Consider the following 114637-nt stretch of genomic DNA (forward strand, 5'->3'; position numbering starts at 1 on the left):
TTCTGACAAACGTCTGGCCTGGCTACTGAAAACGACCGACAGGGTCATTCGCGAAAAACGTCATGCCTGGGGTATACGTCCGGTGTACAAGCGTGTCGATACGTGCGCTGCCGAATTCGCCACGAATACAGCCTATATGTACTCGACGTATGACGAGGAATGCGAAGCAGAACCGACGAACCGCAAAAAAATCATGGTATTGGGTGGTGGACCGAACAGGATCGGTCAGGGTATCGAGTTCGATTACTGCTGCGTTCATGCGGCGATGGCGATGCGCGAGGATGGCTATGAAACGATCATGGTCAACTGCAATCCCGAAACGGTTTCGACAGACTACGATATTTCCGACCGTCTGTATTTCGAGCCGCTGACGCTGGAAGACGTGCTGGAAATCGTGGACAAGGAAAAACCGTATGGCGTGATCGTCCAGTACGGTGGACAGACACCGCTGAAGCTGGCGCTGGATCTGGAAGCCAATGGTGTGCCGATCGTCGGAACTTCCCCGGACATGATCGATGCCGCAGAAGATCGTGAACGCTTCCAGAAGTTGCTGAAAGATTTGCATTTGCGTCAGCCGCCGAACCGTACGGCACGTACCGAGGAAGAAGCGATGGTGCTGGCCAAGGAAATCGGCTATCCGATCGTGGTGCGTCCGTCCTATGTGCTGGGTGGCCGTGCGATGGAAATCGTCCATGACCAGACGGGACTGGAACGTTATATGCGTGAAGCGGTCAAGGTTTCCAACGATTCTCCGGTTTTGCTCGATCGTTTCCTCAATGACGCGATCGAAGTGGATGTGGATTGTATTTCCGACGGCAAGCGGGTGATCATTGGCGGTGTGATGGAACATATCGAGCAGGCCGGTGTCCACTCGGGGGATTCGGCATGCTCGTTGCCACCGTATTCGTTGTCGAAGGAAACGATCGAGGAACTGAAACGAGAAACGACGCTGATGGCGAAGGGATTGAATGTCGTCGGCCTGATGAATGTCCAGTTCGCGATACAGCACCAGATGATTGACGGCAAATTGCAAGATGTGGTTTTCGTGCTGGAAGTCAATCCGCGTGCGTCCCGTACCGTACCGTTCGTCTCGAAAGCGACCGGAAGACAGCTGGCCAAGATTGCCGCTCGCTGCATGGTGGGCAAGACACTTGATGAGCAGGGCATTCTTACGGAAACGGTACCGCCGTATTTCAGTGTCAAGGAAGCGGTTTTCCCGTTCGTCAAATTCCCGGGTGTCGATACGATTCTGGGGCCTGAAATGAAGTCTACTGGCGAAGTCATGGGAATCGGCAAGTCATTTGGCGAAGCGTTTGTCAAGTCCCAGCTGGCTGCAGGTGTCAATTTGCCGCGCTCGGGCAAGGTTTTTCTGTCGGTGAAAGACAGTGACAAACCACGTGCGGTGAAGGTGGCACAGCGTCTGGTCGAAATGGGCTTTTCCATCATGGCGACACGCGGAACCGCCAATACGATCCGTGAAGCCGGTATTGAAGTGGAAACGGTCAACAAGGTGACCGAAGGACGTCCGCATATTGGCGATATCATCAAGAATCACGAAATCGTGATGGTAATCAATACCGTGGAAGAAAAACGGACAGCTATTTTCGATTCCCGGATCATTCGGACTTCGGCCTTGGCAGCACGTATCAATACGATTACGACCATCGCTGGTGCGGAAGCTGCTGTGCAGGGAATCGCCTGCCGGGACAGCATCAGTGTGTATGACTTGCAAAGTCTGCACAAATCGCTCCGGTAAATTGTATTTTGAATAAGAGGTTTGCGAGGCTTTCATGACACATCAATGTGTGTTGAAACGCCTCGCTGGTTTTTTGAGAGGCAAATAAATGAGTTCGATACCTGTTACCGTCAGGGGCGCGCAGATGATGCGCGACGAATTGCAGCGGTTGAAAACGAAAGATCGTTATGAAGTGATCGCCGCGATCGCAGAAGCGCGATCTCACGGTGATTTGTCGGAAAACGCGGAATATGATGCCGCCAAGGAACGGCAGGCATTTATCGAAGGGCGTATTGCAGAGCTGGAAAGCAAGCTCAGTTCGGCACAGATTATCGATCCGAAGACGCTCAACACCAATGGCCGGATCGTCTTCGCGGCGACGGTGTCACTGGAAGATCTGGAGACCGGTGAAAAGGTGCGTTACCAGATCGTCGGAAATGATGAAGCGGACCTCAAAGAAATGAAAATTTCCATTACGTCACCACTGGCTCGTGCCCTGATCGGGCGCGAAGCTGGCGATGTCGTCGAGGTCAACGCACCGGCCGGCGTTCGCGAATATGAAATTCTGGATGTGTTGTTTATTTGACAGGCTTTACCGGGCAAGTGCCTTTTTCTTGGCGCTTGCCTGACGTGTCTTTTTCCGTTTGACCAGACCGCCTTGCGTGACACGCTCGTTTCCCTTGATTTGAACCCGTTTGACGCGGTTTTTGATTGCGCCTGTTCCCGGTTTGAAGGTCACGACGGTTCTGAGCCCGCCTTTTTTGTTGTCTTGCTGCGGTTTTTGAGCTTCCTTTTGTGGGCGGTAGATAACCAGCAGCTTGCCGATATGCTGAACAGGTGCGGCGTCAAGTTCACGGCAGATAGTTTGCAGCATGTCGATTCGTGCCTGACGGTCGTCTCCGAATACGCGGATCTTGATGAGTCCATGAGCGTCGAGGTTGACGCCGATTTCTTTCATGACGGCATCCGTCAGTCCGGCATCGCCGATCATGACGACCGGGTTGAGATTGTGAGCCTGTGACCGGAGCAGGCTTCGTTGTGCAGGATTCAGTTTCAACATAACATTCCTTCGAAAAACTGTATTTTACGCGAATGTCGAAAAATAAATTCAATAAAAGCTGGATGAAAAACCATCTTGGCGATCCTTTTGTGAAACAGGCACAAAAGGATGGCTATCGCGCACGGGCGGTTTACAAGCTGAGCGAGATCGACGAAGATGCGCAGCTGATCTGGCCAGGACAGGTGATCGTTGATCTGGGGTGCGCACCCGGGAGTTGGTCGCAGTATCTTGCACGCAAACTGGGTACTGGCGATGGGCAGACACTCAATGGTACAGTGATCGGACTGGATATGCTTCCGATGGAACCGGTGCCGGGTATCCACTTCATTCAGGGGGATTTCCGCGAAGAATCGGTATTGCATGAACTGGAAACCCTGCTGGATGGAAAAAAGGCTGATCTTGTGCTTTCCGATATGGCTCCGAATTTGTCCGGCATCGCTTCTGCCGATGCGGCACGTGTGGAATATCTGATGGAGCTTGCACTCGATTTCGCCACAGCACATCTGAAACCTTCCGGTGCATTGCTGGTCAAGTGTTTCAATGGCAGTACTTATAACGATATTCTCAAAAGATTTCGCGATACTTTTGTGACGGTGACACCGAAAAAACCGAAAGCCAGCCGGGATTATTCGTCCGAAATTTTTCTTTTGGGCAGAAAACTGCGGTAATTCAAAAAATAAGTTGTTGGTTTTTATGGTTTTTCATGCGCCCTCTGTCACGACGGCAATGCCATGCATGTGTCGGAAGGGTTTTTGGTTCCATATGCCGGTGATGCCGCTCACGGCTTATATGATGATGGCAGATGCATCAAAATGATTGTAAAATGCATTATCTGTCTGTAATCGATATTGACGCACGGGCGTCTGAGGAGTCTTTGTGAACAATATGTTTGTCAGGGTAGGCGTTTGGACTGCCATCATCATCGTCCTGATTACGACCTTCAAACATTTCATGGATCGTAGCAATACGGTGAATATCGAGCCGATCAATTATTCGCAGTTCCTTGATGATGTGCGCTCGAAGCGTATCAAGGATGTGGTGATCGAGGATCGTTCGATCGTCGCCACGACGGTTGAAGGCAAGAAGGTCAAGACCGGTGTGACCTATCTTGACCGCGGACTTGTCGGCGATCTGGTCGATAACGGCGTACAGTTCGATGTCAAACCGCCGGAAGAACCTTCTTTCTGGCTGTCGCTTTTGACTTCATGGTTCCCGATGCTGTTATTGATCGGGGTCTGGATATTTTTCATGCGACAAATGCAGGGGGGCGGAAAAGGTGGCGCGTTTTCGTTCGGCAAGTCAAAGGCGCGCATGATCGACCAGAAAAACAATACAGTGACTTTCAACGATGTGGCAGGTTGCGACGAAGCCAAGGAAGAAGTGCATGAAGTCGTGGATTTTTTGCGCGATCCTGGCAAGTTCCAGAAGCTGGGCGGCCGTATTCCGCGTGGCTTGCTGCTGGTCGGGCCTCCGGGTACCGGTAAAACCTTGCTGGCTCGTGCAATTGCCGGTGAAGCCAAGGTGCCGTTCTTTTCCATTTCCGGTTCCGACTTCGTCGAAATGTTTGTCGGTGTGGGTGCTTCCCGTGTTCGCGATATGTTCGAAACGGCGAAAAAACATTCACCATGCATCATTTTCATTGATGAAATCGACGCAGTCGGCCGTCATCGTGGCGCCGGCATGGGCGGCGGCAATGATGAACGTGAACAGACACTGAACCAGTTGCTGGTGGAAATGGACGGTTTCGAGCCGAATTCCGGTACGATTGTCGTGGCCGCGACGAACCGTGCTGACGTGCTGGACAAGGCACTGTTGCGTCCGGGACGTTTCGACAGACAGGTAGTCGTCGGTTTGCCGGATATTCGTGGCCGCGAACAGATTCTCAATGTACATATGCGCAAGGTGCCGATCGCACCTGATGTCGATCCGGGTGTTCTGGCTCGTGGTACACCGGGCTTTTCCGGTGCCGATCTGGCCAATCTGGTGAATGAGTCCGCCTTGTTTGCCGCACGTCGCAACAAGCGTCTGGTCGAAATGCAGGATTTCGAGGATGCCAAGGACAAGATCCTGATGGGACCGGAGCGCAAATCGTTCGTCATGCGTGAAGAAGAACGGACAAATACCGCTTATCATGAAGCGGGTCATGCTGTGGTCGCCAAGTTGTTGCCGAAGGCCGATCCGGTTCACAAGGTCACCATCATGCCGCGTGGTCATGCGTTGGGGTTGACATGGCAGTTGCCGGAACATGACCGCATCAATATGTACAAGGACAAGATGCTGGAAGAAATCGCCATCCTGTTCGGTGGTCGGGTTGCCGAGGAATTGTTTATGCACCAGATGTCTACCGGTGCTTCCAACGATTTCGAACGTGCCACCAAGATCGCACGTGCGATGGTGACACGTTACGGTATGTCCGAGACGCTTGGCACGATGGTCTATGAAGATACGGAACAGGAAATGTTCTATGGTGGCCGTATGTCTGCCAAGACGGTATCCGAAGCGACCCAGCAAAAAGTCGATAACGAAATCCGTTCTATTTTGGATCAGCAGTATGCATTGGCTCGCAAGTTGCTGGATGAAAACCGTGACAAGGTCGAGCGCATGGCAAAACTGTTGCTGGAATGGGAAACGCTGGATTCCGATCAGGTCAACGATATTATGGATGGCGTGGATCCACGTCCACCGAAGTCTGTACCTCCGAAGTCGCAGGATTCCGATGGGCCTGAAATTACGGAAAATGCGACGGCGGCAGCCTGATTTTCCAGCAATGTTTCAAAGGGCGAGCGTGTCTCGCCCTTTTTTTGAACAGCTATCATGAAATATTTTCAGTGTGGACGTTACCGGTTTGATCTGGATGGCGAGGAATCCAGGCCGCTGGTGATGGGGATTCTCAATGTTACACCCGATTCCTTTTCGGATGGCGGACGCTATGATTCGGTACCGGCAGCGATTTCACGTGCCGAGGTCATGATCCGCGAGGGTGTGGATATTATCGATATCGGCGCAGAGTCGTCACGCCCGGGGGCAGCTGCCGTTTCTCTGCAGGAAGAACTGGATCGTATCATGCCGGTTATCGAGGCCTTGAAGGATTGCGGAAAGCCATTGTCTGTCGATACATACAAGCCAGATGTTATGACAGCGGCGCTGGTATCCGGAGCGGATATGATCAACGATATTTGCGGTTTTTTTTCGGAAAAATCGTTACAGGCTGTGGCTGCATATGATTGCGGGTTATGTGTGATGCATATGCAGGGAGATCCTGGCACCATGCAAAACAACCCGCAATATGACGATGTGGTTGTCGAAGTGTCGGATTTTCTGGTTCGGCAGGTGAACAGACTGGCGTCGTCTGGCGTAGCGTCTAACCGTATCTGTATCGATCCCGGTTTCGGGTTCGGCAAAACGCTGGATGATAATCTGACGCTTCTCAAGAATCTGGATGTCGTGCGAAAACGACTGGATTTGCCGGTATTGGCCGGTTTGTCGCGCAAATCAGTCGTTGGCGCACTGACGGGAAAGCCGGTTGGAGAGCGACTCGCAGGCAATCTTGCTATCGCCTTGTCTGTCGTTTCACATGGCGCTAGTATCCTGAGGGTACATGAAGTCGGTGAGACAGTAGATGCACTGAAAGTCTGGCTGGCAACGCAGTAATGATATTGGAGACTGACTATAAAATGAAACGTCGATATTTTGGAACGGATGGTGTACGCGGCCGGGTCGGTGATGCACCTATTACGCCCGATTTTGTCATGAAACTCGGTTATGCTGCCGGCAAGGTGTTGACCCGGACGGCCACGTCTTCCGGAACGCCGGCTGTGCTGATCGGCAAGGATACACGTATTTCGGGATATATGCTGGAAGCGGCCTTGCAAGCTGGGCTTTCTGCTGCAGGGGTGGATGTCGTGTTGTCCGGACCAATGCCGACGCCAGCTGTAGCATATCTGACGAGAGCCTTGCGTCTGGCTGCCGGTGTCGTCATTTCCGCGTCGCATAATCCTTATTACGATAACGGTATCAAATTCTTTTCGGCATCCGGTAACAAGTTGCCCGATGATATGGAATTCGAAATCGAGTCGTTAATCGACAAGCCGATGGATTGTGCCAGTTCCGAGATGTTGGGCAAGGTCAGAAGGCTCGATGATGCACAGGGACGATACATTGAGTTTTGCAAGAGCACATTTCCGTCCAGCTATGATCTGCGTGGTCTGAAGATCGTCGTGGATTGTGCCAACGGTGCTGCCTATCATATTGCGCCGTGCGTATTCCATGAACTGGGAGCAGATGTCGTGACAATCGGTACGACGCCTAACGGACTCAATATCAACGAGCATTGCGGTGCCACATCTGTGGATGCGCTGGTCGCCGCAGTGCTGGAAAACGGCGCAGACCTCGGTATTGCGTTGGATGGTGATGCCGACAGGCTGGTAATGGTCGATTCTGTCGGCCGTGTCTATAACGGTGACCAGCTTTTGTACCTGATTGTCAAGGACAGGCTGGCTTATAGCGATGTCAAGGGTGTAGCCGGTACATTGATGACGAATATGGGGCTGGAAATCGCTTTCCGCGAAAAACAGATCGGTTTTGTTCGCGCGAACGTGGGTGACCGTTATGTCCTGGAAGCGCTTTTGGAAAAGGGCTGGTTGCTGGGTGGCGAAGGTTCCGGACACCTGATTTGTCTGGACAAGCATACGACTGGCGATGGTATTATTTCGGCCTTGCAGGTGCTGGCGGCATTGCGACGTCACAAGACGACTTTGCCAGCATTCATCAGCGAGCTGAAACTGTTTCCCCAAACGCTTGTCAATGTCCGTATCCGGCCAGGTTTCAACTGGAAAGAAAATGCGGCATTGCAGGCTGAAAAACAGGCAGTCGAGCAGATTCTCGGTGACAATGGTCGTGTGCTGATCCGGCCATCCGGCACAGAGCCGCTCTTGCGTATCATGGTCGAAACGGAAAACGCCGAAGAAGCGCAAACACTAGCCGAACGTATCGCCGCTGTATGCCGAACCGAAGCAGCTGCCTGATATATTGCACACAGCCTGATTCGCTTTCATACGCGCGTATGACGATATGATGAAGTTAAGTGCATTGGTATGGAAACGATCAGGCATCAAGTCGACATCGTTGTAAATCATCGATTTCCACGTGGTCATACACCAACGGAAGCATTAAAAGATGGGGCGGATAATTGATTTTATGCGCCATTAACGGTATCATTTCAGTCTTCGGGGCGTAGCGCAGCCTGGTAGCGCAACTGGTTTGGGACCAGTGGGTCGGATGTTCGAATCATCTCGCCCCGACCAATTTTCCGAAACAGGCTGTCGTCGACAGCCTGTTTTTTGTTAACGGGAAAAGTCGTTTATAATAACTGGCAATCTCGCCAGTTATGTCACTTACCTGCCCTTAGCTCAGCTGGATAGAGCAACGGCCTTCTAAGCCGTAGGTCAGTGGTTCGAATCCACTAGGGCAGGCCATAAAAATCAATCACTTACGCATGTTTCTCACTTGACCTTTTTTCAAGTGAGAACAAATTGTTCTCATTCAGCGGCATAACCGCTTCGTTTTGTCCCTGCGATAAATGGCTGTTGTCTTGCTGTTTCGGTGTCCAAGTAGCTTCTGAGTATCGCTGTGTGTTTTGTGTCAGTCGCAGCTTTAGCGCGCAGTTCCTTGAACTGGAACCACTCGAAATCCAGTCTGCTTTCGTCTGCATATGTTTTTGCTTTCAGTGGGAGTTTCTGAAATCAGCCTTGAACTTGTCGTACGTAATCACTCGAATATCAAGGTGCGTGAGGGTGAAAGGGAGTGTACAAACTGAAAAACGGTGAATTCTGCGGTTAAGCAATTCACTGATTTGGTGGATGGGCGATGGTTATTGTTCACACTGGCTCGGGTTTGCCTGAATGGTGGCGAGTTCGGCGCCCTCTTGGTCCTTGTAGCGGTGGATGATATTGACGTTGTGAGACAGGAACAGGGGAGTTTTGATGTCGTAGCACAGGTCGGCGATGGCGCGTTGTTCCAGTGGTGCCTGTCCAGCTTTGCGGAATCGCTTGAGGTCGGTGACAGTGTAGTCGTAGGTCAGGAGATGGTCGCTAGCTGTGATGTGTTCCAGTGTGGTGTTGCCGTCGATTTTCAGGGGGGTGTTCCGGTTGCGGCTGGTGGCGAATTTGTCGAGTTCGACGCTGATTTCTACCGTATATGGCGGTGTGTTGAAGTAGGTAATGAAGTTGAGGATGTCGTCGGCGTAGTGAAAGATGATGATGGCCACGATGCCATATAACAGACGGAGAATGAACGGACGTTTTTTCATGAGGGATGTCTTGTTCATCAGTTCATTTATCAGTACCAGTACTTCAGGAGTGATATTACAGGGTATGTTATTGCTGAACTTGATATTTCGTCTGGAATGCCTGTTTTCCGATGGTTCCGGTATCTGGTTTTCCATTTGATTTTCCGGATTCCATACCAGACTGCAACTTTATACGCAGGCGGATGAAACGGCAAATGGATTGTGGATGTTCGGTATTTGTGCCGTGTTGCAGGACGGTGTGTACACAGGCAGGGATGGTGCAGGTGTATCGCTGGTGGTAGATATGTCGATAGATGGCAAGGATGAATGTCGCGAAGAGGGTTGTTGGGGGGGCGAAGCGTTCCGGAATCTGTGACGCAACCTGTCGGAAATAACAAATCATAATAAAGCGAACAATATGCCCAAAAGGCATGCAATCTGTTGAAACCTGCGCCAATCAATGCTTGAGAGGCTTTCTCCACAAGGTTATCCACAGGTTTGCGTGGATAACGGAAAAGTCAAGAGGCGAGGGATAAAACGTTGGAAAATGCACACGAATGGTGCGCTTGACAGTAAAAACGGAATGGATTAAGGGATGGGATGATCTGCGCAATCTGTAATCATTTTATGCAAGTATTTGATTTGTTTGTTTAAAAATGGGGTGTTCCTTGACTTGTCCACAGAAGTTGTGAAGAAATTAAAAGATGGCAATTGGACAGAAAAAGGATGCCGGTATGTCATGATGTGGTCATAAAAACAAAAATTTTTGTGGAAAGTCAATGTAATAGCGGGGAGTTTTCCACTGATGGAAGAAATATGGCCGGCAAGTCGTGAACGATGTTGTTTCGTTTCGGACGTGGAAAACAGGCATGCGAAAACAGGGATAACAGGGAGAGGGGACGTGGTGTAGTGACCAGGTCGGCAGGCGATAGTGGTGGGGTGCTACCTGTGTTCGGGATGGTGATGTCAGTGAGTGAGTAAAGAATCGTTTCCCCGGTTCAGTTTTCTGTGATACTTTTTCGGGTGGGCTAGTCGTTTCGGAATGGATGTCATCAGACGGGAGGAGAGATGATTGTCGAGGAGCGGTGCGGGGAGTTTGTCAATGTGTATGTGGACGGATTCGTTTTTACGGCCGATACCGGAAAACGGGGTTGGGGATTCGGTGATGGTGACGACAGCAGCGAACGCGTGGAGCGTGAAGCATCGGCGCGTGGCATGACGAAGGATGCATTTGTCGCCGCTTATACAGGCATTTGCAATGCCGCAGCAGGCTGGGATGATCCACGTTGGACGTACCGTTACCATATTGCGGCGATGAACAGCCAGGGTACATTGATGCAGGAAGAAATCATGGATCGTGTGGAGCAGGCGATTGGGCGCAACAAGGTGTGGCAGGACCGGGAACAATGTCGTGAAATGCTCAAACGCTATGCCTCGATGGGCATGATCCGCCAGTTCGGACTGTGTATCATGAAATACATTTCCGATCGTGAGGATGGCAATCGCAGCCGGATCGTTTACCGGATGGAGGAGTTGTCGCCTTCCGAATTGTCGGCACTGGTTCCGGAAAAGGTGCTCAATAGCGCGATTCATCGTTCAGGCGCGGTGTAATCCCCTATACAACCGGGAGTATGGTTACCGGTATATGGTGTTTTACCGGTAGTGTGGAAATCGTTATGCGTGAATCATCGCATTGCATTTGCCGGACTGTATCCGGCAAATGCAATGCGATGATCACGCTGGCCGGACAAGCGGCCGGTTGCAGCGGCCAGCTGGCATGGTTATTCGGGATCGGGGATGGATGCTGCCTTGCGTTTTTCCGCTTCGGTGATCGTCCAGAGGTAAACGGTTTTGGTGCCGACTTGTTCGATTTTTTCGGCCGGCCATTCCGGTCCCATGTCCGATTCGTTGGAAACGACTTTTGAACCGACCTTGAGTTGTTTCCAGAGGATGGGACGCAATTCGTAGTTGATGGTTTGCGGCAAATAAAGTGCTACGACTGTCGCGTCTGAAAAATCCACCTTGTAGAAATTGCCAAGCCGGAACTGGACGAGATGTTCCACTTTCGCGGCTTTTGCATTGGCATTGGCTTCCTCGATGCGTTTCGGGTTCAGATCGATGCCGATACCGCGTGCGCCGTAATCCCTTGCGGCGGCGATTACGATACGGCCATCGCCGCATCCCAGATCGTAAACGAGATCGTTTTCGTTGATTTCCGCCAGTTTGAGCATACCGTCCACGGTTTCCGGCCATGTCGTGATGAAGCCTGCGTCGAGTTCGGGTCCCATCATTTCGTCAAGGCCGAACTGGGATTTGGCACAGATGACGACGAAAACCGGTGTGAGCAGTGCGACGAGGATAAAGGCTGCAAAAGTGAGGCGGGTTTTTTTCTTTGAATTCATGAAAAAGTCTCTGTCAGGTATCGGCAGGTGTTTCGGTCTGATTTTTGTCAGTATCCATCCGGTTGATGATCCACAGGAAAACCAGTCCCGGCAAGAGGACGGCGACGCCGATCCATGCGGCATTGATTCCGCCGAGCGACTGGTCGTACACATAGGACAGGCTAGACCATAACATATAGCAGCACGTCAGACAAAAAATCAGGGGCAGTACCGGATAGAAAGGTACCCTGAAAGGTCTTGGGGTGTGTGGATCGCGCATTCGGAGTACGAAAAGGGAAATGCCGGAAAGCAGGAAAAACAGCCAGAATACCGGTGCGGTGAATTCGACCATCGATTTGAATCCGCTGCCGATCAGGGTACCCAGTATGACCAGCGCCAGAGAAGCCAGACATTGTATATACAGAGCGTTGACCGGGGTGTCGCGTCGTGCGTCCCAGACACCGAGTTTGCGCAGGACATGCCAGTCGCGGCCCATCGCGTAACTTGTCCGTGCACCGACGATGATGGTGGCGTTGATGGAAGTCAGTGTGGAGATGGCGACCATCAGGGAAATGATTTTGCGTGCGGTGCCGCCAAAAGCCATTTGCATCAGGTCGGCTGCGATGGCAGCAGAGGCCGCCATGCCGGCAAATCCCAGTCCCTGCCAGTATGCCCATGTCACCAGCAGATACAGTGCGGTGATGATGGCGATGGAAAAAACAAGTGCCCTGACCATGTTGCGATGGCCGTCGCGGATTTCGGCGCTGATATAGGCCGCTTCGTTCCAGCCGCCGAAAGTCAGCAGGACGAATACCATCGCCAGTCCGAAATTTGCGGAAAAAAACGGTGAAGTGCCTGATGGTTCGACAGGTGGCGTATGGGTGACAGGTTCGGATGTGCCGGATGCAAGCAGGTAAAGCGCAGTTGCGACGATCAGTACAAGGCACAATACCTGAAGGCCGGTGAAAAGCGACTGTGTTGTCATGCCGGTACGGATATTGCGGATATTGAGCCATGAGAGGACGAGAATGACGGCGATGGCATACAGAAACGGGCCGGAAACGATACCGGCGATATCCAGCGGAACGATACGGTTCATGTAGTCGCCGAATACGAAAGCGAGCAGTGCGATGGAACCGGTGGTGATGACCGACAGGCGGGCCCAGCCGAACAGGAAGGAAACCGAACGTCCGTAGGCTTTTTGCAGAAAGTGGTAATCGCCGCCAGCGTCGGGATAGGCGCAGGCGAGTTCGGCGTAACACAGCGCGCCGACCAGTGAAACAAGGCCGCCCAGTATCCATGCGGAAAACATTGCGCCCGTTTCACCGGTCAGGTTGGCGACGACGGCAGGGGTCTTGAAAATGCCGGCGCCGATGACCAGTCCCACGATCAGGGTAACGGCTTGGTGCAGGCGTAAAATCCGGCGCGGTTTGCCTGCTTCGTTCGATGCCGTAGGCCTATTGTCTGACGCTGGGGACATGGGTTCCTGGTTTCCGATTATGACTGGCAGGCATTATTGTAGAGAAACACTGTGTGTTCACAAAGTGTCTGGCTGGTATGAAATCAGAAAAGGGCCGGATGGCATTGCCCATGCATGGAAAAAACGGGCGAGGATGGCAAGCCGATGAGAAAGGTTCGTTTTATCGGGCAGGCGGGGCAGATATAGCGGAGAGCCTGTGTAGAAAGGGATGAGAGAGCGGACGGGACAGATGGTAGAGTGTATCTTTTTCCCGGCAGGATACATTTTGCCGTGTGACGTCTTTGGCGGAAAACTGCCCGGATCGTGCAGGATACGCCACGGGCAGCATTTTATATGGCGTTAGCGGTGAAGATATGTCTGGCAATGTGCCTGATTTTTGCTGTAAGCGAGTGTGACTTCGCCGGCCATGCATTCATAATCTTCATTGAACCGGCATTCGGAGACCTTGCAGGCGCCTACGCCTGAGGTACGTCCTGTCGATTTGGCGTGTTCCGATGTATCGGCTACGGCGAAAAAGGTGTCGCATCCTGGGGCTTCAGGATTGCCGACAGTGATGGCGCGCGCATGGCAACCGGAATCGCGGTTGAAACCGCAGGATTTCGCAGTGCAGTGTTTGACTTCGGGCATGATGATCTGGATATGTTTCATGATGTTCTCCGGTAAAGACAAGGTTTCGGGAATTCAGTCGTTTTGACGCAACGGCTTGAGGGCAGTTCCCCATGCGACGATTTGATCCAGCATGGTGTTGACCGTTTTTTCATGACGCGGATCGGGTTTGAAAACGGACATTTTTTCAAAATCCGTGAACAGGGAAAGCGTGACCTGGGTACGGACATCCGCGATCATGAACGCACCCATGATATGGCGCAATTCCTGTACGGCGCGCACGCCGCCCATGGCGCCGTAACTGACGAATCCGGCAGATTTGTTGTTCCATTCGTGAAAGAGGTAATCGAGCGCGTTTTTGAGCGCAGCTGGCGGTGCATGGTTGTATTCCGGTGTGACGAATACGAAACCGTCGAAAGATGCGATCTTTTCGGACCATGCGCGTGTATGGGCATGGCAGTACTGGCCGGACGAAGCCGGTTGCGGTTCATCGAGCAGGGGAAGATGGTAATCCCGGATATCGACCAGTTCAGCATCGGTGTGTCTGTGTTGCCGCGCGATGTCGAAAATCCATTTGGCGACCGCTTCACCGTTTCGGTGTGGACGGGTACTGCCGATGATGATAGCCAGCCTGAACATGGTGTGCCTTTCTTTTCATGAAGAAAAAAGCGGGTTGACGATGAAGACAGCATCAGATTACGTTTTTTTTGCCGGCAGGGTTTTCTGTTTGCGCAAACACGGGCCGAATTGCCGGATAATAAATGCTGATCAATACAATCAAAGCCATCTTTATCAGGGAGAGTGACTATGCAGGAAAAATGGATACCCGGTTGCCGGAAACTGGCGCTTGGGCTGATCATCGCATCGCTGGGTGTGTGTCCGCTCGCCATGGCGAAGAGTCCGGTACCAGTACCCGCAAAAACAGCCGCTTCCGCGACAGTACGGCCGGCTGGGTCAGGACAGGCCGCCGTGCAGACGACACCTGCGGGGCAGATGCCTGCAGGACAGGCAGCTGTACAGGCCGGCCAGGTAGCGGCGGACGGGACGGCAGTGCCGGAAATCGTGCAGCCGCAGATACCGGCGATGGTCGGAGTTCAGGTCCCGGGCTATTATCGGGTGAAGGTCGGCCAGTTCGAAGTGACGGCATTGTTCGACGGTACCCTGGATTTTCATTCGGAACTGTTGAAAAACATGGACAAGGCGGCAATCGACAAGGCGCTGTCGCACCACTATGGCCGCGCTACCGGTATCCAGTCGCCGATCAATGCCTATCTGGTACATACGGGTGATCACCTGGTCCTGATTGACGCAGGTGCCGGGAAACTGTTCAGCGAAGATCGTCAGGGGCGTATTCTCGCCAACCTGAAAGCCGCAGGATATCAGCCAGAACAGGTCGATATCGTCATCATGACCCATTTGCACGGTGATCATACCGGCGGGCTGAGCGATATGGAAGGACGGGCCGTTTTTCCCAATGCCACGGTGTATGCCAACCGGATGGAAAACGAATACTGGCTTTCCGAGCAGCAGGCTGCCGCGGCGCCTGTCGAACGCCAGATTTTCTTCAAAATGGCGCGCGAATCGGCTGTGCCTTATCTGATGACGGAAAAATGGAAAGCGATAGAAGGTGGTGCGGAAATCGTGCCGGGCATCCGTGCTGTTGCCGCTTACGGGCATACACCGGGCCATACCGCGTTTGAAATCACGTCAGACGGCCAGTCGCTTCTGGTCTGGGGGGATATCGTCCACAGTCATGTCATCCAGTTCAGCCATCCGGAAGTCGCGATCGAATACGATTCTGATGCAGTTGCTGCGGTCAGGACACGGCAGGCCTTGCTCAAGGATGTCGCTGCGAAACGGGAAATGGTTGCCGGGATGCACTTGCCATTCCCCGGACTTGGGTATGTGGTTGCGGAGGGCAATGGAAAATATACCTGGATTCCGGTGGAATATCAGTAAACCGGGTGGGGCTGGCCGGCAGGTAGTGGCCGGTCAGCTGCCTTGTACGATGGATTTCCTGAAACGCCCCAGTGCGATGAAAAAGAATACCAGCCCGATCACGACAATCGCCAGAAAATCGGGCCAGACGATACTGAAATCGGCACCCCGATACAGAATGGCTTTCGCCAGCCGGACGAAATAGGTCGTCGGAGCCAGTTTCATGACGTTTTGTACCCATACCGGCATACTTTCCTGAGGAGTCGCGCCGCCCGAGAGCATTTGCAACGGAATGATCGTCAGGAAGATCAGCAATCCCAGTTGCGGCATCGAGCGTGCGATCGTTCCCAGAAAAATCCCGATAGAGGCTGCCGAGAACAGATAGACGACTGACGCGGCAATGAACAGGGTGATGGAGCCGGCGATCGGTACCTGCAAGGCGAACTTGACGATGAAAATCAGTGCGAATGTTGCCGCCAGCAGTACCGCGAAACCGTTGGCCCAGATTTTTGAAAGCATGATTTCCGTCGGACCCAGCGGCATCGCCAGCAAATGCTCCAGCGTACCGTGTTCCCGTTCGCGGATGTAGGCAGCTCCCACCAGAATGATGGTCAACATGTTGATATTGTTGATGATTTCCATCACGCCTCCGAACCAGAAACCTGTCATGTTCGGATTGAAACGGACATGTGTGACCAGCCGGATGGGATCGGTCGTGGTATCGGTCGAACGGTTGAAATATTCGTTGATCTCGTTGTTGAAAATGGTTTCGATGTAGCCGGAACCGATAAACGCCTGGCTCATCACGTTGGCGTCGATATTGAGCTGGACATTGGGACTGCGACCGGCTTGAAGGTCGCGCTGAAAACCGGGCGGGATGAGGATCGAGAAGGAATAATAGCCTTTGTCGAGTGCTTCGTTGGCCTGACTCATCTCGATCATATCCGGTTTTTTGAAGTATGGCGGTGTCAGGGCGTTCGATATCCTGTGCGAGAGCTGGGACTGGTCCTGATCGACGATAGCTACCGGGGCGTTATGGATTTCCTGTGAAACCCCTTTGGCAGCGCTGTAAATACCGGCCGTGAATGCCCAGACGATCAACAGGAGCAGTGCCTTGTCCGCCCACAGGCTATACAGTTCTTTCAGACCAAGGCGGTAGATATTGCTGAGGTGGATTTTGAACGATGACATTCATTTCTCCTGTTTCGGCAAGAATATCCACGCGAGGAACGTCAACGCCGGAATGAACGCGGCCAGTGTCAGCAACGGGCCGGTCGCATCGGCGAAAGTGATCGCCTTGGTGAAGACGCCGCGACTCAGCATGATGAAATGGGATGCAGGGAAAAACTGCCCGATCCAGTAGGCGCCCCCTTCGAGCGAACCGATCGGGTCTTTCAGACCGGAAAACTGCGTCGTCGGCAACATCGTCAGAATCGCCGTGCCGAAAAGGGCTGAAATCTGTGTACTGGTGAATGACGAAATCAGCAATCCCAGTCCGGTCGTCGCCGTTACGTAAATCAGCGCGCCCAGCGACAATGCCAGAAAACTGCCCTTGACCGACACCCCGAAAAACCAGACGGCACTGGCGACCATCAGGAAATAACTGATCATCGACAGGACGATATACGGCAGTTGCTTGCCGATCAGAAATTCCAGCTTGGTCACTGGTGTGACATAAAGATTGGTGATGGAACCAAGTTCTTTTTCCCGTACGATACCCAGCGCCATCAGCACCGCCGGAATGAGCATCAGCAACAGCGGAATGATTGCAGGCACCATGGCATAGACGCTCTTGAAATCCTGGTTGTACCGGTAACGTTTTTCCAGTGTGGCGAGCGCCTGTTTGTCCGTTCCGCTGTTTTCCTTGTTGTATTGTTCCAGATACTTGTTATGCAGCCCGCGGATATAGCCCAGAATCGTTTCGCCGCGGTACGGCATGGCACCATCGATCCAGGCCGCGATTTCCGGATGTCGTCCCTGTTGCAGCTCGCGCCCGAAATTCGGTGGGATTTCGATCGCGACACTGATTTTCCCGCTCTCGAGCCGCCGCTCCAGATCGTCGCTGTCCTTCAGCGCAGGTTGTTCCAGAAAATAGCGTGATCCGGCAATATTGTGGATATAGTCGCGTGACTGGGGCGACTGGTCATAGTCCAGCACCGCGAATTGCAGATCCTCGACATCCATCGAAATACCGCCGCCCAGCACGAAAAACAGCAGCAGACTGCCGAGCAGGGCGAATCCCAGACGGATCGGATCGCGGCGCAACTCGAGCGCTTCTCGTGCGGCATATGCCAGAAGACGCCGCAAACTGAAAACGGAAGATTGCGAATGCGGTTTTTCCGGTTCGATTCCGGAGGTATCCTCGAATGTCGTTTTTTCCGCACCGGTCGCTTCTTCCAGATATTCGATGAAAGCCTGTTCCAGCGTATCGGCCTGCTTGCTTTCCTGAAGTTCTTTTGGCGTGCCGCTGGCCAGCACCTTGCCTGCGTTCATCAGTGAAATACGGTCACAGCGTTCGGCCTCGTTCATGAAGTGCGTCGATATGAAAATCGTCACATTCTGCTCACGCGACATTTCGATCAGGAGTCGCCAGAAATCGTCGCGTGCGACCGGATCGACACCGGAAGTCGGTTCGTCCAGAATCAGCAGTTTTGGATTGTGCACAACCGCCACTGCCAGCGAAAGTCGCTGGCGGATACCCAGCGGCAGTCCGGATGCCGTCGCATGCAGATATGGTGCCAGTCCGAAACGGTCGATCAGTTCCTGGATACGCGGTCCCATTTCGTCAGGCGGTAAATGGAACAGCCGTGCATGCAAGTCCAGATTCTGCATGACCGTCAGTTCACCGTACAGTGAAAAGGACTGCGACATATAGCCTACATCCTTTCGGCTTTCCGTATTTTTGGCATCGACTTCGCGACCGAATGTTCTGGCTGTGCCCGATGTCGGCGGAAGCAGACCGGTCAACATCTTCATCGTCGTCGTTTTGCCGCAGCCGTTGGAACCGAGAAAACCGAAAATCTCGCCTTGCGGAATTCTGAAACTGACATGATCGACCGCCACGAAGTCGCCGAATTTCTGGGTCAGGCCGTCCGCCTCGATCGCCCAGGCCTGATTTGGTGTTTCCTTGAGCGGCGGAATGACAAGTTCCGTGTAATTCTGGCGTTTTTCTTCGGGCAAAAACTGGATGAAGGCCTGTTCCAGCGTGGATTTTCCGGTTTGCCGCATCATTTCGGCGGCAGTCCCCGTGGCGATGACCTTTCCGTTGTACATGGCGGCCAGCCAGTCGAATTGTTCGGCTTCTTCCATGTAGGCTGTCGCGACCAGAACGCTCATGTGGGGACGGCGCTGGCGGATCGAGTCGATCAGTTCCCAGAACTGGCGGCGCGACAGTGGATCGACACCGGTCGTCGGTTCGTCGAGAATGAGCAGGTCGGGGTCATGTACCAGCGAGCAGCAAAGCCCCAGTTTTTGTTTCATGCCGCCGGACAGTTTGCCGGCAGGGCGATCCTTGAACGGAAACAGACCGGTCGCTTTTGTCAGTTCGTCGATGCGGCGCAAACGCTCTTCGCGATCCTGTCCAAACAGGCGGGCGAAAAAGTCGATGTTTTCGGCTACGGAAAGCGTCGGATACAGATTCTTGCCAAGTCCCTGCGGCATATAGGCGATACGTGGCAAGAGGGCTTCACGAATGGCGGCATCGCCGATATTTTCGCCCAGCACGTCGATATGGCCCTGCTGGATTTTGCGTGCGCAGGAAATCAACGCCAGCATGGACGATTTTCCGACCCCGTCCGGACCGATCAGACCGACCATGCATCCGCCCGGAATGGACAGTGTTACATCGTCAAGCGCAGTGACCGCCTTGTAGCGTAGCGTGACGTGGTCGAGTTTCGCCGCAACGAGCGTACCCATATCATTTTACCTGCATGTTGGCAGGCCAGACGGCATCCGGATCGGTTTTGACCCAGCCTACGCCCGGCATACCGGACTTGGCGACGTCGATATTTCTTGCCAGCCAGTCCTGATTGACCTGAAGTTTGACGCGGAACATGAATTTTTCGCGTTCGTCACGCGTTTCGACTTCCTTCGGTGTGAACTGGTTGCGTGGCGATACATAAGTGACCGTACAGGGGATCGGATTGTCCGGAATCGCATCCAGAATGATCCGTGCTTCGCTGCCCAGTTCCACGCTGCCAGCTTCGAGATTGGACAGATAGATGTACATGTACACATCGTTCAGATCCAGAATCGAAAATACACGTCCACCCGCCGAGAGCACTTCACCCGGTTCGGCCAGACGGTACAGAATCCGGCCGTCCACAGGCGAGCGCAAGGTCAGATCGTCCAGATTGCTTTTGAGCGAGTCGACACGTGCCTCTGCTTCGCGGATGCTGGCATCGGCCTGTATCACACGGTTGCGTGCGCTGGCCAATGTCGCATTGGCAGTGCGCATCGTGTTGACGTCCTTGTCCAGCTGGGCGGCCGAGATAAAGCCTTTTTTGATCAGTTCCTGTGTCCGTCGCAGGGTCACGCTGGCCAGTTGTTGCTGGCTTTGCGCGCTTTTGACGTCTTCACGTGCCACCTTGGCATATTCTTTCGCCTGTTCCACCGCTGCTTCAGCTGCGCGGATATCGGCTTTGAGCTGTGCGTCGTCGAGTTGTGCTGCGATCTGGCCCGTTTTCAGGTCGGCGCCTTCACGGAAATAGACCTCGATCAGCTTGCCTTGTACCTTGGTGGCGACTGCCGTTTCAGTTGCTTCCAGACGACCGTTGCCGTAGGCGAGTCCCGGCGGTGTGCCGGCAGGTCTCAGAAAATACCATGCGACAGCCGCGACGATACCGGCCAGTACGATAATGATGATCAGTTTCTTGTTGCGCAAAATGGCCGACATGATCAATGCTCCTTGCAATCGACGGCAGAACAAAAACAAATGCTGTACCACACTGTATCAGATTATAGCGGTATCTGCCGTTGCGTAACATTTCAATTTGTAATCGGCAGAGAGGTTCATGCAACGGCATACGCGCATTCTGTTAATATGATTGCCGATTTACGGTACAGCTGTCGGAACAATACCTTCACAAGACGGCAGACCGGTTGACAATTCTGGAAATTTTTTCAGTTTCCGGACAATTTCGCACGAATACGACACATGGAACTGGTTTGTCCTGCCGGCAGTTTGCCGGCACTGAAACAGGCGGTCGATTGCGGTGCCGATTGCGTGTATCTCGGTTTCCGGGACGCGACCAATGCCCGTAATTTCGCCGGACTGAATTTCGATGAAAAAGCCCTGTCGGAAGGCATCGGCTATGCGCATGACCGTGGCCGGAAAGTCCTGCTAGCATTGAATACCTATCCGTTGCCGGACGCATGGGAAGTATGGATACAGGCCGTCGACCGGGCGGCGTGTCACGGCGTGGATGCACTGATCGTCGCAGATCCCGGACTCATGCAGTATGCCTGCGACAAACATCCCGGATTGCGTCTGCATTTGTCGGTGCAGGGGTCGGCCACCAATTATGACGCTATCAATTTTTATGCACGTCATTTCCATATCGCCCGCGTGGTCTTGCCGAGGGTATTGTCGATCGAGCAGGTGGAAACGGTCGTGAACAATACCGATGTGGAAATCGAGGTGTTCGGTTTCGGCAGTCTGTGCGTCATGGTCGAGGGGCGTTGCGCGCTGTCGTCCTATGTGACCGGAGAGGCGCCCAACAATCGCGGCGTATGCTCGCCTGCCAAAGCCGTCCGGTGGCAACCGACGCCGAAAGGACTGGAATCCCGTCTGAATGGTGTGTTGATCGACCGCTATGCCGGCCATGAAAAGGCAAGTTATCCAACGATTTGCAAGGGACGTTATGAAGTCAATGGCGAGGATTACTATGCCATCGAGGAACCGGCCAGTCTCAATACGCTGGAATTGCTGCCGCGCCTGGCGGCAACGGGAGTTTCGGCTATCAAGATCGAAGGCAGGCAGCGCAGCCCGGCCTATACGGCGGCAGCCACACGGGTCTGGCGTGAAGCGCTCGACAGTTGCCTGCGCGATCCTGCCGGCTATCGGGTTCTGCCGCAATGGACGGAAGCACTGGCGCGTTTGTCGGAAGGTCAGCAACAGACATTGGGTGCCTATTACCGTTCATGGAAATGACTGACAGGAAAGGAATCGCGTTTTGAAACTGGCACTGGGACCGGTACAGTATTACTGGCCGAAAGACATGATGACGGCGTTTTACCGCGAAGTCGCGGCGATGCCGGTCGATATCGTTTATCTGGGCGAAACTGTATGTGCAAGACGGCATGAGTTGCGTGAGGACGATTGGCTGGCGCTTGCAGACAGTCTTGCAGCTGCCGGAAAGGAAGTCGTCTGGTCCACACAGGTATTGCTGGAATCCGGTGCGCATATGCAGGCCATGCGTCGTATTGCCGAAAACGGACGCTATACGGTGGAAGCCAATGACATGGGCGCGGTCGGCAATCTCGAAAACCGGCGGCCATTCGTTGCAGGGCCACACCTGAATCTGTACAATCCGGCCGCGCTGGATATGCTGGCCGGATTGGGGGCGTTCAGATGGGTCATGCCGCTGGAAATGAGTTGCGGGAATCTGGCGGCAATGCAGCGTGTGATGCCGGAAGGTATGCAGACGGAAGTGTTTGTTTACGGGCGTTTGCCGCTGGCGTTTTCGGCACGCTGTTTTACGGCGCGGTATCACAACCTGCAAAAGGATGCTTGCGGTTTCAAATGTCTGTCTTATCCTGACGGACTGGAAGTCAGGACGCGGGAAGGGTTGCCGTTTCTCGTTTTCAACGGTATTCAGACACAATCGGCAAACGTATATAATCTGGTCACGGAAGTTCAGCGCATGCAGGAGATGCGGGTCGATGTGTTGCGGGTCGCGCCCCAATCGTCGCATACCGGCGGTATTGTCGACATGTTCCGGCAAGTCATGGAAAAAACGCTTTCTCCTGCCGATGCGCTTGAACGAATGAAAAACATGATGCCGGGCTCTCCATGCAACGGTTACTGGTATGGTGAACCTGGTATGACCTGGCATGGATAGTCAATCGTAAATGAGTGAACCACGCGACATGAACCCTTGCAGCATTCCCAAACCGGTCGGCCGGTTGTTGTCTCGCCTGCCGTCATGGCCGGGTTCACTCCTGTTTGTCGCGGCGCTCAATTCCGTTCTTACGCCCAGATTGCCGGATGATGTCAGGGAGATGATGGCAGGGAAGCAGTTGCGTTTGTCGGTTGCCGATGCCGGTATCTCGTTCAATTTTGTGTGGACAAAGGGTGGTTTTGTCGCCGGAAGGGATCGTGTCGAACCGGATCTGACCATTTCCGCCAGTGCATATGATTTTTATCTGCTGTCGCGACGGCAGGAAGATCCGGATACGCTTTTTTTCAGTCGCCGTCTGGTCATGGAAGGTGATACCGAATTGGGGTTGATGCTGAAGAATACGCTGGACGCCATGGAACTCAATGTGTTCGAACTGGCGCGCGATTTGCCGGCACGCCTGTTATTGTCCATGATACCGGGCTATCGCAAGAGCGGGCAATAATCGTATATGAAACGGTGCCGGTTTGAAAGGCCGATGCCGACAGCCGTGTGCCTGTGATATACGGCTGTGCGGTTTTCATCTGTCGTGGAGCGTGGTTTCACCAGTGTGGCTGTTCATGACGTGATTCCAGCCGAAGCGAACGGCATCACGCTTTGTTTCCCATGAATGTTCTTCCTGATAATTCAGTTCCCGGCTTGTCTGCGCGACCGGTTCGACTTCTTCCCAGGTACATGAGGCAATCCTTTTTCCGTTTTCGGCCAGCAACGCACCATAACGGTATGCAGGCAAACTGTCATCGAATGGAATGCCTGACGACAAATAACGTTTTTTCCAGTGATTGCGGAATGCCGTTTCGTCATTTCGTGTGTTGTTGTCTGTTGCGTGGAATTCGCCAAAACGGCTGTTATGGTCGAGCAGATCCTTGATCGACTTACCGGCCTTTTTCAGGGTATGCAGTGTTTTGTCGGCCAGTTTTTTCATGACAGCAGAAGCCGAACTTGCGGCTTGCAGGCGTTTTTGCCGTTACAGGGTGGTTGGCCTGATACTTGTCGTTTCACTACCCGGTCTTTTTATTCAGCGGATTGTCCCAAAACGAAAACGCCGCTTTCCGATATTGCCGGAACATGGGGAGGATGTTCCGTATCGAACAGGTGGTCCATACGGGATGAAAAAGAGCCGATACCGAGTGTTTCGAAGCGGCACATGGTTTTTGCGGCCTTCATGGCATCGCGATATGAGTCCGTATCGACTGATACGATGAAATGCCCATCCCTGAGCGCCCGGGTATAAAGTCCGGTCGTTTCCGGTACGTTGTCCATATCCTCGATGGAGCGATAAAAGTGGCCGAGATCGTTTTCCAGTCGAGGCAACAGGTGATTTTCTCCGATACGGTCGTAATACCGTACCTGTTCGATATCGTCATCTGAACTGATATAGATCCGGTTAAGCGGGAAACCATCTTCCAGCAATTCGTTGACGGCGGCCCGGGCGACTTCGTCATTTCTGTAAATGACAACGACTTTGTTTTGCATGTTCTGATCCTTTGCTTGAATGGCGTGATATGCCAAAGGGTTCCGGTGTCATATCCGGTAACGGTGATTTCATTAGAACCGCAGGATTTGGGTGTCGTGTTGATATTTATGGAAAAACGGCTTCAAGATTGGCGGGACTTCGTTGACGACCAGAAAAACAGGGAATACGGCACGGTACTTTGCTATCGCGATGGTACCAGGAGCAGCATGTATGAAAAAACGGATTCCGGGCCGGACAATAAGGCCTATTTTCGTGCCGTCAGCGAACGGATTGTCGATTTGATCTGTGCGACACGGGTTTCCAGATCGGGCATTTTGACGGTTACGCGCAGTTTTTCCGGGCCGTTCAGACGGATATGCCTGTTTTTCTGGATCAGTTCGATAATGCGCATGGCGTCTATCGGCGGGTTTGGCAGGAATTGCATGACTGCCGCTTCTGTATGGGCGTCTATCTTGATGATGCCTGCGGTTTTGGCGAGCAGGCGTAACCGGTGGGTTTCGACAAGTGCGCGGGCCGCTTCTGGCAGTTTGCCGAAACGGTCGATCAGTTCTTCCTGCAAGTCGCTGATCTGTTCAGTGGTTTCACAGTTGGCAAAACGTTTGTACAGCGACAGGCGTTCGTTGACGCCCGGACAATAATCTCCCGGCAACAGGGCCGGGGTGTGGAGATTGATTTCCGTGGTCGTGGTGAACGGTGCGTCGTAATCCGGCTGTTCGCCTTTTTTCATTGCCCGTACGGCTTCTTTCAGCATATCGGAATACATCTGGAAACCGATTTCGACCATTTCTCCGGATTGTTCCTCGCCCAGCACTTCGCCGGCGCCACGGATTTCCAGATCGTGCATTGCCAGGAAAAAGCCGCTGCCCAGTTCTTCCATCTGGCGGATGGCTTCCAGCCGCCTTTGTGCCTGTTTCGAGAGGGTCTGGGTATCGTTGACCAGCAAATAGGCATAGGCCTGATGGTGGGAACGTCCGATACGGCCGCGCAGCTGGTGCAATTGCGCCAGTCCGAACTTGTCGGCGCGGTGCATGATCATGGTGTTGGCGTTGGGAACGTCAATGCCTGTTTCGATGATCGTCGTGCACAACAGGATGTTGTAGCGGTGTGCGACGAAATCGCGCATGACCTTTTCCAGTTCACGTTCGTGCATTTGTCCGTGCGCCACGCCGATTCGTGCTTCAGGCAGGAGTGTTTCCAGCATGATACGCCGGTTTTCGATCGTTTCCACTTCGTTGTGCAGGAAATAGACTTGTCCGCCACGCTTGAGTTCGCGCATGCAGGCTTCGCGGATGACGGAGTCGTTTTCTGTCCGGACGAATGTCTTGATCGCCAGCCGTTTTTGCGGGGCGGTGGCGATGATGGAGAAACTGCGCAAGCCGTCGAGCGCCATGCCCAGCGTACGCGGGATCGGTGTCGCTGTCAGTGTCAGGACGTCGACTTCGGCGCGGATGGCTTTCAGGGCTTCTTTCTGCCGAACGCCGAAGCGATGCTCTTCGTCGATGATGACAAGCCCCAGCCGCTTGAACGATACGTCTTTGGAGAGCAGCTTGTGGGTACCGATCACGATATCGACCGAACCGTCTTCCAGCCCCTTGATGGTCTGGTTGACCTGTTTTTGTGTTCGGAAGCGTGACAGTTCGGAGATTCTGACGGGCCAGTCGGCGAAACGGTCGCGGAAGGTCTGGGCATGCTGTTCGGCCAGAAGTGTCGTCGGCGCGAGCAATGCGACCTGTTTGCCGCCCATGACGGCGATGAACGCGGCACGCAGTGCCACTTCGGTCTTGCCGAAACCGACGTCGCCGCAGATCAGGCGGTCCATGGGTTTGTCGGACGTCATGTCTTCCATAACGGCGTTGATGGCGGCTGCCTGATCCGGTGTTTCCTCGAAACCGAAACTGTCGGCGAATGCTTCGTAATCGTTTTTCGTCAGCGGGAAGGCAAAGCCCTTGCGCATGGATCGGCGGGCGTACAGATCGAGCAGTTCGGCTGCAGTGTCATGGATTTTCTGTGCGGCTTTCTGGCGCGCTTTTTCCCACTGGCCGGAACCGAGGGTATGCAACGGGGCATCTTCAGGCGATGTGCCGGCATAGCGGGATATGACGTGCAGTTGAGAAACAGGTACATAGAGTTTGGCATCGTGCGCGTATTGCAGATGCAAAAATTCTGTTTCCCCTTCACCCAGATCGACGGAGATGAGTCCACGGTAGCGTCCGATGCCGTGATGAGCATGGACGACCGGGTCGCCGATTTTCAGTTCGGACAAATCACGGACGATGGATTCGATATGGAAGTTCGCTTCCGTCTTGCGGCGGCTGCCCCGTCTGCCGGAATTGGCATACAGTTCCGTTTCCGTGATGAAGGTGAGATCGCCGAATATGTAGCCGAGGGAAAACCCTTTCTGGAGCGGTGCGACGGTGAGCATCACTTTTTCTGAATGGGTGACGAAATCGGCGAAATTTTCACATACCGTCACGTCGAAGGCGTATTCGCTGAACAGCTGCTGCATGGTTTCGCGCCGTCCGGGCGATTCGGCGCAAATCAGTACACGCTTGTCGGTCTTGTCCACATAGGCACGCAGGTTGGCAAGCGGATCGTCAGCGCGGCGGTTGACGGTGACGTCGGGAATCGGGGAGGACAGTTCCGAAGGGGCATCATCGGATGTGATCACCCAGCGCGCATAGGGCTGGGACAGTACGAAGAAGTCTTCGTTGCTCAAAAACAGTTTTTCCGGCGGCAGCAATGGGCGTTCGCGGTCGGCTTTCAGGAATGCGTAGCGCGAACGGGTATCCGCCCAGAATCGCTGGAAGGCTTCGCTGACGTTGCCGATGAACGTGAAAATGGCGTTTTCCGGGAGATACTGGAAAAGGGTCGCTGTTTCCTCGAAGAAAAGTGGCAGGTAGTATTCGATACCTGCCGAGGCGATTCCGCTGGCGATGTCGCGGTAGATGACGGACAGGGTAGGATCGCCTTCGAATATTTCGCGCCAGCGGCTTCTGAAAAATGCCCGCGAGGACTCGTCCATGGGAAATTCGCGTCCTGGCAACATCCGGATTTCCTTCACGGGATACAGTGAACGCTGGGTGTCGGCATCGAATGTGCGGATGGTTTCGATGGTATCGCCGAACAGATCGAGGCGGTAAGGCAGTTTCGATCCCATCGGGAACAGGTCGATCAGTCCACCACGCACGGAATATTCTCCCGGCGACATGACCTGGGAAACATGGTTGTAACCGGCGATCGTCAGCTGGGATTTCAGTTTGTTTTCATCCAGCACTTCATTCTGTTTGAAAAAGAAAGTGTGTGCCGCGAGAAAAGAAGGAGGGGCGATGCGCAGCAAGGCAGTCGAAGCGGGTACCAACAGGATGTCGCAGCGTCCGTGATGTACTTCATAGAGGGTGGCAAGACGCTGCGAGACCAGATCCTGATGGGGTGAAAAGGAATCGTAAGGCAGTGTTTCCCAGTCGGGCAACAAATGGCAGCGCAGTGGATCGTCCGTAATGCTGTCGAACCATGGAATTTCCTCCAGCAATCGTCTGGCGTCGGATGCATTGGCGACGATGACCACCAGCATTTGCTGGCGGGATTTCAGCTCATGTCCCGCACGGGCAAGCACCAGCGCATCGGCGGAGCCGTGCAATGGCGGCAATGCGAAACGTTGTCCTGGGCGGGGAAGGAATTTCTTGAGATCGAAAGGCATCAATACAAAAAAGACGAGATCGGCCAAAGGCCAATTCGTCCTGTTCCGGATTACAATACGAAAACCAAATATAACATTATAAACGATGATAGCGTCTCACGCCTTGCCAGACGCCCCTTTCTTGCGGAAACTCGCCCTATGATCCCAGTAACGGAAGCCGACATGGCATCACGCCGTTTTTTTGTCCTGATTCCGGCTGCCGGAACGGGAACGCGCATGGGCGCATCCCGGCCGAAACAATATCTGGAGATACAGGGTAAACCGGTGCTCCAGTATGTGTTGGAAGCGTTTGCCGTTTGTGACGGGATAGAACGGATTTGCGTGCTTGCAAGCCCGCAGGACAAGTGGCTCGATGGTTTTCTTCGGGCATGGCAGGACAGGATGGACAGGCGTGTCCGTTTTTTTCGCTGTGGCGGATCGACGCGGCGCGAGACGGTGATCAACGGTTTGCTCGCTCTTTCGTCAGAGTGTGCGCCTCGGGACTGGATACTGGTGCATGATGCGGCGCGACCCGGTATTACGCCGGAACTGGTAACCCGTCTGATCGCAGATGCGGGAAACGGAATGGACGGCGGGTTGCTGGCGTTGCCTGTTGCCGATACGGTCAAACGTTTGAGTGCCGGCAGGGTGGAGACTGTTCCGCGCGATGGCCTGTGGCTGGCGCAAACACCGCAGATGTTTCCCTATGCGGTTTTGCTGGATGCCTTGCGACGACATGTGCAGGCGACCGATGAAGCCAGTGCTGTCGAGGCAGCGGGAGGCAGACCGAAACTGGTGCAGGGACATGTCTGCAATACGAAGATCACTCGTCCGGATGATCTGGCGCTCGTGGAAATGTTTCTGAAAGCGGCAGGAAGAAACTGACAGAAGAGAGAAGGCGAATGAAGGGTTTTCCGTTCAGAATCGGGCAGGGATATGATTGTCATGCGCTGGTCGAAGGCCGGCGTCTGGTGATCGGCGGTGTCGAAATCGCGCATTCACGGGGGCTTTTGGGGCATTCCGATGCCGATGTGTTGTTGCATGCGATTACCGATGCCTTGCTGGGTGCAGCAGGACTGGGCGATATCGGACGGCATTTTCCCGATACGGATGTCCGTTTCGCAGGGGTCGATTCACGGGTATTGTTGCGGCAGGCGGTCGTTCTGGTGACCGATGCGGGTTATGTCGCTGGCAATCTCGATGCCACGATCATCGCGCAGGCTCCGCGCATGGCGCCGCATATCGCACTCATGCAAGCCAATATCGCCGCCGATCTCGGTATTGCCGTTTCTCAAGTCAATATCAAGGCGAAAACCAATGAACGGCTCGGTTTTCTGGGACGCGAGGAAGGGATTGCAGCCGAAGCGGTTGTGCTGCTTTACCGCGAAAATACAGAAAACGCCGTGTCTGACTGATGGTTCGGGCGTGTCGTCAGGTTGTCAGGATCAGTTTTCATAGACATCGGCACCCTTGGGCACGACGAAACGGAACATGCCTGCGGAAACGGGCGGGTTTTTCTCGAATTGCGTAAATTTGACCAGTGTGAGCTGGCCGAGGGAATCATACAGTTCCATGGCTTCGGGAATGCCGTTTTTCATGCCGATCGTGATTTTTTCAAAAGGTGTATCCCGCGTTTTCGGGATGATTTCAACCCATTCGCATCCATGGTGCGGTGCGGCGTTTTTGAGTGTGAAATTCTTTTCCAAATCGTTGCTGCCGAACAGAATGGCAGCAGGGCTGGAACCGAGTGCGTCTCCGAGTTTTTTGATCGTGACCTGATTGAGGTCCTTGTCGTACATGTACAGGCGAATGCCGTCGGCTTGCAGGATCTGTTCATAGGGCTTGTTGTACGTCCAGATGAATTTGCCCGGACGGGAAAACAGGAAGGTGCCGGAAGCCGCGTTGGCGAAACGGATTTTTTCGCCGGATTTGACTTGCGCCTGCTGGAATTGGCCTTTTGCGGAGTGGGCGGTGGCCGAAAAATTCTTGAGCTGGTCAATGGCCGAAGCGTATGCCAAGGCCGGCACGATCAGCAAAATCAGAAAGGCTTGAGCCAGTTTGTAGATACAGGATCGCATAATGATTCCAGAGTGAACGATAATTGTTTCCGACAGGCGGTTTGTATGGACACAGCCATTCAATCCTGTCCGGATGTCGGTACCAGTATTTCACGATTGCCGTTGCTTTGCATGGGCGAGACGATACCGCTTCTTTCCATCTGTTCCAGTAGTCTTGCGGCACGGTTGTAGCCGATGCGCAGATGGCGCTGGACGAGCGAGATCGATGCCCGGCGGTTTTTCAGCACGATGGCAACCGCCTGATCGTACAACGCGTCGGCTTCTCCATCACCAGCGTTGTTTTCGCCGGGCATCGCGCCGTTTTCGTCAAGCGTGCCGCCTTCGAGTATGCCCTCGACATAATCGGCTTCGCCATGTTCTTTCAGGAACGAGACGACACGATGGACTTCATCGTCTGATACGAATGCGCCATGCACACGGTTCGGCAAACCGGTACCCGGTGGCAGGTAAAGCATGTCGCCCAGTCCAAGCAGGGTTTCCGCACCCATCTGGTCAAGAATGGTTCGTGAATCGATCTTGCTGCTGACCTGGAAAGCGATACGCGTCGGAATATTGGCTTTGATAAGACCAGTGATGACATCAACGGAAGGCCGTTGCGTTGCCAGAATAAGGTGGATACCGGCGGCACGCGCTTTTTGCGCGATACGTGCGATGAGTTCTTCCACTTTCTTGCCGACCACCATCATCAGATCGGCGAATTCATCGACGATGATGACGATTTGCGGCATGGTTTCAAGCGGTTCCGGAGCATCCGGCGTGATGGAGAACGGGTTGGGGATTCTTTCCTCTTTCTTTTCCGCTTCCATGATCCGGTTGTTGTAACCGGCAAGATTGCGCACACCGAGATGCGACATGAGACGGTAGCGTTTTTCCATTTCGGCAACGGCCCATGCGAGCGCATGTCCCGCCTTTCGCATGTCGGTGACGACAGGTGCGAGCAGATGGGGAATGCCTTCGTAGATGGACAATTCCAGCATCTTCGGATCGATCAGGATCAGTCGTACCTGTGCGGGGGTGGCCTTGTAGAGCAGCGACAGGATCGTCGCATTGATGCAGACGGATTTGCCCGAGCCGGTCGTTCCGGCAACGAGCAGGTGCGGCATTCTGGACAGATCGGCCACTACCGGATTGCCGGCGATATCCTTGCCCAGCGCGATCGTCAGGTTCGAAGCGGCATCACTGTAGACTTTGGAACTCAGAATTTCGGTCAGCCGGACAATCTGGCGTTTGGCGTTCGGCAGTTCCAGCGCCATATAGTTTTTGCCGGGAATGGTTTCGATCACACGGATGGAGACCAGAGAGAGCGAACGTGCGAGATCGCGGGAAAGGTTGACGATCGTGCTGCCCTTGACGCCGGTTGCCGGTTCGATTTCGTAGCGTGTGACGACAGGTCCGGGGTAGGCGGCTACCACTCGTACGCTTACGCCGAAATCGGAGAGTTTTTTCTCGATCAGGCGGCTGGTGAATTCCAGTGTTTCCACACTGATGGTTTCCTGTTGTTCGGAAACCGGATCGAGCAGGGAAAGCGGTGGCAATTCGGAGTCGTGCAAGTCGTTGAAAAGGACGACTTGCCGCTCTTTTTCCGCACGGTCGGATTTCGGGACATCGGTGATTTGCGGTTCGATGCGCATGGGCGGCGCTTCGGTTGCACGGGCTTTTTCCTGTGTCACGACTTCTTCGCGTCTGACGGTGGCGACCTGACCGATCTTGCGGTCTTCCCGAACGGTGTAGATTTTTTTCAAGGCAAAATAGATGCCTTCGAGAAAAGCGCCGATCCGTTCGACGAGTTGCAGCCAGGACATCTGGAGGAAAAGGCTGAAGCCCAGCGCACACAAGAGCACCAGTATCAGGGTGCCGCAGGTAAAGCCCAGATAGTATTGGGCCATTTTGCCTACGCTTTCGCCGATGACTCCACCCGGAATGCCGGGCAGGGTTATTTTCGTGTTGTACATGCGAAGATATTCGATGCCTGAGCTGGAGACAAGCAGGAGAACGAAACCGCCGTTTTTGAGAATCCGGTCACGAAGCCAGGAACGCTCCGGTTCTTCCTGAAGCATAAGCAGGCGAGAAATACGCCGGTATCCAGCCCAGATCGTTCTGATCATCCACAGAATCAGCCACCATGCCGAGATGCCGAAGGTGAAAAACAGCAAATCGGATATCCATGCGCCGATACGGCCGCCGATATTGGAAATGGTGGCCGTCTGGCTGGCATGCGACCAGCCGGGATCTGCCTTGTCGAAGGTCAGGAAAATCAGGAAAAAATAGATGGTGGCGACAATCAGGACGAACCACCATGCTTCGTTCAGAAGACGCGTGGAACGGCTGGGTGCGACAGGCGTCGGATCCGGTTTTTTCCTGTCATAACTCGAAGTGTTTTTGTTCATGAATCCGTCACGGTAAAAGCTCTTTCCTGTCGGTTTGCAGGAAAACGACCAGTATTCGGCTATTGTATTCGACTTTGGAAAAAGTCCCAATGTTCCGGGACAAACGGGGAAGGGATTTCATATCCGCTTTCGGTATGTCGGGATAGCGGACATCTTATTTTCTTGCTTTAGTCTATAATCGGGACAGGGACTGGCTGTGGAGCGGAAAAGTATCCTGTTGCAATCCTGTCTCGCACAGCCGGTTTGTGAGACGAATTCCGATTTTTCCCGATGGTGAAGCTATGACAACTTCTTCGATACATTCCGATGTGATCATTCTGGGATCCGGCCCTGCCGGTTATACCGCAGCGATCTATACGGCAAGAGCCAATCTCAAACCGCTTCTGATTACAGGACTGCAACAGGGCGGACAACTGATGACGGCTTCGGAAGTCGAAAACTGGCCAGGGGACGGACAGGGCATACCGGGACCTGATCTGATGCAGCGTTTCCTTGAACATGCCGAACGTTTCGAAACACGGATCGAATTCGACCAGATTCATACGGCCGAACTGAATGCCAAGCCTATCCGGCTGATCGGCGATATGGGGGAATATACCTGCAATGCGCTCATCATTGCCACGGGTGCGTCGGCACAGTATCTGGGATTGCCATCGGAGCAGGCCTATATCGGACGGGGGGTATCGGGATGCGCTACTTGTGACGGTTTTTTCTACCGTAACCGTGAAGTGGCAGTCGTCGGCGGCGGCAATACAGCGGTCGATGAAGCGATTTATCTTTCCAATATCGCGTCGAAAGTCACGCTCATTCACCGTCGTGATACCTTTCGTGCTGAACCGATTCTGGTTTCACGGCTGATGGAACGTGTCGAAGCCGGAAAAATCTCGATTTTGTACAACTCTGTGGTCGATGAGGTGCTGGGGGACGATTCCGGCGTGACCGGCATACGCGTCAAGTCCGTCAGTGACGGAACGACGAAAGATGTGGCCCTTCATGGTGTATTCATCGCTATCGGTCACAAACCGAATACCGCCATATTCGAGGGACAACTCGAGATGGTCAACGGTTATATCAAGACCCGCATGGGGCAGGACGGCATGGCGACCGCCACCAGTATTCCGGGCGTGTTCGCTGCAGGAGATGTTCAGGATTATACCTACCGGCAGGCGATTACCAGCGCAGGTTCCGGATGCATGGCTGCACTGGATGTCCAGCGTTATCTGGAAGCGCAACAGGAGCGTTGAGTATCATGGCGGCGTCAAGGAAACTTTCCGATTTCGCTTCGCTGAAAAAGGCCGTGAAGAAGGTCAACGAGGAACGGAGAAAGCAGGAAGAGGCACGCAAAAGGGCGGAGCGCCAGGCGCAGTCGGACAGGGAACTTTTTCTGAGCAGTATCGGGGACGTCACGCCTCTGGATGCCAGCGACAGGATCGAACCGGTATTTCAGGCGCCACGCCCGATTCCGGTGCAACGTATCGCAGACGAGAAGCTGGCATTGCGTGAATCGCTTTCAGATGAATTCAGTGTGGAAAGTCTGCTGGAAACGGATGAGGCCCTGAGTTACACAAAAGAAGGAATCGGTCCGGATGTCGTACGCAAATTGCGTCGGGGGCACTGGGTCATTCAGGACCAGATCGATTTGCATGGCATGCGTCGGGATGAAGCCCGGGAGATGATCGTGGAATTTCTCAGACAGGCTGCATTGCGAGGCATCCGGTGTGTGCGGATCGTTCACGGCAAGGGACTGGGTTCGGTCAATAATGAGCCGGTGCTGAAAAAACTGGTTCACAAATGGCTGGTGCAGCGTTCGGATGTCATCGCCTTTTGTCAGGCGAAGCCGGCCGATGGCGGTTCCGGCGCGGTGGTCGTTCTGCTCAAGGGACGCTAGGCACTGGCATAAACCGTTTCGTCCCGATATACTTGAAAGTTACCGTTTTCAGGCAGATACGCCGTTTTTCCATTGAGAGGTATTCATGCTTTCTTCGTTCAAAAAAGCGCTCCCCGCTGCGCTGATGCTGATTGTCGCAGGTTCGATGGCCGCATGTTCGACAGGTCAGGAAAAAGTCGCGGAACTGACCGCAAAAGCCGAACAGGGTGATGTGGACGCCATGGTGGATGTCGCGGAAATGTATTGCAGCGGTACGACGATCGAACAGGATGACCAGATATGCGGCATGTGGATGAAACGCGCCGCCGAAAAGGGCCATATCCGCGCCCAGTACATGCTGGGCAGAATGTATGAACTCGGATTGGGTATGCGTGCCGATCCGGTACAGGCCTACAAGTGGTACACGCTGTCGGGCGATCAGGGATACCGGATGTCGCAGACCGGAGCGAAAAACATGCTTGAAGTCATGACGCCGCAACAGCGTGCGGAAGCGAAAAAACTGGTGGCCGAAAGTGGGAAGCAGTAATCGGTTGAATGCCGGGGCGGAATTCCGGTCGTATTTGCCGGAAGGACAGGAATCGGCGGTTTGCCGGTACCGGTATGCGGATTGTGCGGGAATGGGAATCAGGCAATTTACCGAACAGGATATCGTTCCGGCGGGACAAATGGCTTACGATGTATGGTCATATGAACTGGACGGTGTCGGTGATGCGTTCAATCGTTTCATTCATGAATATCTGGTTCGTTACTACGATGTGAACCGGCATTATTCCTGGTGCGTGGACGAAGGTGGACTGGATGCTTTCTTGCTGGCAGGATGCAAGACCGACGTCGGCAGTTGCGATACCTGGTTTTCGCATGGCTTGTCAGGTTTTTCAAGGGAAGAACGGAAAATCGCCTTGCAGTACCGGGATTATCTGGCAAGAAACAGCCATGCGGTCAGACGTTTCATGACCGGAAACGATGTCCAGATGGGATTGTTCATGAGCCGTGTTTCCGGTACGGGACGGCGGCTTCTGGACAATCTGGAACAGTTGTGCCGGAAGGACGGTATCAGCAATCTTTATCTCTGGGCAGATGCAACCTGCCATGTGTCGTATTACGAAAAAAACGGTTTTGAAATGATGGCACGCTTTGAAAACGGCATGCTTTCAGACAAACCGGCCCTAGATACCTGTGTATTCAGAAAGCGTCTGAACTGATACAGGTTGGGCAACGTTTTGCAGATGGCGCGCCCCGCCAGGGGGCAAAACCATCCGTCGCGGAACCGGTTCAGCCGGATTCAGATCGCTTCGATACCGGTTTCGCCAGTGCGGATCCGGATGACCTGCTCGATATCCTGCACGAAAATCTTGCCGTCACCGATCTTGCCCGTTCTGGCCGATTTGAGAATTGCCTCGATCGCCAGTTCCAGCATGCTGTCGTCCACCACGACTTCGATTTTGACCTTGGGCAGAAAATCGACGACGTATTCTGCACCACGATAAAGTTCGGTATGGCCTTTCTGGCGGCCGAATCCCTTGACTTCCGTGACGGTCAGGCCATTGATGTTGGCATCGGACAAGGCTTCTCGCACTTCATCCAGCTTGAACGGTTTGATGATGGCGGTGATTTTTTTCATGCAAGCTCCGGTAATGATGAAAAGAAACATTCCGCCAGTCGTGCGGAATACGGTGCATTGTAAAACATTCCGGTTTCAATCGCGAAATTTGGACGTGATCGGACAACGCCAGTCGCGACCGAATCCTCGTGGTGTGATCCGGATGCCGATAGGTGCCTGACGACGCTTGTATTCATTGATCCGCATCAGCCGGACGATACGTTCCACCACGATCTGGCTGTATCCGTTGCGGATGATTTCATTGACGCTCTTGTTTTCTTCCATGAACATCCGGACGATGGCGTCGAGCACCTCGTAAGGGGGAAGAGTATCCTGGTCGAACTGGTTCGGCTTGAGTTCGGCGGTCGGCGCACGGGTCATCATGCGTTCCGGAATGACGTCCGAGAGGGTGTTGCGGTAACGGCACAGGCGGTAGACCAGTGTTTTGTATATATCCTTGATGACGGCGAATCCTCCGGCCATGTCACCGTAAAGCGTGCAGTAGCCAACTGCCATTTCGCTTTTGTTGCCTGTCGTGAGCACGATGGAACCGAACTTGTTGGACAGCGCCATCAGCAGGGTGCCGCGGATACGTGCCTGCAGATTTTCTTCCGTCGAATCTTCGGGCATACCGGAGAATTGCGGCGCAAGCGTTTGCAAAAAGGACGAGAAACAGTCCGTAATCGCTATTTCGTCATAGCTGACACCTAGACGCGCGGCCATTTCGCTGGCATCGATACGTGAAATATCGCTGGTATAAGGCGAAGGCATCATGACGGCACGTACTTTTTCCGGCCCCAGCGCATCAACTGCAACAGCCAGAACCAGCGCCGAGTCGACGCCACCGGAAAGGCCGATGATGACGCCCGGAAAACCGTTTTTGCCGACATAGTCGCGTACACCCAGAACGAGTGCACGGTAGACTTCTTCCTCGACCGAAGGATGTTTTTCCATACGTCCGTTGACGGGATCGCCATTTTCGAAAGCGATGATTTCCATGTCTTCATCGCACTGTTTGAGTTGTACGCAAACCTTGCCGTCACGGTTCATGGCGAAAGAGCAGCCATCGAAAATCAGTTCATCCTGACCGCCTACCAGGTTGGCATAAACGGCGGACATGCCCTGATGGATGACGTTTTGCCGCACGATGACGGGACGCTGGTGCATTTTCCCCATATGGTATGGAGAACTGTTCATGATCAACAGCACTTCGGCGCCTGCCGCACGGGTACGCTCGGCAGGTTCCGGAAACCAGATGTCTTCACAGATCGCGACGCCGAAGCGTGTCCCGCGAACATCGAACACCAGCGGTTCATTGCCCGGGGTGAAATAGCGTTTTTCATCGAAAACAGTGTAGTTGGGCAGTTCCTGCTTGAAATAGGTGCCGATGATCGCGCCGTTGACCAGAATGGAACAGGCGTTGTAGCACAGGCCGTTGCGGATGCAGTGATGACCGACCAGCACATGGACATTGTCGAGATCGGCCAGCTCGTTTTTCAGTCTGTCGAGTTCAAGTTGTGTTGCCGAATGGAAGCTATGCTGCAACAGCAGGTCTTCCGGCGGGTAACCGGTCAGCGACAGTTCCGGGGTCAGCACGATATCCGCTCCCTGTGCGGCCGCTTGCCGGGCGAATCGTGCAATGCGCTCGCGGTTGCCGGACAAATCTCCGACGGTACTGTTGATCTGGGCTATGGCGACTTTGGGAGACATGATGTCGTTTCCGAAAAACTGTTAACTGAAATAGGATATTACTTTTTTGATTTCCTGTTTGGACTATCGTCCGAAAACATGAGATTTTATCCGATAAATGTCTATCGAAACGGAATTTGGTTACAATGCTAAATTCGGTTGGCCGGATGGTGTTGCCGTTTCCGGCTGTGTCCAATCGCTGAATTGTCGGGATGTCCGTATGCAATATGTATCGACCCGTGCCGGGGATAAAAACGGTACAGGAAAATCTTTTTCGCAAATTCTTCTGGAAGGTCTGGCACCGGATGGCGGCCTGTATATGCCTGAATCCTATCCGGTCGTGACCGGTCGTGAACTTGATGCCTGGCGCAAACTTTCCTATGCGGAGCTGGCTTTCGAGATTCTGAAAAAGTTCGCCGACGATATTCCGGAGGCGGATCTGAAAGCACTGGCGCAAAAAACCTATACGCCTGAGGTTTACTGCAATGTGCGGGAAGGCGACACGGCGCAGGATATCGCGCCCTTGCGGGTGCTTGGTGAAAAAGACGGCAAGAAACTGATGCTCTTGTCGCTCTCGAACGGCCCGACGCTGGCGTTCAAGGACATGGCCATGCAGTTGCTCGGCAATCTGTTCGAATACGCGCTGTCCCGCCAGAATGCGGAACTCAATATTCTCGGCGCGACTTCCGGTGATACCGGCAGCGCGGCGGAATATGCCATGCGCGGCAAGAAGGGTATCCGCGTTTTCATGCTGTCGCCTTACCGGAAGATGAGCGCATTCCAGACAGCACAGATGTTCAGCCTGCAAGACCCGAATATTTACAATATCGCGATCGAAGGGGTATTCGACGATTGTCAGGATATCGTCAAGGCCGTATCGAACGATTTGTCCTACAAGACGCGCCAGAAGATCGGTACCGTCAATTCGATCAACTGGGCCAGAGTAGTTGCGCAGGTCGTCTATTATTTCCGCGCTTACCTCAAGGCGACTGCCGATAACAGCGAAAAGGTTTCGTTTACGGTACCGTCAGGCAATTTCGGCAATATCTGTGCCGGTCATATCGCCCGTATGATGGGATTGCCGATTGATCGTCTGGTTGTCGCGACCAATGAAAACGATGTACTCGATGAATTTTTCCGCAGCGGCGTCTATCGTGTCCGCAAATCGGATGAAACATGGCATACGAGCAGCCCGTCCATGGATATTTCGAAGGCATCCAATTTCGAGCGGTTCGTCTACGACTTGCTCGGACGAGACGGCCGGCGTGTCAGTCATCTTTTCAGGCAGATCGAAACCAAAGGCTTTTTCGACCTGTCGGATAGTCAGAAGGGCGATGGCGACGAATTTTCGCGTGTCCCCTCATATGGTTTCGAATCCGGCAAATCCACCCATGCGGATCGTATCGCTACTATCCGGAAAGTCAGCAGCGAATATGGTATCACGATCGACCCGCATACGGCAGACGGTATCAAGGTCGCGTGGGAACACCAGCAAAAGGGCGTGCCGATGATTGTGCTGGAAACGGCACAGGCCGCCAAGTTCAACGAAACGATTTTCGAGGCACTGGGTCACAATGCTTCGAGGCCCGCAGGTTTCGAAAATATCGAGGGATTGCCGCAACGGTTTACCGTCATGCCGGTCGATGCGGGAGAAGTCAAGAAATTCATTGCCGAACGGACGGGACTCTGAACCGGGTACAAGTTCCGTAGGCCGGACGGAGTATGGAAGGAGCGGGGATATGTTGACGGCAAGTGAAGCCCTTTCGCAATTGCTCGGCAGTGTCAGCACGATACAGGATGTGGAAACATTGCCTGTATCGCAGACCAATGGCCGTGTGTTGGCCCAAGCGCAGTATGCATGCGTTACCGTTCCGGATACCGACAATTCGGCCATGGACGGTTATGCCTTTCGTTACGACGATGTGGCCGATACTGCGTCGGTATTGACCATCACCCAGAGAATACCAGCAGGTGCGACGGGAGTGCCGCTGGGCAAGGGGGAAGCAGCGCGGATTTTCACGGGGGCACCCCTGCCGGAAGGTGCGGATACCGTCGTCAGGCAGGAATGGTGCCTGGCAGAAGGCAACCGCTTGTCCTTTTTGCGTTTGCCTGAGAAGGGTGAAGCTGTCCGGCATGCAGGGGAACAGGCGAAGAAGGGCGATCCTGTCCTGATGGCGGGTACCCGATTGCGTTCGCAGCATCTCGGCGTTGCTGTAACTGTCGGTTTGACCCATCTGCCGGTCGTCAGAAAGCCGAAGGTGGCATTGCTGTGTACCGGAGACGAACTGGTTAAACCCGGCGAACCGCTTCCGCCCGGCAAGGTTTATAACTCGAACTGCTATATGCTCCGCGGCTTGCTGGAAGACTTCGGATGCGAAGTATCCGATTTCGGCATCGTGCCTGACGATTTCCGGACGACCTGTCGCTATTTCGTGCAGGCAGCGGCGGAACATGACTTGATCCTGACATCTGGCGGTGCATCAGTCGGCGAGGAAGACCATGTCAAACACGCTATCGAGACGGAAGGGCGGCTGCATTTCTGGAAAATCGCGGTCAAACCCGGAAAACCGCTGGTTTACGGGGAAATCGGCAGGCAGTCTTCAGACGACGGTACGGCGATCATCGGTTTGCCGGGCAATCCGGTGTCCGGTTTCGTGACCTTTTTGCTGTTCGTCCGTCCGTATCTGCTGGCCATGCAGGGTGTCACGGATGTAACGCCGAAAGCCTTGTTATTGCCATGCGCCAGCGCTTATCCGAAAGCGGACGAACGCAATGAATTTTTGCGTGCCAGAATCAACGGCAACGGCGAAGTGGAATTGTTCGGCAATCAGGGTTCGGGCATTTTGTCATCGGCGGTATGGGGTGACGGACTGGTCGACAATCCGCCCGGGCATGCAATCAGACCGGGCGAGACAGTCCGGTTCATTCCTTTCAGTGAATTCTGGCGTCCATGAGAATCAGAGTACGTTATTTCGCCAGTATCCGTGAGGCATTGGGTGTTTCGGAAGAATGGCTTGATTTGCCGGAAAACGTTCATACCGTCGGCGATCTCAGACAATATCTTGTGCGGCGCGGTACGGTATGGGCGGCGGTACTGGCGGAGGAAAACGGTGTGAGGATGGCTTTTGAGCTGAAAATGGCGACGGCCAGTACTGTCCTGACGGAAAACGGGGAAGCGGCTTTCTTTCCGCCTGTCACCGGTGGATGAATACCGGTTGTTTCCGGTGTGAGCCCGGAAACGACAAAGCCGGCGCAAGCCGGCTTTGAAAGAAACAAGGAAAGGAAACGAGGGAGATTACTTGATTTTGGTTTCCTTGTAAGGGACATGCTTGCGAGCCTTGGGATCGAACTTGATGATTTCGATCTTTTCAGGCGTAGTCCGCTTGTTTTTGGTCGTAGTATAGAAATGACCGGTACCCGCGGTGGATTCCAGTTTGATTTTTTCTCTGCCTGCTTTAGCCATAACAAAAACCTCTCAAAAAAAAGAACCGAAGACCGGCTTAGATTTTTTCGCCGCGAGCGCGAAGATCGGCGAGAACAGCGTCGATACCGAGTTTGTCGATGACACGCAGGCCGGCATTGGAAACGCGAAGCGAAACCCAGCGGTTTTCGGACTCGACGAAAAAGCGGCGGTAATGCAAATTGGGCATAAAGCGCCGTTTGGACTTGTTATTGGCATGAGAAACCGTATTACCGGACATGGGTTTTTTACCTGTGACCTGGCAAACGCGAGCCATAAGAACCTCCGAAATAAAAAAAGCGAAGGCTGCATTCTATATGAAAGGAAAACAAAAGACAAGAAAAAACAGTGACTTGTCAAAAACAAGTGTGTCCTATAATTTGAATATATGTCACAATTTCTCAATGAGGCATGGAGCTTCCGGCAAGCGTGTGCAAATGATCGTTGCGCAATCGTATGTTCCGCATTGTATTGCTGTGGCAGGATAGAGGCATTTCAAGGCAATTACAGTCTTTCGCGGCCATTTTGAATATAATAGAGGACGGTTTCCGTTTTACGGGAAAATAGAGGTTTTTTGAAGAGCACGGGTGATCGTATGGCAGAGGCGATGATTGTTATTACGGACTGTAACCATGTCAATATCGATGCGGAAAAGGCGGTTTTCGAAGCGGCCGGTATTCCGTACAAGGCGTTTCAATGCAGGACTGAAGACGATCTGATCGCGAATTGCAAAGGTGCGGTTTCCGTATGCAACCAGCGTGCGCCTTTTACCGAAAAGGTATTTGCCGCGTTGCCCGAACTGAAAATGGTGGTTCGCTATGGTGATGGTGTCGACAATGTCGATCTGGAAGCGGCGACGCGCCATGGTGTTCAGGTATGCAATGTTCCGGACTACGGCACATCCGAAGTCGCCAATCATGCGCTTGCACTGATGCTGGCGATCACGCGCAAAATATGTCAGGCGAACGACCAGGTCAGGGCGGGACGCTGGAATTATGCGGAAATGGTGCCGATCCAGCATCTGGCGAACATGACGGTCGGTGTCATCGGACTGGGCCGGATCGGGCTGGCATTCGCCAAACGGGTACACGCACTGGGTTGCCGGGTTATCGGTTTCGATATCTTTACCGATCATGTCAAGGGAGATCCGGAGTGTTCGTTCATCGAACTGACCTCGGAAGACGATGTCATTGCACGTGCCGACGTACTGTCTTTGCACTGTAGCCTGAACGCGCAGGATGCCCGTATGATGAATACGGAAAGTTTTGCGAAAATGAAAAAAGGCGCCATGTTCGTCAATGTGACGCGTGGTGGTCTGGTCGAGGAAGCCGCATTGGCCGAAGCGCTGAAGTCCGGTCATCTGGCCGGAGCCGGTATCGATGTGACCAGCAGCGAGCCGCTGCCGATGGACAGCCCGTTGCGTTCTGCGCCGCATATCATCATCACACCGCATATGGCATGGTATTCGGTTCAGGCCGAAAACAATCTCAAGACGCGCTGTGCAGAAGAAGCGGTACGCGGTTTCAGGGGGGAAAAACCTCGCTGTCCTGTCAACAGGCTGTAAAGGCGAGCGGAAGCGCTGTCCGTATGTGATCGTCGCATTGACCGGTAACAGGCAATGCGCATGCAGCGTGGTCTTGTGCAAAAAAGCGCTAGCGGCGGCCGCAAGTCGAAGACATGCATGCGAATCGGCGGTTTGACTGTTTTTTTATGAAGCAATATCCTGTTTTTTATTGTGCAAAATACCAAAATTGTGGTAGGCAATCTGCTTGAAAAATCTGTATAATCCTGTTTTGGACACATAGGAATTACCATGCGACTACTCAAAAAGGCACTCACGTTCGATGACGTGCTTCTCGTACCGGCTTATTCTGCCGTTCTTCCCAAAGATACTGTTTTGAGAACCCGTCTGACGAGAAAGATCTCGTTGAATATTCCGCTGCTTTCCGCTGCGATGGATACGGTGACGGAATCGTCACTGGCTATTGCCATGGCAAGACAGGGTGGCATCGGTATCATCCACAAAAACATGACCGCGCTTGAACAGGCTCGCGAAGTGGCTCGCGTCAAACGGTTCGAGGCTGGCGTCGTGACCGATCCGATCACCATTCCGCCATCCATGAAAATCCGTGATGTGATCGCACTGTCCAAACAGCACGGCATCAGCGGCTTCCCTGTGGTGGAAGGCCGTACCGTCGTCGGTATCATCACCAACCGCGACCTGCGTTTCGAACAGGAACTTGACGCACCGGTACGCGACAAGATGACCCCGCGCGAAAAACTGGTTTACGTCAAGGAAGGTGCGTCGCTCGACGAAGCCAAACGCCTGATGAACCGCAGTCGTCTGGAACGGGTGCTGGTCGTCAATGACGATTTCGAATTACGTGGCCTGATCACCGTAAAGGACATCCAGAAAACGAACGACTATCCGCTGGCTTCCAAGGACGGGTACGGCAAATTGCTGGCCGGTGCCGCTGTCGGTGTCGGTCCGGACAATGACGAACGTATCGAACTGTTGGCGAAGGCCGGTGTTGACGTTCTCGTCGTCGATACGGCGCATGGTCATTCACAGGGCGTGCTCGATCGCGTCAAATGGGTCAAGACGCATTATCCGGATATCGAAGTCATCGGCGGCAATATCGCCACCGCCGCTGCGGCACGTGCATTGCTCGATCACGGTGCTGACGCCGTCAAGGTCGGTATCGGCCCGGGTTCCATTTGCACGACCCGTATCGTCGCCGGTGTCGGTGTTCCGCAGATCACTGCCATTTCCGACGTTGCCGAAGCGCTCGAAGGTACCGGTGTACCGTGTATCGCGGACGGCGGCATCCGCTTCTCCGGCGACATCGCCAAGGCACTGGCAGCCGGCGCATCGACCGTTATGATGGGCAGCATGTTCGCAGGTACCGATGAAGCACCGGGCGAAGTCATCCTCTATCAGGGCCGCAGCTACAAGGCTTATCGCGGTATGGGCAGCGTCGGCGCCATGCAGCGCGGTTCGGCAGACCGTTACTTCCAGGACGAAGCCGAACACCAGCCGGACAAACTGGTTCCGGAAGGTATCGAAGCCCGTGTTCCGTACAAGGGCAGCGTCAACGCCATCATCTTCCAGCTGATCGGCGGTGTCCGTTCCTCGATGGGATACTGCGGTTGCAAGACCATCGACGAAATGCGCGAACGTGCCGAATTCGTCGAAATCAGTTCGGCCGGTATGCGTGAATCGCACGTACACGACGTCCAGATCACCAAAGAGGCGCCGAACTACCGTCTTGAATAAGACAAAAAAGAGTACAGGGGCCGGTCATTCCGGCCCTTTGCGTTTCCAGAACCCGTTTTGACAAGAAAATTCCATGCATTCCAGAATACTGATTCTCGATTTTGGTTCACAGGTCACCCAGCTGATCGCACGCCGTGTACGTGAAGCCGGTGTGTTTTCGGAAGTCGTTCCCTATGATGTGGGAACGGATTTCATCCGCGATTATGCAGCCGATGGTTCGCTCAAGGGCATCATCCTTTCCGGTGGTCCCAACAGCGTCACCGAAGGCGACACGCCGCGTGTGCCGCAAATCGTGTTCGAGCTGGGATTGCCGGTACTGGGCATTTGCTACGGCATGCAGGCCATGGCGGAACAGCTGGGCGGCAAGGTCGAAAACGGCAAGGTACGTGAATTCGGCTATGCCGAGGTACAAACGACACGTCATACCCGTTGGCTTGACGGTGTCGCCGATGCGGTTCTGGCCAACGGCATGTCGCTTTTGAAAGTCTGGATGAGCCATGGCGACAAGGTGACGGCGCTGCCGCAGGGCTTTGAAGTCATACTCGCCAACGAAGCCTGCCCGATCGCCGGCATGGCCGACGAAACACGCAAATTCTACGCCGTCCAGTTCCATCCCGAAGTGACCCATACCGTACAGGGTCGCGCGATGCTCAATCGGTTCGTGCATGACATCTGCGGATGCAGTGCCGACTGGAACATGCCTGACTATGTATCCGAAGCCGTCGAAGCCATCCGGCAGAAAGTCGGCAAGGACGACGTGATTCTGGGACTCTCTGGCGGTGTCGATTCCAGCGTTGCCGCTGCATTGATCCATCGCGCCATCGGTGATCAGCTGACTTGCGTATTCGTCGATCATGGCTTGCTGCGCCTGAACGAAGGCAAGATGGTCATGGATATGTTCGCTCGCAACCTCGGCGTCAAGGTCGTTCATGTCGATGCGACCGAACAGTTCATGGGCAAACTGGCCGGAGTGACCGATCCGGAAGAAAAACGCAAAATCATCGGTCGCGAATTCGTCGAAGTCTTTCAGGCCGAGGCGGCGAAAATCACCAATGCCAAATGGCTGGCGCAAGGCACCATCTATCCGGACGTCATCGAAAGTGCCGGCAAGGGCAAGAAAGGGCAGACCATCAAGAGCCACCACAACGTCGGCGGGCTGCCGGACACGTTGAACCTGAAACTGCTCGAACCCTTGCGCGAACTGTTCAAGGACGAAGTGCGCGAACTGGGGCTTGCACTCGGCCTGCCGCGTGAAATGGTCTATCGTCATCCGTTCCCGGGTCCTGGACTGGGTGTCCGTATTCTGGGCGAAGTCAAAAAAGAATACGCCGACCTGCTGCGCGAAGCCGATGCCATCTTCATCGAGGAACTGTGGAACACCCCGTCACCGATGACGACGGAAAAAGGCGAGCCGATGAGCTGGTATGACGCGACCAGTCAGGCATTCGCCGTCTTTTTGCCCGTCAAATCCGTCGGCGTCATGGGCGACGGCAGAACGTACGAATATGTCGTCGCGTTGCGTGCCGTACAGACACAGGACTTCATGACCGCACAATGGGCGCATCTGCCGCACGAACTGCTCGGCAAAGTCTCCAACCGGATCATCAACGAAGTCCGCGGCATCAATCGCGTCGTTTACGACATCTCCGGCAAACCGCCTGCCACAATTGAGTGGGAATAATTTCAGAGGTCGAAAAAAGCCAGTAAACACTGGACTTTTTAAGCCTTGATGCCCCTTGTGGCAACGATTTGGCAACAGAATTTCATTATTCACAAGAAAAGAGCTATCTGATTTCAAATGAAGTCAGGTAGCTCTTTTTTATTTGACTATACGGATGGAAATTGAATGGTCGTTTTAATCAATCGCTCTTGTGGGATTTTTCAACCCAACTATATGTTTCTCCCTTATAGCGCAGATAGAATTCTTCTCGATCGTTATAGTGATGTCCCATCAGATTGGGACGAATATCGTCTCTGACAGCGAGGATCAATTCTTCCGGAGCATTGTTATCAACTAAAGACATTATAGCAAGGGCATATCCAACATATATGCCCTCCAAGTAGCCATCTTGATGAAGATTATCAATTAAAAGATTATCGGGCAAACTGGCGTATCCTTTGGGAAGCACTCCTTTTTCAGCAAGCTGAGAAGACCACAAGGATATAAGCTCATCCGTATCCTTTTTGCTCAACAGCTTCTCAAGGTCAATATTTTGAACCTTGTCTTTTACATACTTAGATAAGACACCAATGAGCATTTTACCTATGCTCAATATTTCTTGGTTAGCTTCGCTTTTCAACCCATCAGCTACACCATCGCCTAATTTCACTTTGTTATCTGACATTTCCCTTTCCCCTCACTTGGTGTCTATTTCTTCTTTCAATGCCTCGACGAGCATATCACTAAGTCCCTGTGACGGTGTGATCTTGTGCCACTGACCGGAGGTATCGTATTCCGGATAGTAATAGCGCCAGCGATCGTATTCTTCTTTCGTGATCTCGCCTGCTTTCAGCTTGGCGGCAACCGAACCCCACGCGGTAAGCATCCTGTGAAGCGCTGCTGCGTCGCGTCCCTTATGGATATGGACGCGCAGATGCACCTCGTCCTCGCACTCGCAGACTTCAAGCCCGTACCGGTCTTCCAGCGTGAACAATGTGTGCATCAGTCCAATATCAGAGTCAATTTCCGGTACATCCAGCGCCTTGGGTGAAACGTCAAGCACCTGTGCCAGCGCAGCGGTCACGTCCGCTTTGGGCGTTCTGGAACCATTCTCGTACTGCGCAAGGCGGACATCTGCGGATTTCTCCGGGAAACCCAGTGCCATGCCAAGGTATTTCTGCGTCATACCCCGCATCGTGCGGAAAAAGTGGATGCGTTCACCAATCGCCATAATAGCCATCTCCTGTGTCGGTTGTCTTTGATAACGAGTATAGCAGATATGTTTAATTTCGTCAAGAAAAATCTAAGCAAATTTATTTAATATTTTCCTGCAAACCAGCTTGACTTAAACTAATGTGTATAGTACAATAGTTGTAGACTAAGCATATTAGCTTAATTCATAAAAATTTTACAATTAGGACGGTCAACAAATGCAGAAAAAATGTCCGTTGTAAAGTGAGGGTGTGAAATCCAAAAGCCGTAAAATTGAATGACCGTCCAAAGGATACTTTCTCCGGGGAAGCAGGCGATGAAATGAGCGTGCCAAGGAGAAAAGAAAACGGCACAGCGCCGAAAAGGGTTGCCTGTCAGAGTCCTGCGGATAGAACGGCGAAGCAATCAACCACAAATCAGGAAAGGAAGGTATTTTGCCTATGGCAGAACAGTCGTTTATGAGATTTGAAGAAGTGGCGCAGGAATTGGGAGTGTCCAAGTCCTATGCCTACAAAATCGTGCAGAAGGGAGAATTGCAATGCCTATTTCCTACGATAAGCTCTGGAAACTGCTGATCGATAAGAAAATGAACCGGACAGATTTGAAAGACGCCTCTGGTATCAGCTTCAATGTGCTTGCCAAGATGGGGAAAAACGAATTTGTCTCTATAGAAAGCCTTATGAAGATTTGTGCTACTCTCAATTGTAATGTAGGCGATATTGTAGATTTTTTACCAGAAAGTGAGGGATTGCAGGAATGACACCAGAGATGCTGGCTACGCTAACCGAACAAGTTGCCGAGCTTGTTCAGACTTACAGTAATAATTATCTGCAATTCCAGAGAGCAACCTATAACGAGACTCAAGTCCGTGTTGATTTTGTAAACCGCTTCTTCAAACTTCTTGGATGGGATGTAGATAACGAACGTGGATTGCCACAACACCTGCGTGAAGTTACCCATGAGGCTACCGTAGTTGTAGAGGAAGACGGCGTCCATCGCAGCAAAAAACCAGATTATTCTTTCAAGGTAGGTACGGAAGTCCTGTATTTCCTTGAGACAAAGAAACCTGCGGTAAACCTTACTATCGATGTAGCTCCGGCGTTCCAGTTGCGCAGATATGGATGGAGCGGAAACTTAAAAGTCTCAGTGCTGACCAATTTCACCGATCTATATATCTATGATTGTTCTGTTCGTCCGAGAGAAGGCGATGACATTGGTGTCGCAATGATTGCTCACTACCACTTCGACGAGTATGTGGAATGTTTTGAGGAAATTTACAACATGCTGTCCAAAGAAGCAGCCTTGACCGGACAGTTTGAACGCCATTTTGGTAACATTCAGGGAGCTCTTCGTCGTGAACCGTTCGATCAGTATTTCCTGGATCAGATTAGAGCATGGCGAATGCTGCTTGGTGAGGATATTCTGCGCAACAATCCAAACATTGATGTAGAAACACTCAATATTTTTGTTCAACGAGTGCTTAATAGAACAATTTTCCTTCGTATTTGTGAGGATAGATGTTTCGAGAACTATGAGTCGCTGAAGGCTATTACGGCATACCAAGATCTAAGGTCAATGTTCGCTGCGGCAGATCAGAAGTATGATTCTGGATTATTCGAACTCTTAGAAGAAGATCGCCTTACTGTGTCTGACTCAGTTATTATCGAGATTTTTCAAAGCCTGTATTACCCCAATAACTCCTATGAGTTTGGTGTAATTGACCCGTATATTATTGGCCAGATTTATGAACTGTTCTTGGATGAGGCGCTTGCAATCCGAGAAGATGGACATATTGAGTCGCAAGAAAAGCCCGAAGTAGTTGACTCCCAGGGTGCAGTCAATACCCCAAAAAACATCACTGATATTATTATCGAAGAAACGCTCCGTCCTCTGTATGAAAATAAAACTCCTGAGGAAGTGGCTCAGTATCGCATTGCAGATATCTGCTGCGGGTCAGGCAACTTCTTGCTGTCGGCATTTGAATACATTGTAAACTATCATATTGAGTATTATCGAAATCATGATAGAGAAAATGCTGAGCGAAGAGGCGATATTTATCAACTGGCTGGCAGTACAAACTATATACTTTCTTATGAGAAAAAACGCTCCATTTTGAAAAACAACATCTTCGGTGTTGATATTGACCCTCTCGCTGTAGAAGTATCAAAGTTCAGCTTGCTGCTAAAGGCATTGGAAAATTCGTCCTTGGAGGAGGCAGAAGCTTTTCATCAGCGTACTAATCAACGCATCCTTCCTAATTTGGACGAGAACATCAAAAATGGTAACAGCCTTGTGAATATGGCTTATGCACGTTTTGATCGATCTGTTTATCAGAATGTTTCCTTGATGAACAAGTTAAAGATGTTCGATTGGAATGCTGAGTTTTGCAACCGAAAGTTTGATGCGATTATCGGTAATCCGCCCTATATTCGTGTGCAGAATATGGTGTACTATTCCCGAGAAGAGTATGATTTTTATAAGAGTAGCTATTCTCCCTATGTAACCGCACAAACTGATACACTCGATAAGTATTATCTGTTTATTGAAAAAGGACTTGCACTGTTAAACGATGACGGAATGCTGGGTTATATCGTCCCGCACAAGTTTATGAACATCAAGTCAGGCGCTAAATTGAGAGAATTGCTTTCTTCCAATTCCAGTGTTAAGAAAATTCTGCATTTCGGAACTCATCAAGTTTTTGAAAACAGAAGCACTTATACCTGCATTTTGGTATTATCTAAGCAAGGCTATGAAGAATTCCAAATTGGCTTTGTTCAGGATTGGAATCGGTTCTTATTCAATCATGATACAGAATGCTCGACCTATCCGGCTGCTTATATCAGTGGTCAGCCGTGGTCGTTCTTGCCTCAAAATATTGTTGCACATTTGGAAGAGATTTCGCAATCTTGCGTTTCCCTTTCTACTTTGGTTGACATTTTTGTTGGTGTTCAAACAAGTGCTGACCAAATCTATATCATCCACGCTGATCGTGAAGACGAGAATTTCATTTACTCGTACGATAGACAGGGTCGTGAGTTCCAGATAGAGAAAGGAATTCTGCGTAAAAGTATATATGACACACAACTTGTCAGTTATGAGAAAATTGAAGCAAATAGCTACATCATATTCCCGTACAAGGCGGTAAACGGAAGACCGGTTCTATATAGTTTGGCAGAAATGACAGAGGATTTCCCTCATGCGTTAGCATATTTGAATCGCTTCAAAGATAAGCTGGATGAACGTAATATGCCTGGACGCACGACTGAAAATTGGTTTGCGTTCGGACGCAGTCAATCTTTAAGACGTTTCCTTGCAGGAGAACATCTCGTTTGGCCTGTGCTGTCAACAAGCTCAAATTATGTCTATGATAATGATATGGTTGTCTTCACTGGTGGAGGAAATGGTCCTTTCTATGGTATAGAAAAGAAAGCTACTTCTCAGGAATCTATTTTCTATATCCAGGCGATTTTGAACCATTGGCTAATGGAACTCCTTGTGAAAAGTAGAGCAAGCACCTTTAGAGGGGATTACTATTCTCACGGAAAGCAGTTTATTGCGACTCTTCCTATTTACAAGATTGATTTTGAAAACCCAGCCGAAGTCGCCAAGCATCAGCAGATTGTTGAGATGGTGCAAAATATTATGCAGTTAAAGGAACAATTAGCTTCTGCTCCTAATGCAGCTCGTCGTACAGTTTTGGAACACTCCATCACGGCAATCAATGCTGAATTAAATAGCGTAATCGATGAGCTTTATCAGGTAGAATCTCAAGAAGTCGAGGAACAGGTATGAAACCAATTGAAGGATATAACAAATTAAGAGGCGGCTACTATACCCCCGACAAAATTTCTGAATTTATCGCAGAATGGGCTATCCGTAAAACATCAGATTCTGTTTTAGAGCCAAGCTGCGGCGATGGTAGTTTTTTGAGTGCCATAACTACTCGTTATAGAGAGTTGGGCGCTACAGATGAACAAATTCGGAACAATGTGCTTGGGATTGAGTTGGATGATATTGAGGCTGAAAAATCCGCACAGTATGGTACAACAGTGATATGCAAGGATTTCTTCACATATTACCAAAAAGAAATTGAAGGTCAGACTCAGTTTGATGTGATAGTTGGCAATCCACCTTTTATTCGCTATCAGCATTTTACAGAGGAGTATCGTAAAGTTGCGTTCGCTTTGATGAATAATCATGGATTTCATCCCAATCGCCTAACGAATATTTGGCTACCATTCTTACTGCTTTCTTGTAAAGCATTAAAGCCAAATGGTCGCGTAGGGATGGTCATTCCTGCCGAATTGTTCCAAGTTGATTACGCTGCTGAAGCGAGGCAATTTCTCAGCACATTTTTTGACAAGCTAACGCTTGTTACATTCAAGCGGTTGGTTTTTGATGATATACAGCAGGAAGTTGTTCTTCTACTGGGTGAAAGAGGCTGTAATAAACATGGCATTCGTGTTGTCGAACTGGAAGACATGTCGGATTTGATTGCGCGAGGTCAAACATGCTTGGAGAATACCGAATTTAAGGAACTCGACCATAGTCGTGATAAATGGGTAAAATATTATTTATCCAACGAGGAGTTAGAACTGCTGAAACGGCTCAATAATGATCCGAGAATTTCTGATGCTACCGACTTGTTTGAGGTAAATGTTGGCCTTGTGAGTGGCGAGAATGACTTTTTCATCATGAATCAGGCAACAGTAAAAGAATTCAATCTTCAGAATAGTGTTGTCCCAATCATTAGTCGCTCTGAGCAGCTAAAAGGCGTGCAATTAACGAATGAGGATTATAATACTCTGATTGCATTGGGGAAAAAAGTATTTTTCTTTGCTCCCGGGAATGAGGAGTTTAATGCGTTAACCGATGAGCAGAAAGCATACATCCAATGGGGCGAAAAAAAAGGATTCAATAAGAATTACAAATGTCGTATAAGGCCAAAGTGGTATCATGTATCGCAGACTTGGTATGCCGATGCGTTCTTAATTCGCCAGGCACATTTGTATCCGAGAATGATTCTGAACGATAAGAAAGCCCTTGTCACGGATACGCTCCATAAAGTAAGGTTTTTAGAGGGCATCGATGGAAAGCAGGTTGCAGCAGCTTTTTTGAACACATATACATTCGCTCTAAGTGAAACGCTTGGAAGAAGTTATGGTGGAGGCGTTCTCACTTTTGAACCAGGAGAAATCCGTAGAATTCGTATCCCTATGCTAATGGCGAGTCAGTTAGACTTGCATGCAATTGATTGCTGGCAACGAAATGGAGAAATTGATAAAATATTGGAGTATACAGATGCCAGTTTGCTTCAGAAAGGGCTTGGACTATCCGCGCAAGAAATTAGTTTGCTTCATAGTGTCTGGAAAAAATTACACAGCCGTAGGATGACTCGAAAGAATCCTCGCAAGCCTATATAAATTGCGGCTGTAGAATTTAGAACAGAGGTGCTCACTGTGATTAAATCAATTAAACTTAAGAATTGCGCCACTTATCCATCAGTGGGCGTTTCAATCGAAAACTGCCAAAAGATCAATTTCTTTTATGGCCCTAATGGCAGTGGAAAATCCACTATTAGTAATTTCTTGCGCAATCCGACTGATTCTCAATATAGTGAGTGTGAAATTAAGTGGGAAAATGACATCGTAGCAGATGTTGTTGTATATAATCGTGAATTTCGTGTAAAAAACTTGAAAGAAAACATTGCTGGTGTTTTTACACTTGGTCAAGCAACAATTGAAGATATACAAGCTCTTGAAAAAATGAAAGAGCAACGCACAAAGAAGAACGAAGACTATACAACACGGGATAATACCCTCAAAAAGAAGTGGCAAGAAGAATCCGAATACAAAGCCTCATTTAGAGATACTGTATGGGAACGAATATTAAAACCCAATGAAGCAGATTTTCAAGAGGCATTCAGTGGTTTCAGGAACAATAAAGAACGCTTCCGAGACGAAGTGCTTAGACGCTACGCAAGCTCGCGTACTTCTTGTGAAGCAAGAGATAGTCTGCTTTTACGGGCTAAGACTTTGTTTGCACAAAAGCCGGAAAAATGTGCAATTATCTTGTTTTCCATTGACGATACCGTTGAACGACTTGCTGAAATTGAAACTTCAACGATTTGGAGCAAAGTAATTGTTGGCAATAAAGATCTTCCTATTGGACGGCTTATAGATGTTTTGGATAATGCAGACTGGGTAAATCAAGGAAGAAAGCATTTGAGAGAGGGTGGGATTTGTCCGTTCTGTCAGCAGCCCACAATTACAGGGGAACTGAAACAGCAGCTTGATGCTTTCTTTAGCGGAGAATACGAGCAGGATGTCAACCAAATAAAACAGTTCATTAGCCAATATAGCGTATATACTGACGAATTGTTGAGACGTATAAACACACTTCGGACAAGCCTTGGGGCTTACCCTGCTGCCGGGATTGACACAAATAAACTCAATGGATTGATAGATCTGCTTAATGGATATTTTTCTAAGAATAAAGCTGAAATGCTTATTAAGGAAAAAGAACCTGGCAGAATCATTTCGCTAACAGAAACCGCTGTAACGATAAGTTCAATAACACAATTGGTAATCGACGGAAATGCAGCTATTACCAAACATAATAAAATGGTTGATAACTATACGTCTGAGAAGAACGCTCTTGTAGCTGATATTTGGGCGTTTTTAATGGATGAAAACGAGGCGCTAATTGCTGGATATTTGAACGATATTGAAACTTTCACCAAAGCTAAAAAGGGCATTCAAAAAGGGATCGATATATGCAAGCAGCAATTGGATGAGCTGGATGAAAAAATAGTTGATGCTGGCAAGAACATAACGAGTGTTCAGCCGACCGTTGATGAGATCAATCGTTCTCTGAAAAGCTATGGTTTTACTAACTTCCAAATAGCACCTTCTCCAGTTCAGCCAAACGCCTATCAAATACAGCGAATGGACGGCTCTCTTGCTACCAACACATTGAGCGAAGGAGAAGAAACATTTATATCATTCTTGTATTTCTTGCAATTTGCCAAAGGCTCCGTTGATGTGTCAAAAATTTCTAATCGTAAGGTTTTGGTATTGGATGATCCGATCTGTAGTCTTGACAGTACGGTTTTATACATAGTAAGTTCTATGGTTAAAGGGTTAATAAAAGATGTCCGTGAGGGAAATTCTGACGTAGAACAGATTTTTATTCTCACTCACAATGTGTTTTTTCATAAGGAAACCGCTTTTATCGATCGCAGAACTGAAGTTTGCAATGATATTCATTTCTGGATTATTAGCAAGGACAATAACATATCCTTTATCAGAGCATACGAAAGAAACAATCCAATTAAAACGTCATATGAACTGTTGTGGGAAGAACTAAAAAGTAACACAAATGCTTCGCTTATTACAACACAAAATATCATGCGAAGAATTTTGGAAAACTACTTTAGTATTCTCGGAAAAACAAAGGATGACGCAATTGTGGACTCTTTCTCTACAATAGAAGAAAAGATGATCTGTCGTTCTTTGCTGAGTTGGATAAATGACGGATCGCATACAATCCCCGATGATTTGTATATTGATAGTTATACAGATTCGATAGACCGTTATAAGCAAATATTCAAAGCAGTATTTATCAAAATGGGACACGAATCTCATTATAAAATGATGATGGGAGTGACATGAATTCTCTTGTAGTTCTTGCGTTTCGTGGCAACACCATGGCAACAGAAAATCAGATAGCCCACGCTACCTGAATAATGAAAGTAATACAAATAATCTGTGCTAAATTCCATAAGCAAACCTGTTTAGAATAGGGTTGACGGGAGCGAGTGGGAGTGAAGGTTTTCTTCAAACCCCGTCCTGATGGACGGGGTTTTTTTATTGTCTGCAAGGCGGTTTTTTTGCATGGATGCAGAAATTGATCTGGTGGAGCGACACAACAGGAAAGGTTTATGTTTGAAAAAGCTGAAACGGGATGAGACTGTCAGGTACGGTACCAGGAGCCAGACTGACGCGAGTAGGCATTCAGACTATGTCGGACTGACTTTCCTCAACCGGGGTGTTCCCGGCGATTTATATAATGTTTTCGCATGGCAAATTCCTGCGATCAGGTGAGAGACGGAGGCCAGTTTGTCGTTTTTTCCCGAAAGTTTGAGAGTTTTCACGATTGGACGGGACTGTGTGCGACAATGAAAACCTTGTCTGCGGAAAGAATCCTGAATGATGCAAAGTGATACTGCTGGACTGAAGATAAGGGAAAGGTGGCGGAAGTTCTTCCGTTCGGTAGGTGTCGTTCTGGGCGGCGGTTTGCTTGCGGCGCTGGCAGTCTGGATGCTGGTGTCGGGTGTCGATCCGGCAGGCGCGGCGGCGAGCCAGTTTGTCGGCAGGAAGTATATTTTTCCGGCAGGTGCGATTGCCCTGTTTTTTGCCGCTTTTCTTTGCGTTTTCGGCTTTTTTCCGGTGCCCAGATCATCATATGCATCCGGTATCCGTTTTTCCGTATTCATCATCCGCAAACATTTACCGGTTTTTCTCGGTATCGCCGTGCTGGTTCCAGTGCTGGCGTATGTCGTTTTCTTCATGCTCGCCGAGAATGAAACTGCAGCATTCGACCGGAATTTCTCTTTGCTGGCGAAAGAGCAGATCAGGCAGATCAGCGACTGGAAAGATCGTCAAAGCGCATGGGCTGTCGCTCAAGCCGGTTTGTCAGGCGAGGCGGGTATTTTCCGTCAGGGACAACGATTGGGCGTGACGGAAAGACAGGGTTTGCCGGAGCGTTTACAGACGGTGGCCAGGAACGGTCGCCCGGATGCGGATGGCCGGAAGCCGGTTACGGAAACTGCCGCGCATGATATGTCCCATGTACTGAAATCCCGTCGTATCTGGATGGGGCCACCGAAAAGGATTTCGAATGCGGATGGGACATGGCGGGATGTGCTGACGATGTACGTGCCTTTCATGAAAGAAACATCTGCAGGTCCGGAAGCGGGGGTTCGGCTTCATTATGTCAATCCGGCCGAGTCGCTGATACCTGTCATGTCGATCTGGCCGACGAGCGGCATGACGTCACGGGTATTTCTGTTCAGTACCCGTGGCGGGGAAGTGGCGATGCTGCGCAGTGTGCCGACGGGACGGATCGCCTATCCGATCGAACAGGGTGATGCCGGCCACGGACAGTGGCTCGAAAAGATAGGCCGAACCCGGCAGGGAATTTTTCATACGGTCGATCATCGCGGCAAGCGTGTTGTCGGTTATGTGGGCAAGATTCCCGATTCGGACTGGTCGCTGATGGTCAAGATGGACGAACGGGAAGCTTATGGCCATATCCGGCAAATGGCATGGTATATCCTGCTGATGGCCACGCTTTTGACCGCTTCGGCGGCGCTGGTTCTGTTTTTCGTATTGCGTCACCGGCATATGCAGTATCAGACGGTCCGGATGAAGAACGGCCTGAAACAGCGTGCGTTGCGCCATGACTATCTGAGCCGTTTTGCCAACGATGCCATTATCCTGATGGACGATAGCGGAACGGTGATCGAGGCGAACGAGCGTTCCGGTGCGTTATTCGGCAAGGCCCGTTCCGCATTGAGCGGCAAAAATATCCGGACGGTTTTCGATCCGCAGGATGCCCCGGTATTTGAAGAAAGGTGGCAGGAACTCAAGCGGGAGAAAAGCCTGATTTTCGAGGCATACGGCAAACATGCGGATGGTCGGATTTTTCCGGTCGAAATCAGTTCGGGCATTATCGATACCGCCGGTAAATGTTTTGCGCAGTTCATCATCCGCGATGTATCCGAAAAGAAAAAGGCGGACGAAGCTATCTGGCGGCATGCCAATTTCGATTTGCTGACCGGGCTGGCGAACCGGCGGATGTTCCAGCAAAGGCTGCTTTTCGAGACCAGAAAAGCGCAGCGTACCGGCGGTTCTGTGACATTGATGTATCTCGATCTCGACCGCTTCAAGTATGTGAACGATACGATGGGACATGATGCGGGCGATTCTCTGCTCAAGGGTGCCAGCGAACGGATTTCGCATTGTGTCCGCGAGACAGACATGGTGGCGCGGCTGGGTGGCGATGAATTTACGGTCATCCTGGCGGATCTGGAAGATTTTCGCGATGTCAGCCGGGTGGCGCAGAGTATTCGGAGTGCCTTGTCGCAACCGTTCGTGATCGATGGGCAAAGCGTACATGTGTCGACCAGCATCGGTATCGCCTTTTATCCGGAAGATGCCGCCGATGTACAGGAATTGATGAAGCATGCCGATCAGGCCATGTATGCGGCGAAGAAAAACGGCGGGAACCGGTATCATTATTTCACGTCCTCGATGCAGGAAGCGGTCAGGCAGCGCACGAACATGATTTGCGAATTGCGTCATGCACTGGATTGCGGACAGTTCGAGACGGTATTCCAGCCGATCGCCAGCATGAAAACCGGTGAAATCGGCTGGGCGGAAGCCTTGACACGGTGGCGGCATCCCGTTTCCGGCATGATGGAACCTGTCACGTTCGTGCCCTTGATGGAAGAAACGGGCATGATCCGCGCGTTCGGCAACGGGCTTTTCATGGAAACGGTATGGCAGGCCGCGAAGTGGCGTGCATCACGTCCGGATTTTTGTATCAGTCTCAATCTTTCGCCGGTACAGTTCACGGAAGGCGGTATCGCTGTCGATGAATGGATGGCCTGCCTCGAAGAATTGTCCCTGCCGCCGCAGTCCGTAGTGATCGAGATTACCGAACAATTGCTTGCGGGGACGGATGCATCGGTTGTCAGGCAACTCGATGCATTGCACCGCAGGGGCGTCAGGGTGGCGATCGATGATTTCGGGACAGGGTATTCATCGCTGGCTTCGCTCAAGAAGTTCAGTCCGGATTACATGAAGATCGACAGGACATTCATCCGGAATCTGACGGCGGGCGATGAAGACAGGACATTGTGCGAAACGATGATCATGATGGCGCACAAACTGGATATCGCGGTCGTCGCCGAAGGTGTCGAGACACCGGAGCAATGGCGGATACTGTCGTCGCTCGGTTGCGATTATGCACAGGGGTATTACATATCCGAACCGGTTGAAAAGGCGTCTTTCGGAAAACTGCTGGCGGTGAAAGGTTGTACAGTCATGGCGTGACGTCGGTCGGTGCAATCGCAGACGGTGACGAAAAACGCAATCGGTGCGAAAATATCTGTTTTTGTTCAGGCCGAACGATAGCCGGAGAGCGGTTGTGACGTACAGCGTAAAGGAAATTTTCTATACATTGCAGGGCGAGGGCGCACGTACCGGACGTCCTGCCGTATTCTGCCGTTTTTCGGGCTGCAATTTGTGGTCGGGAAGGGAAGAAGACAGGCCACGTGCCGTTTGCCGGTTTTGCGATACCGATTTTGTCGGCACGACAGGCGAATGCGGCGGAAAATACCCGACGGCGGATGCATTGGCCGAGCGTATCGTTTCCCTGTGGCCGGCGAGCCATCCGGAAAACCGCTATGTCGTATTCACCGGAGGTGAACCGCTGCTACAGCTGGATGAAGCATTGATCGACGCGATGCACCGTGCCGGTTTTGAAGTCGCGATCGAAACCAACGGCACCATTGCCGTACCGCCCGGTATCGACTGGGTTTGCGTCAGTCCGAAGGTGGGGGCGAAACTCGTGGTCACACAGGGCGACGAAATCAAGGTCGTGATTCCTCAGGAAAACCAGAATCTGGCCGATTATGAGCGGCTTGCCTTTTCCCATTTTTACGTCCAGCCGATGGATGGAGAAAACCGGCAGCAAAACGTTAGAATAGCGATAGCAACCTGTTTGACGAACCCGAAATGGAAGCTCGGTTTGCAAACGCATAAATATTTACAGATACCCTGATATTTTCATGTTGACGATTACCCGAAAACTCGAATTCGATGCCGGACACCGCATTCCGGATCACCACAGCCAGTGCAGGAACCTGCACGGGCACCGTTATGTATTGCATATCACGCTGGAAGGGAATCCGCTTGAGAAGGAAGGGGACGCCGGCAATGGCATGGTGCTGGATTTTTCCGAAGTCAAACGGCTGGCGGAAATCCATCTGGTATCCCATTGGGATCATGCCTTTCTGGTGTATGAAAAAGACACGCCGGTCAGACAGTTCCTGGACAGTTTGCCGAACCACAAAACCGTCGTATTCGACAGGGTGCCGACAGTCGAAAACATGGCACGTGTGGCCTTCGATACCCTCAGGGAAGTTTATGAGGGATTTTTCGGCAATGCGCTGGTACTCAAGAGTGTCCGGATTTATGAAACGCCGAATTGCTGGGCTGAAGTAACGGCCGATTCGCTTGCATGAACGATGAAATGTTCATGCGCGAGGCACTCGTGCAGGCGCAATATGCGAAAGCGGCCGGGGAAGTGCCGGTCGGTGCGGTCGTCGTCAGGGATGGAGAGATCATCGCGACGGGATTCAACTGCCCGATATCCGGACATGATCCGACGGCACATGCCGAAATCATGGCGTTGCGCAATGCGGCGGCGGTATGCCGAAACTACCGGTTGCCCGACTGCGAGCTGTATGTCACGCTGGAACCGTGCGCGATGTGTGTCGGCGCCATGATCCATGCGCGCCTCAAACGCGTGGTTTTCGGGGCGTATGACCCGAAAACGGGCGCATGTGGCAGTGTCGTCGATCTGTTTATGCAAAAGGAACTGAATCATCACACGACCGTGACAGGCGGTATCTTGCAGGACGATTGTTCGGCGATGCTCAAGGCGTTTTTCGCCGAACGCAGAAAACTGGCCAAAGCCGCACGGCAGGCGGAGTGATCTCTGAAGCGGGCGCAAGCCGTTGTCTGACGCAGCCACAGCGATCGGGGGACATCATGAAAAAATGGATGATTGCGCTGTTGATGGTGGGATGTCTGCTTGATGGTTTTTGTCAGTCGCCGGATGTGCCGCCAGCGTCGCCGAACACTACCTCATCAGTGGAAAAAAACGTCCCGGACCCGCGTGCCGGAACTGCATATCGACAGGCGGCAGACGGGCCAGCGCCTTTTGAAATACGGAATACCGACATGAAAACAGAAAAAACAGGCATCGCGATCATCGCGCCGGGCGGCTATGTATCCGATACCGATTACCGGCGGGGCATTGCCGGACTCGAAGCCGCGGGATACCGCGTATTCAGCTATTACGATCCCGAAGCGCGATACCAGCGTTTTGCCGCGACCGATGCCGAAAGGGTGCGACAGATCGAGCAGGCGGCCGCCAATCCGGACGTGAAAATCATCATGGCGGTACGCGGCGGATATGGTACTTCGAGGCTGTTGCCCTATCTCGATTTCCGCAAACTGGCCGCAAGCGGCAAACTGTTTGTCGGACACAGCGATTTCACCGTTTTTCAGATGGCGCTGTTGAAACAGGGTGGCATCAGTTTTGCCGGGCCGATGGTGAACAGCGACTTCGCTCGTGCGGAAATCAGTCCGTTCATGCGCGGGCATTTTGAACGCTGCATGACTTCGCCGGAAATGACCGTGCGGTGGACAGCGCAGGGCAATCCCGAAGTCGATGCCTCCGGCACCCTCTGGGGCGGCAATCTGGCGATGCTGGCGCATTTGACTGGAACACCATGGATGCCTGATATTGAAGGTGGCATTCTGTTTGTGGAAGATGTCCATGAACAACCTTACCAGATCGAGCGGATGCTGGTACAGCTCGATGAGGCCGGTATTCTCGAAAAACAGAAAGCGCTGGTACTCGGGCGTTTTTCGGAATACCGGGTGACCGACTACGATAACGGCTATGATCTGGATGCCATGCTGGCATGGTTGCGTGCACGGCTGACCATTCCGGTCGTTACGGGACTGCCTTTCGGACATGTCCCTGACAAGGTCACCTTGCCTGTCGGTGCACAGGCGCATCTGGTATCGCACGACGGTGTCGTGCAGTTGCATTTGAGCGGATATCCCACCGTTTGGTAAAATAATCTGTTTTACCAGTCGTACAGGGAATAATCGTGCTATCAGCAGCCAATATCACCATGCAGTTCGGCCCCAGGCCGCTGTTTGAAAACGTATCCGTCAAGTTCGGCGAAGGAAACCGTTATGGCCTGATCGGAGCCAATGGCGCCGGCAAATCGACCTTCATGAAAATTCTGGGCGGTGATCTGGAACCGACTTCCGGAACCGTCATGCTCGATCCGGGCGAACGGCTTGGCAAACTGCGTCAGGACCAGTTCGCATACGAAGACATGCGTGTGCTGGACGTTGTCATGATGGGGCATACCGAAATGTGGCAAACCATGATGGAGCGCGATGCCATTTATGCCAATCCCGATGCCACCGACGACGATTACATGAAAGCTGCCGAACTCGAAGCGAAATTCGCCGAGTACGACGGCTACACGGCCGAAGCGCGCGCGGGTGAATTGCTGCTCGGCGTCGGTATTGGACTGGAATTCCACAACGGTCCCATGAGTGCTGTCGCGCCGGGCTGGAAGTTGCGCGTATTGCTGGCGCAGGCGCTGTTTTCCGACCCGGATGTGCTGCTTCTGGATGAACCGACCAACAATCTGGACATCAACACGATCCGATGGCTGGAAAACGTCCTGAACGAACGTGATTCCACCATGATCATCATCTCGCACGACCGTCATTTCCTCAATCAGGTCTGCACCCATATCGCCGACATGGACTACGGCACACTGAAAGTGTATCCGGGCAATTACGATGACTACATGCTGGCTTCCGCACAGGCCAGGGCGCAACAGCAGGCCGCCAATGCCAGGGCGAAAGAACGTATCGCCGAATTGCAGGAATTCGTTCGCCGTTTTTCCGCCAACAAATCCAAGGCGCGGCAAGCCACGTCCCGTGCCCGCCAGATCGAGAAAATCCGCGTCGAGGATGTCAAACCGTCGAGCCGCGTGCATCCCTATATCCGTTTCGAGGCGGGCAAGAAACTGCATCGTCTGGCATTGGAGGCCGAACATATTTCCAAATCCTATGACCATCCGGTATTTCAGGATTTCAGCATCATGATCGAAGCCGGAGAAAAAGTCGCGATCATCGGTGCGAACGGCGCGGGCAAAACGACGCTTTTGCGCTGTCTGGGTGGCGAAGCCTGCCAGATGCAGGCCGATACAGGAACCGTCAAATGGGCGGAACATGCCGATATCGGCTACATGCCGCAAGACATGGCGGAAGCATTCGACAACGATCTGAACCTGACAGACTGGATGGCACGTTTCACCCGCGAAGGTGACGATGACCAGACCGTGCGTTCGGTACTGGGGCGGTTGCTGTTCTCGGGCGACGAAGTCAGGAAATCGGCCAGGGTGCTTTCCGGTGGCGAAAAAGGGCGCATGATGTACGGCAAACTGATTCTGGGGCGTCACAACGTCATGCTGATGGACGAACCGACCAACCACATGGATATGGAATCCATCGAAGCCCTGAATATCGCGCTGGAAAAATATACCGGCACTCTGTTGTTTGTCTCGCATGACCGCGAGTTCGTATCGTCGCTCGCGACACGGATTCTGGAAGTCAGGGATGGACAGATCATCGACTTCAAGGGCAGCTATGATGAATATCTGCACAGCCAGGGGCTTGAATAACGGCGAAAAGGAGCCATCGTTTCCTGACAATTTCGCCGGTTTGTGCCATAGTTATTTTTAGCTTTTCAATTTACCAGTGGATACCATGCAAAATTCCGGAATCAGGGAAGTCCAGTACGACTTGCCCGAAATGCAAAGCGGGGCACGGACAGTCGCCAATGCCTGGGCGCGCGTGCCGCGTACCCTGTCGCCGCAGGAAAAACAGGCTTGCCGCGAAAAAATCAAACGGCTCCTCAAGGAAAAAAATGCGGTACTCGTGGCGCATTACTACGTCGATGGCGACATTCAGGATCTGGCAGAAGAAACCGGCGGATGTGTCGCAGACTCGCTGGAAATGGCGCGTTTCGGACGGGACAATCCGGCCAAAACCCTTGTCGTCGCGGGTGTTCGTTTCATGGGCGAAACCGCCAAGATTTTGAGTCCGGACAAAAAAATCCTCATGCCCGACCTCGATGCCTGCTGCTCGCTTGATCTGGGTTGTCCGGCCGATGCGTTTTCGGCATTTTGCGATGAACATCCGGATCGCGTTGTCGTGGTCTATGCCAATACCAGCGCAGCCGTCAAGGCACGCGCCGACTGGATGGCGACCTCGTCGATCGGGCTGGACATCGTCCGGCACCTGCACGAACAGGGCAAAAAAATCCTCTGGGCGCCGGATCGCCATCTCGGCAGCTATATCCAGGAACAGACAGGCGCCGACATGCTCATGTGGCAAGGTTCCTGTCTGGTGCATGACGAATTCAAGGCAGCCGAACTGAAAATGCTGAAAGAAGAACATCCGGGCGCGAAAATACTGGTGCATCCGGAATCGCCTGCATCCGTCGTCATTCAGGCCGATGTCGTCGGTTCCACTTCCCAGATTCTCAATGCCGCCAAGTCCATGGATGCGGATACTTTCATCGTCGCGACCGACAAGGGCATATTCCACAAGATGCAGCAGCAAATGCCTGAAAAAACCTTCATCGAAGCACCGACTGCCGGAAACGGCGCGACCTGCAAGAGCTGTGCGCAATGCCCATGGATGGCGATGAACTCGCTGGAAAATCTGGCGCACGTGCTGGAAACGGAAGAAAACGAAATTTTCGTCGATGGCGAAACGGCGAAAAAAGCCATCGTCTGCATCGAAAGGATGCTTGATTTCTCAGCACAGCAAAAAGCGAAAGCGCAGAATGGGGAAGCGAAGCTGACTTCCGGCATGGGGGCAGCATGAACCGTTCCGGTTTTGCCTGGGAAAAATTGCTGGATGCCGCGATTGCCTCCAATGTGGAAACAGCACTGGCGGAAGACGTCGGAACGGGCGACTTGACCGCCTCGTTGTTGCCGCCGGACGAACTGGTATCCGGCCATCTCATCGTCCGCGAAAAGGCCGTCCTGTGCGGTATCCCGTGGTTTGATGCCGTCATGCACCGGCTCGACAGCCGCATCGCTATCCAGTGGCAGTACCGCGAGGGTGACGACATGGCAGCCGACAGCGAAGTGTGCCGCATTTCCGGCCCGGTCCGGGCGATACTGACCGGGGAACGCACGGCGATGAACTTTCTCCAGCTTCTTTCGGGCGTCGCCACCGCTACCCGCGAATATGTCCAGCTTGTCGAGGGTACGCACGCCAGAATATACGACACACGCAAAACCGTACCGGGCTTGCGCATCGCCCAGAAATACGCCGTCAGCGTCGGCGGTGGCGAAAACCAGCGGCTGGCGCTGTACGACGCTATCCTGATCAAGGAAAACCACATCGCCGCCGCAGGCGGTATCCGGCAATCGCTTGAACAGGCAGCGAAAAAAACAGGCGTTCCCGTCCAGATCGAGGTCGAAACGATCGGCCAGCTCAAGGAAGCGCTGGCAGCCGGCGCGCGTTCCATTCTTCTGGACAATTTCAGCCTTGACGCCATGCGGGAAGCCGTCGCCGTCAACCGGCAGGCCGGTCGCTCCGCCGAACTCGAAGCCTCCGGCGGTATCGATCGCCATACCATCCGCGCTATCGCCGAAACCGGTGTGGATCGTATCTCCATCGGCGAGCTGACCAAGCATGTCAAGGCGACCGACTATTCCCTCAGGCTGTTTGGCTGACCATAGGGCAGACGCATCATGAGACAGGAACCGATTGTGACCGTCCGCGTCCAGCGACAGGACTTCGACATGAACGAAGAACTGGAACGCCTGCGTGCCGGACGGCACGACATCGGCGCCGTCGTCTCGTTTCTCGGCACCGTGCGGGATATCCATAACGGGGAAACCGTCCTGTCCATGGAGCTGGAACACTATCCGGAAATGACGGAAAACGTCCTGCGGGACATCGCAGACGAAGCGTTGAAACGCTGGGACATACTGGACGTGACCATCATCCACCGTGTCGGCAAACTCAAACCGTCCGACCGGATCGTCCTGATCGCCGTGGCATCCAGCCATCGCGGAGAAGCCTTTTCAGCCTGCGAATACATCATCGATACCCTGAAAGATCGCGCCCCTTTCTGGAAAAAGGAAGAAACCCCGACAGGTGCGCACTGGGTCAGGGGCAGATGAAGCGGGTTTGGCGATACACTTCCCAGTCACTTGCACGACGTTCGTTATTATTCGGGATGAAACTCAACCGTGAAGATACTGCCTGTCGTTTTCTTTTGCCATGCACGCTATCCCGTGCTATCCGTTTCATGCGGAAAGAAGGTAAAATCCTCGTTGCTAACAAATTGAATTGTATTGGTGCCGGGAGTTGCTTGTCCGGTGCCAAAAGGTGATGGTGTTCCACCTTTCCCAACCGCCGCGCTTTCGTGCGGCTGATGACGCCTGATTTTTCACCGGTTCGGTGAGGGGTCGGCGTATCTGTCTTTTCTTCCCTGATCCGGTATGTCTGCTGTCTTGTGTGAGAGTGCGGGACGGTGCGAGTTTTCGTTTTTTGATGAATTGGGGGATACAATGGGATTTATCGCGGTCGGTATCGGTGCTGCGCTCGGTGCCTGGATCAGATGGGGGCTGGGGATGTTGCTCAATCAGGTGCATCAGCATATCCCGCTGGGGACGCTGGTGGCCAATCTGGCGGGCGGGTATGTGATCGGGCTGGCGATGGCGTTTTTCAGTACGCATAACGGTATCAGTCCGGAATGGCGGTTGTTTGCGATTACCGGTTTTCTGGGTGGGTTGACGACGTTTTCGACTTTTTCTGCGGAGACGGTGCTGATGATACAGCGCGGGGATTATGTCTGGGCCGCCGCACAGGTCGTTTTGCATGTCGCGGGGGCGGTTTTGCTGTGTCTGGCGGGGTTTGCCAGTTACCGGTTTTTCTCCGGAATGTAGGCTGGGAAATATCGTTTCCGTTTCAATTTTCGCAATGAAAAGGTCTTGAAATCGGGTATGCTGACCCTATATAGGATTCAATGACAGTTATCGGGAGAATTCAATGCGTCAAGACAAATTGACAACCAAATTACAGGAAGCCATTGCAGATGCACAGAGTCTGGCGGTCGGTAACGACAACCAGTATGTCGATCCGGTGCATTTGCTGGCGGCCTTGTTGCAACAGAATGATGGCAGTACCCGTTCGCTGCTGCAGCGGGCCGGTGTGAACGTCAACCGGTTGGCCACGTCGCTGAAAACGGCGATGGATCGTTTGCCGAAGGTGAGCGGAACGGGGGGCGATGTCCAGATCGGGCGGGAACTGGTCAATGTGCTCAATCTGGCTGATCGTGAAGCCCAGAAACGCAATGACCAGTTCATCGCCAGCGAAATGATTTTGCTGGCCTTGCTGGATGACAAGTCCGAAGCGGGGCGGCTGGCACGTGAAGCCGGTCTGACACGAAGTGCGCTGGAAGCGGCTATTCAGGCCGTTCGCGGTGATGCGAACGTCAATTCCGCCGATGCGGAAAGTCAGCGGGAAGCCCTGAAGAAATATACGCTGGATCTGACGGAACGTGCCCGTTCGGGCAAGCTCGATCCGGTGATCGGCCGTGATGATGAAATCCGTCGTGCCATTCAGGTTTTGCAGCGTCGTACGAAGAACAATCCGGTGCTGATCGGTGAACCGGGTGTGGGCAAGACCGCGATCGTTGAAGGGTTGGCACAGCGTATCGTCAACAATGAAGTGCCGGAAAGCCTGAAGGGCAAGCGGGTGCTGGCGCTGGATATGGCTGCGCTTCTGGCCGGTGCGAAATTCCGTGGTGAATTCGAGGAACGTCTGAAAGCGGTTCTGAACGAACTGGCGAAAGACGAAGGGCAGGATATTGTCTTTATCGATGAAATCCATACGATGGTCGGTGCGGGCAAGGCCGAAGGCGCGATGGATGCCGGCAATATGCTGAAACCGGCGCTGGCTCGTGGCGAACTGCATTGTGTCGGTGCGACGACGCTGGACGAATATCGCAAGTACATCGAAAAGGATGCCGCGCTGGAACGTCGTTTCCAGAAAATCATCGTCGATGAGCCGTCCGTCGAGGATACGATCGCCATTTTGCGTGGCTTGCAGGAAAAATACGAATTGCATCACGGGGTGGAAATCACCGACCCTGCCATTATCGCCGCGGCGGAATTGTCGCACCGTTACATTACCGACCGTTTCCTGCCGGACAAGGCGATCGACCTGATCGATGAAGCCGCATCGCGTATCAAGATGGAAATCGATTCCAAACCGGAAGTCATGGACAAGCTCGATCGCCGGATCATCCAGCTCAAGATCGAACGGGAAGCCATGAGGAAGGAAACGGACGAGGCTTCGAAGAAACGGCTTGCGCTTCTGGAAGAAGAAATCACGAAGCTGGAAAAGGAATATGCCGATTATGATGAAATCCTGAAAGCTGAAAAGGCAGGGGTGGAAGGTTCCAAGCATATCAAGGAAGAAATCGACAAGGTTCGCCAGCAGATCGAGGAGGCCAAACGGCGCGGCGATTACCAGAAGATGTCCGAATTGATGTACGGTCGTCTGCCGGAACTGGAAAAAGCGCTGGCAGCGGAAACGAAGAAGGACGAAAAACTGGAACACGATCATCCGAGGCTGTTGCGCACGCAGGTCGATGCCGAGGAAATCGCGGAAGTGGTTTCGCGGGCTACCGGTATCCCTGTCTCGAAGATGATGCAGGGCGAACGCGACAAGCTCTTGCATATGGAAGACGAACTGCATAAACGGGTCGTCGGCCAGCATGAAGCGATCGTTGCGGTTTCCGAAGCGATCAGGCGTTCGCGTGCCGGTCTGTCCGACCCTAACCGGCCGTATGGTTCTTTCATGTTCCTTGGGCCGACCGGTGTGGGCAAGACCGAATTGTGCAAGGCGCTGGCCGCTTTCCTGTTCGATACGGAAGAAGCCATGATCCGTATCGACATGAGCGAATTCATGGAAAAACACTCGGTCGCCCGTCTGATCGGTGCGCCTCCGGGATATGTCGGCTATGAAGAAGGCGGTTATCTGACCGAAGCGGTACGCCGCAAACCGTACAGTGTCATTTTGCTTGATGAAATCGAAAAGGCGCATCCGGATGTGTTCAATGTCCTGTTGCAGGTTCTCGATGATGGACGAATGACCGACGGACAGGGACGTACGGTGGATTTCAAGAATACCGTCATCGTCATGACCTCGAATCTGGGTTCGCAGATCATCCAGTCGATGGACAAGAGCGATCAGGGTCTGATCAAGGTGGCTGTCATGGATGAAGTCCGCAAACATTTCCGTCCGGAATTCATCAACCGTGTGGATGAGATCGTGGTCTTCCATGCGCTGGATGAAAAGAATATCGGTGCGATCGCCAAGATTCAGCTCGAACTGGTCAACCGCCGTTTGCAGGGTATGGAAATGTCGATGGAAGTATCGGATGCCGCATTGCACAAGATCGCGGAAGCAGGTTTCGATCCATTGTTCGGCGCCCGCCCGCTGAAACGGGCTATCCAGAACCGGATCGAAAATCCGTTGTCGAAGTATATTCTGGAAGGCAAGTTCGGTCCGAAAGATGTCATCGTTGTGGACGAAAAGAATGGCGAGCTGGTGTTCGACAAACGAAAAGCCGACTGACATTCGTTTCTGATATAAAACCCTCTGTCCTGACCGGGCAGGGGGTTTTTTTATGCCCGTGTTGTTGTGGTACATTGCAGGGCAAAGGGTGGTTGCGTTTTTTGCTGTTGCCCGAAGTCTTGTCAAGCGATACCGGATGCTTTATGTTCGTTGTGACGGTTTTGTTTGTACGTTTTTCAGGCATGGCAATGCATCAGGCAGGGATTGCCGGCCATTCATGGAATACGACAATGCTGAATATGAAATATCGTGCGAAACGGTGGGCTGCGGCGGGATTGTGTGCCTTTTTTGCGGGCATGTTTTCTGTAACGGCTTTTGCCGACAGTGACAGAAATGGCCGGCAAGCCAAAGAGGAATCGTCTTCATGGACGAGTTATTTCAGCCGTTATCTGGTGTTCTGGGAAACGGATGACGGCAAGAAGTCCGAAAAGGAAGTGACCGATCCGAAGGCATGGAAAAAAATCGCGGTCGATTTCAATGATTTCCTGCCTGACAATTTGCCGGGTGTCGCGGAATATCGACGTGCGGCGCGTTACCAGCTGTGGGAAAACCAGCCTTCCCATACCGCGCAGGAAGTTTATGATTTGTATGGTGTTTCTGCACAAAAGGGCAATGTGTTGGCCTTGATGAAGCAGTATGAAATGTATCTGGAGAATCAGGATGCGACGGATGAGGGAAAACGGTTTTTTGCCGAACGCCTGAATGAGGCTTGCCAGCAGGTATATCCGGTCGCGGTGACCGGCAATGCGGATGCGCAGTATTTTTATGCGCGTTATTGCATGAATTTCAAGAGTGCGCAGGCGCAGTCGTGGTTTGCACGGGCGATGAAGCAGTACCGGAGTTTTGCGGATCGCCAGATTCCATATGCGCAGTATATGCTGGGTGAGATTTACCGGGTTTACGGTGAGGAAAAGACTGCACAGGACTGGTTTTTGCAGTCGGCGCAAAACGGCAATGCCGAGGCGGTCTGCAAGATCAGGCAGGATGTGTTTTATGAAAACGAGGTCTGGGAGAAACTTGGACCTGGGGTCAAGGGAAACGGTTCATGTGCGGTGTATCAGGCACTCAGACTGATCGCCCAAACGCACAACAACAAGGCTGTGGCGCATGCGGCAACGGAATTGTTGTTGCAAATGCCGGTGGGGTATGCGCGAAAAGGGTTTACCGATACCGGAAGCGGTTTTCATTATTTTCCGTATGAACGGACACTGGATGCCATTCTTTCGATCCAGCCTTCTGGTCTGACGGCGTCGCAAAGGGAAAAATCGAAAGAGCTGGTGGAAAAATATAAAAACAAACGGGCGGCATTTGTCGATGATTATCTGGACAAGTTCGACTGGAACCGCCTGAGTCCGTTCGGGGACTGACATCGCGTTTGGCGGACAGAAACAAAAGCCGGTGCCTGAAAGCACCGGCTTTTGTTTCATGGATACGTTCAGAGAATATCCGCTGCGTAGTCCGCCAGTCTGGAGCGTTCACCGCGTGCCAGCATGACGTGCCCGCTGTGTTCCCATCCTCTGAAACGGTCGACGACATAGGTCAGACCGCTGGAGCCTTCGGTCAGATACGGGGTGTCGATCTGTGCGATGTTGCCCAGACAGACGATCTTGGTTCCCGGACCCGCGCGGGTGATCAGCGTTTTCATCTGTTTCGGTGTGAGGTTTTGCGCTTCGTCGATGATGAGGAACTTGTCCACGAAGGTGCGTCCGCGCATGAAGTTCAGGGACTTGATCGAGATGCGCGAGCGGATGAGTTCCTGGGTCGTGGCGCGTCCCCATTCGCCGGCGTCGTTGTCTGCCTTGGACAAGACTTCCAGATTGTCGTCGAGCGCGCCCATCCATGGCGACATTTTTTCTTCTTCCGTTCCCGGCAGAAAGCCGATGTCTTCGCCGACAGGAATCGTGACGCGGGTGACGATGACTTCGTTGTACCGTTTCATTTCCAGTACCTGTGTCAGCCCGGCGGCAAGCGCCAGCAGGGTCTTGCCGGTACCGGCTTGTCCCACAAGGGTGACGATGTCGATATCAGGGTTCATCAGGATATTGAAGGCGAAATTCTGTTCGCGGTTGCGTGCAGTAATGCCCCAGACGTTGTTTTTGCCATGGGTATAGTCATGCAGGGTTTCGAGAACGGCTTTTTTGCCTTCGATTTGTTTGACTTGCGCCTGAAACGGTGTTTCACCGGCTTCCGGTTCGAGATAGACGAACTGGTTGACGACCATGGACGATACCATCGGCCCGCTGATACGGTAGAGGGTCTGGCTGACGCCGTGATGGTCGTTTTCATGCCAGGTTTCGATATTCTTGCCGTGTTTTTCCCAGAAGTTGGCAGGCAGTTGCAGGGTACCCGGGTAGAGCAGGTCGGAATCTTCCAGTACCTGATCGTTGAAGTAGTCTTCCGAGGAGAGACCCAGCGCGCGTGCCTTGATGCGCATGTTGATGTCCTTGGAGACCATGACGACGGCGCGTCCCGGATGTTTGGCGCGCAGTGTCATCATGACGCCGAGAATCTGGTTGTCGGCCTTGTCGGATGCCAGATTTTCGGGTAGCGGGCTGGCTTCCATGTTTGTCTGGAAGAAAAGGTGTCCCTGCGCCTCGCGGTTGCCCAGTTTGTTCAGTGGAATGCCTTCGGTCAGCAGGACGCTTTCATCCACGTCGGCGACGAGCAAATCCAGCGTCCGGGTGACTTGCCGGACGTTGCGGGCGACGTCTGACATACCGCGTTTGTGGTTGTCGAGTTCTTCCAGCGTGATCATCGGCAGGAAAATATCATGTTCCTCGAAACGGAACAGTGAGGTCGGATCGTGCATCAGGACATTGGTGTCCAGAACGAACAGTTTCGTTTCTCCGGACTGGCTGGCTGCACGGCTCAGCGGCGATTGCAGGGTGGTTTCCACCAGTTTTTTGCGGGGTGGACGTGATGGCGGTTTGGCTGCCGACATGGCACGGCGCGGTTTTTCCGGAGCGGCCACGGCGGCTTTGCGGGACGGTGTCGTTTTGCTCGTGCCGTCTCCTGCGGGAACGGTTGTCTGCGTAACCGGCGGCTTTGCGGCTTTTGCCGCTTTTGCGGTTTTTCGGGCCAACGCTACGGCATCGTCCGGCAGCCGGGTTGCCGCGGCATCTTTCGGAGAAAGGGTATCGGCTGGTTTGGCAGGCATTTTGGGTAATGGCATCGTAACCTCGCTTTTTGTTTGTTGGTGTCCGGAGTGCAATCGTGTTACGTCGGGAAACCGGGACGGCGTTTTCCCTGCATGCTGCATGTTCAGCGGTCAAGTTCGCGTGCCGCTTCAAGTATTTCACCGATGTGGCCGGGGACTTTCACGCCACGCCATTCTTTCACCAGTTGTCCGTTCCGGTCAATCAGGAATGTGCTGCGTTCGATGCCGCGTCCGACTTTTCCGTAACGGGTTTTCGTTTTCATGACGTTGAAGCGGTTGCACAGCGTTTCATCAGGGTCGGAAATCAGCGGAAAGGGCAGGTCGAATTTTTTTGCGAAGTTTTCGTGCGAGCGGATGCTGTCCCGGCTGACGCCGACGATTTCGGTTCCCGCCTGCTGGAATTCCGGGTAATGGTCGCGGAAATCGATGCTTTCCGCCGTACAGCCCGGCGTATTGTCCTTGGGATAGAAATACAGGACAAGGTTTTTTCCCTTGTAGTCAGACAGTCTGAACGGCTTGATGGTCGCATCTGCCGTGAAATCGGGTATGGTCTGGTTGAGCTGGATGGTTTCTTCTGACATGGTCGTTTTCTCTTTTTGTTTTTCCCGGTGACGGTGCCTGTACGAATAATGTGCGCCGTATGGATATGATGGAAGTGTAACCGTTTTTTATGGATTTATCTCATTCATGACAAGCGCAAGCAAAACATTCCGTTCTTCGGCAAGCAAGAGGTTGCAGGTGCCGCAGGCCGAGCGATTGTTCATGCATTCGATGATGATGCCGTGTTCGAGCAGGGTGAATATCCAGTCCTGCGGAAGTTGCCGGGTATGCTGCCCGGTACCGAGTACGACGATGTCGGGCCGCCAGGTTTTCAGCGCGACAAGGTCGTCTATCGTCAGTGTATCGAAGGATGTGACCGGCCAGCGGACAGGTTGCATGCCCGGCATGGCGATCAGACTGTGCCGGTATGCGCGGCCGGCAATCACGATTTGATGGTCATCGTATGCGGAAATGCCTTGATGCAATGCGGTTTGTTCGGGTTCGATCTTCATAATGATATTGTGTGTCATGCGGCCTGATAGCGCCTCATGCTTTTTTTGCTTACCTAAACGGTCATAAAGTGATAGGCTTATTTATTTAGTGGTTTCAGTCTTGATTCAGTGTCGGGTATGAATCAGAATGATATATTGTCTGGTATCGAAGGGCACCATCCTTAAACATATTCCGGGAGCACAAAATGCACCTTATCAACAAATCGAAAAAGCTGGCAAATGTTTGTTATGACATACGCGGACCCGTTCTGGAAAGAGCGCGGCAAATGGAAGCGGAAGGCCAGAAAATCATCAAACTGAACATCGGCAATGTCGGTGCGTTCGGTTTCGAACCGCCTGATGAAATCGTGCGCGACATGATCAAGAACATGCTCAACGCCGCGCCGTATTCCGATTCCAAGGGCATGTTCGCGTCCCGGAAAGCGATCATGCAGTACACACAGCAGAAAAATATCGAAGGTGTGACGATCGACGATATCTATATCGGCAATGGCGCGTCCGAGCTGATCGTCATGAGCATGCAGGCCCTTCTGGACAATGGTGACGAAGTGCTGGTTCCGGCACCGGATTATCCGCTGTGGACGGCGGCGGTCACGCTGGCCGGCGGCAAGGCAGTCCATTATCTGTGTGACGAAGCCAACGACTGGATGCCGGATATCGCCGATATCGAATCGAAAATCACGCCGCATACGAAAGCGATCGTCGTCATCAATCCGAACAATCCGACCGGTGCGCTGTATCCAGACGAATTGTTGAAAAAAATCGTCGATCTGGCACGTGAACATCAGCTGATCGTGTTCGCCGATGAAATCTACGACAAGTGTCTGTACGATGGTGTCACGCATACGTCGATGGCTTCGCTCGCCAACGATGTGCTGTTCATCACCATGAACGGCTTGTCGAAAAATTACCGTTCCTGCGGTTATCGTGTCGGCTGGATGGTCGTTTCGGGCGAGAAAAAATACGCCCGTGATTATATCGTCGGTCTGGACATGCTTTCATCCATGCGGTTGTGTTCGAATGTACCGGGGCAGTTCGCCATCCAGACGGCACTGGGCGGTTACCAGAGTATCAACGATCTGGTCGCGCCCGGTGGAAGACTGGCACGGCAACGTGATCTGGCGTACAAATTGCTGACCGACATACCGGGTGTGACCTGCGTCAAGGCAAAAGCATCGCTTTACATGTTCCCGAGACTGGATCCGGAAATTTATCCGATTCAGGATGACAGGCAGTTCGCTTATGAATTGCTGGAAAGGGAAAAGGTCCTGATCGTACAGGGTACCGGATTCAACTGGATCGCACCGGATCATTTCCGTGTCGTGTTCTTGCCGAATTCGGACGATTTGACACATGCGATCGAACGTATCGCCCGTTTCCTGGAATATTATCGCCGCAAGTTCGGTACCGAAGAGCTGGCAATGAAAAAATACGGAAAAATCCGTCAGGAAAAGGAACTGAGAGTCGTTTGAAGCATCATTTGGTAAACAGGGAAATTTGGTAAAAAAAGGAAATATGAAGCCGGTTAAAGTTGGAATTCTGGGATTGGGAACCGTCGGTTCCGGTACCTTCAATGTACTGAAACGGAATCAGAAAGAAATCAGGGGGCGTGCCGGTCGGAACATAGAGGTCGTCATGGTTGCCGACCGCAATGTGGAGATGGCACGCAAGATCGTCAACGGTGACTGTGAAGTCGTCGCTGACGGCAATCTGCTGGTGAACAATCCCGATATCGACATCGTGGTGGAACTGATCGGCGGTTATGGCGTCGCAAAGGATTTCGTTCTGAAAGCCATCGCCAACGGCAAGCATGTCGTGACGGCCAACAAGGCATTGCTGGCTTTGCATGGCAATGAAATTTTCGAAGCTGCCCAAAACAAAAAGGTGATCGTGGCGTTCGAAGCTGCCGTTGCTGGCGGTATTCCGATCATCAAGGCATTGCGTGAAGGGTTGACTGCCAACCGGATCGAATGGATCGCCGGCATCATCAACGGTACGACCAATTTCATTTTGTCGGAAATGCGCGAAAAAGGACTGGATTTCGATACGGTTCTGAAAAATGCGCAGGAACTCGGTTATGCTGAATCCGATCCGACTTTCGATATTGAAGGGTTCGATGCCGCACACAAGGTCACGATCATGTCGTCGCTGGCTTTCGGTATTCCTGTCCAGTTCGACAAGGCCTATGTCGAAGGGATCAACCGGCTAGAGGCGATCGATATCAAGTATGCCGAACAGCTGGGGTATCGTATCAAGTTGCTGGGTATCACCAAGCGGATGAAAAACGGTATCGAATTGCGTGTCCATCCGACGCTGATTCCGTCCAAACGCCTGATCGCCAATGTGGAAGGCGCGATGAATGCCGTGCTGGTTAACAGCGATGCGGTCGGCGCTTCCCTGTATTACGGCAAGGGTGCAGGTTCCGAACCGACGGCATCCGCCGTGATCGCCGATCTGGTCGATATCGCCCGTCTGGAATCGGTCGATCCGGAGCACCGTGTTCCCCATCTGGCTTTCCAGCCGGATGCATTGACGAATACACCGATACTGCCGATGTCGGAAGTCACCACCAGCTATTACCTGAGAATGCAGGTCAAGGATCAGCCTGGTGTTCTCGCGGATATCACGCGTATTCTGGCCGACCTGAAAATTTCCATCGATGCTTTCCTGCAGAAGGAACCAATGGAAGGGGAAACACTGGTCGATATCATCATCCTGACGCATATGACACAGGAAAAGAATATGAATGCCGCCATCGAAAAAGTGGAAAAATTATCCACCGTGATGGGAAAAGTGACGAAAATACGACTTGAGGAATTGATGTAATGTCATTCTTAAATTAGTCTAACGGAAGGTTCAGGATTGGCTGACAGCCGGTGACGGTATGCCAATATTCTTTCCAGCAGGTTTCTTTGGGAGATAGCCATGTTCAATAAAATCATGATTCCGACTGACGGTTCGGAACTTTCAACTGCCGCAGCGCTCGAAGGTGTCGCTTTTGCGGCGGACAACAAATCCGAGGTGGTCGGTGTGTATGTCGCGCCTGAGTACCAGTACCCGGTATACGTCGAAATCATTCCGCCTACGTATCCGATCGAGGAAGAATATGATTCGATGATGCGCAAGGTCGGCATGGAATATCTTCAGCCGGTACAGGAAGCGGCAAAACAGGCCGGTGTTCCTTTTTCGAGTATTGTGCTGTTTTCCAATTCGGCGGGTTCTGCCATTGCCGATGCGGCGAAGGAACAGAATTGCGACCTGATTTTCATGGGGTCGCATGGCCGTTCCGGACTCGGACAGCTGCTGTTGGGGAGTGTGACGACAAAGGTATTGAATCTGTGCCAGATTCCTGTACTGGTTCATCATATCCGCAAGAAAAAATAATCGTATTTTTCTTTAAAAAAAACGCCATACAGATACCGTATGGCGTTTTTTTGTATGAGCGGTATTGGTATGACAGGAAGCGAAAATGTGTCATGTCGTACCTGTTGATGGATAGCTGGGGGCAATTCCTGCAAAAAAAATCCCGGGAATATCCCGGGATTTCTGACAAGGAATGCAAACCGGTCAGATGTGTTCGCCGAGTACGGAAACCGTGATATCGACAACGACGTCGGAATGCAGTGCGATGGAAACAGGGAAGTCCCCAACAGTCTTGAACGGACCCTGTGGCAGGCGAACCTGAGCCTTGTGGATGTCGAAGCCTTGTTTGGTAAGCGCTTCGGCGATGTCGAAGTTGGTGACGGAACCGAACAGACGGCCATCGACGCCCGATTTTTGCAGGATCTGGACGGTCAGACCTTCCAGTTTTTCGCCCTGTGCCTGGGCAGCTGCCAGTTTTTCGGCAGCCGCTTTTTCCAGTTCGGCGCGTTTTGCTTCGAATTCCTCGATGGCGGCTGCAGTTGCACGGCGTGCCATGCGCTGCGGGATCAGGAAGTTGCGTGCATAGCCGTCCTTGACCTTGACGACATCACCCAGATTGCCGAGATTGCCGACTTTTTCCAACAAAATAACTTGCATTTTTTTCTCCAATATTCTCTAGATTGACCGGCAAAAATCAGGCGGAATGCAGGGAAGTGTATGGCAGCAGGGCCAGGAAACGGGCGCGCTTGATGGCCGTATCCAGCTGACGCTGATAGTGTGCCTTGGTGCCCGTCAGGCGTGCCGGCATGATCTTGCAGTTTTCCTGGATGAAATCTTTCAGGGTATCGATATCCTTGTAATCGATCTGTTCTACGTTTGCTACGGTGAAACGGCAGAATTTCTTGCGTTTGAACAGTGGGTTCTGCTGTTTGCGTTTGTCCTTGTTTTTGTTCTTGTCGAATTTTTTACCAAATGCCATTTTCGGCTCCTGTATATAAAAGGTTTGGCCTATTCAATCGATGAAAAGCCGGTGATATGAAACAGAAGATTCCTGCTTTTGAGACTTTTTGCCGCCAGAAAACCCGTGAAATGGTAAAACGGACCGGTTTCCAGTTTTGCAAACGATTCCGAAATATCGCCGATCACGATGGCAGGTATTTCGAATTCGACGTTCCGGCCGATTTCCGCTTCCCACTGTTGGGAACGATGCCACAATCGGGTTGCGATGACCGGTATGCCTGCCGGAGTGTATCGTACCGCTTCGCGTTCGATGATTCTGGCAGTCAGCCGGAGGCGGTTTTCAGCAGTCAGGGAATTCTCCTGTCGCGGTTTTGTCAGGCTGAAGCGGTCTGTTCTGCCGGGGCAGGGGCTGCCTTGGCGGATTCTTCCTTCTGTGCCGATTTCATCATCGGGGAAGGACCGGTTTCAGCATGTTTCATTTTGACCGTCAGATGACGCAAAATGGCATCGTTGAACTTGAATGCGGTTTCCAGTTCATTCAGGGTTTCGCTGTCGCATTCGATGTTCATCAGAACATAGTGGGCCTTGGCGAACTTGTTGATCATGTAGGCCAGCTGACGGCGGCCCCAGTCTTCAACACGATGGATTTTTCCGCCGCGCGATGTGACATTGTTTTTGTAACGTTCGATCATGGCCGGAACCTGTTCGCTCTGGTCAGGATGAACGATAAAGACGATTTCGTAGTGACGCATGCATACTCCTTTTGGACGTTAAAATAGCCCGCCCCGGCGTCAAGTCAGGTGCGGGAAGAAGAAAATCCTGCAATTCTACCGCGTTACGTATTTATTGGCAATATATGCTATACCGGCCCGTTTGGCGTTTCCTGAAAAACGCTGTCGAATCGGTGGAAAAACAGCACTTTCTCTTTTAAAATACTGGGTAAATGAACAGACTATAAAAATTTCCAGTCAAATATTATCAGTCGTTTCCATTCTTACGAGGGCCTTATGATAAAGCTGACCGCACGTCAACAGGAAATTCTGGAACTGATTGTCCAGTCGATCGACAAGACAGGGTTCCCGCCGACACGCGCGGAAATCGCCGCCGAACTGGGATTCAAGTCCGTCAATGCAGCAGAGGAACATTTGCAGGCGCTGGCAAGAAAAGGCGTCATTGAAATGGTTCCGGGTATTTCACGGGGTATCCGTCTTTTGCATGACGTGGGGAAGATAACACTTTCCGAACCACAGAAGCAGGAACAGTATGCGGTTCCGCTTGTCGGGCGTGTTGCGGCGGGTTCGCCTATTCTGGCCCAGGAGCATGTCGAGAAAACCTATTTTCTGGATCCGTCGCTTTTTTCGGAAAAACCGGATTATTTGTTGAAGGTCAGGGGATTGTCCATGCGCGATATCGGTATTCTGGAAGGTGATCTTGTCGCTGTCAGGAAAACGGAAAAGGCTCGGAACGGGCAGATTGTTGTGGCACGTCTGGGGGATGATGTGACGGTCAAGCGGTTCCGCAAGACCGGTCAGATGATCGAACTGATTTCCGAAAATCCTGACTTTGCACCGATCCGGGTCAATACCGATGCGGACGGTTTCAGGATTGAAGGACTGGTTGTCGGGCTGTTGCGTACCTGGCAGTGATTCATTCCCTTTGTCCGGTAGTCAGGCGTTTTTCGATTTGTCGTGCGATGCCGCGCAGAATATTCACTTCTTCCGTTTCAAGACCGCTTCGCGAAAACAGCCTTTTGAGGCGTGGCATCAGTTTTTTTGGATTGTCCGGATTCAGGAATCCGATGGCGGTCAGCGCTTCTTCCAGATGGGTCAGCATGCCGTGAATCTGTTCGACGGATGCAGGTTGTCCATGGAAACCGACGGGGCTGTTTTCCGTTACGGATGTGTCGTTTCGCAGTAGTGCGATCCGGCTTTCATAAGCCAGAACCTGAACGGCCTGTGCGAGATTGAGGGATGAGTAAACCGGGTTGGCGGGAATGTGGATGAGCGCCTGACAGGATTCGACGGCATCGTTGGGCAAGCCATAGCGCTCGTTTCCGAAGACGAGTGCACAGTTGATCCGCACGTCCGGCAAGACGGTTTCGGCAAATTTTCTCGGCGTCAGGACAGGGGGCGAGAATTCGCGTAACCGTGCCGATACGGCAGCAGCGAACCGGCAGCCGTCCAGCGCTTTTTCAATGTTGTCGACGATTTCCGCGTTTTCCAGAATATCCTGGGCACCGCTGGCGAAAGCAATGGCTTCCTCATGGGTGAGGACATTGTCGAAGCGGGGACGCACCAGTACAAGACGATGGAATCCCATGGTTTTGATGGCGCGTGCCGCCGCGCCGACATTGCCGGGATGGCTGGTTTCGACAAGGACAAAACGCAACGAGTGAAAAATGGATGTGTCGGTTTCTGGCAGGTTCATTTACAATATAAAGTTTATGAAAAAACAAAACGGCATATTCCGGTCATGTCCTGTTTTTTTTGCCGGTTTGTCCGTTTTCGGTGAATCATTATGACACTGTGCCTTTTTTTCCGATATGGCCGGTGACGTTTTTATACGAATACGCTATGCAACCAATGCTTAATACGGCGGTAAAGGCGGCTCGCCTTGCCGGAACGATCATCAACCGCGCTTCATTCGATCTCGAACAGATCGCCGTCGAACAGAAAGAACAGAACGATTTTGTCACGGAAGTGGACAAGGCAGCAGAGGCGAAGATCATCGATGTGCTGCTTTCTGCCTATCCGTCACATGCCATTCTGGCTGAAGAATCGGGTGCCTCGAACGGCATGAATGACGAAAGCGAAAATGTCTGGATCATCGATCCGATCGATGGAACGACCAATTTCATGCACGGTTTTCCCTGCTATTGCGTATCGATCGCATTGCGCCAGCGGGGTGTGATCACTCAGGGCGTGATTTACGACCCGGTTCATAACGATCTGTTCACCGCGTCGAAGGGCGCAGGTGCTTTTCTGAACAACCGCCGTATCCGTGTCAGCAAAACGGATCGTCTTTCCAGGGCGCTGATCGGAACGGGCTTTGCAGGCCGCAAGAAAAATCCCGAAGCGCTGAAGGAATTTCTGCGTATGTTCGAAACCATGACGATGAATTGCCAGGCTGTTCGCCGTCCGGGTTCCGCTGCACTGGATCTGGCTTATGTGGCATGCGGTCGCTATGACGGTTATTACGAAAAGGCGCTCAATATCTGGGATATCGCTGCCGGTTCGCTGCTGGTATCGGAGGCAGGCGGTATCGTGGCCGACTTCGGCGGAGAATCCGGTTTTCTGGAATCGGGAAATATCGTGGCAGGTACGCCCCGGGTCTTCGCACAGATGTTGCCACTGTTGAAAGCAGCCGAATAAGGCATGACCGCCAGCTTCGGTATTTGACATGTATACGGATTCGTCGGGAAAACGGCTCGATCTGTTTTGTCAGGTTATCGACAATTTCGGTGATGCGGGGGTTTGCTGGCGTCTTGCCAGACAGTTGGCGGGTGAATACGGCTTTCGTGTCAGGCTGTGGATTGACAAGCCGGAGGTTTTGCAAAAAATCTGTCCTGAAATCCTGCCCGACAGGGTTGAACAGAAAGTTTCCGGTGTTTCCGTCATGTTGTGGCCTGAGGCCTTTCCGTTTTTTTTGCCGGATGATATACCAGATGTGGTGATCGAAGGTTTCGGCGCGCGTTTGCCGGAATCATATGTCCGACGCATGGCGGAAAGACTGCATGCGCCGGTCTGGATCAATCTGGAATATCTGAGTGCGGAATCATGGGTCGGCGAGAGCCATCTCATGGCTTCGCCGCAGTCCTGGATACCATTGACGAAATATTTTTATTTTCCGGGGTTTGCCGGCAATACCGGTGGCCTGATACGGGAAGCGGGTTTGTTCGACGAGCGTGACGCATGGCAGACCGATTCGTCGGGTATCGCCCGTTTTTTGCCGACGGAGATGGCTGATGGTGCGAAACGTCCGCTGCTGGTTTCACTTTTCTGTTATCCCGATGCGCCGGTGTTTTCATTGTTCGATCTCTTCGGACAGTGTGGCCATGAGATCGTTTGTCTGGTACCGGAAGGGGTTGCGACGGATGTGTTGGTGTCGTTCATGCAGCGGCCGGCGCAGGCCGGAACACAGTTTCGCAAGGGAACATTGACCGTCAGGATATTGCCGATGGTGCCACAGGCCGATTATGACCGCCTGTTATGGTCTTGCGACCTCAATTTCGTCCGTGGCGAGGATTCGTTTGTCCGGGCACAGTGGGCAGCGCGTCCTTTTGTCTGGCATATCTATCCTCAGGAAGATGATGCCCATCGTGTCAAACTCGATGCATTTCTCGATTGCTATCTGGCAGGTTTGCCGGCGGCGCATGCCGAAACGGTTCGGCATTTCTGGTATGCATGGAACGGGGTTGGAGAGATGTGCTGCGACGACGAAAACGGAGAAAAATTTCTGGAAATCTTGCCATCATTGAAACAGTATGGCAGGGACTGGGCGAAAAAATTGGCACTCCACGCAGATTTGGCCTCCGGTTTGGTACGATTTATCAATACTTTGCGTTAAAGTATTTTTTATATTTTCATGAACTGATTTTTTTGTTTAAAATCAATTTATTACAGTTTTTTTGTTTTTGTTTTTCTCATCCATGTCTAAACGGCGTTTAGACATGACGGGCTGAACGACGTCTTTTTTGTCACGCCTATAGATGGCCGTCGTGCTGCTTTGTTTGTGTCCCAGCAGCTTCTGTGCATCGCTATGCGTGTCAGAATCGGAGGCCGCTTTGGCGCGCAAATCCCGAAACTGGAACGGCTGGAAATCAAGATTGTTTTTCTCAGCGTAAAGGATAGCCAGATTCCTTGCTCTCGCAAATTTGGTCTGTAGCGTGTTGATCCTGATGGGCTGCCCATGTTGATTGCATACCAGGGTTTTACCGACGATGTTCCGCTGTCTGATGTTATTGATAACCTGTTCGAGTTCTCCTGTCACAGCGATCCGCACAGTCTGGCCTGTCTTATGCTGAACAATGGTCAGCACATTGTCTTTGATGTCTGTCCAGCACATGTTGAGTGTGTCAGATGGTCTCTGGCCGGTGAGGTAGGCAATGCGCATCGCGTCCTGCAATGGTCGATCGGCAAATTGCATGACGAGATCGTAATCCTGATCACGCACATAGATATTTCGTCTGGAGTTACCGGACAGCTGGCGCGTCAGTCCAGTTACAGGATTCGGTGTCGTCATGTATCCTCGCAGTCTTGCCCAGTCAAACAGCATGGACAAATATCTGATTTCCATCTTTCCGCTGATTTTTGACGAGCGTTCATGATGATAGCGCAATAGATGAGCCGGTTTGATTGCGTTTATATCCATTCTGCCAAAGACAGGGGAGAGCATTTTCCACATCGCAGCATAGTTTTTGAGCGTAATGTCCGACAGACCGGATTCTTTCTTGTCTTTCGCCCATTCCCAGTATTTACCATGAACAGCCTCAATGCTGTTCTGTGCTATCGATGGTCTTCCTTCGATTTCTGCCCATTTACGTTTTGCTTCATTCAGATTTTTTCCAAGCGGGATGAGTTTCTTTTTACCGTTTTCGTCGCGCTGACACTCGTAGTAATACCAGACTGAGACAGAGCCATCCTTTTTGATACGGGTACGCTTTGTCATACGCAAGGGCAGATCGAAGTATTTTGTTTTTCGAGCAATCATTTTTTAACTTGCGAAAAATCCGGTTCAGTTTCAAGAACAGATGCAGCTTTTCCGCTCAATCGCTGACGGCAATAGATACGACTTACAACAGGGACATTTCGGGCATTAACAAGAAAAACAAATCCTCTGTCTCTCAACCATTTGATCTGGTCTGTATTGGTTTTATAACCGGTCAACTGTGCCATTTCTTTTGGATCAAGAAACTCCCCCATCACGCCACCTTTTTCACTTCATGGTTGTGGTTCCATTCCAGCAGGCGTTGCAGTGTATTCCAGTTGTCCACGGCGCCTTTTTTGTTCCTGGCGCTGTGAGATGCCACGCCACAGTCGCAGACGCATTGCCATGTGGTATGTGCGATATTGGCCGGCATCAGGATCGGAACGCGCCGGCAGCTGAAACATCGGTCGATCATGTCTGTTCTCCTCAAGCCCGCGTAATGCGGGCTTTATCGTGTGAAATCAAATTAAGCTCTTTCCATCCCAAGCCTTCGGCTCAGAGCAGTCATACACGCATCGAATAACTGTCTGATCTTTGCAAGATTCACCCAACCCGGGTCGGAAATGATTCTGGTGACCGTATCGAACGGGTCTGGCATTGGCGTGATCTGTACTTTTCCCTCATGACTGATATTCAAAACAAACTGGTGACGCCACAATGAACCAGCCAACAGTCCCGCCAGTACATCATCCGGAATTTCCATCGATGGAGTGACGTTACCGCCTCTGGCCTTTTCGGCGACGTCTTCAATATATTTGTTGGCGATCGCACGAACACGCATGAATTCGTCAGGATCGAACAGATTGATGTGGGAATGTGCCTCCTGCTTCGGCAACGCTGGCACGGGTTCAGGCATGGTCTTGATGTATTCGCATGCCTCGTCGAAACGACTTGACGGCAGGTCTTTGTAGCTGGCCAGCCTGAAATGATTGTTGAAGCGTGACCATGCGTAGGGGCGGTCTTTGCCGGATGGAAAGCGTTCGGCGATCAAGGTAGCTAATTCGCCTTGCTGGGCCTTGGAAATGGTCAGCGAGTAGGCGCCGGTTTTCCGGATAGCAGGCAGGACTTCTTCCATAACCCACGTCTCGAACTTTTCTGCTTCCGGTTTCTTGGAACGAATAATCAGGCGGTACAAGTTGGATTCGTTGATGTATGTAAGTTCCTGATTACCTTTTTCAGTAAGGGTGTCGCGTTTCGCTACACCCTTCGTTTTGCAATGTTTTGAAACAGCGTCTCTTGAATTGACATATCCGAGAACTGAACAAACGTCAGTAGCACAGAACCAGACTTCACCATCGATGGCGACAGTACGAACGGTATTGGATTGAAATTGAAATTCGACAGGCGCGGACGCGCACAGAGATACGTTAGACATGGTATGTCTCCTAGAACAAGTTTTTGGAACTTGCATACCCAGCTGCCAAGCAGGGTGGGCAAGAGCTTGCAGGTTGGCAGACCGCGTTCTAGGAAACGGCACACCCGAAGGTGTCCCGCAAACTCCGCCCATAACAGGAGACTTGCGCACAAAAAAACCGCACAAAACAAGGTTCAGGCGGTGTGCGCCTAGAATCAACGAGCTGCCAAGCCCGGCACGCTTTTTCTCACGTGCAGGGTCAGTATATCCGCAAGTGGTTGTCTGTGCAATCATTTCAAAATCCTCAGAAAGGAATATCCGAATCGTCATCTGTAGGTTGAGCAGGGCGCCGTCCGGTCTGTTTGGCTTCGGCATAGCTGTTGCGCTGTGCCGGCTGTTTCGTGCCGGCAGGCTGCGCGCTGCCGTCCTGTTTGCTTCCCAGCATCTGCATGGTGTCACCGATGATTTCGGTGGCATAACGCTCGATTCCTTCGCGGTCGGTATATTTGCGTGTCCTGATACGGCCTTCGACATAAACCTGCGATCCCTTCTTCAGATACTGGCCAGCGATTTCTGCGAGCTTGCCGAAGAAGGAAATGCGGTGCCATTCGGTCTGTTCCTTCATGTCACCGGTCGCCTTGTCGCGCCAGCGGTCAGTCGTGGCAATTGCAATGCTGGTGACCTGTTCGCCGCTCGGCAGATACCGGTTTTCCGGATCGCGGCCGAGATGGCCGATGAGGATGACTTTGTTGATCGATGCCATCTTTTTCGCCTTTCTCTAATTCGCTTTATCGACACCAAGAATCTCACCGAGGCACATTGCGGCATACTTCACATGAGCGAATGACGATCCTTCGATATTCAATTTAGCGCCATAAACATCAATTCTCACTATCACTTCATCGCCCGCCATTCCCTGATTGATAAGTACATCGCTATTTGGTGGCGGTGGCGGGAGCGGTGTTTCCTTTCTTTTTTTCAAAGCCATTACAACCCCTATTTCAATACGTTGATGCCGTCTGTCCGGCTGTCAAGCGTCTTTCCGCTTTGCCAATTTAGAAAGGTCTAGGAGCTAATCCCCAGATAAGCGACAAAGAACGTAATCGCCTGAGAATCATCCGCAAAAGCAGGCGTCATGGTCGTTTCGCCATGATGTAAACCGACTGGATCAATCGGCTTGCATAATGGCCCCTGTTTGAGGAAACAGGGGGAACCGATCAATTAGCTGGCAAACGGATTTCCGAAGAAGAACGGCTGACCACATTCAGACTTGATCTTTTCGATAATGGTGTCCGTCGCAGCTTTCATGACGAGATCAGGGCGGATGAGCTCATACCAGAACACAACCTTGCCTTCGCGGTGTCGGTAGCGGAGCCGGGCATTGATCTGATAGGCGTCACATCCGAAATAAACCGGGATACCGATGGCAAATCGGTCAAATACCTTCATCTGTTCGATGGTCCCTGCGTCGTCGTCCTGGACAAACGTCATATTGACGCCGCCGCTTTGCAGGCGGACCGATGACTTGAATCGGTAATCCTGCTTTGCCTCGAAGTTGAGGGCCATATTGAGGATTTCCGCACTGGATGGGTAGCCTTCCGGACTGGCGATGTCCGTCTGATTGTTGTCAAGGAATTCAGCGAACTCGACTTGTGACATGACGGTTCCGTTTTTACCTATCCATCGCTGATACTCCGGTGAAAACTGCGGCGTAAAGCGTGCGATGTGGTCGCGCCATGCCTGCTCGTCTTCTTTTTCGCCGTGGTCATTGATGACAGCCTGAAACTGAGCTTTGCTGTTGAGGTAATCAACGTTTCCCCAGATCGTGCAGGCGGTAAGCGAACCGTGACGTTTGATGTATTTGATAAAACTGTCTGCGTCTTTGAGCGATACCGTCGCCTTCTTTCGTCTCGGCCTCGGCAACAAGGCTTCGTTGTCGAAGTCCTGTACTTTCCATCCTTCCGGGACGGCGATTTTCCGGAACTGGATTTCATCGTTTTCGTAAACGGTAATCGGTTGTGGCGCGTTCTCGAAAATCGTTTCCGCGATGTTCTTGTTTTCTTCGTCCATGTCAAAGTCCTTTAAGAGTAAGAGGGGGGTTATTGAGCGTTTGCCGTTTTCAGTGGAACGGCAGGAACGTCAACAGTCCTGAGATTGAGCTTTTGCTGGTTCGGATTGTCAGGAACCAGATTGCCTTCCGGTGTGACGAACAAGAGTGCTTCCATCGGTGCTTCTGCCGGTTTCGACAGGGTGGCTTTCCCAGTCACGGTCATGGCTCCGCTGGCCGTTGCACGCTTGACTGTGATTTTCAGTGTGATGGAACCTTGACCGCCTTGCTCATCAACTGCTCTGACCAATTCGGCCATCATGTCGCTTGATTTGTCGATAAATTCGCCGCCTGCGATTTGTCGTAACGTATCGGTGATGGGTCTTACAGACATTTGTTTTCTCCTTTATGTCCCTGTTTTTTAATGGCCGGGCTAAAATCGGCACTCGACAATCATCCAGTCATCAGCAAGCATGTCGGTCTGGCTTGCCAGCCATGGGACATAGTTGCCGTCAACGGTTTTCATTTGGATATATGCGAGATGCACATCGGATAAAGGTTCGATCAGCTGTAACCACATTCCTTGACCGTTCCATCCTTTTCTGGAGACGAGAAATCCCCTTTTGAGTGCCTCGATTGCCAGGCCAAACGGCATGCCATCGGACTGCCTGTACGCTTTGTCGAACACATCCTTGGGTGACCAAGACACATACCCTGCATGGTCTGGCGTATTGGCTGTCGGGCTGTCCTGATATTCGACCAGATAACCAGCGTCCTCAGGATTTTCATTGTCCGGGACTTCCCAGCCGCGATACTTGTTATACTCACCGCGAGTCATCGGTTTCGCATTTATGAGTTTTGTGCCGATAAATTGCTGCATTTGTTTTCTCCTTCATGGGTCCCGGATTTTGGCCAGATCCGGGTAACTGGGTTGTGACAGCACTAATTCAGTTTTTCGTTTTTGGATTCCAGACGTTTCATGAGCACTTTATTGGCGAGCGCAACCATATAAGCCAGATCATCATCATTGGCTTCCAATGACGTGTAGGCCTGATCGCCATCTCTTGCGACAATCAGATACGAATCCACATTGCCGAAAATCTCGCAGAGCATTTCACGTAACTTCACCAGTTCATTGCTCATTTCACGTCTCCTTCAAGGCGTGCTTTGGCTTCTTCGTACATCCGGTTCAGTTCGTCTTGCTGTTCTTGTGGCACGAAGCGGATGCCGTCGGCGGCCATGTAAAGGTCGTCCAGTGTTTTCGCGTTTTCGATCTGGTTGGCGATTTCGGAAGCGGGGATGGTTTCATCCTGTGGTTGTTGTGTGATTTCGCCGGTATCCGGATCGACGGATTCCGCCTTGAGTGCGGCTTTTTTTTCGGCATATGCTTTTCGGGCTTGTTCCTTGTCGTCAGGATTCGTCAGACCGGCAGCCATGTCCGCCGTTTTCTTCAGTTCGTCCAGTGTGGTCGCACTGCCGATTGCAGCCATCACGACCTGCAGTGTGACGGGTTCTCTGGTTGATTTTTTCGCGGCGATCCGGTTTTTCAGGGCGGCGGTTTTTGTCGTGGCGGCCGGTTTCGTCTCATCGATTACGTCGGCTTTGCCCATGTCTTTTTCCGGTACCGGCAGGTCGCTTGCGATTTCGGCGACTTCCACGCCGCGCAAGACATCCGGAAATACGTCGCGCAGTGCATACGCTCTGGCACGCATTTGCATCATGCGTTTGGGATACTGGGTCCATGGCCCCTGTTTGTTGGCCAGTCCTGCTTTCTTTGCATCCGCCATGGTAAAGGTACGAGTGACGGGGTCTTCTCCCTTGCGCTTGATCGTGCAGGTACAGCTTTCGTCTGTCGGTTCTTCCCGGATGTATTCCAGCAGACCGGAGCCGCGGACGATCGCCAGCATGGCGTCTCCCCAGATGGAGGGGCGGCCGTTGATGACGGCGATGTTTTGCATGGCCTGCAATGGCTGCAAGCCGATTTCCATGCCCCACTGGATGGCAACCAGTATGTTGCCGGCATTGCCCTGGTAGTCTTTCGGCACGATGCTGGATTTGCTCAGCATTTCCGCAAATCTCAAGGCTTCATCGATTGATTGCGGGGTGAGGGAAAAGGCCGGTTGTCTCTGTTCTGTTATGGCGGTAGTCATTTCTTGCCTCGTTTGGTAAGTCGTAAAATACGGGATTCGGTTGTTTTGGTGTATTCGGCGACCAGCTCGGGGTGGTCTTCTTTCAGGCGTTTGCTGTCGAGACGATGGGATGTCTGGGTTTTCCATGTCGCCAGCCGGTTGCCCTGACAGGTGATTTCTTCGGCATCGCCGAAAGCGGTCATGATTTGCCGTTTCAGGTCGTCGGCTTCTTCGTTCAGTGACTTGATACGGGCGTTGAGGATTTCCAGTTGTTCGCAGGCGCTGGCGATATCGACATCGACGATGACGGACTTGCCGGCGATGTGGCGCGGCCATTTGCGTGCGGCGTCCTGTACGGTCGCCGGATCCGGCGCGATACCTTTCCGGCAGTTTTTCCAGAATGTGCCGGCCGCGTCGATCATGTCGGCGAACAGTTCCGGGTCGCGCTCGATGGTGAATGTCCGGTAATCATTGCCGCCGATCAGGACGGCCAGATCGGCCACTTGCGTATTCGTAACGCCCAGGTACCACTGGCATTGGCACAGATAGCTGTCCGGTACGAAATCCGTTCCGGGTTCGCCCCATTCGGAGGCGGCGAATCCATTGGCCGTTTTGCATTCCAGTATGCGGTCGGTGGTCAGCTTGCCGTTTTTCCAGCGGACATTGCCGGCGATTTCCGGGACGATGACGGCCCGGTCGATGTTGGCGATGGCGAAGTCGTATTCCGGATGGCGCATTGTCTGGCGTACACGCTGCACACGGCGTCCGGTACGGATCTGGTATTCGGACGCCACCACATCTTCGAGTACGGTTCCCCAGTACATGGAATCGGATTCTTTTGGCGTGATATCAGGCGATGTTTTTTCAAGGAAAACGTCGTAGGGGGTACGCCATGTGGACAGGCCGAGTATGGCGCCGATGTCGGAGCCGCCGATGCCGGTGCGGCGGGTGGCGAGAAAGTCTGTTCTGTTCATTTTCCGCACTCCTTCCGGTAATGGGATGCCACGATCTTGCTGATGCGGACGAGTTGTTCGTCCTGTTCGATGCGGGCGTCATCTGTCCATACGTAGGCGATGAGGCAGCCGAGTACGGTGCCGACGAAAAATGCCGTGATGATGTATCGCCATGCGGTGTCGAGGTGGATGTAGCGGTTCATTTCAGGCCTCGATGATGATGGTTGAGCCGTGTTTCAGTTCGCTTGCGACGAACCGGCACTTCCGCATAAACGTCACGGCATGATTCGTAGAGCCATGCGATGTTTACGCCGTTTCGCGCCATGACATCCATTTGCTGTGCCATTGCGTTCAGTGAGTAGAAGGAAAATTGCTGTTCAGTCATCATTCCACCCCGTAAACAGTTCCCAGTCTTCAGCGAGAATGTCTTTAGTCGTCAGGACTGCCATGCTCATATGACCGTAGCAAGTGAAGTCCGAAATCATTTGGTCGTTGCCGTTTCTGGCAATCCCGTAAGCGCGAGACGGATAGCTTTTCCTGAATACCCGTTCGCCCTGTTTCATCTTTTTGATCGCAAATCCGAAATCCATGTCTCACTCCTGTTCAGTTCTGTCTTTTGCGCATTCCTCGATGGCGCAGTTGGTCAAATGATTGAAAACCTGCATGAGTTGGAAGTACGCTCGCATTCTTCCCAAGGCGTCTTTCTTTTTTTTGGCTGCCTGATAACGCAAGCAGATGGATGCCGCTTCTCCGAACCATGACGGGTCGGATGCCGCTATCTTCTTGCCGACTTCGACTTGTGTTTCGTATTTGTCTGCTTCCAGCTCACGCACGATGTCGTCATGGTTGGATTCATCCATGGACATGAGTGCTTCGTAATCGATGCATTGCGGGTCGCAAGTGCCGATCGGGTATGTGCAGGAATCGCCGGGGCCTGCTGTGATAATTTGTGCGCTCATTTTTTTCACCTGTTTGAGTGATACTCAATATACAAGCGCATGTTACTCAAATATAAATTTTGAGTCAAGCTCAAAATTTATTGTTTTTTGTTGTCGTGGTACTACATTTCGTTGGATGGGAGAGGTTGTCGCTGCATTTGTAAAATATAGCAATAATGCTATAATCCGCTCATGGAAAAGCGATATTCAATCGATTACTACAATGATGATGTTCGGCAGGATATTGACGGTTGGCCGGTTTCTCTCCGTGCGCGCTACGCCAGATTGACTGAACGCATGAAAATATATGGAGGAAATCTCGGCGAACCGCATACGAAGGCCTTCGGGAGTGGGTTATTCGAGTTGCGCGTCAAGGCTGAAGTGGGGATCGGACGTGCTTTTTTTTGCACGAAGGTTGGTCGGAAAATTGTTATTCTTCACAGCTTTATCAAGAAAACACAAAAGACGCCGAAGCGTGATCTGGATATTGCGTTGTCAAGAATGAAGGAGAAAAGAAATGAGTAAAACTCACGAAGAAATGGTATCCGAATGGATGAAGGACCCAGCTTTCCGGGAAGAATACGATAAGCTTGAAGCTGAATTCCAGCTGTTGGATGATATTCTTGCCGCAAGAAATGCAGCTGGTCTGACGCAAGCACAGGTAGCGGAACGTATGGGTACTACGCAATCATCTGTTGCAAGGCTTGAGAAAGGCTTGGCATCCGGTAGTTTGCCGTCGATGTCTATGCTAAAACGGTATGCGCAGGTAGTCGGGAAAAAATTGCATGTACGGTTGGTATAGGATGATGTGATTTCTCCTACATTCGTAAGTGGGAAATCAGTGCTTTATTGCTGACCAGACGACCTTGGCACAAACAATAATTATTGTTAATAACATCGCTATTTTAAAAAACTTGCTTCCTTCTGGTCTATGTTTTGGGTAGTCGCTGATGACAAGTGTTCCATATATCGATACGACAAACCATCCTATAAAGAACATGTAATCATTAAATGTGAAAAATGAATATTTGACAAAAAATATGAGCCCGTATAAAAAAATGAATGATGGGTAAAAACACACAAGTATTCTTGTTAATAGAGTCTTTGTTTCCTTGTCGTTATACCAAGAATCAAATGCAAGATATAGCCAAAAAAGAGAAGCACCAACAATAAAAGCACATTTTAGAACATTTTCCAGAAAGTCTCTGAAATCCATACTACATCCCACTTTTCCTCAATGTCCACCAGCCGAGTACTTTCCCGCAAATGGTCAGTTGATCGGATTGTTCTGCCTTAACGTATTCTGTTTTATAGTTGGTTTCGTTATCGCTTTGTATTGCCAGCCTGCCGTCAAACAAGGCATTCAGACGCTTCAAGAGAAGTTGATTTTGCCATGCCAATACATAAATTCCTTCTGCCTGAAAATGCCGGACGGAGATATCGACAAATACAATATCTCCAGGACGAACTGTTGGCGTCATGGAATCGCCCTTGCAGGTGATGATTTTTATCCGACTGGGATCGACAACTCCCAGCGTTTGACGTGCCCATGATTCAAGTACACGAATTTCCTGCAGGACGTCTGGATATTCGACAGGTTCGCTTCCTGCCCCTGCGCTGGCCTGAACATTCAGTCTTTGGAATGTAATGTAGCCGCTTGTGCTGTTGGAATTTTCCTCAGTAAAGAGTGTTGCGACTGGGACATCGAGGGCACGCGCAATGGCATGCAAGGAATCTTCCGATACCCATTGTGTTCCCTTCTCGATCCTGCTGATGTTTCCGACCTTCAGACCGGCGCGGGCTTCCACGTCTGTCATGGTCAGGTTTCTGGAGAGGCGGATTTCTTTTAGTCGTTGTCCAAATTTCATATTGATATCTTCTTTTGTTTTTGACTTACAGGCAAATAGTTGACAAAACGAAAATCCGTGGTATATTTTGAGCATCACTCAAATATCGGTTATTTTGTATGAGCAGATTGAAGGAATGCAGAAAGAGGCACGGTTTGTCGTTACAGTTTGTTTCCGGCGAATTGGGTATCAGTGCATCACATCTTTCGAGGATTGAGCGCGGTAAGCAAGTCCCATCGCCTAATCTTGCTGAACGTTTGTCCGAATTTTTTGAGGGCAAAATAAGAGAGATTGAAATTCTGTACCCGAAAAGGTTTTCGCAATGAGGACAGTTTATGAAGCGCCGTGAGAAGCTGACCGATGAGGTGAAGGTCTGGCTGGGAGAAACGCTCAAGTCTGATCTGAAGGTGATTGCCGCGAGGCAGGGGTTCGATTCTCTGTCGCCGTTCATCCGAAAAATTCTCCGTGAGTTTGCGTATGGTCATGGTAGCGACCAGCGTGATCTATTGGCAGGGACGGTGAGGGACGATTAGGGGCGGAATTTGTTCAGAGGGAAGGGAAATGACTACAGAGCAAAAAGAGGATCAAAAGAAATTTGATCTTTTGTTGAATCTGTTCGATCTCATCGAAAAGAACATTGATTTGTCAATAAAACTGACGAGATCGAGCTTGAATTTCGATTATCTCCCGGCAGTTCGGGCAAAAAAGTCTGTATCCATCGTCGGTATCGTGCCTGAGGAGGACAAGCATGTCTTTATTAGCGCAAAGCTGGCAGAAGAACTGGGTTCTTTTGGCGCCAGATTCAGTGAGATTTTCGAGAGGATCAATACAGTCGTTTCTGACAAGGGCGCCACAATCTCCGACGTTGACAAGCTTGTATTCACTTTTTATTTCGAGCGGTCGTTGCAGTTCATGAAGTTTCTCACGCGCTTCGATAAGTTCAGATTGCAAAGTAATGAGGGCTTGCTGAGCGCTAACGAGTTGGCCGAGTACATCACTTGCGTCCTTGAGGTTGATGGCCTTGATAGCGGTTTTGGCCGTGCCGATGGCGCTGGTAATAGCGGTGTAAATGGCAGTAAATGATTCGATCATAGGGGCCCTTTTGTGAAAGTTTGTAGTCGGAAACACAAGCATAGCATGGCTGTGTCCCCTGCTTTATAGATAGCCGAGATTGGTGTGGAAATGAAGAGTGTTTCTGGAAAGGACTACCAATACGATGAGAAGGTGCTGACGCGGTACTTCATCGATGAAGGATGGACAGAACGATCGGCTATTGAACTGGCCAGAGGGATGATCGAACGCGGTTCATACCTTCCGGATCATGAGCATACGAAATATTTGAAGCTGGAGCGTGAAAGGCTGAGAGAAAAATCATGAACTATTACGAACGGCATCTAGGCGATTACACCCGTGACACGGCTCATCTGTCCCTGCTGGAGCACGGTGTTTACACAATCCTGCTGGATCGTTACTACATTTCCGAGCAGGGCATACCGGACGACAAAAAGTATCGTTATGCCAGGGCGCATAGCAAGGCCGAGCGCAAGGCGGTTGATGTCGTTCTGGACGAGTTTTTCCATCTTGAGAATGGCGTCTGGAAGAACGGTCGTGCAGAAGAGGAAATCGCGGACTATCAGAACAAGGCGCGCGCCAACAAGGGAAACGGGGCGAAGGGTGGACGTCCAAAGCGGATTTTCGATGAAACGGATGAAACCGAACGAAAACCCAAACAAAACCCAACAGAAACCCAGACAAAACCCAACGATAACCCACAAGAAACCCACGAAGAACCCACGCAAAACCCTAACCAGTCCCCAGTAACCAGTATAAAAGAAACCCCCTCACTATCGTTCGGGGGTAAAGAAAGCGCGCCGGAAAAACCCAACGGAAACCCAACGGGTAACCCGGATGCGTTTGTGGAGAAACCCGGCGATATTTCATCGGTTTTGCGACAGTACGGGATACAGGGCAATCCGCAGCATCCGAAGGTCATTGCTCTGGCGGATCATCGCATACGGATCGGCACCGTGGCCGCGGCTTGCCAGCTTGCACGTGACCGAAAACCGAACGAGCGAATACCCGCAGGCTATGTGATCGCCATCCTCGAGGGATGGTTGCGCGAAGCTGAAAATTCTGGAGAAACCGAGATCAGACCGAAGGAAACACGAGATGCGGAAAATCAGCGAATACTTGACGAACTCACCGGACGGACACGCAGAGCCAATGAGGCCCGAACAATCGACGCGCAAGCCCGCTTCGTTGGATAACGTCGAGGCGCTCTTTGCGAAGTTTTCCGCCATGTACGGCACTCGCTTCGCACAGATGTGGAAAGGTACGGATCTGTCTGTCGTGAAAGTCACGTGGGCGGATGCACTGTCCGGGCTTACCGTGCGAGAAGTCAGAACTGGTCTTGAAGCATGCAAGATGCGTCCATGGCCGCCCACATTGCCGGAATTTTTGCTTATGTGCCGGCAGGATCAAGACTTCGAAAAAGCGTTTGCCGAAGCACAGGAACAGGTTTGCAAGCGGCAATCGGGGAAAGATGTCTGGTCGAAAAAAGCTGTTTACTGGACTGCTGTTGAATTCGGCTTTTTCGATTTGAGGTGTTCATCATGGGAATCTGCCAAGAAAAAATGGTCCCGGATTTTTTCTGCGAATCTTTCTCGTGATGACGAATTGCCTGACGTGCCTGAATTTCGTCATGCGTTGCCTGCTCCTGGTGAATCAGTCACGGACAGACAAACTGCTCTTGAAAAACTTGCTGAATTGAAACGACGTTTATCGCAAAAGGGGGATCTATGTGCGATTTGAAAACAGGGCAAAAGGTGATTACGCCATCCGGACGGCTGGCGACGGTCAGGAAAGTTTTATCTGGTCCTTTTAGAAGGGATGCTTTCGACAGGGTTGTTTGTCAATACGATGATGTCGAAAACGATCAGAAAAATCTTGTCACGCTGCAACCGCACCTGTTGAAGAAAGCGAATTGAAAATGAAACCGTCGATCCTTGCGCTGGGGCGCATGAAAACAGGTCAGATGAACAAGACAGAGACTGAGTATGCGGAGCATCTTCAGATTTTGAAAAACTGCGGCGAGATAGCCTGGTACCGGTTCGAGGGCATGAAGTTCAGGCTGGCGGACAACACGTTTTACACGCCGGATTTCGCGGTGATGCGATCCGACGGCAGGCTTGAGATGCACGAAGTCAAGGGGTACTGGCACGACGACGCAAGAGTGAAGATCAAGGTCGCTGCCGAGATGTATCCGGTCGAGTTCTTGGCGGTCAGGAAGAAAACAAGACGTGATGGGCTGGGATGGAAGATAGAGCGTTTCTGATTTCTGGCTTGCTTCCGCGTTTCGCTGCCATGTGGCTGATCGATGCGTCGATGGAAGGTGAACAGGGCAGCAAGAAAAGGATGATTGCGATAGATGAGGCTACGGAAAAATGCAGGTCGCTGTTCCCGGAGCGCTTCCGGCCAGAAGCATCCCGCCGCGAAATTGACTGACAACGAAGTCGAGTTGATCAGGCAGTTGCATGAAGACGGAATGAGCATCCGTGCCATTGCGCGGAAAATGGAAATTTCAAAATCGCAGGTGTGCAGGATTGTGAATTATGACAGCAGGTAGATTGACACAGATTACAGGGCGCGGATATACTGATTCTGCACCGGAAAAAGACGGTGTCGGGATTGGCGTCCCGATAATACACGGCGGACAACCGCCATCAGCGCGGTTTTTTTATGTCCGTGTGTCTCCTGTTATGGGCAGACTGTATGGGGTGCAGCAATGCACGCCGGTTCCGTGTACCCGGTACGCCAACCTGTATAGTCTTGCCCGCCCTGATTGGCGTCAGGGAAGGCAAGTTTCAGAAACTTGTACACGGAGACACATCATGTCCAATCAATCCATTGCTACGTCTGTAGCACCCGTCATTGATATTCCATTTCTCAAAATCCCCCGGTTCCCGGCTGCGATCATATCCGAGCAAATCGACACCATTGAAAAGACGCTGGCGGAACAACATCGCACGCGCCGACTGATGTTGCTCTTTCTGTCGTATGACAGTGAAACCTTCATCGAAAAAGCAAAAGCGATCATAGATGGTGATGAAGACATTTACATGGAAGCGATCGAAGCACTGGACGATTACCAGAAGAAACTGAAATCGCTTTCCGAGCTGGCCAATTCTGCATTCGCAAGATTTCTTTGGGTCGGTGAATACGTTTCGAGAAAAGGAGCCTGATCATGAAAAACATGAACACAGAAGAAAAGAATGAACTGGTCGCAATGGTCGACGGCGAAGCGACAACTACGTCCCTCATTATTGCAGAAGGAACCGGTGTTGAACACGCTTCAATTATGAAGCTGATCAGGAATAATCTTAATGATTTCAATGAGTTCGGCTTGGTCAGATTTGAAATCCGACCAAGATTGCAAGGGCAGCATGGTGGCGGCGATACCGAATATGCCATTCTGAATGAACAGCAAGCAACGCTTCTTTTCTCGTACATGCGCAATTCGGAAATCGTCAAGCAGTTCAAGATCCGGCTGGTCAAGAAGTTCTATGAAATGCGGGACACTATCAGGAATGGATTTGATGTTAATAGCCTGTCCAGAATGGATATCCTGAAACTGGCGATGGAATCAGAACAGGAACGCCTGAGGCTTGAAAATGAAAACCGGTTGCTTGAAAACAAGGTAGCGGAACAGACACCGAAGGCAGAAGGATTTGACAGGATAGCCAATGCGGATGGGCTGTTGAACCTGACCAACGCAGCCAAAAGCCTGAACGTCCGTCCTAAAGACCTGTTCGATTTCCTGCAAGCGAAAAAATGGATATACCGACGTGTCGGAGGGAGGAGTTACAACGCTTATCAGGACAAAATCCAGTGCGGTTATCTCACCCATAAGGTATATGCCATGACACTGGATGACGGGACAGAACGTATCCGGGAGCAGGTTGTTGTCACTCCGAGAGGGTTGACCAAACTGGCGTCCATCGTTCCGCGTGAAGCGGTTCTTGTGTGATAGAAGAGAAGACCCGCGTAATGCGGGTCTTTTCAGGAAGGAAAGGGAAAACAATGACAGATTACTGTACGGCTTCAAGCAGGATATCGGGATGTTTTTCAGCGACCCGAATCAGTGTTCTGGCAGCGCCGGAAGGAGTACGTTTTCCTTGTTCCCAAGCTTGCAGAGTACGGACAGATACACCGATCAGCGTGGCGAAATCGGATTGTGACATTTTGATATTGTTTCGTGCGCGAATTACGTCAGGAACCGAAACAGTGGTTGTTCTGGCTGCTTTTCCGGCTTTCATCTGTTTAACGGATTCCAGTAGCGTATCGCAAAACGCTTGCATTTCCTTATCCATCAAGAGCCTCTTTCAATTTCTTGAGAAAACTGGCGGGCAAATTATCGAATTTCGTCTTGGTATAGGCCAAGAGAAGCCATATATGCCCTTGATCCAACGTATTGTAGTAGATCACACGAACTCCGCCGCTTTTACCCATTCCGCTTCGTTTCCAGCGAACCTTGCGAAGCCCGGAAGTGCCAGGGACAACATCACCGGCAAAAGGATTGTTCGCAATCCAGGAAATGAATTCAAGGCGTTCAGCCTCAGTCCATATTTCTTCAATGGATTTTTGAAAAACGGGGGTTTCGGAAATCGTGTACATATAATAATTATACCACAATGTAGTACAAAATGAAGAGACTTACACAGAAACAGGAAAACTTTTGTCTTGCCTATATCGAGACCAGGAATGCGTCTGAGGCTTATCGGAGGGTGTATAACGCGAAGGGCATGAAGCCTGAAACGGTCAATAGAAATGCCAAGGCACTGCTGGACAACAACAAGATTGCAACAAGACTTGAAGAGCTTCGGAAACCTGTAACAGAAAGCGCACAGATCACACTGGCGCAGCATTTGTCCACGCTGGAAGAATTGCGGGAGCTGGCGAAAGAAGAAGGCAAGTACGGACCTGCGATACAGGCTGAAATCGCCAGGGGGAAGGCGGCAGGTCTGTATGTCGAACGGTCGCATATCGATGGCGAGATAACCGTCAGGTGGGATGAATGATCGTCAAGATACCGTACAAACCGCGTCATCCGAAGGTTCATGCATTGCTTGAATCGCACCGGTTCATCACGGTGGTTGCGCATCGGCGATTCGGCAAAACGGTGCTGGCCGTGAATCATCTCATCAAGGGAGCCGTGAAATGCCAAAAGCGTGCCGGACGTTTCGGTTATATCGCGCCCTATCTCAATCAGGCGAAGATGATCGCGTGGGATTACCTGCGGTATTACACGGCGCCGATTCCTGGCATCAAGGTCAATGCGTCCGAGCTTTCGACCACACTTCCAAACGGCGCGATGATCCGGATTTTCGGCGCCGACAATCCGGATGCGCTGCGCGGCGGGTACTTCGATATCGTGGTGCTGGATGAAGTGGCGCAGATGAAACCGGAAGTCTGGCATGAAATCATCCGGCCGGCATTGGCAGATCGTGGCGGGTCTGCGGTGTTCATTGGTACGCCGAAAGGCCAGAATCTTTTCAAAGGATTGTTCGACAGGGGATTGAAAGGCGATGATCCGGAATGGACATCGGTCATGTATCGTGCGGACGAAACCGGTGTGATCGATGAAAAGGAACTGTCCAGCTTGCGTGATGAGATGAGTGATAATGCGTACCGGCAGGAATTCTTGTGCGACTTTTCGGCGGAATCGGATGACATCCTGATACCGATCGATCTGGTATCGGAATCGGCGAAACGCCAGTATGTCGAACGGGATATTGCCTATGCACCGATCATTATCGGAGTGGATGTCGCGCGTTTCGGTGATGATGCGACAGTGTTTTTCAAGCGTCAGGGATTGGTTGCTTTCGAGCCGGTTGTCATACGGAAACTGGACAATATGGCGGTTGCTGATCGGCTGGTCAGCTTCATCGCCGAGAATCGTCCGGATGCCGTTTTCGTGGATGCCGGCGCTGGCGCGGGGGTGATCGATCGTGTCCGGCAGCTGGGATGCGATGTCACGGAAGTGGCTTTCGGTGCGCGGGCATTGTCGGAAAAGTACAAGAACCGTCGTGCGGAAATGTGGATAGAAATGGCGGCATGGTTGCGTTCCGGCGGGATGATACCGAATCACGAAACGCTGAAAGCCGATTTGTCGGCGCCGACATACCTGTTCGATGCTTCCGGAAAAATGATGCTGGAGAGCAAGGAAAAAATCAAGGAACGTCTGGGGCGTTCGCCTGATCTGGCCGATGCGCTGGCCCTCACATTTGCCGCGCCGGTTCGCAAGTCCAATGAAAAAACAGAGCGCGTGGAATACAACCCGCTTGACGCGTTCTAGTGTCCCATATGTCCATTCCTGTTGGTTCATTATTCGGGAATGGCAATCAAATTTCAAAAAAATGGCGTAACGCTTGAATTTCTCGATCCGGGAAAAATAGACGCGGTTTGGCCGTCTGTCGAAAAACTTGTTGACCGCCTGGAAAAAAAAGCGGTGCACGGCGAATTTACCAAAGAGGATGTCAAAGACCTTGCCAAAAAAGGCATTGTCGGAATAGGCGTTGCCTACGATGACGACGGTATTTTCATGCTCATGGCTTTTGAGGATGTGGTTTATCCGAAGGCGACCGCCGTCAACGTGCTGGCGATGGCAGGCGAAAGACTGGACGAGTTCATGACGCTGTTTTTGCCACCATTCAAGGATTTCCTGAGGAACCAAGGGGTGTCGTGGATTGAATGCAATGTATCGCCCGGTATGGAGCGAATGCATCACCGATACGGATTCAGGACGGTTTATCGCAATTTACGTTTAGAGGTCTGACATGATTTTACCGGACAAGCATAGCGGATACGTTTCCGCACAGAGAGTTTGTAACAAGGGCGGCGGGAAGGGCGGCGGACTGATCGGAAGCGTAGTCGGTGCGCTTACAGGTTCGAGTCCGGCGAAAAAGCAGGAAAGAGCGATGAAGGAAGCCAATGCCATCGCGCAACAGCAGGCGAAAACCGCTCAGGAACAGCTCAGAGCAGCCAATGCGAAAAGCCCGGATGTCGATACGATTAAAAGCGAAAACGCTTCCGGTCTGGGATCGACCATGCTGACCGGCGCCGAAGGGGCGACATTGGGATCGTCCAACAAACGCAAAAAAACCTTGCTGGGCGGCTGATATGGCAATGCGCCAGCAGATTCTCAAGCGGTGGCAGGCGCTCAAGAACGAACGTTCATATATTCTGCCGATCTGGCAGGATGTGACGGATTACGTCAATCCGTACCGCGGCAGGTATGTCGTGACGAACCGGAATTTGCGTGGCACCAGCAGCAAAAAGATTCTCGATTCCACTCCTGCGCGTGCACAGCGCATTTTGTCCGCCGGCCTCATGTCCGGTATGACGTCGCCTGCGCGTCCATGGTTCGGGCTGACGACAGCCGATCCCGATCTGGCCAAGAACATGCAGGTCAAGGCATGGTGTTATGACGTGGCGACGATCATGCGGCGCGTGTTTTCTAAGTCCAATATCTATCGTGTCCTGCACACGATTTATGACGAACTGGGGCTTTTCGGGACGGGCCCTGCCATTCTTTCCGGGCATTACGACAACATCATTCACGGCTATCCCTTGACGGCCGGGGAATACTGCATCGCTACCGACATGTACGGTGTTGTGGATACGCTGTATCGGGAATTCCAGATGACGGTCAAGGCACTGGTCGATATGTTCGGTGATGGCTGTCCATCCAATGTGATGAACCAGTACGAACACGGGAATTACGATTCGTTGTTCACGGTCATTCACGCGATCGAGCCGCGGACGGAACGGAACGTGAACAGTCCGAAAAATACGGATATGCCATGGCGGTCTGTGTACCTGATGGCATCCGGCGAAGTATTGAGGGAATCAGGATACAAGCGTTTTCCCGTGCTGGCGCCGCGATGGGATGTCATGGACGATTACGGCATATCCCCATCCATGTGGGCGCTGCCTGACATCAAGCAGCTGCAGGTCGAACAGTTGCGCAAGGGGCAGGGGATCGATCAGCAGAACAACCCGACGCGACTGATACCGGCCAGTCTGAAAAATGCGGGTGTGAACCTTCTTCCCGGTGGCGTGCTGTATGCAACTCCGGCAGAAATGGCTGCTATACGCAGTGCTTATGAAATCCGTCCGGATCTATCCGGTTTGCTGGCCGACATCGTGGATGTGCGTGAGCGTATCCATGCATCGTTCTACACCGACCTGTTCATGATGTTCGACCAGCAGACGCAGACCATGACCGCAACGGAAGTCGCGGAACGCCAGTCCGAAAAGATGCTCATGCTGGGTCCTGTGCTGGAACGGCTGGACAACGAACTGTTGTCGCCGCTGATCGAAATGACGTTCGACAAGATGGCGGAAGCTGGCATCGTGCCACCGCTACCGGATGAACTGCATGGTCAGGAAATCGTCATCGAGTACACGTCAGTGCTGGCGCAGGCACAGAAAATGACGTCGGCAAGCAGCCAGAGTCGTTTCCTCAATTCGCTGGGTGTCATGGCGCAAATGAAACCGGATGTGCTGGACAAGTTCGATGCGGATGCTGCGGTTGACGATCTTGCCGATTCGCTTGGCGTGAATCCGAAAACCATCGTGTCCGGTCGGGATGTGGCGATCATCCGGCAACAGCGTGCCGAACAGCAGGCGCAACAGCAAGTCATGGCGCAACAGGCCGCACAGGCACAGACAGCGAAAGAACTGTCACAGGTCGATACCCAGAATCTGGGGGAAATCATGCAGGGATTGCAAGGTTACGGGGGCATGTATGGATGACGTAATGGAAACCGAACTTGCCGAAGCGAAGAAACGGCGCGATGACGAGCTGGCTTATGTCATGGGGCATGCACTCGGCAGGCGGTTCATTTGGCGGATGTTGCATCAGGTATGTGCGATCGATGCCAGCAATTTTTCCAGTGACGCGATGATGCTGGCGTATGCGCAGGGGCGCAGGGACATCGGTCTGGATATACAGGCCGCCTTGCTGGATTTCGACAAACAGGCGTTTTTGACGATGGAGACGGAGAACAGATGAACGAGACAGGAAACGAAACGATGACGGATAACACGGCAGTCGATGGTCAGGAAAACGGTGTGCAAACGGACAATCAGTCTGGCGGTGCTCCGGCGGCAGGCAATGAAACGACAAATGGCACGTTGATCGACACGAACTGGACGATTGACGCAAAAGCGCTGGACGGCATGAACATTGAATCCGGTCTTGTCGATAGCTATACCGGGCTGGCGAAAAAGTACGGTCTGAATCAGGAAAACGCCACATCGCTCCTGAAAGACGCTGCCGAAATCCTGAACCGGATGGATGTTGAAACCGTCACGAAACAGCGCAATGCATGGGCAGAAGAATCTAGGAACGACAAGGAGTTCGGCGGCGCTGCTCTGGACGCCAATCTGGCTATCGCGAAGAAAGCCGTTGACGCCTACGGGACGCCTGAAATCAAGGAATTTCTGGAAACGACCGGACTGGGCAATCATCCGGAAGTCATCAGACTGTTTTACCGCGTCGGGAAGACGCTCACCGAAGACGGGATCGTGACAAGTCGGACAGGCGGCAACGCAATCAGAACGTTCGACGATGCGGCGGCGGAAGCGAATGCGTTTGCGCAGTTTCTGGATAATCAGCAGGCGGCGCTTGCCGAACGCAAGGGTATCAACGCCTGGCGCAACGAGGACGGGACGCTGGTCAGGGACACGATAGATCAGAACATCAACGACGAACTGTCCAGAATGCGGTCGTCCATGTCGGCCAGCAAGCGGGAAAAGTTCGATGCGATGATCCTGCCGTTCCAGCGCAATTTCAACCGCAATGCGACGAACTATATCAGCCAGCAATACAACGCCTACGAGAAGGCGACACTGGACGACACGAAAGCGCAGTACGGGAAGATGGCGTTCGCCAATGCGTCCAGCGACCCGGAATCCGCATTGCAGGCGCTGAATGACTTTCACGGTGTGGCAAGGTATCAGGCGATGAAAGACGGTGCAGACGAAAAACTGGCCGACAGCCTTGCCAACAGACAAACATCCGGAATCGTCAGAGGGATTGTCGACGATGCACTTGAAAACGGCGATCTGAAAACCGCACAGGCATATCAGCAGCGCTTTTCAAAAATCATGAGCGCGGACGACCTGATACACGTAAACCGTAATGTCAGACGTCAGGAAAGCATCAGGATCGGCGAAGACTATGCGTCGAAGGTGTTTGCGACAGGCGCCATGAATTACACCATGCGCGACAGGAATGCCGCGCATAACATTACCATGCAGTCGGAATCAGGTGGCAAGCGTTACGACAAGTCCGGCAATATCACGGAATCACCAAAAGGTGCGCTGGGTGAATATCAAGTCATGCCAGCAACTGCGGAATCTCCAGGTTTTGGTATCGCACCTGCCGACGTGTTGAAGAAAGTCGGAAACGGGAAAGGTCGCTTTGGAGAAAAAAAAGAATGGGATTTCAAACCTGAGGCACTGAAACAGTACGGACTGGATGGGTGCATGGATCGTATTGCGGCTGTTGGTACGGCCTATCAAGATAAACTGATCGAATACTACAAGGGCGATCTGGCGAAGATGTGGGGCGCCTACAATGCGGGGCCCGGAACCGTTGACGATCTTGTCAAACAGTACGGCAATGACTGGCTGTCGCACGCTCCGAAGGAAACGCAGGACTATGTGCAAAAGAATGTCGCTGCATGGAGCAAGAGGAATCGGGATGCCGTCAAGCTCATGTCGGTTGCAGAGTTTTCCACGCAAGCCAAAGAAGTGTTTGGCAATGACAGACAGGCCTATCAGGCGGCGGTGGACGATTATTCGAGACGGTCTCGCGCTTTCGAGGCGAGCGACAGGCAGGAGCAGGAAGAAACGCTGATTTCCGTTTACAACATGGCTGATGAAGGCAAGACAATGACGGAAATCGAACAGTCTGGCGCTCTTGACAGACTGAACAACAGGAACTACCGCGAGGCGGTGCAGTACATCAACAAGAACACCGTTTACGACTATGATCTGCTGGCCGAGCTTTACAACAATCCGGACAAGTTGCAACAGACAGACCTTCGCACATTGCGCGGCAAACTTCCGGCGGGTGAAATCAATCGTCTTGCCAGACGTCAGGCGATGGGGCAAACGGAGCAGGGAAGAAACGCGCTTGAAAAGCTGACGTTCGACATGAAGACGGTGCTGTTTCAGAACGGTATCAATCTCAATTCCACGAAAAAAAACGACATCGAAACGAGGGCATTGCTCAACGACTACATGACACGCTCTCTTGAATCGTTTAGAGCGGATCACAAGCGGTATCCGACAGACAAGGAACGTCTTGAAATGCTGAAAACTGCGGTTGGTGATGTGGTCATTCCGCGTATGTTCTGGTTCCCGAAAACCGTAAAACGGTTCGAGGCGACGCCACAGCAGTACATCGATTCACTGTCCACGCCAGAAAGAATGCAGCTTGTGGAAGTGGCGAATTCCGCCGGCATCACGGGGACAGAAGATGAAAAGATATTGGCCGTCTTGCGGTCGAAGGGAGAACTGTAATGAGAGTTGACGCAATCGGTACGGTCAGAACGTTTGAGGATACGGGGATAGATCCGGCGCCTGTCGATGCGGGTGCCGCGTGGGATGCGACGGGGCATGGCGAGATTCCGGAGCCTTCGACAGAATCGCTTTCCGAAAGGGCTAACCGGTCTGTCGAACAGATGCGGAAGGAATTTGCGGAAATACAGAAACAGAACGACGAATGGCGTAACAACGTTTTGCGCATGAATGTCGCACAGGCAGACAATGCCGTTCCGGATGATGAGGCGAGGGTCAACGAGCTTGCAAAACAGTTCAATGCCCCCGCCGATATGGTGCGCAATTACCGAAAACTGTTCGAGGCGCAGGCAAGAAACCTGAAACTGGAAGAACTGCAAAAGACGAACCCGAAGACCGCTGAATTTCTGACAGACCCGAACAACGCGCGTATCGCGCATGACGATATCGACAATCTGGCCAGAACGGAAGATGCAATCGATTCCGTGCTGGCGTATCCGCAGGCATTTGCTGCTGGCATTGTCCGCGATTTTCTTGGCAATCGTATCAAAGGCGCTACAGAAAGAATCCTGTCCAGCAATTACACCACGCGCATGATGCAGGACGTGTATGCCGGTGCCATCGGTCTGTCAGACGATAGACTGGCAAGCCAATGGGATGACATAGATGCCGTCGAATACAAGACGATGCGCGACATCATCATGACGCCGGCACAGGCTGTCATTGCGGCAGGCAACAGAATCGACGTGCCGGACAAGCAAAAACCGTTCGGCGTGCAGGTTGCCGCAGGTCTTGGTCAGGTTGCCGGGCAAATTGCATCTGCTTTTATAGATCCGGCCGGACAGTTGTCTGCATTGATCGATCAGGGTATCGGTGCGGTATCGGACGATGTGCAGAAAGACATCGAAGCAGCGAGGGAAGCGGGTGTCGATGTGGATTTTTCGAGCCGTCTCGCAGCGATAATCGGCGGTGGTGTCGCAACCGGCGTAACCGAAAAACTGTCTCTTGAGCTGATAGGATCGCCTCTGGCAAGCAGGATCGCCAATAGGGCGGCACGATTCGCAACAAGGACACTGGTAGGTGGCTTGTCCGAAGGGTTTCAGGAAGTCGCTGAAAGCGCATTGCAGACTTACATCAGGCAGCAGTTCACCAATCCGGGCGCGAAATATCAGACCGGCGCCGAAATGTTCGACGAGTTCACGGTATCCGGTGCAGTCGGCGCGATTGTCGCCAATATGCTTGGCTTGAGACGTTTCAGAATCGGTCGGGCGACGGAGAAAGGGATCAAGTCGCTCAATGATGAAGCGAAAGCGTCGAAGCTGCGTGGCAGGGACAAACAGGTTTATGAAACACTGGTGTCCACGCAGACAGAAGGCACGCCACTCGAAAACGCCTATATCAATACCGAGGCATGGCGGACATATTTCCAGTCGCAGGGGCTTGATCCGAAAGAACAGGCCGAACGCTACGGCGTGACCAATTACGATGAAGCCGTCGCGACAGGAAGCGATTTGTCCATTCCGTTTCCTGCCTATCAGGCGGATTTCTCTGCGTCCGACCATGCGCCGAATTTTGTGAGGGATACCAAACTGTCCGAAAACGGCATGACGGTCAACGAGCAGGAAGCCTATATGCAGCGTCTTGAGGAGCGAGCCAAAGAGACTGAAAGTTTGCTTGAGAGAATAGGGAAAGAAAGCGAGAACGCCCGCGCCGTCAATGATGTCTTGTCCAGGCTGACGGATGACATCGCCGTGCAGCTTGAACCGACTTTTGACAAACAGACCGCCAGAACGCAAGCTACCATCATGGCGCGCGCTTTCCTGAATCCGGTGCAGCGCGATGTAATCGAACGCGCAAGAGAACAGGGCGAAGAACTGACCGCTGACGAAATCGCAGGAAGGATACGCGATGCGTTCGACAGATACGGACTGACCATCAATCCGAGCGCAACACCAACAACGCTGAACACTCGCAAGGACGTTGACCCCGCGATAGATTCAATGCTTGAGAAGCTGCGCAAAAACGAAATACCGAAAGAACGGGACGTTTACGGACAGTCGTTGCTTGAATATATCCGCAAAAAAGGCGGAATAAGGCCAAACGATGTTATTCGTGACATGGTGAAAAACAAAGAGTTGCCACGCTCAATCCTGAATGAAAAAGGCATGGGCGCTGACGAACTGGCCGCATTGCAGGACGTCCTTGATTTCGGGATAGAGACAGAAAGCATGCAGGCAGACAATGCCTTGCTGGATGCGCTGGTCAACGAATACACGACAGGTGAAAAACGATACTCGAATGCACAACTGAATGCCGGTTTGCTTGCCGAACTGCAAGCGCTTGACAATCTGTCACGAGACATTGCCGCAGCCGGTATCGACCTGAACGCAGACAACGCCACCATCAGGGATGCGCTGTCGAAATACTACGAGGAACAGAATGGAAAAAATACCGGAAAAGAATCTCAGACGGCCGAAACTGAACGGTACGAACAACGGGGATTCACGGAATCAGACATCCCAACCGCAGAAGAGCGTGCCGAAGCCAACCGTCAATACGACGAAATAGAGAAGAAATACAGAAGAACCCCGCTCTGGATGAAAGCGCCAAACGGGAAACCTACGAAACTGACCGAGCGCCAATGGGTTCAGGTGAGGACGCCGAATTTCAAACGCTGGTTCGGTGACTGGGAAAAGGCTGGAATCAGGGAACGGCTGGGGAATCAGGATCCGGTTGCAGTTGAAGCAAAATACAACACGGCTTCACCAAAAGAAAGACGTGATATAGCGCTTGGTTTCTTCCCTGAAAACGTGACAGTAACAAAGCCTGTCGGAAACGTGGTTATATCGAGAAGGAGTATCCGAAGTAGTTTCAGTCACGGTTCCACGGACGTCAAATTGGATGTCATGCCTTATCTGACCGAAATACTGGAGAAATCTGAATACATCGATACGTTACAAGATTTCGATGGTGGAAATATCCAGAATCATTATTTTGCCACGAAAATCACGCACGGAGGCCAGAACAAGCTGGTGTTCATGCGAGCAAGAAAAATGCCGGGGAGAGAGAATCAACTGTACGTCCATGACGTATTTGTTGAGGAAGACATAAAACAAAAAGACCAGAGCGACGTTTCAAAAAGCGGGTACAGTAGAAACACTGTCGACCAACTCCGAGGCTCTGATCTTTACAAATCCATTCTACAAGACATCTATGCGGTTGACAAGGATGCGGTGTCAAAAGTCGTTGATAAAAATGGAGAGCCGCTGGTTGTTTATCATGGGACGACGGCGGATTTCGATACGTTCAAGCCATCAGAAAGCAGAAAAACCGAAGGTACAGGTATGTGGTTCGGTTCATCCAATATTGCAGGGACTTATACAGGGCGAGATAAAAGTACCGGAAGCGTCATGCCTGTATTTCTCAACGCAAAAAATCCTGTGATTGTCAATGCGAAACGGAGCTTCTGGAGCGAGATAGGCGGCGATATATCCATAAGAGAGTATGGGAAAAAACGGGGAACGACACTGGCAAAGATTTTCGGTTTCAGACGAACGCAATATGGGGATTGGTCTGATTACGCGACAACGGATGATATAGCGCGTTACGCCTATGAGCATGGGTATGACGGGGTAATATTTGACAATATTCGTGACATCGGCCCGACGGAAGAACTCACGTCAGACGAAAGCTATACGCCAAGTTCAATATATTCTGTTTCTACTCCAAAACAAATCAAGTCGGCAATAGGCAATATCGGTACGTTCTCTGAAAGTCAGAATATCCTGTATCAGCGAGAACCGGTTGTACGGTTGACTGGCGATGAGCTGGGTAATAGTGCAGATATTTTTGATGCAGCAAGGAACTGGTACAAACAAAACCTTCAGGGAACGTCAGTCAATCGAAGCGAGATAGGTGATATTCGTTTTAGTGGAAAAGGGTGGAATAAGGTCAAAAGGGGGATTAAAGGAGATTCGTTAAAGGCAAAGATTATCCCTGCTATCAGAGATGTTATTGCACATGGGAAATATCATGGCAGAACAGGCCTGAATAAAAGTCGAACGGATGACATTGTTGCATTCCATTACTTTACTGCGGATGTTTCAATTGGTGATGACATTATTCCTGTTGGCGTGAATGTTGGTGAAGATGTTTACGGAAATCTGTTTTACAACATCAACCATCATCCGGATGACTTGCTAAAGAAAAAGGCTCCAATTTTACCCAGGGAAGAAGCCCGGGGTTTGGAGCCTGATAACCCCCGGAATCACCAGAGTTCAAGTCATGGGCCGAGGGTACGAGACACCGAAAGCGATGTCCTTGAACAAAGTATCAAACAAAACGAGGATGGTGTCAACCTGTTCATTTTGAACAAAAAAAATCAGGGTAAAGTCCGCGGCGCGACCATAATCAATCCAGACCGAACCATGCGGATCGAACTGTTCAAGGACGCAAACTACTCCACGTTCGTCCATGAAACCGCGCACTTCATGCTGGAAGTGTACGGCGATCTGGCGTCCGATCCGCAATCAAGCGAGTACATCAGAAACGAATATGCCACCATCCGGAAATATCTGGGCACGAAGGACGGTGAGGCGATCACACGTGAGCAGCACGAGAAGTTCGCCCGTTCGTTCGAAGCGTATCTCATGGAAGGAAAAGCGCCATCGCCGGAACTGCAAGGCATTTTCAGCCGGTTCAAGAACTGGCTGCTGAATATTTACCGATCCATGCGGGGATTGCGTGTCAATCTGAACAAGGACATTCGCGAAGTGTTCGACCGGATGCTGGCGTCTGACGAGGAAATATCCGTCATGCGCGATGCAAGCGAACTGCAACCGCTTTTCGCGACGGCTGAAAAAATGGGAATCGCGCAAGATGAGTTTGACGCATACATGAAAATAGCGGAAAAAGAACTGATCGATGCGCAAGACCGGTTCCGCCAGAAAGCCATGAAAGCGAAGCTGCGCGAAAAGAGAAAGGGATACAAGGAAGAACTGGAAGCGGAAAAGAATCGTGTCGAAAAGGAATACGACCGCGATCCGGTTGTCGCCGCTTTCAACGACCTTACGTCCGATAACGGCATTTCGCTCAACGAAGCCGAATTGCGGCGCATATACGGAAAGGCATTCCTGGCGAAGTTGCCGAGGAAAAACGGCAAGCGGATATACAGCAAGGACGGCAATGTATCGCTTGAAGAACTTGCTGAAGGTCTTGGATTCAATTCAGGCGACGAACTGATCCGGGCGATTGCGCAGTTGCCAAACCGAAAGAAGTACATCGAGGACAAGGCCAGACAGAACATCATCGACCGCGAGGGTGATGTCCTGAACAGCGACAATATCGCAGACGAAGCGGAAAACGCGCTGCATAACGAATACATGGAACAGCGCCTGAAAAAGGAGCTGGCGATACTGATGGTGAAAACCACGAAGCTGTCAGAACAGCGCAAGCGTATCGAACAGCGAAAGGAAGCGAAGCGGATTGAGGAAGACGTGAATGCGCAGGTTGATGCGATGGAAGTCGCGGCGCGTTCCGTCATTGCGGAAAAGCCGGTCAAGGAACTGAAACCGAACCTGTATCTGCGAGCGATGCAGAAAGCATCAAGACAGGCGCGTCAGGAGCTTGACAGGACAGACCCGGACTACACTGCCGCAGCGCGACAGAAGCAGGCTGAAATCATGAACAACATCCTGTATCGTGAAGCGACACGGGTTCAGAAAGAACTCAACCGCCGAACCTTGCAGGCGAAAGCGGTTGTCCGCAAATCGCTCAAGGATGCCGTCAAGACACGCGATTCGCTGTTCGTGAACCGTGCGAAGTACATTGCCGCGAAACTCGGACTTGGCGGGAATGCCGACCTCATCATGCAGCGCATCGTTACCGAGGAAAAGAACCGGCAGGATGTGGAACCGTTCCGGTATGACCTTGCCGTGCCGTTGCGTGAGCTGAATACCGCTACTGCGCTGGATGTTCTGGAAGACGTGAAAGCGAACTGGGATCAGGCAAGGCGTGGCAAAGTCATGCTCATCGACGGAAAGCGCGTCGAAATCGACGAGGCTGCGAAAGCCATATCCGACAAGCTGGCCGATTTCGGCAAGACATGGCGTTCATCTTCCCGTGACGATTCCTTGCGCAACAAGCTGCTCAAACAAATCGGCAGCATGGTGCTTGACCAGACGCGCATGGAAGCATGGTGCGATATGGTGGACGGTGCGCGTCTCGGAGAAGAAACCGGCCCGTGGATGAAATACGTGTTCAATCCGGTCAAGCAGGCAGCCGACAAGACACGGCTTTCGCAAGCAGAGTACACCAAACGCCTGACGGAAATCATCGACAGTTTCCGGTTCACGCGGGAAACCATCGAAGCGCCGGAACTGGGTTACACGTTCGGCAAGGATACCGGATACGGCAAGGCGGAACTGATACATGCGCTTTTGCATACCGGCAATATGTCGAACTTCCAGCGGCTTCTTGTCGGGCGCGGCTGGGGTTCCGTGCTGAATGGACAGGTAAACGCGGCCAGATGGAACGCTTTTATGTCCCGCATGATTGCGGAAGGACGTATCACCGAAAAGGACATGGATGGTGTGCAGAAAATCTGGGACGTGTTCGAGGAATTGAAACCGCAGTCTCAAAGAGCATACAAGGAAGTGTTCGGTCGGTACTTTGATGAAATCACGGCGACACCGTTCACAATGTTCGGCAAGCGATATGCCGGCGGATATGTTCCGGTCATATACGATTCGCGAGAATCCGGTGCCGGTGAAAAGCAGCTCAATCCGACAATGGACTTGCTTAACCAGATGGGTACCGCATTCCCGCGTTTGCAGGCAGGTTGGGGCAATTCACGAAAAGAAGGGAACTTCGGCCCGTTGTTGCTGGATCTGTCCCGGCTTCGTGACCATATCAGCAGACAGATTCTGTTTGCGAATATGGCGCCGGTGAACAAGGATGTGTCAAGGTTGCTGAATCGCAAAAATGTCAGCGATACGATTCGTGGCTATGATCCGGAATTCATGGGGACAGTCATCAAACCGTGGTTGTCCAGAGCGATCACACAGAATCTGGAAACGTCCGGGAAGAAACCGGCGCCATATGACAAGGTAGCGCGTGAATTGAGAACCCGCGCCGGTGCGATCACGATGTTCGGGAATGTGGTGAATGCCATCGAACAGGTTTTCGATATGACGGCGGCATATTCCAAAGTCAAAGGCCGGTACCTGACGGATGCTTTCCGGACGATGGTGTCAGACCGGGCCGGTACGGTTAAAGCCGTCATGGATGCGTCAGACTATATGCGCGGAAGAAGGAGCGCCGAAATCATGGCTGCCAATGGTCGGCTTGAGCAGGCATTACGACCTGGCAGATTGAAAAAGCTGGATAGGTGGTTGATTGACCACGCCTATTTCCTGCAAGCATCCGTTGATAATTTCTGCGGACCGTTGACATGGATGGCCGCGTACAATCAGGCGACGGAATCCGGCTTGTCGCACAGGGATGCCGTGTCGCAGGCGGACAGTGTCGTGCGTCAGGTATTCGGCGCGAATGCGGCGGAAGATGTTGCGAACTTCGAGGCTGGCGGGTCGCTGAAAAGGCTGTTCAGTCAGTTCACCGGCTACTTCATCCAGCGTGCGAACCTGATTTCCGGTGAATACAGCAAGATTCAGCGAAGCGATATTGCCAACAGAAAGGCGTCTGTCGCCATCTTGCTGTTGCAAACGGCTTTGCTGCCGGCATGGATCGGCGCGGCGATTCGCAAGTTCGCCGCCGGTGGCGATGATGACGAAACGTATGCCAGCTGGTTGCTGGACGTGTTCGGCTGGGGAACGGTCAATTATGGCTTGTCGATGGGCGGTCTTGCAGGTCAAATCTCGAACGCGGCACTTGACTGGTATCGCGGCAAATCGTTCTCGTCCGGCAGGGTGTTCTATCCTCCGGCAATCAAGATGATTGAGGACGCATTCAAGTTCCGCAAGTGGGAAGATTCAAGCGGCGATTTCGATGTGTCGAAGTTCATTCAGGACATGGCGGAAATCGAGCGGGTGGTTCCAGGATTGCCTATCATCCCGGCACGTCCAGTCGCAACGGCACGATACATCTATGATGTGGCGACCGACGAGGTGCAACCGACAGGAGGATATGACTTCGTGCGTGGTGTCGTGACGGGCAGGGCGAGTGCGGATAGCAGGCAATAGCGCGCATTGACAAGCGTGCATCGAGGTGTCCCATAGCGCATACATGAAGCGTGTAAGGTATGCGCAAGGGGGACGCGCATGACAGTAGAATCCATCGCACGAAAAGCCGGGCCATACGAGTTCACGGAAGGCGCATCGTATCCGTTTTATTTCAAGATTTTTGAGAAAACGGACGTGTACGTCGTCGTGACAGACGATACCGGTGTAGAAACGACAATCGAGGCCGACACTGATTATCGTGTCGTCATGAATGAAAATCAGGATAGTGATGCTGGCGGATATGTCACTTTGTTGAAGGACTACACCGGCAGCAAAATCACGATTGGCAGTCAGGTACCTTACGATCAGGGCGTAAATATCACGAGCAAGGGCGGGTTTTATCCGAGTACGCTCAACAAGGCATATGACAAGCTGACCATCCTCTGTCAGCAACTGCTGGAGCAAGTATCGCGCTGTATCAAGGTCAACATATCGTCAGGTGTGTCGGCAGACGAGTACAAGGATGAGCTGGAAGGTCTTGTCAATCAGTCTGTATCCAGTGCGGCCAGTGCTGCAGCGTCCGCACAGCAGGCGGCAACAGATAGCGCTCAAGCGGTATCAGATTCAGCCACTGCATTATCGCGATCGACAACAGCGCTTACGCAATCCGGCACCGCGCTATCGCAATCGACTACCGCGCTATCGCAATCAACGGATGCGGTCAACAGCATTCAACCTGCACTTTCTGCCGCGCAGCAAGCGTCCAACGATGCGGCAGAAGCGGTAACGAAATCTGAACAGGCGCTTGCAGAAACCGCTGCAATCGACAGCAAGGTGGAGCAGGCTGTCAATGATGCGATTTCTGGTGTGATCATCCCTGGCTTGTCCAAAGAGACCATTACAGGCGCACTGGGATACGTCCCGTATGACGGACAAACCAACAGCAACGACTTCGCCACGAATGCGGAAGTCGCCGAAGCGATTGCCGCCATCCCTGGCTTGTCCAAAGAGACCATTACAGGCGCACTGGGATACGTCCCGTATGACGGACAAACCAACAGCAACGACTTCGCCACGAATGCGGAAGTCGCCGAAGCGATTGCCGCCATCCCGGAGTTGACCGCGGAGACCATCGAAAGCGCGTTGGGCTATATCCCGTATGACGCAGAGGCCAACAGCAAAGACTTCGCCACCGAACCGGAAGTCAGTCAAGCCATACAGCAAGCGGTGGACGCCATACCGGAACAAGTCAACGCCGACTGGAATGCCACCGAGGGGGCGGCGGCGATCCTCAACAAGCCGGTTCTGTCCGCGATAGCCACCAGCGGGAACTATGCCGATCTGGCAGGAAAACCGGCGACGGCAGGAATGCAAGTCTTTACGGAAAACGGCACCTTCACCGTACCGGAAGGCGTCACGGAATTGGCTGTTTACATCATCGGCGGCTCAGGCGGCGGAACAGGCGGATACGCATGGTAAAAAAAGGAGAATGATATGGCTTATTACCCAGGTAACGGACCAGGCGGCAAAGGAGCGGCAGTGCTTTATGTACTGAAAGCGACGCCCGGGCAGCAATTTCCGGTTGTCGTAGGCGCGGGCGGAGCAGGCGGCAGTCATGCAAATGTAAGCGGCTGGCAGACGTATATGAACGGCTCACCAGGCGGCGCCTCGTCATTCGGGACGGTCTCCGCTGAAGGTGGAAGCGGTGGCACGAGAAACCAGACAGGAGCAGCGGGCGAACATATCAACGCGGCGGGAGCAGACTTCGCGCATTTTCAAACAGGCAACAGTG

Annotated in this window: 116 protein-coding genes, 2 tRNA genes and 1 riboswitch (2 of these 119 only partly in view); of the genes, 71 read left to right on the plus strand and 47 right to left on the minus strand. The window is 52.0% G+C overall.

The genetic code is table 11. The features are described from left to right. Together carB and greA are read left to right on the plus strand one after the other, a co-directional pair. Positions 1-1756: the 3' portion of a carbamoyl-phosphate synthase large subunit gene (carB, locus tag NAI64_RS05215; RefSeq protein ID WP_269298480.1), read on the plus strand. 1475 nt of this gene lie to the left of the window's left edge; the window shows 1756 of its 3231 coding nt (coding positions 1476-3231); its start codon lies beyond the left edge, outside the window; its stop codon occupies positions 1754-1756. Between the two features lie 88 nt (positions 1757-1844). Next, on the plus strand, positions 1845-2321 hold the full coding sequence (gene greA, locus NAI64_RS05220; RefSeq protein ID WP_269298482.1) for a transcription elongation factor GreA: 477 nt from the start codon (positions 1845-1847) through the stop codon (positions 2319-2321). Positions 2322-2327: 6 nt separating this feature from the next. Here greA and yhbY read toward each other — a convergent pair whose 3' ends face one another. Then, positions 2328-2795, minus strand: coding sequence for a ribosome assembly RNA-binding protein YhbY (gene yhbY, locus NAI64_RS05225; RefSeq protein WP_269298484.1), 468 nt, complete (start codon positions 2793-2795; stop codon positions 2328-2330). Between the two features lie 32 nt (positions 2796-2827). Here yhbY and NAI64_RS05230 point away from each other — a divergent pair, with 32 nt between their 5' ends. The 6 genes from NAI64_RS05230 to NAI64_RS05255 all read left to right on the plus strand — a co-directional run bounded on the left by NAI64_RS05230 (position 2828) and on the right by NAI64_RS05255 (position 8269). Beyond that, positions 2828-3463: an RlmE family RNA methyltransferase gene (locus NAI64_RS05230; RefSeq protein ID WP_269298485.1), complete on the plus strand. Its 636-nt coding sequence runs from the start codon at positions 2828-2830 to the stop codon at positions 3461-3463. A 208-nt stretch (positions 3464-3671) separates the two neighbouring features. Further along, complete coding sequence (gene ftsH / locus NAI64_RS05235) at positions 3672-5552, plus strand: ATP-dependent zinc metalloprotease FtsH (RefSeq protein ID WP_269298487.1); 1881 nt, start codon at positions 3672-3674, stop codon at positions 5550-5552. 57 nt (positions 5553-5609) lie between these two features. Continuing rightward, positions 5610-6446 (plus strand): dihydropteroate synthase, encoded by an 837-nt coding sequence (folP, locus tag NAI64_RS05240; RefSeq protein WP_269298489.1) that lies wholly within the window; start codon positions 5610-5612, stop codon positions 6444-6446. Positions 6447-6469: 23 nt separating this feature from the next. After that, on the plus strand, positions 6470-7819 hold the full coding sequence (gene glmM / locus NAI64_RS05245) for a phosphoglucosamine mutase (protein ID WP_269298491.1): 1350 nt from the start codon (positions 6470-6472) through the stop codon (positions 7817-7819). 202 nt (positions 7820-8021) lie between these two features. Next, positions 8022-8098: transfer RNA gene (locus NAI64_RS05250), tRNA-Pro, on the plus strand. 94 nt (positions 8099-8192) lie between these two features. After that, positions 8193-8269 (plus strand) — tRNA-Arg (locus NAI64_RS05255). 395 nt (positions 8270-8664) lie between these two features. On the opposite strand, the gene NAI64_RS05260 is transcribed toward NAI64_RS05255, so the two are convergent. Then, a complete protein-coding gene (locus tag NAI64_RS05260; protein WP_269298493.1) occupies positions 8665-9237 on the minus strand; it encodes a hypothetical protein in 573 nt (190 codons plus the stop codon). Between the two features lie 70 nt (positions 9238-9307). Here NAI64_RS05260 and NAI64_RS05265 point away from each other — a divergent pair, with 70 nt between their 5' ends. Next, positions 9308-9457, plus strand: a complete 150-nt coding sequence (locus NAI64_RS05265; protein ID WP_269298495.1) for a hypothetical protein — start codon at positions 9308-9310, stop codon at positions 9455-9457. Positions 9458-10149: 692 nt separating this feature from the next. Beyond that, entirely contained in the window at positions 10150-10692 is a 543-nt protein-coding gene (locus NAI64_RS05270) for a hypothetical protein (protein WP_269298496.1), read from the plus strand. Between the two features lie 170 nt (positions 10693-10862). Here NAI64_RS05270 and NAI64_RS05275 read toward each other — a convergent pair whose 3' ends face one another. The 4 genes from NAI64_RS05275 to NAI64_RS05290 form a co-directional block, all read right to left on the minus strand. Next, entirely contained in the window at positions 10863-11483 is a 621-nt protein-coding gene (locus NAI64_RS05275) for a class I SAM-dependent methyltransferase (RefSeq protein ID WP_269298497.1), read from the minus strand. Positions 11484-11496: 13 nt separating this feature from the next. Next, positions 11497-12942, minus strand: a complete 1446-nt coding sequence (locus NAI64_RS05280) for an APC family permease (RefSeq protein ID WP_269298499.1) — start codon at positions 12940-12942, stop codon at positions 11497-11499. A 339-nt stretch (positions 12943-13281) separates the two neighbouring features. Next, positions 13282-13590 carry a DUF1540 domain-containing protein gene (locus NAI64_RS05285; protein WP_269298501.1) on the minus strand — a complete coding sequence of 103 codons (309 nt, stop codon included), beginning with the start codon at positions 13588-13590 and terminating at the stop codon, positions 13282-13284. A 33-nt stretch (positions 13591-13623) separates the two neighbouring features. Continuing rightward, a complete protein-coding gene (locus tag NAI64_RS05290; RefSeq protein ID WP_269298503.1) occupies positions 13624-14187 on the minus strand; it encodes an NADPH-dependent FMN reductase in 564 nt (187 codons plus the stop codon). 168 nt (positions 14188-14355) lie between these two features. On the opposite strand from NAI64_RS05290, the gene NAI64_RS05295 reads away from it, so the two are divergent. Further along, entirely contained in the window at positions 14356-15507 is a 1152-nt protein-coding gene (locus NAI64_RS05295) for an MBL fold metallo-hydrolase (RefSeq protein WP_269298505.1), read from the plus strand. Between the two features lie 33 nt (positions 15508-15540). Here the strand turns inward: NAI64_RS05295 and NAI64_RS05300 are convergent, their stop codons facing one another. From NAI64_RS05300 to NAI64_RS05310, 3 genes are read right to left on the minus strand one after another with little or no spacing between them, the layout of a single operon-like run. After that, complete coding sequence (locus NAI64_RS05300) at positions 15541-16677, minus strand: ABC transporter permease (protein WP_269298507.1); 1137 nt, start codon at positions 16675-16677, stop codon at positions 15541-15543. Continuing rightward, a complete protein-coding gene (gene rbbA / locus NAI64_RS05305) occupies positions 16678-19401 on the minus strand; it encodes a ribosome-associated ATPase/putative transporter RbbA (RefSeq protein ID WP_269298508.1) in 2724 nt (907 codons plus the stop codon). It lies immediately after the preceding gene. A 1-nt stretch (position 19402) separates the two neighbouring features. After that, positions 19403-20380, minus strand: coding sequence for an HlyD family secretion protein (locus tag NAI64_RS05310; RefSeq protein ID WP_269298511.1), 978 nt, complete (start codon positions 20378-20380; stop codon positions 19403-19405). A 261-nt stretch (positions 20381-20641) separates the two neighbouring features. Between NAI64_RS05310 and ubiU the strand changes: the two genes are divergently transcribed. From ubiU to ubiT, 3 genes are read left to right on the plus strand one after another with little or no spacing between them, the layout of a single operon-like run. Further along, complete coding sequence (ubiU, locus tag NAI64_RS05315; RefSeq protein ID WP_269298513.1) at positions 20642-21637, plus strand: ubiquinone anaerobic biosynthesis protein UbiU; 996 nt, start codon at positions 20642-20644, stop codon at positions 21635-21637. Positions 21638-21659: 22 nt separating this feature from the next. Continuing rightward, positions 21660-22547, plus strand: coding sequence for a ubiquinone anaerobic biosynthesis protein UbiV (ubiV, locus tag NAI64_RS05320; RefSeq protein ID WP_269298515.1), 888 nt, complete (start codon positions 21660-21662; stop codon positions 22545-22547). A gap of 10 nt (positions 22548-22557) precedes the next feature. Beyond that, the gene (gene ubiT / locus NAI64_RS05325) at positions 22558-23049 is read left to right on the plus strand and encodes a ubiquinone anaerobic biosynthesis accessory factor UbiT (protein ID WP_269298517.1); all 492 of its coding nucleotides are present in this window, start codon (positions 22558-22560) and stop codon (positions 23047-23049) included. Between the two features lie 75 nt (positions 23050-23124). On the opposite strand, the gene NAI64_RS05330 is transcribed toward ubiT, so the two are convergent. From NAI64_RS05330 to mfd, 3 genes are all read right to left on the minus strand, one after another. Further along, entirely contained in the window at positions 23125-23529 is a 405-nt protein-coding gene (locus NAI64_RS05330; RefSeq protein ID WP_269298519.1) for a hypothetical protein, read from the minus strand. Positions 23530-23618: 89 nt separating this feature from the next. Beyond that, on the minus strand, positions 23619-24080 hold the full coding sequence (locus tag NAI64_RS05335) for a hypothetical protein (protein ID WP_269298521.1): 462 nt from the start codon (positions 24078-24080) through the stop codon (positions 23619-23621). Positions 24081-24325: 245 nt separating this feature from the next. Next, complete coding sequence (mfd, locus tag NAI64_RS05340) at positions 24326-27778, minus strand: transcription-repair coupling factor (RefSeq protein WP_269298721.1); 3453 nt, start codon at positions 27776-27778, stop codon at positions 24326-24328. Between the two features lie 162 nt (positions 27779-27940). Between mfd and ispD the strand changes: the two genes are divergently transcribed. Next, positions 27941-28642, plus strand: a complete 702-nt coding sequence (ispD, locus tag NAI64_RS05345) for a 2-C-methyl-D-erythritol 4-phosphate cytidylyltransferase (RefSeq protein WP_269298523.1) — start codon at positions 27941-27943, stop codon at positions 28640-28642. A gap of 17 nt (positions 28643-28659) precedes the next feature. Further along, positions 28660-29172, plus strand: coding sequence for a 2-C-methyl-D-erythritol 2,4-cyclodiphosphate synthase (gene ispF, locus NAI64_RS05350; RefSeq protein ID WP_269298525.1), 513 nt, complete (start codon positions 28660-28662; stop codon positions 29170-29172). Between the two features lie 30 nt (positions 29173-29202). On the opposite strand, the gene lolA is transcribed toward ispF, so the two are convergent. Next, positions 29203-29835: an outer membrane lipoprotein chaperone LolA gene (lolA, locus tag NAI64_RS05355; protein WP_269298528.1), complete on the minus strand. Its 633-nt coding sequence runs from the start codon at positions 29833-29835 to the stop codon at positions 29203-29205. 59 nt (positions 29836-29894) lie between these two features. Then, complete coding sequence (locus NAI64_RS05360) at positions 29895-32222, minus strand: DNA translocase FtsK (RefSeq protein WP_269298530.1); 2328 nt, start codon at positions 32220-32222, stop codon at positions 29895-29897. Between the two features lie 281 nt (positions 32223-32503). On the opposite strand from NAI64_RS05360, the gene trxB reads away from it, so the two are divergent. From trxB to NAI64_RS05380, 4 genes are all read left to right on the plus strand, one after another. Further along, positions 32504-33466, plus strand: coding sequence for a thioredoxin-disulfide reductase (gene trxB / locus NAI64_RS05365; RefSeq protein ID WP_269298532.1), 963 nt, complete (start codon positions 32504-32506; stop codon positions 33464-33466). Positions 33467-33471: 5 nt separating this feature from the next. Then, positions 33472-34110 carry a Smr/MutS family protein gene (locus NAI64_RS05370; protein WP_269298534.1) on the plus strand — a complete coding sequence of 213 codons (639 nt, stop codon included), beginning with the start codon at positions 33472-33474 and terminating at the stop codon, positions 34108-34110. A gap of 85 nt (positions 34111-34195) precedes the next feature. After that, complete coding sequence (locus NAI64_RS05375) at positions 34196-34636, plus strand: tetratricopeptide repeat protein (protein ID WP_269298536.1); 441 nt, start codon at positions 34196-34198, stop codon at positions 34634-34636. Beyond that, the gene (locus NAI64_RS05380) at positions 34623-35312 is read left to right on the plus strand and encodes a GNAT family N-acetyltransferase (RefSeq protein WP_269298538.1); all 690 of its coding nucleotides are present in this window, start codon (positions 34623-34625) and stop codon (positions 35310-35312) included. Before NAI64_RS05375 ends, NAI64_RS05380 begins: the two co-directional genes overlap by 14 nt. Positions 35313-35392: 80 nt before the next feature. Here NAI64_RS05380 and NAI64_RS05385 read toward each other — a convergent pair whose 3' ends face one another. Both NAI64_RS05385 and NAI64_RS05390 read right to left on the minus strand, forming a co-directional pair. Then, on the minus strand, positions 35393-35731 hold the full coding sequence (locus tag NAI64_RS05385) for a P-II family nitrogen regulator (protein WP_269298540.1): 339 nt from the start codon (positions 35729-35731) through the stop codon (positions 35393-35395). Between the two features lie 75 nt (positions 35732-35806). Next, the gene (locus NAI64_RS05390; RefSeq protein WP_269298542.1) at positions 35807-37420 is read right to left on the minus strand and encodes an NAD+ synthase; all 1614 of its coding nucleotides are present in this window, start codon (positions 37418-37420) and stop codon (positions 35807-35809) included. A 199-nt stretch (positions 37421-37619) separates the two neighbouring features. On the opposite strand from NAI64_RS05390, the gene thrC reads away from it, so the two are divergent. Genes thrC through moaD form a run of 3 tightly spaced genes read left to right on the plus strand, consistent with a single transcriptional unit; the run spans position 37620 to position 40607 of the window. After that, the gene (gene thrC / locus NAI64_RS05395) at positions 37620-39089 is read left to right on the plus strand and encodes a threonine synthase (protein ID WP_269298722.1); all 1470 of its coding nucleotides are present in this window, start codon (positions 37620-37622) and stop codon (positions 39087-39089) included. A gap of 49 nt (positions 39090-39138) precedes the next feature. Beyond that, positions 39139-40353 carry a molybdopterin molybdotransferase MoeA gene (locus NAI64_RS05400; RefSeq protein ID WP_269298544.1) on the plus strand — a complete coding sequence of 405 codons (1215 nt, stop codon included), beginning with the start codon at positions 39139-39141 and terminating at the stop codon, positions 40351-40353. Further along, a complete protein-coding gene (gene moaD, locus NAI64_RS05405) occupies positions 40350-40607 on the plus strand; it encodes a molybdopterin converting factor subunit 1 (protein WP_269298546.1) in 258 nt (85 codons plus the stop codon). Before NAI64_RS05400 ends, moaD begins: the two co-directional genes overlap by 4 nt. 87 nt (positions 40608-40694) lie before the next feature. Here moaD and rpmG read toward each other — a convergent pair whose 3' ends face one another. Both rpmG and rpmB read right to left on the minus strand, forming a co-directional pair. Continuing rightward, on the minus strand, positions 40695-40862 hold the full coding sequence (rpmG, locus tag NAI64_RS05410) for a 50S ribosomal protein L33 (RefSeq protein ID WP_269297583.1): 168 nt from the start codon (positions 40860-40862) through the stop codon (positions 40695-40697). A gap of 37 nt (positions 40863-40899) precedes the next feature. Beyond that, entirely contained in the window at positions 40900-41136 is a 237-nt protein-coding gene (rpmB, locus tag NAI64_RS05415) for a 50S ribosomal protein L28 (protein WP_269297585.1), read from the minus strand. Between the two features lie 297 nt (positions 41137-41433). On the opposite strand from rpmB, the gene NAI64_RS05420 reads away from it, so the two are divergent. The 3 genes from NAI64_RS05420 to guaA all read left to right on the plus strand — a co-directional run bounded on the left by NAI64_RS05420 (position 41434) and on the right by guaA (position 45817). Next, on the plus strand, positions 41434-42423 hold the full coding sequence (locus tag NAI64_RS05420) for a C-terminal binding protein (RefSeq protein ID WP_269298548.1): 990 nt from the start codon (positions 41434-41436) through the stop codon (positions 42421-42423). A 249-nt stretch (positions 42424-42672) separates the two neighbouring features. Next, complete coding sequence (gene guaB / locus NAI64_RS05425; protein WP_269298550.1) at positions 42673-44136, plus strand: IMP dehydrogenase; 1464 nt, start codon at positions 42673-42675, stop codon at positions 44134-44136. Positions 44137-44209: 73 nt separating this feature from the next. Beyond that, positions 44210-45817, plus strand: a complete 1608-nt coding sequence (gene guaA / locus NAI64_RS05430) for a glutamine-hydrolyzing GMP synthase (RefSeq protein WP_269298552.1) — start codon at positions 44210-44212, stop codon at positions 45815-45817. Between the two features lie 178 nt (positions 45818-45995). On the opposite strand, the gene NAI64_RS05435 is transcribed toward guaA, so the two are convergent. Further along, on the minus strand, positions 45996-46481 hold the full coding sequence (locus NAI64_RS05435) for a hypothetical protein (RefSeq protein WP_269298554.1): 486 nt from the start codon (positions 46479-46481) through the stop codon (positions 45996-45998). 12 nt (positions 46482-46493) lie between these two features. Further along, the gene (locus tag NAI64_RS05440; protein WP_269298556.1) at positions 46494-47027 is read right to left on the minus strand and encodes a helix-turn-helix domain-containing protein; all 534 of its coding nucleotides are present in this window, start codon (positions 47025-47027) and stop codon (positions 46494-46496) included. Between the two features lie 519 nt (positions 47028-47546). On the opposite strand from NAI64_RS05440, the gene NAI64_RS05445 reads away from it, so the two are divergent. The 16 genes from NAI64_RS05445 (at position 47547) to NAI64_RS05520 (ending at position 69938) form a co-directional block, all read left to right on the plus strand. Then, complete coding sequence (locus NAI64_RS05445; RefSeq protein ID WP_269298558.1) at positions 47547-47768, plus strand: helix-turn-helix domain-containing protein; 222 nt, start codon at positions 47547-47549, stop codon at positions 47766-47768. Then, positions 47765-50800 (plus strand): Eco57I restriction-modification methylase domain-containing protein, encoded by a 3036-nt coding sequence (locus NAI64_RS05450; protein ID WP_269298560.1) that lies wholly within the window; start codon positions 47765-47767, stop codon positions 50798-50800. Before NAI64_RS05445 ends, NAI64_RS05450 begins: the two co-directional genes overlap by 4 nt. Further along, positions 50797-52431, plus strand: a complete 1635-nt coding sequence (locus NAI64_RS05455; RefSeq protein ID WP_269298562.1) for an N-6 DNA methylase — start codon at positions 50797-50799, stop codon at positions 52429-52431. The genes NAI64_RS05450 and NAI64_RS05455 overlap by 4 nt, the downstream gene beginning before the upstream one ends. A 36-nt stretch (positions 52432-52467) precedes the next feature. Further along, positions 52468-54681: an AAA family ATPase gene (locus NAI64_RS05460; protein WP_269298563.1), complete on the plus strand. Its 2214-nt coding sequence runs from the start codon at positions 52468-52470 to the stop codon at positions 54679-54681. Between the two features lie 537 nt (positions 54682-55218). Next, positions 55219-58128, plus strand: coding sequence for a putative bifunctional diguanylate cyclase/phosphodiesterase (locus NAI64_RS05465; RefSeq protein ID WP_269298564.1), 2910 nt, complete (start codon positions 55219-55221; stop codon positions 58126-58128). Positions 58129-58222: 94 nt separating this feature from the next. Continuing rightward, positions 58223-58858 carry a 7-carboxy-7-deazaguanine synthase gene (gene queE, locus NAI64_RS05470; protein ID WP_269298566.1) on the plus strand — a complete coding sequence of 212 codons (636 nt, stop codon included), beginning with the start codon at positions 58223-58225 and terminating at the stop codon, positions 58856-58858. Positions 58859-58865: 7 nt separating this feature from the next. Next, the gene (queD, locus tag NAI64_RS05475) at positions 58866-59321 is read left to right on the plus strand and encodes a 6-carboxytetrahydropterin synthase QueD (protein ID WP_269298568.1); all 456 of its coding nucleotides are present in this window, start codon (positions 58866-58868) and stop codon (positions 59319-59321) included. Further along, positions 59318-59794, plus strand: a complete 477-nt coding sequence (gene tadA / locus NAI64_RS05480) for a tRNA adenosine(34) deaminase TadA (RefSeq protein WP_269298570.1) — start codon at positions 59318-59320, stop codon at positions 59792-59794. Before queD ends, tadA begins: the two co-directional genes overlap by 4 nt. A gap of 248 nt (positions 59795-60042) precedes the next feature. Continuing rightward, the gene (ldcA, locus tag NAI64_RS05485; RefSeq protein WP_269298572.1) at positions 60043-60948 is read left to right on the plus strand and encodes a muramoyltetrapeptide carboxypeptidase; all 906 of its coding nucleotides are present in this window, start codon (positions 60043-60045) and stop codon (positions 60946-60948) included. A 35-nt stretch (positions 60949-60983) separates the two neighbouring features. Then, positions 60984-62582: an ABC-F family ATPase gene (locus NAI64_RS05490; RefSeq protein WP_269298574.1), complete on the plus strand. Its 1599-nt coding sequence runs from the start codon at positions 60984-60986 to the stop codon at positions 62580-62582. Positions 62583-62667: 85 nt separating this feature from the next. After that, complete coding sequence (nadA, locus tag NAI64_RS05495; protein WP_269298576.1) at positions 62668-63792, plus strand: quinolinate synthase NadA; 1125 nt, start codon at positions 62668-62670, stop codon at positions 63790-63792. Continuing rightward, positions 63789-64652, plus strand: a complete 864-nt coding sequence (gene nadC / locus NAI64_RS05500; RefSeq protein ID WP_269298578.1) for a carboxylating nicotinate-nucleotide diphosphorylase — start codon at positions 63789-63791, stop codon at positions 64650-64652. Before nadA ends, nadC begins: the two co-directional genes overlap by 4 nt. Before the next feature lie 33 nt (positions 64653-64685). After that, complete coding sequence (locus NAI64_RS05505; RefSeq protein WP_269298724.1) at positions 64686-65105, plus strand: molybdenum cofactor biosynthesis protein MoaE; 420 nt, start codon at positions 64686-64688, stop codon at positions 65103-65105. 198 nt (positions 65106-65303) lie between these two features. Next, positions 65304-65376, plus strand: a riboswitch (Fluoride riboswitch). A gap of 119 nt (positions 65377-65495) precedes the next feature. Then, positions 65496-65873, plus strand: coding sequence for a fluoride efflux transporter CrcB (gene crcB / locus NAI64_RS05510; protein ID WP_269298580.1), 378 nt, complete (start codon positions 65496-65498; stop codon positions 65871-65873). Between the two features lie 103 nt (positions 65874-65976). After that, the gene (gene clpB / locus NAI64_RS05515; RefSeq protein ID WP_269298581.1) at positions 65977-68571 is read left to right on the plus strand and encodes an ATP-dependent chaperone ClpB; all 2595 of its coding nucleotides are present in this window, start codon (positions 65977-65979) and stop codon (positions 68569-68571) included. Positions 68572-68801: 230 nt separating this feature from the next. Next, the gene (locus NAI64_RS05520) at positions 68802-69938 is read left to right on the plus strand and encodes an SEL1-like repeat protein (protein WP_269298583.1); all 1137 of its coding nucleotides are present in this window, start codon (positions 68802-68804) and stop codon (positions 69936-69938) included. Between the two features lie 68 nt (positions 69939-70006). Here NAI64_RS05520 and NAI64_RS05525 read toward each other — a convergent pair whose 3' ends face one another. The 3 genes from NAI64_RS05525 to NAI64_RS05535 form a co-directional block, all read right to left on the minus strand. Next, a complete protein-coding gene (locus NAI64_RS05525; RefSeq protein WP_269298585.1) occupies positions 70007-71743 on the minus strand; it encodes a PhoH family protein in 1737 nt (578 codons plus the stop codon). A gap of 89 nt (positions 71744-71832) precedes the next feature. Next, a complete protein-coding gene (locus NAI64_RS05530; RefSeq protein WP_269298587.1) occupies positions 71833-72309 on the minus strand; it encodes a peroxiredoxin in 477 nt (158 codons plus the stop codon). An 87-nt stretch (positions 72310-72396) separates the two neighbouring features. Further along, positions 72397-72780: an Mth938-like domain-containing protein gene (locus tag NAI64_RS05535; RefSeq protein WP_269298589.1), complete on the minus strand. Its 384-nt coding sequence runs from the start codon at positions 72778-72780 to the stop codon at positions 72397-72399. A 185-nt stretch (positions 72781-72965) separates the two neighbouring features. On the opposite strand from NAI64_RS05535, the gene NAI64_RS05540 reads away from it, so the two are divergent. The 3 genes from NAI64_RS05540 to NAI64_RS05550 all read left to right on the plus strand — a co-directional run bounded on the left by NAI64_RS05540 (position 72966) and on the right by NAI64_RS05550 (position 76164). Further along, positions 72966-74252 carry a pyridoxal phosphate-dependent aminotransferase gene (locus NAI64_RS05540; protein ID WP_269298590.1) on the plus strand — a complete coding sequence of 429 codons (1287 nt, stop codon included), beginning with the start codon at positions 72966-72968 and terminating at the stop codon, positions 74250-74252. 43 nt (positions 74253-74295) lie between these two features. Beyond that, on the plus strand, positions 74296-75606 hold the full coding sequence (locus NAI64_RS05545; protein WP_269298592.1) for a homoserine dehydrogenase: 1311 nt from the start codon (positions 74296-74298) through the stop codon (positions 75604-75606). Between the two features lie 99 nt (positions 75607-75705). Next, positions 75706-76164, plus strand: coding sequence for a universal stress protein (locus tag NAI64_RS05550; RefSeq protein ID WP_269298594.1), 459 nt, complete (start codon positions 75706-75708; stop codon positions 76162-76164). Between the two features lie 183 nt (positions 76165-76347). Here the strand turns inward: NAI64_RS05550 and rplI are convergent, their stop codons facing one another. Genes rplI through rpsF form a run of 4 tightly spaced genes read right to left on the minus strand, consistent with a single transcriptional unit; the run spans position 76348 to position 77855 of the window. Beyond that, a complete protein-coding gene (gene rplI / locus NAI64_RS05555) occupies positions 76348-76800 on the minus strand; it encodes a 50S ribosomal protein L9 (RefSeq protein WP_269298596.1) in 453 nt (150 codons plus the stop codon). A 37-nt stretch (positions 76801-76837) separates the two neighbouring features. Beyond that, the gene (gene rpsR, locus NAI64_RS05560) at positions 76838-77122 is read right to left on the minus strand and encodes a 30S ribosomal protein S18 (RefSeq protein WP_005876217.1); all 285 of its coding nucleotides are present in this window, start codon (positions 77120-77122) and stop codon (positions 76838-76840) included. Positions 77123-77151: 29 nt separating this feature from the next. Beyond that, positions 77152-77544 (minus strand): primosomal replication protein N, encoded by a 393-nt coding sequence (gene priB / locus NAI64_RS05565; RefSeq protein WP_331282610.1) that lies wholly within the window; start codon positions 77542-77544, stop codon positions 77152-77154. Beyond that, positions 77478-77855 (minus strand): 30S ribosomal protein S6, encoded by a 378-nt coding sequence (rpsF, locus tag NAI64_RS05570; protein WP_269298598.1) that lies wholly within the window; start codon positions 77853-77855, stop codon positions 77478-77480. Before rpsF ends, priB begins: the two co-directional genes overlap by 67 nt. 255 nt (positions 77856-78110) lie before the next feature. Between rpsF and lexA the strand changes: the two genes are divergently transcribed. Next, positions 78111-78749, plus strand: coding sequence for a transcriptional repressor LexA (gene lexA / locus NAI64_RS05575; RefSeq protein WP_269298600.1), 639 nt, complete (start codon positions 78111-78113; stop codon positions 78747-78749). Position 78750: 1 nt separating this feature from the next. Here lexA and NAI64_RS05580 read toward each other — a convergent pair whose 3' ends face one another. Continuing rightward, positions 78751-79530, minus strand: a complete 780-nt coding sequence (locus tag NAI64_RS05580; RefSeq protein ID WP_269298602.1) for an RNA methyltransferase — start codon at positions 79528-79530, stop codon at positions 78751-78753. 155 nt (positions 79531-79685) lie between these two features. On the opposite strand from NAI64_RS05580, the gene NAI64_RS05585 reads away from it, so the two are divergent. Together NAI64_RS05585 and earP are read left to right on the plus strand one after the other, a co-directional pair. Next, positions 79686-80474 carry an inositol monophosphatase family protein gene (locus NAI64_RS05585; RefSeq protein ID WP_269298727.1) on the plus strand — a complete coding sequence of 263 codons (789 nt, stop codon included), beginning with the start codon at positions 79686-79688 and terminating at the stop codon, positions 80472-80474. Positions 80475-80502: 28 nt separating this feature from the next. Beyond that, a complete protein-coding gene (gene earP, locus NAI64_RS05590) occupies positions 80503-81669 on the plus strand; it encodes an elongation factor P maturation arginine rhamnosyltransferase EarP (RefSeq protein ID WP_269298604.1) in 1167 nt (388 codons plus the stop codon). 42 nt (positions 81670-81711) lie between these two features. Here earP and NAI64_RS05595 read toward each other — a convergent pair whose 3' ends face one another. The 16 genes from NAI64_RS05595 to NAI64_RS05670 form a co-directional block, all read right to left on the minus strand. After that, positions 81712-82812, minus strand: a complete 1101-nt coding sequence (locus NAI64_RS05595) for a tyrosine-type recombinase/integrase (RefSeq protein WP_269298606.1) — start codon at positions 82810-82812, stop codon at positions 81712-81714. Further along, positions 82809-83024: a DUF4224 domain-containing protein gene (locus NAI64_RS05600; protein ID WP_269298608.1), complete on the minus strand. Its 216-nt coding sequence runs from the start codon at positions 83022-83024 to the stop codon at positions 82809-82811. Before NAI64_RS05600 ends, NAI64_RS05595 begins: the two co-directional genes overlap by 4 nt. Then, positions 83024-83224 carry a hypothetical protein gene (locus NAI64_RS05605; RefSeq protein WP_269298610.1) on the minus strand — a complete coding sequence of 67 codons (201 nt, stop codon included), beginning with the start codon at positions 83222-83224 and terminating at the stop codon, positions 83024-83026. The genes NAI64_RS05600 and NAI64_RS05605 overlap by 1 nt, the downstream gene beginning before the upstream one ends. Before the next feature lie 51 nt (positions 83225-83275). After that, entirely contained in the window at positions 83276-84184 is a 909-nt protein-coding gene (locus tag NAI64_RS05610) for a BRO family protein (RefSeq protein WP_269298612.1), read from the minus strand. A gap of 283 nt (positions 84185-84467) precedes the next feature. Next, entirely contained in the window at positions 84468-84926 is a 459-nt protein-coding gene (gene ssb / locus NAI64_RS05615; protein ID WP_269298613.1) for a single-stranded DNA-binding protein, read from the minus strand. Between the two features lie 15 nt (positions 84927-84941). Continuing rightward, the gene (locus NAI64_RS05620; RefSeq protein ID WP_269298615.1) at positions 84942-85151 is read right to left on the minus strand and encodes a hypothetical protein; all 210 of its coding nucleotides are present in this window, start codon (positions 85149-85151) and stop codon (positions 84942-84944) included. Between the two features lie 233 nt (positions 85152-85384). Next, the gene (locus NAI64_RS05625) at positions 85385-86233 is read right to left on the minus strand and encodes a DUF2303 family protein (RefSeq protein ID WP_269298617.1); all 849 of its coding nucleotides are present in this window, start codon (positions 86231-86233) and stop codon (positions 85385-85387) included. Between the two features lie 29 nt (positions 86234-86262). Beyond that, positions 86263-86604 carry a hypothetical protein gene (locus tag NAI64_RS05630; RefSeq protein ID WP_269298618.1) on the minus strand — a complete coding sequence of 114 codons (342 nt, stop codon included), beginning with the start codon at positions 86602-86604 and terminating at the stop codon, positions 86263-86265. 39 nt (positions 86605-86643) lie between these two features. Then, a complete protein-coding gene (locus NAI64_RS05635; protein WP_269298620.1) occupies positions 86644-87090 on the minus strand; it encodes a DUF2829 domain-containing protein in 447 nt (148 codons plus the stop codon). A gap of 62 nt (positions 87091-87152) precedes the next feature. Next, a complete protein-coding gene (locus NAI64_RS05640; RefSeq protein ID WP_269298621.1) occupies positions 87153-87353 on the minus strand; it encodes a hypothetical protein in 201 nt (66 codons plus the stop codon). Then, positions 87350-88360, minus strand: a complete 1011-nt coding sequence (locus tag NAI64_RS05645; protein WP_269298623.1) for a recombinase family protein — start codon at positions 88358-88360, stop codon at positions 87350-87352. The genes NAI64_RS05640 and NAI64_RS05645 overlap by 4 nt, the downstream gene beginning before the upstream one ends. Beyond that, the gene (locus NAI64_RS05650) at positions 88357-89313 is read right to left on the minus strand and encodes a YqaJ viral recombinase family nuclease (protein WP_269298625.1); all 957 of its coding nucleotides are present in this window, start codon (positions 89311-89313) and stop codon (positions 88357-88359) included. The genes NAI64_RS05645 and NAI64_RS05650 overlap by 4 nt, the downstream gene beginning before the upstream one ends. Further along, the gene (locus NAI64_RS05655) at positions 89310-89495 is read right to left on the minus strand and encodes a hypothetical protein (protein ID WP_269298627.1); all 186 of its coding nucleotides are present in this window, start codon (positions 89493-89495) and stop codon (positions 89310-89312) included. Before NAI64_RS05655 ends, NAI64_RS05650 begins: the two co-directional genes overlap by 4 nt. Further along, a complete protein-coding gene (locus NAI64_RS05660; protein ID WP_269298629.1) occupies positions 89492-89677 on the minus strand; it encodes a hypothetical protein in 186 nt (61 codons plus the stop codon). The genes NAI64_RS05655 and NAI64_RS05660 overlap by 4 nt, the downstream gene beginning before the upstream one ends. Continuing rightward, positions 89670-89882: a Thoeris anti-defense Tad2 family protein gene (locus NAI64_RS05665; protein ID WP_269298631.1), complete on the minus strand. Its 213-nt coding sequence runs from the start codon at positions 89880-89882 to the stop codon at positions 89670-89672. The genes NAI64_RS05660 and NAI64_RS05665 overlap by 8 nt, the downstream gene beginning before the upstream one ends. A gap of 3 nt (positions 89883-89885) precedes the next feature. Then, a complete protein-coding gene (locus NAI64_RS05670; RefSeq protein WP_269298633.1) occupies positions 89886-90251 on the minus strand; it encodes a hypothetical protein in 366 nt (121 codons plus the stop codon). Positions 90252-90422: 171 nt separating this feature from the next. Between NAI64_RS05670 and NAI64_RS05675 the strand changes: the two genes are divergently transcribed. Both NAI64_RS05675 and NAI64_RS05680 read left to right on the plus strand, forming a co-directional pair. Beyond that, a complete protein-coding gene (locus tag NAI64_RS05675) occupies positions 90423-90755 on the plus strand; it encodes a type II toxin-antitoxin system RelE/ParE family toxin (RefSeq protein ID WP_269298635.1) in 333 nt (110 codons plus the stop codon). Beyond that, positions 90748-91032, plus strand: coding sequence for a helix-turn-helix domain-containing protein (locus NAI64_RS05680; protein WP_269298637.1), 285 nt, complete (start codon positions 90748-90750; stop codon positions 91030-91032). The genes NAI64_RS05675 and NAI64_RS05680 overlap by 8 nt, the downstream gene beginning before the upstream one ends. Before the next feature lie 415 nt (positions 91033-91447). On the opposite strand, the gene NAI64_RS05685 is transcribed toward NAI64_RS05680, so the two are convergent. After that, positions 91448-92098, minus strand: coding sequence for an XRE family transcriptional regulator (locus NAI64_RS05685; protein WP_269298638.1), 651 nt, complete (start codon positions 92096-92098; stop codon positions 91448-91450). A gap of 98 nt (positions 92099-92196) precedes the next feature. Here NAI64_RS05685 and NAI64_RS05690 point away from each other — a divergent pair, with 98 nt between their 5' ends. From NAI64_RS05690 to NAI64_RS05740, 11 genes are all read left to right on the plus strand, one after another. After that, positions 92197-92403 (plus strand): helix-turn-helix domain-containing protein, encoded by a 207-nt coding sequence (locus tag NAI64_RS05690; RefSeq protein WP_269298640.1) that lies wholly within the window; start codon positions 92197-92199, stop codon positions 92401-92403. 9 nt (positions 92404-92412) lie between these two features. After that, on the plus strand, positions 92413-92610 hold the full coding sequence (locus NAI64_RS05695) for a hypothetical protein (RefSeq protein ID WP_269298641.1): 198 nt from the start codon (positions 92413-92415) through the stop codon (positions 92608-92610). Positions 92611-92638: 28 nt separating this feature from the next. Continuing rightward, the gene (locus tag NAI64_RS05700; RefSeq protein WP_269298643.1) at positions 92639-93160 is read left to right on the plus strand and encodes a P-loop NTPase family protein; all 522 of its coding nucleotides are present in this window, start codon (positions 92639-92641) and stop codon (positions 93158-93160) included. A 99-nt stretch (positions 93161-93259) separates the two neighbouring features. Continuing rightward, complete coding sequence (locus tag NAI64_RS05705; RefSeq protein ID WP_269298644.1) at positions 93260-93454, plus strand: hypothetical protein; 195 nt, start codon at positions 93260-93262, stop codon at positions 93452-93454. Beyond that, a complete protein-coding gene (locus tag NAI64_RS05710; RefSeq protein WP_269298646.1) occupies positions 93451-94344 on the plus strand; it encodes a YdaU family protein in 894 nt (297 codons plus the stop codon). Before NAI64_RS05705 ends, NAI64_RS05710 begins: the two co-directional genes overlap by 4 nt. Then, positions 94337-94888: a hypothetical protein gene (locus NAI64_RS05715; RefSeq protein WP_269298647.1), complete on the plus strand. Its 552-nt coding sequence runs from the start codon at positions 94337-94339 to the stop codon at positions 94886-94888. Before NAI64_RS05710 ends, NAI64_RS05715 begins: the two co-directional genes overlap by 8 nt. Before the next feature lie 178 nt (positions 94889-95066). Next, complete coding sequence (locus NAI64_RS05720) at positions 95067-95411, plus strand: DUF1064 domain-containing protein (RefSeq protein ID WP_269298648.1); 345 nt, start codon at positions 95067-95069, stop codon at positions 95409-95411. Then, positions 95390-95581, plus strand: a complete 192-nt coding sequence (locus NAI64_RS05725) for a hypothetical protein (RefSeq protein ID WP_269298729.1) — start codon at positions 95390-95392, stop codon at positions 95579-95581. The genes NAI64_RS05720 and NAI64_RS05725 overlap by 22 nt, the downstream gene beginning before the upstream one ends. Continuing rightward, positions 95505-95702: a helix-turn-helix domain-containing protein gene (locus tag NAI64_RS05730; RefSeq protein ID WP_269298649.1), complete on the plus strand. Its 198-nt coding sequence runs from the start codon at positions 95505-95507 to the stop codon at positions 95700-95702. The genes NAI64_RS05725 and NAI64_RS05730 overlap by 77 nt, the downstream gene beginning before the upstream one ends. A 265-nt stretch (positions 95703-95967) precedes the next feature. Next, the gene (locus tag NAI64_RS05735; RefSeq protein WP_269298650.1) at positions 95968-96318 is read left to right on the plus strand and encodes a hypothetical protein; all 351 of its coding nucleotides are present in this window, start codon (positions 95968-95970) and stop codon (positions 96316-96318) included. Between the two features lie 2 nt (positions 96319-96320). After that, entirely contained in the window at positions 96321-97103 is a 783-nt protein-coding gene (locus NAI64_RS05740) for a phage regulatory protein/antirepressor Ant (RefSeq protein WP_269298652.1), read from the plus strand. 61 nt (positions 97104-97164) lie between these two features. Here the strand turns inward: NAI64_RS05740 and NAI64_RS05745 are convergent, their stop codons facing one another. Both NAI64_RS05745 and NAI64_RS05750 read right to left on the minus strand, forming a co-directional pair. Then, a complete protein-coding gene (locus NAI64_RS05745) occupies positions 97165-97446 on the minus strand; it encodes a helix-turn-helix domain-containing protein (protein ID WP_269298654.1) in 282 nt (93 codons plus the stop codon). Further along, positions 97439-97750 (minus strand): transcriptional regulator, encoded by a 312-nt coding sequence (locus NAI64_RS05750; protein ID WP_269298655.1) that lies wholly within the window; start codon positions 97748-97750, stop codon positions 97439-97441. The genes NAI64_RS05745 and NAI64_RS05750 overlap by 8 nt, the downstream gene beginning before the upstream one ends. A 29-nt stretch (positions 97751-97779) precedes the next feature. Here NAI64_RS05750 and NAI64_RS05755 point away from each other — a divergent pair, with 29 nt between their 5' ends. The 10 genes from NAI64_RS05755 to NAI64_RS05800 all read left to right on the plus strand — a co-directional run. Beyond that, a complete protein-coding gene (locus tag NAI64_RS05755) occupies positions 97780-98154 on the plus strand; it encodes a terminase small subunit (RefSeq protein ID WP_269298656.1) in 375 nt (124 codons plus the stop codon). After that, positions 98151-99431, plus strand: a complete 1281-nt coding sequence (locus tag NAI64_RS05760) for a terminase large subunit domain-containing protein (protein WP_269298657.1) — start codon at positions 98151-98153, stop codon at positions 99429-99431. The genes NAI64_RS05755 and NAI64_RS05760 overlap by 4 nt, the downstream gene beginning before the upstream one ends. 21 nt (positions 99432-99452) lie before the next feature. Further along, positions 99453-99911: a hypothetical protein gene (locus NAI64_RS05765; protein WP_269298659.1), complete on the plus strand. Its 459-nt coding sequence runs from the start codon at positions 99453-99455 to the stop codon at positions 99909-99911. 1 nt (position 99912) lies between these two features. Further along, positions 99913-100254 (plus strand): hypothetical protein, encoded by a 342-nt coding sequence (locus NAI64_RS05770; protein ID WP_269298661.1) that lies wholly within the window; start codon positions 99913-99915, stop codon positions 100252-100254. A gap of 1 nt (position 100255) precedes the next feature. After that, a complete protein-coding gene (locus NAI64_RS05775; protein ID WP_269298663.1) occupies positions 100256-101893 on the plus strand; it encodes a portal protein in 1638 nt (545 codons plus the stop codon). Continuing rightward, positions 101886-102152 (plus strand): Bbp19 family protein, encoded by a 267-nt coding sequence (locus NAI64_RS05780; RefSeq protein WP_269298665.1) that lies wholly within the window; start codon positions 101886-101888, stop codon positions 102150-102152. Before NAI64_RS05775 ends, NAI64_RS05780 begins: the two co-directional genes overlap by 8 nt. Next, positions 102149-104671, plus strand: coding sequence for a hypothetical protein (locus NAI64_RS05785; RefSeq protein WP_269298667.1), 2523 nt, complete (start codon positions 102149-102151; stop codon positions 104669-104671). Before NAI64_RS05780 ends, NAI64_RS05785 begins: the two co-directional genes overlap by 4 nt. Beyond that, positions 104671-112866 (plus strand): LPD3 domain-containing protein, encoded by an 8196-nt coding sequence (locus NAI64_RS05790; protein ID WP_269298669.1) that lies wholly within the window; start codon positions 104671-104673, stop codon positions 112864-112866. Before NAI64_RS05785 ends, NAI64_RS05790 begins: the two co-directional genes overlap by 1 nt. A 78-nt stretch (positions 112867-112944) precedes the next feature. Further along, entirely contained in the window at positions 112945-114324 is a 1380-nt protein-coding gene (locus NAI64_RS05795) for a hypothetical protein (RefSeq protein WP_269298671.1), read from the plus strand. A gap of 15 nt (positions 114325-114339) precedes the next feature. Beyond that, positions 114340-114637 carry the 5' portion of a glycine-rich domain-containing protein gene (locus NAI64_RS05800; protein WP_269298672.1) on the plus strand. Its footprint extends 83 nt past the window's final position, so only the first 298 of its 381 coding nucleotides appear in the window; it begins with the start codon at positions 114340-114342; its stop codon lies off the right edge, out of view.

Source organism: Oxalobacter paeniformigenes, from assembly GCF_027158465.1.
GTDB lineage: Bacteria > Pseudomonadota > Gammaproteobacteria > Burkholderiales > Burkholderiaceae_D > Oxalobacter > Oxalobacter paeniformigenes.

Coding starts and splice junctions, on each gene's coding strand:
- NAI64_RS05725 (WP_269298729.1), top strand. CDS start 95,390: ATGGAAGATAGAGCGTTTCTGATTTCTGGCTTGCTTCCGCGTTTCGCT.
- NAI64_RS05370 (WP_269298534.1), top strand. CDS start 33,472: ATGGCGGCGTCAAGGAAACTTTCCGATTTCGCTTCGCTGAAAAAGGCC.
- rbbA (WP_269298508.1), bottom strand. CDS start 19,401: ATGGGTACGCTCGTTGCGGCGAAACTCGACCACGTCACGCTACGCTAC.
- NAI64_RS05435 (WP_269298554.1), bottom strand. CDS start 46,481: ATGTCAGATAACAAAGTGAAATTAGGCGATGGTGTAGCTGATGGGTTG.
- NAI64_RS05720 (WP_269298648.1), top strand. CDS start 95,067: ATGAAACCGTCGATCCTTGCGCTGGGGCGCATGAAAACAGGTCAGATG.
- tadA (WP_269298570.1), top strand. CDS start 59,318: ATGAACGATGAAATGTTCATGCGCGAGGCACTCGTGCAGGCGCAATAT.
- NAI64_RS05680 (WP_269298637.1), top strand. CDS start 90,748: ATGAGTAAAACTCACGAAGAAATGGTATCCGAATGGATGAAGGACCCA.
- NAI64_RS05280 (WP_269298499.1), bottom strand. CDS start 12,942: ATGTCCCCAGCGTCAGACAATAGGCCTACGGCATCGAACGAAGCAGGC.
- NAI64_RS05675 (WP_269298635.1), top strand. CDS start 90,423: ATGGAAAAGCGATATTCAATCGATTACTACAATGATGATGTTCGGCAG.
- earP (WP_269298604.1), top strand. CDS start 80,503: ATGTATACGGATTCGTCGGGAAAACGGCTCGATCTGTTTTGTCAGGTT.
- NAI64_RS05300 (WP_269298507.1), bottom strand. CDS start 16,677: ATGTCATCGTTCAAAATCCACCTCAGCAATATCTACCGCCTTGGTCTG.
- NAI64_RS05580 (WP_269298602.1), bottom strand. CDS start 79,530: ATGAACCTGCCAGAAACCGACACATCCATTTTTCACTCGTTGCGTTTT.
- NAI64_RS05745 (WP_269298654.1), bottom strand. CDS start 97,446: ATGGATAAGGAAATGCAAGCGTTTTGCGATACGCTACTGGAATCCGTT.
- NAI64_RS05620 (WP_269298615.1), bottom strand. CDS start 85,151: ATGGCTTTGAAAAAAAGAAAGGAAACACCGCTCCCGCCACCGCCACCA.
- ubiT (WP_269298517.1), top strand. CDS start 22,558: ATGAGTGAACCACGCGACATGAACCCTTGCAGCATTCCCAAACCGGTC.
- trxB (WP_269298532.1), top strand. CDS start 32,504: ATGACAACTTCTTCGATACATTCCGATGTGATCATTCTGGGATCCGGC.
- NAI64_RS05690 (WP_269298640.1), top strand. CDS start 92,197: ATGAGCAGATTGAAGGAATGCAGAAAGAGGCACGGTTTGTCGTTACAG.
- NAI64_RS05260 (WP_269298493.1), bottom strand. CDS start 9,237: ATGGAAAACCAGATACCGGAACCATCGGAAAACAGGCATTCCAGACGA.
- NAI64_RS05795 (WP_269298671.1), top strand. CDS start 112,945: ATGACAGTAGAATCCATCGCACGAAAAGCCGGGCCATACGAGTTCACG.
- queD (WP_269298568.1), top strand. CDS start 58,866: ATGTTGACGATTACCCGAAAACTCGAATTCGATGCCGGACACCGCATT.
- glmM (WP_269298491.1), top strand. CDS start 6,470: ATGAAACGTCGATATTTTGGAACGGATGGTGTACGCGGCCGGGTCGGT.
- NAI64_RS05540 (WP_269298590.1), top strand. CDS start 72,966: ATGCACCTTATCAACAAATCGAAAAAGCTGGCAAATGTTTGTTATGAC.
- NAI64_RS05695 (WP_269298641.1), top strand. CDS start 92,413: ATGAAGCGCCGTGAGAAGCTGACCGATGAGGTGAAGGTCTGGCTGGGA.
- NAI64_RS05655 (WP_269298627.1), bottom strand. CDS start 89,495: ATGAACCGCTACATCCACCTCGACACCGCATGGCGATACATCATCACG.
- rpsR (WP_005876217.1), bottom strand. CDS start 77,122: ATGGCATTTGGTAAAAAATTCGACAAGAACAAAAACAAGGACAAACGC.
- NAI64_RS05605 (WP_269298610.1), bottom strand. CDS start 83,224: ATGATCGACCGATGTTTCAGCTGCCGGCGCGTTCCGATCCTGATGCCG.
- NAI64_RS05545 (WP_269298592.1), top strand. CDS start 74,296: ATGAAGCCGGTTAAAGTTGGAATTCTGGGATTGGGAACCGTCGGTTCC.
- NAI64_RS05275 (WP_269298497.1), bottom strand. CDS start 11,483: ATGAATTCAAAGAAAAAAACCCGCCTCACTTTTGCAGCCTTTATCCTC.
- NAI64_RS05585 (WP_269298727.1), top strand. CDS start 79,686: ATGCTTAATACGGCGGTAAAGGCGGCTCGCCTTGCCGGAACGATCATC.
- ssb (WP_269298613.1), bottom strand. CDS start 84,926: ATGGCATCGATCAACAAAGTCATCCTCATCGGCCATCTCGGCCGCGAT.
- NAI64_RS05645 (WP_269298623.1), bottom strand. CDS start 88,360: ATGACTACCGCCATAACAGAACAGAGACAACCGGCCTTTTCCCTCACC.
- NAI64_RS05230 (WP_269298485.1), top strand. CDS start 2,828: ATGTCGAAAAATAAATTCAATAAAAGCTGGATGAAAAACCATCTTGGC.
- NAI64_RS05285 (WP_269298501.1), bottom strand. CDS start 13,590: ATGAAACATATCCAGATCATCATGCCCGAAGTCAAACACTGCACTGCG.
- NAI64_RS05710 (WP_269298646.1), top strand. CDS start 93,451: ATGAACTATTACGAACGGCATCTAGGCGATTACACCCGTGACACGGCT.
- NAI64_RS05635 (WP_269298620.1), bottom strand. CDS start 87,090: ATGCAGCAATTTATCGGCACAAAACTCATAAATGCGAAACCGATGACT.
- NAI64_RS05295 (WP_269298505.1), top strand. CDS start 14,356: ATGCAGGAAAAATGGATACCCGGTTGCCGGAAACTGGCGCTTGGGCTG.
- ubiU (WP_269298513.1), top strand. CDS start 20,642: ATGGAACTGGTTTGTCCTGCCGGCAGTTTGCCGGCACTGAAACAGGCG.
- NAI64_RS05735 (WP_269298650.1), top strand. CDS start 95,968: ATGTCCAATCAATCCATTGCTACGTCTGTAGCACCCGTCATTGATATT.
- NAI64_RS05630 (WP_269298618.1), bottom strand. CDS start 86,604: ATGTCTGTAAGACCCATCACCGATACGTTACGACAAATCGCAGGCGGC.
- nadA (WP_269298576.1), top strand. CDS start 62,668: ATGCAAAATTCCGGAATCAGGGAAGTCCAGTACGACTTGCCCGAAATG.
- NAI64_RS05520 (WP_269298583.1), top strand. CDS start 68,802: ATGCTGAATATGAAATATCGTGCGAAACGGTGGGCTGCGGCGGGATTG.
- NAI64_RS05310 (WP_269298511.1), bottom strand. CDS start 20,380: ATGTCGGCCATTTTGCGCAACAAGAAACTGATCATCATTATCGTACTG.
- rpsF (WP_269298598.1), bottom strand. CDS start 77,855: ATGCGTCACTACGAAATCGTCTTTATCGTTCATCCTGACCAGAGCGAA.
- NAI64_RS05700 (WP_269298643.1), top strand. CDS start 92,639: ATGACTACAGAGCAAAAAGAGGATCAAAAGAAATTTGATCTTTTGTTG.
- rplI (WP_269298596.1), bottom strand. CDS start 76,800: ATGCAAGTTATTTTGTTGGAAAAAGTCGGCAATCTCGGCAATCTGGGT.
- NAI64_RS05535 (WP_269298589.1), bottom strand. CDS start 72,780: ATGAAGATCGAACCCGAACAAACCGCATTGCATCAAGGCATTTCCGCA.
- NAI64_RS05775 (WP_269298663.1), top strand. CDS start 100,256: ATGGCAATGCGCCAGCAGATTCTCAAGCGGTGGCAGGCGCTCAAGAAC.
- moaD (WP_269298546.1), top strand. CDS start 40,350: ATGAGAATCAGAGTACGTTATTTCGCCAGTATCCGTGAGGCATTGGGT.
- NAI64_RS05730 (WP_269298649.1), top strand. CDS start 95,505: ATGAGGCTACGGAAAAATGCAGGTCGCTGTTCCCGGAGCGCTTCCGGC.
- folP (WP_269298489.1), top strand. CDS start 5,610: ATGAAATATTTTCAGTGTGGACGTTACCGGTTTGATCTGGATGGCGAG.
- ispD (WP_269298523.1), top strand. CDS start 27,941: ATGGCATCACGCCGTTTTTTTGTCCTGATTCCGGCTGCCGGAACGGGA.
- rpmG (WP_269297583.1), bottom strand. CDS start 40,862: ATGGCTAAAGCAGGCAGAGAAAAAATCAAACTGGAATCCACCGCGGGT.
- NAI64_RS05465 (WP_269298564.1), top strand. CDS start 55,219: ATGATGCAAAGTGATACTGCTGGACTGAAGATAAGGGAAAGGTGGCGG.
- guaB (WP_269298550.1), top strand. CDS start 42,673: ATGCGACTACTCAAAAAGGCACTCACGTTCGATGACGTGCTTCTCGTA.
- NAI64_RS05640 (WP_269298621.1), bottom strand. CDS start 87,353: ATGAGCAATGAACTGGTGAAGTTACGTGAAATGCTCTGCGAGATTTTC.
- NAI64_RS05375 (WP_269298536.1), top strand. CDS start 34,196: ATGCTTTCTTCGTTCAAAAAAGCGCTCCCCGCTGCGCTGATGCTGATT.
- NAI64_RS05270 (WP_269298496.1), top strand. CDS start 10,150: ATGATTGTCGAGGAGCGGTGCGGGGAGTTTGTCAATGTGTATGTGGAC.
- NAI64_RS05610 (WP_269298612.1), bottom strand. CDS start 84,184: ATGTCTAACGTATCTCTGTGCGCGTCCGCGCCTGTCGAATTTCAATTT.
- NAI64_RS05785 (WP_269298667.1), top strand. CDS start 102,149: ATGAACGAGACAGGAAACGAAACGATGACGGATAACACGGCAGTCGAT.
- NAI64_RS05665 (WP_269298631.1), bottom strand. CDS start 89,882: ATGGATTTCGGATTTGCGATCAAAAAGATGAAACAGGGCGAACGGGTA.
- NAI64_RS05530 (WP_269298587.1), bottom strand. CDS start 72,309: ATGTCAGAAGAAACCATCCAGCTCAACCAGACCATACCCGATTTCACG.
- lexA (WP_269298600.1), top strand. CDS start 78,111: ATGATAAAGCTGACCGCACGTCAACAGGAAATTCTGGAACTGATTGTC.
- NAI64_RS05525 (WP_269298585.1), bottom strand. CDS start 71,743: ATGCCATTACCCAAAATGCCTGCCAAACCAGCCGATACCCTTTCTCCG.
- clpB (WP_269298581.1), top strand. CDS start 65,977: ATGCGTCAAGACAAATTGACAACCAAATTACAGGAAGCCATTGCAGAT.
- NAI64_RS05790 (WP_269298669.1), top strand. CDS start 104,671: ATGAGAGTTGACGCAATCGGTACGGTCAGAACGTTTGAGGATACGGGG.
- NAI64_RS05760 (WP_269298657.1), top strand. CDS start 98,151: ATGATCGTCAAGATACCGTACAAACCGCGTCATCCGAAGGTTCATGCA.
- crcB (WP_269298580.1), top strand. CDS start 65,496: ATGGGATTTATCGCGGTCGGTATCGGTGCTGCGCTCGGTGCCTGGATC.
- NAI64_RS05290 (WP_269298503.1), bottom strand. CDS start 14,187: ATGTTCAGGCTGGCTATCATCATCGGCAGTACCCGTCCACACCGAAAC.
- rpmB (WP_269297585.1), bottom strand. CDS start 41,136: ATGGCTCGCGTTTGCCAGGTCACAGGTAAAAAACCCATGTCCGGTAAT.
- NAI64_RS05335 (WP_269298521.1), bottom strand. CDS start 24,080: ATGCAAAACAAAGTCGTTGTCATTTACAGAAATGACGAAGTCGCCCGG.
- NAI64_RS05705 (WP_269298644.1), top strand. CDS start 93,260: ATGAAGAGTGTTTCTGGAAAGGACTACCAATACGATGAGAAGGTGCTG.
- ldcA (WP_269298572.1), top strand. CDS start 60,043: ATGAAAACAGAAAAAACAGGCATCGCGATCATCGCGCCGGGCGGCTAT.
- NAI64_RS05550 (WP_269298594.1), top strand. CDS start 75,706: ATGTTCAATAAAATCATGATTCCGACTGACGGTTCGGAACTTTCAACT.
- NAI64_RS05670 (WP_269298633.1), bottom strand. CDS start 90,251: ATGAGCGCACAAATTATCACAGCAGGCCCCGGCGATTCCTGCACATAC.
- NAI64_RS05750 (WP_269298655.1), bottom strand. CDS start 97,750: ATGTACACGATTTCCGAAACCCCCGTTTTTCAAAAATCCATTGAAGAA.
- NAI64_RS05455 (WP_269298562.1), top strand. CDS start 50,797: ATGAAACCAATTGAAGGATATAACAAATTAAGAGGCGGCTACTATACC.
- NAI64_RS05770 (WP_269298661.1), top strand. CDS start 99,913: ATGATTTTACCGGACAAGCATAGCGGATACGTTTCCGCACAGAGAGTT.
- NAI64_RS05780 (WP_269298665.1), top strand. CDS start 101,886: ATGGATGACGTAATGGAAACCGAACTTGCCGAAGCGAAGAAACGGCGC.
- NAI64_RS05440 (WP_269298556.1), bottom strand. CDS start 47,027: ATGGCGATTGGTGAACGCATCCACTTTTTCCGCACGATGCGGGGTATG.
- mfd (WP_269298721.1), bottom strand. CDS start 27,778: ATGCCTTTCGATCTCAAGAAATTCCTTCCCCGCCCAGGACAACGTTTC.
- NAI64_RS05755 (WP_269298656.1), top strand. CDS start 97,780: ATGAAGAGACTTACACAGAAACAGGAAAACTTTTGTCTTGCCTATATC.
- NAI64_RS05265 (WP_269298495.1), top strand. CDS start 9,308: ATGTTCGGTATTTGTGCCGTGTTGCAGGACGGTGTGTACACAGGCAGG.
- lolA (WP_269298528.1), bottom strand. CDS start 29,835: ATGCGATCCTGTATCTACAAACTGGCTCAAGCCTTTCTGATTTTGCTG.
- NAI64_RS05330 (WP_269298519.1), bottom strand. CDS start 23,529: ATGAAAAAACTGGCCGACAAAACACTGCATACCCTGAAAAAGGCCGGT.
- guaA (WP_269298552.1), top strand. CDS start 44,210: ATGCATTCCAGAATACTGATTCTCGATTTTGGTTCACAGGTCACCCAG.
- NAI64_RS05650 (WP_269298625.1), bottom strand. CDS start 89,313: ATGAACAGAACAGACTTTCTCGCCACCCGCCGCACCGGCATCGGCGGC.
- NAI64_RS05385 (WP_269298540.1), bottom strand. CDS start 35,731: ATGAAAAAAATCACCGCCATCATCAAACCGTTCAAGCTGGATGAAGTG.
- NAI64_RS05400 (WP_269298544.1), top strand. CDS start 39,139: ATGTTGACGGCAAGTGAAGCCCTTTCGCAATTGCTCGGCAGTGTCAGC.
- nadC (WP_269298578.1), top strand. CDS start 63,789: ATGAACCGTTCCGGTTTTGCCTGGGAAAAATTGCTGGATGCCGCGATT.
- NAI64_RS05600 (WP_269298608.1), bottom strand. CDS start 83,024: ATGGGGGAGTTTCTTGATCCAAAAGAAATGGCACAGTTGACCGGTTAT.
- thrC (WP_269298722.1), top strand. CDS start 37,620: ATGCAATATGTATCGACCCGTGCCGGGGATAAAAACGGTACAGGAAAA.
- NAI64_RS05625 (WP_269298617.1), bottom strand. CDS start 86,233: ATGGACGAAGAAAACAAGAACATCGCGGAAACGATTTTCGAGAACGCG.
- yhbY (WP_269298484.1), bottom strand. CDS start 2,795: ATGTTGAAACTGAATCCTGCACAACGAAGCCTGCTCCGGTCACAGGCT.
- greA (WP_269298482.1), top strand. CDS start 1,845: ATGAGTTCGATACCTGTTACCGTCAGGGGCGCGCAGATGATGCGCGAC.
- NAI64_RS05595 (WP_269298606.1), bottom strand. CDS start 82,812: ATGATTGCTCGAAAAACAAAATACTTCGATCTGCCCTTGCGTATGACA.
- NAI64_RS05660 (WP_269298629.1), bottom strand. CDS start 89,677: ATGACTGAACAGCAATTTTCCTTCTACTCACTGAACGCAATGGCACAG.
- NAI64_RS05685 (WP_269298638.1), bottom strand. CDS start 92,098: ATGAAATTTGGACAACGACTAAAAGAAATCCGCCTCTCCAGAAACCTG.
- NAI64_RS05390 (WP_269298542.1), bottom strand. CDS start 37,420: ATGTCTCCCAAAGTCGCCATAGCCCAGATCAACAGTACCGTCGGAGAT.
- NAI64_RS05360 (WP_269298530.1), bottom strand. CDS start 32,222: ATGAACAAAAACACTTCGAGTTATGACAGGAAAAAACCGGATCCGACG.
- NAI64_RS05740 (WP_269298652.1), top strand. CDS start 96,321: ATGAAAAACATGAACACAGAAGAAAAGAATGAACTGGTCGCAATGGTC.
- NAI64_RS05445 (WP_269298558.1), top strand. CDS start 47,547: ATGCCTATTTCCTACGATAAGCTCTGGAAACTGCTGATCGATAAGAAA.
- NAI64_RS05450 (WP_269298560.1), top strand. CDS start 47,765: ATGACACCAGAGATGCTGGCTACGCTAACCGAACAAGTTGCCGAGCTT.
- ispF (WP_269298525.1), top strand. CDS start 28,660: ATGAAGGGTTTTCCGTTCAGAATCGGGCAGGGATATGATTGTCATGCG.